General features: G+C 34.0%; 103 protein-coding genes and 1 tRNA gene. 55 read left to right on the top strand and 49 right to left on the bottom strand.

The window, feature by feature from the left end; genetic code table 11:
- Nucleotides 1-24 precede the first annotated feature (24 nt).
- The 5 genes from DRF65_RS20955 to DRF65_RS20935 all read left to right on the top strand — a co-directional run bounded on the left by DRF65_RS20955 (nt 25) and on the right by DRF65_RS20935 (nt 3,776).
- Nucleotides 25-98 (top strand) — tRNA-Asn (locus DRF65_RS20955).
- 159 nt (nt 99-257) lie between these two features.
- The gene (locus DRF65_RS20950; protein WP_115972693.1) at nt 258-992 is read left to right on the top strand and encodes a hypothetical protein; all 735 of its coding nucleotides are present in this window, start codon (nt 258-260) and stop codon (nt 990-992) included.
- Between the two features lie 79 nt (nt 993-1,071).
- On the top strand, nt 1,072-1,368 hold the full coding sequence (locus tag DRF65_RS29295; protein ID WP_115972692.1) for a helix-turn-helix domain-containing protein: 297 nt from the start codon (nt 1,072-1,074) through the stop codon (nt 1,366-1,368).
- A gap of 72 nt (nt 1,369-1,440) precedes the next feature.
- On the top strand, nt 1,441-2,529 hold the full coding sequence (locus DRF65_RS20940; RefSeq protein WP_115972691.1) for a hypothetical protein: 1,089 nt from the start codon (nt 1,441-1,443) through the stop codon (nt 2,527-2,529).
- A gap of 410 nt (nt 2,530-2,939) precedes the next feature.
- On the top strand, nt 2,940-3,776 hold the full coding sequence (locus DRF65_RS20935) for a toprim domain-containing protein (protein WP_115972690.1): 837 nt from the start codon (nt 2,940-2,942) through the stop codon (nt 3,774-3,776).
- Between the two features lie 79 nt (nt 3,777-3,855).
- Here the strand turns inward: DRF65_RS20935 and DRF65_RS20930 are convergent, their stop codons facing one another.
- The 3 genes from DRF65_RS20930 to DRF65_RS20920 all read right to left on the bottom strand — a co-directional run bounded on the left by DRF65_RS20930 (nt 3,856) and on the right by DRF65_RS20920 (nt 5,693).
- Complete coding sequence (locus DRF65_RS20930) at nt 3,856-4,032, bottom strand: histone H1 (protein WP_115972689.1); 177 nt, start codon at nt 4,030-4,032, stop codon at nt 3,856-3,858.
- A 125-nt stretch (nt 4,033-4,157) separates the two neighbouring features.
- On the bottom strand, nt 4,158-4,883 hold the full coding sequence (locus DRF65_RS20925; RefSeq protein ID WP_115972688.1) for a YoaK family protein: 726 nt from the start codon (nt 4,881-4,883) through the stop codon (nt 4,158-4,160).
- Nucleotides 4,884-5,012: 129 nt separating this feature from the next.
- Entirely contained in the window at nt 5,013-5,693 is a 681-nt protein-coding gene (locus DRF65_RS20920; RefSeq protein ID WP_115972687.1) for a Crp/Fnr family transcriptional regulator, read from the bottom strand.
- A 130-nt stretch (nt 5,694-5,823) separates the two neighbouring features.
- Between DRF65_RS20920 and pckA the strand changes: the two genes are divergently transcribed.
- The 8 genes from pckA (at nt 5,824) to DRF65_RS20885 (ending at nt 11,798) form a co-directional block, all read left to right on the top strand.
- Complete coding sequence (gene pckA / locus DRF65_RS20915) at nt 5,824-7,407, top strand: phosphoenolpyruvate carboxykinase (ATP) (protein ID WP_115972686.1); 1,584 nt, start codon at nt 5,824-5,826, stop codon at nt 7,405-7,407.
- A 52-nt stretch (nt 7,408-7,459) separates the two neighbouring features.
- Nucleotides 7,460-7,843 (top strand): glycine cleavage system protein GcvH, encoded by a 384-nt coding sequence (gene gcvH / locus DRF65_RS20910; protein WP_115972685.1) that lies wholly within the window; start codon nt 7,460-7,462, stop codon nt 7,841-7,843.
- On the top strand, nt 7,844-8,941 hold the full coding sequence (gene gcvT / locus DRF65_RS20905) for a glycine cleavage system aminomethyltransferase GcvT (RefSeq protein ID WP_115972684.1): 1,098 nt from the start codon (nt 7,844-7,846) through the stop codon (nt 8,939-8,941).
- A gap of 33 nt (nt 8,942-8,974) precedes the next feature.
- Nucleotides 8,975-9,349, top strand: a complete 375-nt coding sequence (locus tag DRF65_RS20900; protein WP_115972683.1) for a glycine cleavage system protein H — start codon at nt 8,975-8,977, stop codon at nt 9,347-9,349.
- On the top strand, nt 9,346-9,723 hold the full coding sequence (locus tag DRF65_RS28970; protein ID WP_228438862.1) for a methyltransferase domain-containing protein: 378 nt from the start codon (nt 9,346-9,348) through the stop codon (nt 9,721-9,723). Before DRF65_RS20900 ends, DRF65_RS28970 begins: the two co-directional genes overlap by 4 nt.
- The gene (locus DRF65_RS28965; protein WP_228438864.1) at nt 9,671-9,940 is read left to right on the top strand and encodes a hypothetical protein; all 270 of its coding nucleotides are present in this window, start codon (nt 9,671-9,673) and stop codon (nt 9,938-9,940) included. Before DRF65_RS28970 ends, DRF65_RS28965 begins: the two co-directional genes overlap by 53 nt.
- Before the next feature lie 111 nt (nt 9,941-10,051).
- Nucleotides 10,052-11,314, top strand: a complete 1,263-nt coding sequence (locus tag DRF65_RS20890; protein WP_115972682.1) for an aminotransferase class I/II-fold pyridoxal phosphate-dependent enzyme — start codon at nt 10,052-10,054, stop codon at nt 11,312-11,314.
- A 109-nt stretch (nt 11,315-11,423) separates the two neighbouring features.
- Complete coding sequence (locus tag DRF65_RS20885; protein WP_115972681.1) at nt 11,424-11,798, top strand: VOC family protein; 375 nt, start codon at nt 11,424-11,426, stop codon at nt 11,796-11,798.
- 503 nt (nt 11,799-12,301) lie between these two features.
- Here DRF65_RS20885 and DRF65_RS20880 read toward each other — a convergent pair.
- Nucleotides 12,302-12,601: a hypothetical protein gene (locus tag DRF65_RS20880; protein ID WP_115972680.1), complete on the bottom strand. Its 300-nt coding sequence runs from the start codon at nt 12,599-12,601 to the stop codon at nt 12,302-12,304.
- Nucleotides 12,602-12,619: 18 nt separating this feature from the next.
- Nucleotides 12,620-13,285, bottom strand: coding sequence for a carbonic anhydrase (locus DRF65_RS20875; protein ID WP_115972679.1), 666 nt, complete (start codon nt 13,283-13,285; stop codon nt 12,620-12,622).
- Between the two features lie 770 nt (nt 13,286-14,055).
- Between DRF65_RS20875 and DRF65_RS20870 the strand changes: the two genes are divergently transcribed.
- The 11 genes from DRF65_RS20870 (at nt 14,056) to DRF65_RS20820 (ending at nt 20,156) form a co-directional block, all read left to right on the top strand.
- Nucleotides 14,056-14,454 carry a single-stranded DNA-binding protein gene (locus DRF65_RS20870; RefSeq protein WP_115972678.1) on the top strand — a complete coding sequence of 133 codons (399 nt, stop codon included), beginning with the start codon at nt 14,056-14,058 and terminating at the stop codon, nt 14,452-14,454.
- A gap of 31 nt (nt 14,455-14,485) precedes the next feature.
- Complete coding sequence (locus DRF65_RS20865; protein WP_115972677.1) at nt 14,486-14,695, top strand: hypothetical protein; 210 nt, start codon at nt 14,486-14,488, stop codon at nt 14,693-14,695.
- 2 nt (nt 14,696-14,697) lie between these two features.
- The gene (locus DRF65_RS20860; protein WP_115972676.1) at nt 14,698-14,904 is read left to right on the top strand and encodes a DNA-binding protein; all 207 of its coding nucleotides are present in this window, start codon (nt 14,698-14,700) and stop codon (nt 14,902-14,904) included.
- A gap of 51 nt (nt 14,905-14,955) precedes the next feature.
- Complete coding sequence (locus DRF65_RS20855) at nt 14,956-15,381, top strand: hypothetical protein (RefSeq protein WP_228438860.1); 426 nt, start codon at nt 14,956-14,958, stop codon at nt 15,379-15,381.
- Between the two features lie 6 nt (nt 15,382-15,387).
- Nucleotides 15,388-15,984 carry a PRTRC system protein E gene (locus DRF65_RS20850; RefSeq protein ID WP_115972674.1) on the top strand — a complete coding sequence of 199 codons (597 nt, stop codon included), beginning with the start codon at nt 15,388-15,390 and terminating at the stop codon, nt 15,982-15,984.
- 12 nt (nt 15,985-15,996) lie between these two features.
- Complete coding sequence (locus DRF65_RS20845) at nt 15,997-16,215, top strand: PRTRC system protein C (protein WP_115972673.1); 219 nt, start codon at nt 15,997-15,999, stop codon at nt 16,213-16,215.
- 76 nt (nt 16,216-16,291) lie between these two features.
- On the top strand, nt 16,292-16,558 hold the full coding sequence (locus tag DRF65_RS28960; RefSeq protein ID WP_228438857.1) for a hypothetical protein: 267 nt from the start codon (nt 16,292-16,294) through the stop codon (nt 16,556-16,558).
- Nucleotides 16,559-16,605: 47 nt separating this feature from the next.
- On the top strand, nt 16,606-17,400 hold the full coding sequence (locus DRF65_RS20840; RefSeq protein ID WP_228438855.1) for a hypothetical protein: 795 nt from the start codon (nt 16,606-16,608) through the stop codon (nt 17,398-17,400).
- Nucleotides 17,401-17,428: 28 nt separating this feature from the next.
- A complete protein-coding gene (locus tag DRF65_RS20835; RefSeq protein WP_115972672.1) occupies nt 17,429-18,145 on the top strand; it encodes a PRTRC system protein B in 717 nt (238 codons plus the stop codon).
- Nucleotides 18,142-18,948, top strand: coding sequence for a PRTRC system ThiF family protein (locus DRF65_RS20830; RefSeq protein ID WP_115972671.1), 807 nt, complete (start codon nt 18,142-18,144; stop codon nt 18,946-18,948). Before DRF65_RS20835 ends, DRF65_RS20830 begins: the two co-directional genes overlap by 4 nt.
- 1,010 nt (nt 18,949-19,958) lie before the next feature.
- A complete protein-coding gene (locus DRF65_RS20820) occupies nt 19,959-20,156 on the top strand; it encodes a hypothetical protein (RefSeq protein WP_115972669.1) in 198 nt (65 codons plus the stop codon).
- Between the two features lie 4 nt (nt 20,157-20,160).
- Here the strand turns inward: DRF65_RS20820 and DRF65_RS20815 are convergent, their stop codons facing one another.
- Entirely contained in the window at nt 20,161-20,802 is a 642-nt protein-coding gene (locus DRF65_RS20815) for a sigma factor-like helix-turn-helix DNA-binding protein (protein ID WP_115972668.1), read from the bottom strand.
- 667 nt (nt 20,803-21,469) lie between these two features.
- Between DRF65_RS20815 and DRF65_RS20805 the strand changes: the two genes are divergently transcribed.
- The 11 genes from DRF65_RS20805 to DRF65_RS20750 all read left to right on the top strand — a co-directional run bounded on the left by DRF65_RS20805 (nt 21,470) and on the right by DRF65_RS20750 (nt 26,872).
- On the top strand, nt 21,470-21,880 hold the full coding sequence (locus DRF65_RS20805) for a hypothetical protein (protein ID WP_115972666.1): 411 nt from the start codon (nt 21,470-21,472) through the stop codon (nt 21,878-21,880).
- A 30-nt stretch (nt 21,881-21,910) separates the two neighbouring features.
- Nucleotides 21,911-22,123: a hypothetical protein gene (locus tag DRF65_RS20800; protein WP_115972665.1), complete on the top strand. Its 213-nt coding sequence runs from the start codon at nt 21,911-21,913 to the stop codon at nt 22,121-22,123.
- Nucleotides 22,124-22,130: 7 nt separating this feature from the next.
- Nucleotides 22,131-22,502 (top strand): protein-tyrosine phosphatase family protein, encoded by a 372-nt coding sequence (locus DRF65_RS28955; RefSeq protein ID WP_228438852.1) that lies wholly within the window; start codon nt 22,131-22,133, stop codon nt 22,500-22,502.
- A gap of 9 nt (nt 22,503-22,511) precedes the next feature.
- Nucleotides 22,512-22,964 carry a hypothetical protein gene (locus tag DRF65_RS20790; protein ID WP_115972664.1) on the top strand — a complete coding sequence of 151 codons (453 nt, stop codon included), beginning with the start codon at nt 22,512-22,514 and terminating at the stop codon, nt 22,962-22,964.
- A 10-nt stretch (nt 22,965-22,974) separates the two neighbouring features.
- On the top strand, nt 22,975-23,217 hold the full coding sequence (locus DRF65_RS20785; RefSeq protein WP_115972663.1) for a hypothetical protein: 243 nt from the start codon (nt 22,975-22,977) through the stop codon (nt 23,215-23,217).
- Nucleotides 23,214-23,792: a hypothetical protein gene (locus DRF65_RS20780; RefSeq protein ID WP_115972662.1), complete on the top strand. Its 579-nt coding sequence runs from the start codon at nt 23,214-23,216 to the stop codon at nt 23,790-23,792. Before DRF65_RS20785 ends, DRF65_RS20780 begins: the two co-directional genes overlap by 4 nt.
- A 12-nt stretch (nt 23,793-23,804) precedes the next feature.
- Complete coding sequence (locus DRF65_RS20775; RefSeq protein ID WP_115972661.1) at nt 23,805-24,050, top strand: hypothetical protein; 246 nt, start codon at nt 23,805-23,807, stop codon at nt 24,048-24,050.
- 482 nt (nt 24,051-24,532) lie between these two features.
- Nucleotides 24,533-24,892 carry a DUF6876 family protein gene (locus DRF65_RS20765; protein WP_115972695.1) on the top strand — a complete coding sequence of 120 codons (360 nt, stop codon included), beginning with the start codon at nt 24,533-24,535 and terminating at the stop codon, nt 24,890-24,892.
- A gap of 60 nt (nt 24,893-24,952) precedes the next feature.
- Nucleotides 24,953-25,180 (top strand): hypothetical protein, encoded by a 228-nt coding sequence (locus tag DRF65_RS20760; protein ID WP_115972659.1) that lies wholly within the window; start codon nt 24,953-24,955, stop codon nt 25,178-25,180.
- A complete protein-coding gene (locus tag DRF65_RS20755; protein WP_228438850.1) occupies nt 25,131-25,613 on the top strand; it encodes a hypothetical protein in 483 nt (160 codons plus the stop codon). Before DRF65_RS20760 ends, DRF65_RS20755 begins: the two co-directional genes overlap by 50 nt.
- Nucleotides 25,614-25,915: 302 nt before the next feature.
- Nucleotides 25,916-26,872 carry a zincin-like metallopeptidase domain-containing protein gene (locus tag DRF65_RS20750; protein WP_165852283.1) on the top strand — a complete coding sequence of 319 codons (957 nt, stop codon included), beginning with the start codon at nt 25,916-25,918 and terminating at the stop codon, nt 26,870-26,872.
- A gap of 63 nt (nt 26,873-26,935) precedes the next feature.
- Here DRF65_RS20750 and DRF65_RS20745 read toward each other — a convergent pair whose 3' ends face one another.
- The gene (locus DRF65_RS20745; protein ID WP_123947409.1) at nt 26,936-27,124 is read right to left on the bottom strand and encodes a hypothetical protein; all 189 of its coding nucleotides are present in this window, start codon (nt 27,122-27,124) and stop codon (nt 26,936-26,938) included.
- Nucleotides 27,125-27,258: 134 nt separating this feature from the next.
- On the opposite strand from DRF65_RS20745, the gene DRF65_RS20740 reads away from it, so the two are divergent.
- Nucleotides 27,259-27,735 carry a hypothetical protein gene (locus DRF65_RS20740; protein ID WP_115972656.1) on the top strand — a complete coding sequence of 159 codons (477 nt, stop codon included), beginning with the start codon at nt 27,259-27,261 and terminating at the stop codon, nt 27,733-27,735.
- Nucleotides 27,736-27,840: 105 nt separating this feature from the next.
- Nucleotides 27,841-28,296 carry a hypothetical protein gene (locus tag DRF65_RS20735; RefSeq protein WP_115972655.1) on the top strand — a complete coding sequence of 152 codons (456 nt, stop codon included), beginning with the start codon at nt 27,841-27,843 and terminating at the stop codon, nt 28,294-28,296.
- Nucleotides 28,297-28,783: 487 nt separating this feature from the next.
- Here DRF65_RS20735 and DRF65_RS20730 read toward each other — a convergent pair whose 3' ends face one another.
- Nucleotides 28,784-30,520 carry a helix-turn-helix domain-containing protein gene (locus tag DRF65_RS20730; protein WP_115972654.1) on the bottom strand — a complete coding sequence of 579 codons (1,737 nt, stop codon included), beginning with the start codon at nt 30,518-30,520 and terminating at the stop codon, nt 28,784-28,786.
- A gap of 277 nt (nt 30,521-30,797) precedes the next feature.
- Here DRF65_RS20730 and DRF65_RS20725 point away from each other — a divergent pair, with 277 nt between their 5' ends.
- From DRF65_RS20725 to DRF65_RS20710, 4 genes are all read left to right on the top strand, one after another.
- Complete coding sequence (locus tag DRF65_RS20725; protein WP_115972653.1) at nt 30,798-31,043, top strand: hypothetical protein; 246 nt, start codon at nt 30,798-30,800, stop codon at nt 31,041-31,043.
- A gap of 226 nt (nt 31,044-31,269) precedes the next feature.
- Nucleotides 31,270-32,073, top strand: a complete 804-nt coding sequence (locus tag DRF65_RS20720; protein ID WP_115972652.1) for a helix-turn-helix transcriptional regulator — start codon at nt 31,270-31,272, stop codon at nt 32,071-32,073.
- 131 nt (nt 32,074-32,204) lie between these two features.
- A complete protein-coding gene (locus tag DRF65_RS20715; protein ID WP_115972651.1) occupies nt 32,205-33,713 on the top strand; it encodes a DoxX family protein in 1,509 nt (502 codons plus the stop codon).
- A 32-nt stretch (nt 33,714-33,745) separates the two neighbouring features.
- Nucleotides 33,746-34,000, top strand: a complete 255-nt coding sequence (locus tag DRF65_RS20710; protein ID WP_115972650.1) for a DUF6520 family protein — start codon at nt 33,746-33,748, stop codon at nt 33,998-34,000.
- A 31-nt stretch (nt 34,001-34,031) separates the two neighbouring features.
- Here the strand turns inward: DRF65_RS20710 and DRF65_RS20705 are convergent, their stop codons facing one another.
- Genes DRF65_RS20705 through DRF65_RS20695 form a run of 3 tightly spaced genes read right to left on the bottom strand, consistent with a single transcriptional unit; the run spans nt 34,032 to nt 40,941 of the window.
- A complete protein-coding gene (locus tag DRF65_RS20705) occupies nt 34,032-36,614 on the bottom strand; it encodes an alpha/beta hydrolase family protein (protein WP_115972649.1) in 2,583 nt (860 codons plus the stop codon).
- A complete protein-coding gene (locus DRF65_RS20700) occupies nt 36,614-38,074 on the bottom strand; it encodes a RagB/SusD family nutrient uptake outer membrane protein (RefSeq protein WP_115972648.1) in 1,461 nt (486 codons plus the stop codon). Before DRF65_RS20700 ends, DRF65_RS20705 begins: the two co-directional genes overlap by 1 nt.
- A gap of 11 nt (nt 38,075-38,085) precedes the next feature.
- Entirely contained in the window at nt 38,086-40,941 is a 2,856-nt protein-coding gene (locus DRF65_RS20695; RefSeq protein WP_115972647.1) for a SusC/RagA family TonB-linked outer membrane protein, read from the bottom strand.
- Between the two features lie 652 nt (nt 40,942-41,593).
- Between DRF65_RS20695 and DRF65_RS20690 the strand changes: the two genes are divergently transcribed.
- Nucleotides 41,594-41,926 (top strand): hypothetical protein, encoded by a 333-nt coding sequence (locus tag DRF65_RS20690; RefSeq protein ID WP_115972646.1) that lies wholly within the window; start codon nt 41,594-41,596, stop codon nt 41,924-41,926.
- A 149-nt stretch (nt 41,927-42,075) separates the two neighbouring features.
- Here DRF65_RS20690 and gwsS read toward each other — a convergent pair whose 3' ends face one another.
- The 10 genes from gwsS to DRF65_RS20640 form a co-directional block, all read right to left on the bottom strand.
- A complete protein-coding gene (gwsS, locus tag DRF65_RS20685) occupies nt 42,076-43,116 on the bottom strand; it encodes a grasp-with-spasm system SPASM domain peptide maturase (RefSeq protein ID WP_115972645.1) in 1,041 nt (346 codons plus the stop codon).
- 203 nt (nt 43,117-43,319) lie between these two features.
- On the bottom strand, nt 43,320-44,285 hold the full coding sequence (gene gwsG, locus DRF65_RS20680) for a grasp-with-spasm system ATP-grasp peptide maturase (RefSeq protein WP_115972644.1): 966 nt from the start codon (nt 44,283-44,285) through the stop codon (nt 43,320-43,322).
- 12 nt (nt 44,286-44,297) lie between these two features.
- A complete protein-coding gene (locus DRF65_RS20675) occupies nt 44,298-44,861 on the bottom strand; it encodes a DUF6624 domain-containing protein (protein WP_115972643.1) in 564 nt (187 codons plus the stop codon).
- A 64-nt stretch (nt 44,862-44,925) separates the two neighbouring features.
- Entirely contained in the window at nt 44,926-45,126 is a 201-nt protein-coding gene (locus tag DRF65_RS20670; RefSeq protein ID WP_115972642.1) for a hypothetical protein, read from the bottom strand.
- Nucleotides 45,127-45,382: 256 nt separating this feature from the next.
- Nucleotides 45,383-46,648: an NUDIX domain-containing protein gene (locus tag DRF65_RS20665; protein ID WP_115972641.1), complete on the bottom strand. Its 1,266-nt coding sequence runs from the start codon at nt 46,646-46,648 to the stop codon at nt 45,383-45,385.
- Nucleotides 46,641-47,720, bottom strand: coding sequence for a hypothetical protein (locus DRF65_RS20660; protein WP_115972640.1), 1,080 nt, complete (start codon nt 47,718-47,720; stop codon nt 46,641-46,643). Before DRF65_RS20660 ends, DRF65_RS20665 begins: the two co-directional genes overlap by 8 nt.
- Nucleotides 47,701-49,233, bottom strand: a complete 1,533-nt coding sequence (locus tag DRF65_RS20655; protein ID WP_115972639.1) for a hypothetical protein — start codon at nt 49,231-49,233, stop codon at nt 47,701-47,703. Before DRF65_RS20655 ends, DRF65_RS20660 begins: the two co-directional genes overlap by 20 nt.
- Nucleotides 49,217-50,557: an HlyD family efflux transporter periplasmic adaptor subunit gene (locus DRF65_RS20650; RefSeq protein ID WP_115972638.1), complete on the bottom strand. Its 1,341-nt coding sequence runs from the start codon at nt 50,555-50,557 to the stop codon at nt 49,217-49,219. Before DRF65_RS20650 ends, DRF65_RS20655 begins: the two co-directional genes overlap by 17 nt.
- Nucleotides 50,554-52,758 (bottom strand): peptidase domain-containing ABC transporter, encoded by a 2,205-nt coding sequence (locus DRF65_RS20645; RefSeq protein WP_115972637.1) that lies wholly within the window; start codon nt 52,756-52,758, stop codon nt 50,554-50,556. The genes DRF65_RS20650 and DRF65_RS20645 overlap by 4 nt, the downstream gene beginning before the upstream one ends.
- Entirely contained in the window at nt 52,751-54,154 is a 1,404-nt protein-coding gene (locus DRF65_RS20640; RefSeq protein ID WP_115972636.1) for a hypothetical protein, read from the bottom strand. The genes DRF65_RS20645 and DRF65_RS20640 overlap by 8 nt, the downstream gene beginning before the upstream one ends.
- Before the next feature lie 20 nt (nt 54,155-54,174).
- Here DRF65_RS20640 and DRF65_RS20635 point away from each other — a divergent pair, with 20 nt between their 5' ends.
- From DRF65_RS20635 to DRF65_RS20595, 7 genes are all read left to right on the top strand, one after another.
- Nucleotides 54,175-55,584, top strand: coding sequence for a TolC family protein (locus DRF65_RS20635; RefSeq protein WP_115972635.1), 1,410 nt, complete (start codon nt 54,175-54,177; stop codon nt 55,582-55,584).
- Between the two features lie 186 nt (nt 55,585-55,770).
- On the top strand, nt 55,771-56,973 hold the full coding sequence (locus DRF65_RS20630) for a hypothetical protein (RefSeq protein WP_115972634.1): 1,203 nt from the start codon (nt 55,771-55,773) through the stop codon (nt 56,971-56,973).
- 2 nt (nt 56,974-56,975) lie between these two features.
- Nucleotides 56,976-57,548 (top strand): hypothetical protein, encoded by a 573-nt coding sequence (locus DRF65_RS20625; protein ID WP_115972633.1) that lies wholly within the window; start codon nt 56,976-56,978, stop codon nt 57,546-57,548.
- A gap of 11 nt (nt 57,549-57,559) precedes the next feature.
- Nucleotides 57,560-58,390 (top strand): cysteine peptidase family C39 domain-containing protein, encoded by an 831-nt coding sequence (locus DRF65_RS20620; RefSeq protein ID WP_115972632.1) that lies wholly within the window; start codon nt 57,560-57,562, stop codon nt 58,388-58,390.
- 77 nt (nt 58,391-58,467) lie between these two features.
- Entirely contained in the window at nt 58,468-59,256 is a 789-nt protein-coding gene (locus tag DRF65_RS20615; protein WP_123947408.1) for a hypothetical protein, read from the top strand.
- A gap of 1,442 nt (nt 59,257-60,698) precedes the next feature.
- Nucleotides 60,699-61,007 (top strand): hypothetical protein, encoded by a 309-nt coding sequence (locus tag DRF65_RS28310; RefSeq protein WP_123947407.1) that lies wholly within the window; start codon nt 60,699-60,701, stop codon nt 61,005-61,007.
- A gap of 91 nt (nt 61,008-61,098) precedes the next feature.
- A complete protein-coding gene (locus DRF65_RS20595) occupies nt 61,099-61,788 on the top strand; it encodes a hypothetical protein (RefSeq protein WP_228438848.1) in 690 nt (229 codons plus the stop codon).
- On the opposite strand, the gene DRF65_RS20590 is transcribed toward DRF65_RS20595, so the two are convergent.
- Nucleotides 61,750-62,844: a serine hydrolase domain-containing protein gene (locus DRF65_RS20590; protein ID WP_115972626.1), complete on the bottom strand. Its 1,095-nt coding sequence runs from the start codon at nt 62,842-62,844 to the stop codon at nt 61,750-61,752. The two genes, DRF65_RS20595 and DRF65_RS20590, sit on opposite strands and share 39 nt — an antisense overlap.
- 193 nt (nt 62,845-63,037) lie before the next feature.
- On the opposite strand from DRF65_RS20590, the gene DRF65_RS20585 reads away from it, so the two are divergent.
- Nucleotides 63,038-63,484 carry a hypothetical protein gene (locus DRF65_RS20585; RefSeq protein WP_115972625.1) on the top strand — a complete coding sequence of 149 codons (447 nt, stop codon included), beginning with the start codon at nt 63,038-63,040 and terminating at the stop codon, nt 63,482-63,484.
- Nucleotides 63,485-63,791: 307 nt separating this feature from the next.
- On the opposite strand, the gene DRF65_RS20580 is transcribed toward DRF65_RS20585, so the two are convergent.
- The 24 genes from DRF65_RS20580 to mobC all read right to left on the bottom strand — a co-directional run bounded on the left by DRF65_RS20580 (nt 63,792) and on the right by mobC (nt 87,970).
- On the bottom strand, nt 63,792-65,447 hold the full coding sequence (locus DRF65_RS20580; RefSeq protein WP_115972624.1) for an NUMOD4 domain-containing protein: 1,656 nt from the start codon (nt 65,445-65,447) through the stop codon (nt 63,792-63,794).
- Between the two features lie 929 nt (nt 65,448-66,376).
- Nucleotides 66,377-67,081: a hypothetical protein gene (locus DRF65_RS20570; protein WP_115972622.1), complete on the bottom strand. Its 705-nt coding sequence runs from the start codon at nt 67,079-67,081 to the stop codon at nt 66,377-66,379.
- Between the two features lie 8 nt (nt 67,082-67,089).
- The gene (locus tag DRF65_RS20565; protein ID WP_115972621.1) at nt 67,090-68,814 is read right to left on the bottom strand and encodes a hypothetical protein; all 1,725 of its coding nucleotides are present in this window, start codon (nt 68,812-68,814) and stop codon (nt 67,090-67,092) included.
- Nucleotides 68,815-68,840: 26 nt separating this feature from the next.
- Nucleotides 68,841-69,512 carry a hypothetical protein gene (locus tag DRF65_RS20560; RefSeq protein ID WP_123947404.1) on the bottom strand — a complete coding sequence of 224 codons (672 nt, stop codon included), beginning with the start codon at nt 69,510-69,512 and terminating at the stop codon, nt 68,841-68,843.
- Entirely contained in the window at nt 69,466-70,644 is a 1,179-nt protein-coding gene (locus DRF65_RS20555) for a DUF3945 domain-containing protein (RefSeq protein WP_115972619.1), read from the bottom strand. Before DRF65_RS20555 ends, DRF65_RS20560 begins: the two co-directional genes overlap by 47 nt.
- A complete protein-coding gene (locus DRF65_RS20550; protein ID WP_115972618.1) occupies nt 70,634-71,488 on the bottom strand; it encodes a M23 family metallopeptidase in 855 nt (284 codons plus the stop codon). Before DRF65_RS20550 ends, DRF65_RS20555 begins: the two co-directional genes overlap by 11 nt.
- A 30-nt stretch (nt 71,489-71,518) precedes the next feature.
- Nucleotides 71,519-73,507, bottom strand: a complete 1,989-nt coding sequence (locus DRF65_RS20545; RefSeq protein WP_115972617.1) for a type IV secretion system DNA-binding domain-containing protein — start codon at nt 73,505-73,507, stop codon at nt 71,519-71,521.
- A gap of 78 nt (nt 73,508-73,585) precedes the next feature.
- A complete protein-coding gene (gene traN, locus DRF65_RS20540) occupies nt 73,586-74,476 on the bottom strand; it encodes a conjugative transposon protein TraN (protein WP_115972616.1) in 891 nt (296 codons plus the stop codon).
- 3 nt (nt 74,477-74,479) lie between these two features.
- A complete protein-coding gene (gene traM / locus DRF65_RS20535; RefSeq protein ID WP_115972615.1) occupies nt 74,480-75,736 on the bottom strand; it encodes a conjugative transposon protein TraM in 1,257 nt (418 codons plus the stop codon).
- Nucleotides 75,733-76,113 (bottom strand): hypothetical protein, encoded by a 381-nt coding sequence (locus DRF65_RS20530; RefSeq protein WP_115972614.1) that lies wholly within the window; start codon nt 76,111-76,113, stop codon nt 75,733-75,735. The genes traM and DRF65_RS20530 overlap by 4 nt, the downstream gene beginning before the upstream one ends.
- Entirely contained in the window at nt 76,113-76,727 is a 615-nt protein-coding gene (gene traK / locus DRF65_RS20525; RefSeq protein WP_115972613.1) for a conjugative transposon protein TraK, read from the bottom strand. Before traK ends, DRF65_RS20530 begins: the two co-directional genes overlap by 1 nt.
- A 2-nt stretch (nt 76,728-76,729) precedes the next feature.
- Nucleotides 76,730-77,902, bottom strand: coding sequence for a hypothetical protein (locus DRF65_RS20520; protein WP_115972612.1), 1,173 nt, complete (start codon nt 77,900-77,902; stop codon nt 76,730-76,732).
- Nucleotides 77,903-77,919: 17 nt separating this feature from the next.
- Nucleotides 77,920-78,738, bottom strand: coding sequence for a hypothetical protein (locus DRF65_RS20515; RefSeq protein ID WP_123947403.1), 819 nt, complete (start codon nt 78,736-78,738; stop codon nt 77,920-77,922).
- A 13-nt stretch (nt 78,739-78,751) separates the two neighbouring features.
- Nucleotides 78,752-79,429, bottom strand: a complete 678-nt coding sequence (locus DRF65_RS20510) for a hypothetical protein (RefSeq protein WP_115972610.1) — start codon at nt 79,427-79,429, stop codon at nt 78,752-78,754.
- Nucleotide 79,430: 1 nt separating this feature from the next.
- Nucleotides 79,431-80,105 carry a hypothetical protein gene (locus tag DRF65_RS20505; protein ID WP_115972609.1) on the bottom strand — a complete coding sequence of 225 codons (675 nt, stop codon included), beginning with the start codon at nt 80,103-80,105 and terminating at the stop codon, nt 79,431-79,433.
- Nucleotides 80,102-80,761 carry a hypothetical protein gene (locus tag DRF65_RS20500; RefSeq protein WP_115972608.1) on the bottom strand — a complete coding sequence of 220 codons (660 nt, stop codon included), beginning with the start codon at nt 80,759-80,761 and terminating at the stop codon, nt 80,102-80,104. The genes DRF65_RS20505 and DRF65_RS20500 overlap by 4 nt, the downstream gene beginning before the upstream one ends.
- Nucleotides 80,748-83,807, bottom strand: coding sequence for a TraG family conjugative transposon ATPase (locus tag DRF65_RS20495; RefSeq protein ID WP_115972607.1), 3,060 nt, complete (start codon nt 83,805-83,807; stop codon nt 80,748-80,750). The genes DRF65_RS20500 and DRF65_RS20495 overlap by 14 nt, the downstream gene beginning before the upstream one ends.
- A 12-nt stretch (nt 83,808-83,819) precedes the next feature.
- Entirely contained in the window at nt 83,820-84,128 is a 309-nt protein-coding gene (locus tag DRF65_RS20490) for a DUF4133 domain-containing protein (RefSeq protein ID WP_115972606.1), read from the bottom strand.
- A gap of 3 nt (nt 84,129-84,131) precedes the next feature.
- A complete protein-coding gene (locus DRF65_RS20485; protein WP_115972605.1) occupies nt 84,132-84,467 on the bottom strand; it encodes a DUF4134 domain-containing protein in 336 nt (111 codons plus the stop codon).
- 136 nt (nt 84,468-84,603) lie between these two features.
- A complete protein-coding gene (locus tag DRF65_RS20480; RefSeq protein WP_123947402.1) occupies nt 84,604-85,146 on the bottom strand; it encodes a hypothetical protein in 543 nt (180 codons plus the stop codon).
- Between the two features lie 7 nt (nt 85,147-85,153).
- Complete coding sequence (locus DRF65_RS20475; protein ID WP_115972603.1) at nt 85,154-85,537, bottom strand: hypothetical protein; 384 nt, start codon at nt 85,535-85,537, stop codon at nt 85,154-85,156.
- Nucleotides 85,525-86,160 carry a ParA family protein gene (locus DRF65_RS20470; protein WP_115972602.1) on the bottom strand — a complete coding sequence of 212 codons (636 nt, stop codon included), beginning with the start codon at nt 86,158-86,160 and terminating at the stop codon, nt 85,525-85,527. The genes DRF65_RS20475 and DRF65_RS20470 overlap by 13 nt, the downstream gene beginning before the upstream one ends.
- Nucleotides 86,157-87,599 carry a relaxase/mobilization nuclease domain-containing protein gene (locus DRF65_RS20465; protein ID WP_115972601.1) on the bottom strand — a complete coding sequence of 481 codons (1,443 nt, stop codon included), beginning with the start codon at nt 87,597-87,599 and terminating at the stop codon, nt 86,157-86,159. Before DRF65_RS20465 ends, DRF65_RS20470 begins: the two co-directional genes overlap by 4 nt.
- The gene (gene mobC, locus DRF65_RS20460; protein WP_115972600.1) at nt 87,596-87,970 is read right to left on the bottom strand and encodes a plasmid mobilization relaxosome protein MobC; all 375 of its coding nucleotides are present in this window, start codon (nt 87,968-87,970) and stop codon (nt 87,596-87,598) included. The genes DRF65_RS20465 and mobC overlap by 4 nt, the downstream gene beginning before the upstream one ends.
- A 469-nt stretch (nt 87,971-88,439) precedes the next feature.
- On the opposite strand from mobC, the gene dndC reads away from it, so the two are divergent.
- Genes dndC through DRF65_RS20435 form a run of 5 tightly spaced genes read left to right on the top strand, consistent with a single transcriptional unit; the run spans nt 88,440 to nt 95,183 of the window.
- The gene (dndC, locus tag DRF65_RS20455; RefSeq protein ID WP_115972599.1) at nt 88,440-89,780 is read left to right on the top strand and encodes a DNA phosphorothioation system sulfurtransferase DndC; all 1,341 of its coding nucleotides are present in this window, start codon (nt 88,440-88,442) and stop codon (nt 89,778-89,780) included.
- Nucleotides 89,780-91,882 (top strand): DNA sulfur modification protein DndD, encoded by a 2,103-nt coding sequence (gene dndD / locus DRF65_RS20450; RefSeq protein WP_115972598.1) that lies wholly within the window; start codon nt 89,780-89,782, stop codon nt 91,880-91,882. Before dndC ends, dndD begins: the two co-directional genes overlap by 1 nt.
- The gene (locus tag DRF65_RS20445; RefSeq protein ID WP_115972597.1) at nt 91,872-93,416 is read left to right on the top strand and encodes a DndE family protein; all 1,545 of its coding nucleotides are present in this window, start codon (nt 91,872-91,874) and stop codon (nt 93,414-93,416) included. Before dndD ends, DRF65_RS20445 begins: the two co-directional genes overlap by 11 nt.
- A gap of 2 nt (nt 93,417-93,418) precedes the next feature.
- A complete protein-coding gene (locus DRF65_RS20440; RefSeq protein ID WP_115972596.1) occupies nt 93,419-93,877 on the top strand; it encodes a hypothetical protein in 459 nt (152 codons plus the stop codon).
- Nucleotides 93,861-95,183: a DGQHR domain-containing protein gene (locus tag DRF65_RS20435; RefSeq protein ID WP_165852282.1), complete on the top strand. Its 1,323-nt coding sequence runs from the start codon at nt 93,861-93,863 to the stop codon at nt 95,181-95,183. Before DRF65_RS20440 ends, DRF65_RS20435 begins: the two co-directional genes overlap by 17 nt.
- A 117-nt stretch (nt 95,184-95,300) precedes the next feature.
- On the opposite strand, the gene DRF65_RS20430 is transcribed toward DRF65_RS20435, so the two are convergent.
- The 3 genes from DRF65_RS20430 to DRF65_RS20420 form a co-directional block, all read right to left on the bottom strand.
- On the bottom strand, nt 95,301-96,554 hold the full coding sequence (locus tag DRF65_RS20430; RefSeq protein WP_115972594.1) for a type II toxin-antitoxin system HipA family toxin: 1,254 nt from the start codon (nt 96,552-96,554) through the stop codon (nt 95,301-95,303).
- 3 nt (nt 96,555-96,557) lie between these two features.
- Entirely contained in the window at nt 96,558-96,851 is a 294-nt protein-coding gene (locus DRF65_RS20425; RefSeq protein ID WP_115972593.1) for a helix-turn-helix domain-containing protein, read from the bottom strand.
- A 104-nt stretch (nt 96,852-96,955) separates the two neighbouring features.
- Entirely contained in the window at nt 96,956-98,185 is a 1,230-nt protein-coding gene (locus DRF65_RS20420) for a site-specific integrase (protein WP_165852281.1), read from the bottom strand.
- Nucleotides 98,186-98,630 lie beyond the last annotated feature (445 nt).

Below are 98,630 nucleotides of genomic sequence, written 5' to 3'. Positions count from 1 at the left end.
TGCACCACTTAAAACAAAGGACATTCCTCCTTAGCTCAGTTGGTTAGAGCATCTGACTGTTAATCAGAGGGTCGCTGGTTCGAGCCCAGCAGGAGGAGCTACTGAAAATCAAACACTTGCATTAATTTGTGAGTGTTTTTTTTGATTTTTATTTTTCTAAGTACAACATTAGTACAACAACTAACAGTCTCAAATATAAGAATATTTAAACTGATTTTCAGATATTTGTTATATTTTTAGTTTAAAATCTATAAAAGATGGAAAAATATATTTTTGAATTCCACAAAGTGATAGCTGACCTTCATAAAACAATTAAAGTAAAGTACAATCGTTTTCTGGAGTCAAAAATTTTTTGGTTTATAGCTTTACTTATTATTCCTTCTTTCTTATTACAATACAATTTATTCTTTTTCAGGGAAAGCCTTTATTTTTTTGTAATCTATCTTTTATTGACTTTTGTTATTCTTGGTTTGCTGATGCCTCCTATAATCTATAAAATTAAAGGTCTGGATTTTTTTGTGCTTAAAAAGAAATATTTTCAAAAAGAAAAGATCAAATCTACTAATGAAGAATCGATAGTAGATTCATTGAGCGAAGAGCTGACCGAATATCTTTATTACATTATGCATGATGAATGCCGTATTTTGGATACTACCCTTGTTTCAGATAAATCAGATAGTCTCCAAAATCTACCCGCCCTGTTCTCAAAAAATTATATTGTGAATTCCGTAAATAACCTGAAGATGTATAAACATACTGATACCTGTATTTATATGACCTGTGACCAAAAAGTAGCAGGATACATTATTCACGAAATATTCAGGCCGCTTTTGAAAATTGAAACAAAACAGTTATGCAATTATTTTTATTATTATAAAAACAATGAATTCCGTAAAGTGAATTATGGCTCAATTAATTCCACTTCTAAAAGGAGGGAATTGAATAAAGTTAAACCCAAAATTCAGGAGCTCTTGTCGAAAAGTTCTGTTTAAGAAAAATAAAGTTCTACTGCATAACTTTTACCCTTTTCATCTATCTATACCCATCTATTTTCGTGTCAAATTTTAGAATATGACACCGATTCAGCTACAGCAAGAACTTAATGAGATTAAGAAACTTGTCCATCAAAATTACATTAACAATAAGGAAGTTTTTAATAGTACGGAACTTATTTCGTATTTAAAAATTTCTGAAAGTTTACTTTATAAGCTTACCTCACGCAAGCTTATACCTCATTGTAAACCAACCAATGGAGTACTCCTATTTTTTAAGGAAGAAATACACGATTGGATTAAACAACATCGCATCTATACTGTTGAAGATGCCGAACGTATGATAAGGAACCACAAAAGAAACAGGAATAATTAATCACTTTTTCTATGATGATTTATCATTTAATCCAAAAATGTTGTACTAAAGTTATACTAGAATAATAGAGCAATGTCATTTCATGAAACTGAACTAAAAGTTATCCGCAAGGCATTTGAGAATACAAAGCTTCAACAACAGATAAGGCTTGGTAACCATTTTGTAGATGACTTCATATTTGAAGATCAAAAAGCAGCTGATATTCCAATAAATGCATTACGTGTAATTTTTAACATTATTTCCATTCTTAGTAATGAGCAGTTCCGTCCTGAAGACCGCCCGAAACAATTGTCATTATTTGATGTGGAATTTGAGACCCAAAATAATGTCTTTGCTTCCATGAAAATCAGAAACAATAAGATTTCTCCAAGCGGATCGACCAGACAGGTTATTGAAGCCTATGAGTATTTGGCAAAATTCAAAATGGGCTGGTATAAATCTGTTAATTCCAAAGGAAAGGAAATTAGAACTTTTGGCGGACTGATTTCAACTCCGAGCTATGATCAAAGAGGATATACTTCTTTTCTTATCAGCAGCTATTGGTTGAAAAAACTTATTGTTATTCCGGAATATAATTATGTCCTATTTAACCTAGTGTATAACATCAAGAATAATAAACATATTATTTTTGCAATCTGGCTTTCCAAACTGCCTGAAAATGGAACGGTTTTAAAACTAATTACTTTCAATGAAAAGTTTGGATTAAACTATAAAAATGCCAATGATTTTTGTTTCAAATTTCTAAAGCCCGTAAGAGCTAATCTTGACCGATTTAGCAATATATCCTTTAATTACAAATATCTCTCAGATAATATTTTTATCCATCCGTACCTGACAAAAAATATTGCAGGAAAAACCACATCTACTACTGATACAAATTTAAAAATTACTTATCGTTTAGGATATTTTAAAAAGAAGTATAAGCTGAATGAACAGGAAATGCTAAGATTTTCCTATCAATACAAAAACATTCCGCAGACAAGAGAACTTATTGAAAAAGCTTACTGCTGTTTTATAAGAAGTAACAGGCAAAAGAAACTAAAATCATCATATTTCCTGAGAAAGTTATTTTTAGAAGAAATCCAGAAAATAATTATTGAATTGTACAAGGAAACAAAAATGGGAAAACTGCTTCCTAACGGATATCCCATAATTTTATGAATTCGGAAAAGCGCTCATGTCATTTCGGAAAGGCGCTCATGTTAAATTCGGAAAAGCGCTCGCAGAAGTTAATGAATTGTTAAAAATCAAAGATTATTGTTTCCTGATTTCGGAAAAGCGCTCGTTCGCAGAGTAGAAATTAAGGAATTGTGGATAAGTTTTCGATGAAACAGGCACTATTTCGGAAAAGCACTCATTCCTGAATAATTGTTTTTTCGGAAAAGCACTCATTTAACTTTCGGAATTGCGCTCATGCCTGATTCGGAAAAGCGCTCATGTTAAAACTTATCCAAAGCCCTTGATAGAAGTTGTTTGCCGGAATTAGTAAAAGTATATTTAAAAGTAATTAAAAGTCTTTTTTTATTTAAAAGGAAAACTGAGTAAAGAATTGCATTAAAAAAAGAAAAAAAATGAATTGTGAAGAAATTAAAAAGAATATTGGAATCAGAACAGTCTTAGAATCTTTTAATCTGTTTCCAGTGAAAGAAAATTTACGGACTGCTTTCTATTTTGCATTGGACCGGGAAGAAAAAATCCCCAGCCTTTCAGTAGATTTTATAAAAAATAAGGCATTCGACTTCGGAACAGGAAGGAGTTACGATGTGATCTCAATTGTCCAAACCATCAATAAGTGTTCGATTTCCGATGCACTAAAATACCTTGGAAAGCTTGACTTTTCACATGAAAGAACTGAAAAAAACAGTAAAGAAGGTTGGCAAACGCGGTCTTATGAAGTTTCAAAAATACATGAAATTACCCATCCCGCTTTAGTCAGGTATCTGAAAGAAAGAAAAGTTTACGAACAAAGTCACCTAGTGAAAGAAATTCACTTCCGTTTAAAATTGAAAAATTATTTCGCAGTAGGATTTCTCAATGATTCCGGAGGCATGGAAATCAGAAATCAATATTTTAAAATCTGCTTGGGGGACAAAGATGTAACTCTGGTTAAAAACGGCTCAAATGAGATTGCTATATTTGAAGGTTTCTTTGATTTCCTGACCTACATGAATATAGAGAATAAACAAGACAATTCATCTGATTATCTCGTTTTAAATTCTACAGCAATGCTTTATAAAATTGAAAAAAAGTTAAGTGAGTACAGTAAAATCTCTCTTTTTCTGGACAATGACCCCAATGGAAGACAAACCGTAAAACAAATGAAGATGAAATATGCAAATGCAGAGGATTGTTCTCTAATTTACACGGGTTTTAAGGATCTTAATGAGTGGTTCTGTCAAAGGACATAATGAGCTGCTGAATTGTAAAATGTCCCCATAATACCTATCCAAATAAAAAAAGCTCCCCAAAAAAATTAGGGAGCTTTGACTATTTCTTGCCTTCTTCAACAGAAACTTTTCTAAAATCTTTTAGAAGCTTGCTTAGTTCCAAAGCCGCTTTTCTTGCTCTTGTTCCAGCTGCTTTATTTCCTTTTTCTAGCTGAAGATCTGAGTCGGTTTTAAAAGTTTCGAATTCTGCGTTAATTTTTTCTAGTAGTTCTTTCATAAAAAATAGTTTATGTTTTAAAGTTGCAAATATAGAATAATCCTTTTATTAATCAATATTTCCATTAAACAAGCTGGAAGGATTGATTATGTGATATGTATAATTGTTAGAATAAAAAAACAAAATTATCTCAACTTTCTTTTTAGATGATAATACCTGAATAATAACCTATCATACCATAGGGCAAATAATAGGAAAGCAGCAGGGAGAAGAAGTGTTTTCAGTTGAAATTGCCGATAGGTAAATCCCCCAATAATCCCACCTAAAAAGAAACAGCTGATGATCATTAGCTTTAAAAAAATACTTTTATTTAATTGTATTTTTTTCCCTTTTTGCTGATGAAAAAATAGCTGAGATAGTTCAATTCCCAGATCGGTAAACAGCCCTGTGAGATGGGTGGTTCTTACCACAGACTGGGAAACCCGGGTAACAAGAGCATTTTGAAGTCCCATGGCAAAAAGTAATGCCGAAGAAATAATCAGCGAGACAGAAGAGTTTTTAGGTAGTATATCAGGTGAAAATGCTATGAAAAGCATAATTATAATTTCAATGGATAAAGGAATGATATAAGAGGAATGAGACTTTTGCTTTGTAGCCCATTCTGTGATAACCCCGGAAACAAAGGCTCCCAGCAAGAAGAACAGGATATATAACAGATAAAAAAGTGCCATTTTATAATTCTTTGTAAACAGTTCTTCAGAAAAATAGGCGAAATGCCCCGTTACATTGGTAGTCAGGGTACTTACGGAAAGTACCCCGGTGATATTCACCAGTCCTGCAACACAGGAGAGAATAGATGCCAGCTTTAAATTATGGGAATATGTTCGTCCTTTCCCCTTATGTCTAAACATATGTCATTTCTTTAAGCAATGAGCACTAGAAATAATATAGAAGAGCAATAGCTCTCAGTATAAAATTATTCCCGAACCATTATGAATCAAAAAAAACCTCAAAATATCCAAAGATATTATCACCCTCTGTTAAAGATTAGCGATACGTGTCAGTCTTTCTATATCTTTCAGCTCTATTTTTCTTCCTTCCATCACAATAAGCTGCTCGTCCCTAAAATCATGAAGGATACGGGCTAATGTTTCCCTTGCTGTCCCTACCATATTGGCTAAGTCAACGCGGGATAAGGTAATCAATACAGTTTCTGCTTTATTGCTTGATCTGTATTTATTATGAAGGATTAATAAACTGAGGGCTGCACGTTCCCTGACTGTCCGTTGGGATAAAACCGTCATCAGGTTAGCCATTACACTAAACTCATGGCTCAGGCTTTTGAGAAGAAATTTAGAAAAAACTTTTGATTGTTCAAGAATATGCAAAAAATCTTCTTTTGGGATAAAAGCAACAACAGAGCTTTCTATGGCCTGAGTGGTATCCCCATAAGAGTAATCGCTTAAGATCGCTGAATATCCAAAAAACTCCCCGGCATTATAGATATAAATAATATGCTCCCTTCCGTCATTATCAACCTTGTATTTTTTTACCTTTCCTTCTTTCAAATAAAAGATACCATTAGGAATAGTCCCTTCAGTGAATATGGCTTCGTTTTTACGGTAATTTTTAACCTGCATCACTTTTTGAAGCATTTCCTTATCATATGTCGAAAGCTCCTCAAAAAGATATTGATTATTAAAAATAAATTTTGAAATCATGATTTACTAATTTACACATTTTTACCCTAACTTAAATTTGACTTAAATCACGATAATAAAAGATTTACGTCCTTCCTGTTTCCTCATAAAGTATCTATTTTTACAACCATAAGCAAATCTGAACTCATCTATGGAATATTTAGAATCTCTAAAAAATATTGGAATTATACCCGGAAAGGAAGTCTATTATAATTTATCTGTGCCCCAGCTGATTTCACAAACCTTAAAACAAAATCAGGGAATTATCACGAGTTCAGGAGCTTTGGCTTGTGATACAGGTGAATTTACAGGCCGTTCACCAAAGGATAAGTATATTGTCCTGGATGATACAACCAAGGACTCTATCTGGTGGGGAGAGGTTAACCATCCTTTTATGCCGGAAGATTTTGAGAGATTGTATGATGATGTTATCACCCATCTTTCTGACAGAGATATTTATGTCAGAGATGCCTATGCCTGCGCCAAACCTGAATATAGATTGAATATAAAGGTTATTACTGAAACGCCATGGGCTAATTTATTTGTTAATAACCTGTTTTTAAGACCTGAAGCAAAGGAATTGGAAACCTTTCAGCATGAATGGTTGATTCTTAATGCTCCGGACTTCAAAGCTGTTCCTGAAAACCATAAAACCCGTCAGCATAATTTTACGATCATCAATTTTACCAAGAAAGTCATTCTTATTGGCGGAAGCGCTTACACCGGAGAAATCAAAAAAGGGATTTTTACAGTCCTAAACTATATCCTTCCTTTTGAGAAGAATGTACTTTCCATGCACTGTTCTGCTAATATTGGAGTAAACAGTGATACATCTGTATTTTTCAGACTTTCCGGAACAGGAAAAACTACTCTGTCTGCAGATTCTTCCAGACAGCTCATAGGGGACGATGAACATGGATGGGATCATGAAAGTGTATTTAACTTTGAAGGGGGATGCTATGCTAAATGTGTTAACCTGAGTGAGGAAAAAGAGCCACAGATATTTTCTGCCATTCGGTCCGGGACTTTGCTTGAAAACGTGCGTTTTTTTGAAGGAACCGATATTGTAGATTATGATAATGTTTCTGCAACAGAAAACACAAGAGCGGCTTATCCTATCGACTTTATTGAGAATGCAATACATCCTTCCATAGGGAAAACACCCAATAATATTTTCTTTTTAACCTGCGATGCTTTTGGAGTTCTTCCTCCGATATCAAAACTATCAGTAGGACAGGCGATGTATCATTTTATTTCCGGATATACTGCTAAGGTGGCAGGAACTGAAGCTGGAATTACGGAACCCCAGACGACATTTTCGGCGTGTTTTGGAAAACCTTTTTTACCGCTTCATCCTACAAAATATGCAGAACTGTTAGGAAAAAAGTTAAAAGATAACAACATTAATGTATGGCTTATTAATACCGGATGGTCCGCTGGTGCTTATGGTACCGGGGAACGTATCAAACTAGCTTATACCAGAGCTATGATATCAGCAGTACTTGAAAATAAGCTGGAAAATGTGGATTTTATGCAGGACGCTGTATTTGGACTACAGATGCCTGTAGAGTGTGAAGGTGTTCCTTCCGGGATTCTAAACCCTAAAAATACCTGGGATGACCAGTTGGCATATGATGAAAAAGCATTACACCTTGCTACGCAGTTTGCAGAAAACTTTAAGTCTTTTGAGTCTTTCGCCGATGAAGAGACAATAGCAGGAGGTCCCTTAGTCTAAAATGACATTAACTCATTGAATAAGTATATAAATAAAAAAAAGAACTGTAAGAATGAATATTCCAGAAAACCTCCTGTACACTGAAGATCACGAGTGGGTTCGATTAGAAAACGATATGGCTTATATCGGAATTACCGATTTTGCCCAAAGCGAATTAGGAGATATTGTCTATGTTGAAATCGAAACATTAGGAGAAAAATTAAAAAACCACGAAGTATTCGGAACAGTTGAAGCTGTGAAAACAGTATCAGACCTGTTTTTGCCTCTTGCCGGAGAAATACTGGAAATCAATCCGAAATTGGAAGCCAGTCCTGAATTAGTCAACTCAGACCCTTACGGGGAAGGCTGGATGATTAAAATTAAGGTGGAAAATCTTTTTGATGCAGAGGGACTCCTAAGATCCGAGTCATACGCATCCCTAATAGGCTTATCATAAATGGGAACTGTAAAACTAAAGAAAACGGCATTCAATGCCATCCATCATGCTCTTGGAGGAAAAATGGTAGAATTTGCAGGCTATGAAATGCCTGTTCAATACAAAGGCGTAACGCATGAACATGAAGTGGTTAGAAATAATGTCGGGGTTTTTGATGTGTCCCATATGGGAGAGATCTCAATACAAGGGAAAGGCTCTTTGGAGCTTATTCAAAAAATCACTACCAATGATGTCTCAAAACTTTATCCCGGAAAAGTACAGTACAGCTGTATGCCCAATGATACCGGAGGTATAGTTGATGATCTCTTGGTTTATAAAATAAGTAAAAATGATTACCTATTGGTAGTTAATGCTTCCAACATCCAAAAAGATCTGGAATGGATCATAAAGAATAACTCTTTTGGAGCAGAGGTAACCAATATTTCGGATTCAGTTTCTTTATTGGCTGTTCAGGGACCCAAATCGATAGACATTTTACAGAAGCTGACGGATATCAATTTGAAGGATATGGAATATTACACCTTCACCATAGGTGAACTGGCACATATTCCCAATGCTTTGGTTTCTGCAACAGGATATACGGGAGAATCCGGGTTTGAAATTTATGTAGAGAACAAATATGCGGCTCACTTATGGGAAGCCATATTTGAAGCTGGAAAAGATGAAGGTGTCGAACCTATCGGGCTGGCGGCAAGGGATACCCTGCGTTTGGAAATGGGGTATTGCCTTTATGGAAATGACATTGATGATACAACTTCTCCATTGGAAGCAGGATTAGGCTGGATCACAAAATTTACCAAAGATTTTGTGTATAGCGGATTTTTAAGCATTCAAAAAGAAAAGGGAGTCCCTAAAAAATTGGTAGGTTTTGAAATAGAAGATAAAGGAATTCCCCGCCATGGCTATGAAATTTTGGATAGTAACCGTCAAATTATCGGTGCGGTAACCTCAGGAACTCTTTCTCCTACACTAAAAAAAGGAATAGGGATAGGTTACGTTGCGGCTAATAGCTCTAAGATTGGAAATGAAATCTTTATCAATATCAGAAATAAGGCGGTTAAAGCTGTTATTGTTAAAACTCCATTTATTAAAAAATAGATCCTTATACAAATCAATCAGATAAATAATCATATGCTTGTTCCTAAAAACCTTTATTATACAGAAAATCATTTGTGGCTGAGAAAAATCGGATTATACGATTTTTGTGTTGGAATCACAGATTTCGCTCAAAAGGAAATAGGAGAAATTCATCTTGTTGAATTTAATTTGCAGAAAAAAAACTTAAAAAAAGGAATTCCCTTTGGTACTGTATATGGAATCAATAAGACTTTTCAGTTGGTTGCGCCCTGTGACTCAAAAATTATGGAAGTCAATCAAAATATAGCTGTAAAGCCTTCCCATATCAATACAGATCCTTATAACTGCTGGTTTTTAATTCTTTCCACCCATATCTCTGCAAATGAACTTTTAACTTATGAGGACTATATACAACAAATAGAAACATGATTTTTAAACAGCTTAGGGAGAATATGGATGTAAAGGATGCCGTTTTTAATGAACTTTATCCTCCCAATATAAAAGCGGTCGCAGAAATACACTGGACTCCTGTTTCCATCGCTAAAATGGCAGCAGAATATCTGGTAGAAGAACCGGGAAAAAAAGTGCTTGATATCGGGGCAGGAGTAGGAAAGTTTTGCCTGGTGGGTGCTGCTTCTACCAAAGGTTTTTTCTATGGTGTAGAGCAAAGAGCTTCGCTTACTAAAATATCAAGGAAAATAGCAGGCAGACATAATATTACCAATGTGGAATTTATCAACTCCAATATCAATGAAATTGATTTTTCCAATTTTGAAGCCTTACTTTTTCAATTCTTTTTTTGAAAATATAGATACTTCAAATCCGATTGATGATTCAATACTTCCTGATAGGAATTTATATGATACTTATTCAGGTTATGTAAAAGAGCAATTAGAAAAAACTCCTGTTGGAACCCGTTTGGTTACGTATTGGAGTAAGTGGGACGAAATTCCGAGAAACTTTGAACTGGTAGATTCAGCCTGTAACGGATTTTTAAGTTTTTGGAAAAAAATATCTTAGCTTAATTTAGGAAAGAAAAGATAAATCCATAGATTTATTTTCCTTAAAAAAATGGTAATAAACCATCTAAAACCATGAGTTTAAAATAACAATAATAATATTTTTCAAGAGATGAATATATTAGATAAAATAAAAAACCGTCTTGGTCCTTTGGGAGATCATGCCCATTATGCTCATGGCTATTATGCCTATCCAAAACTTGAAGGAGAGATTGGCAATACTATGTTTTTTAATGGAAAGAAAAAGTTGGTATGGAGTCTGAATAATTACCTGGGTCTTGCGAATCATCCTGAAATCAGAAAGGCAGATATTGAAGGAACCAAGCAGTATGGTCTGGCTTATCCGATGGGAGCAAGGATGATGAGTGGAAATACAAGATTGCATGAAGAATTTGAAGCTAAGGTTGCTGATTATGTTCAGAAAGAAGATGCTTTTTTACTAAACTATGGTTACCAGGGAATGGTATCAATCATAGATAGTTTGGTAGACCGAAAGGATGTAATCGTTTATGATGCTGAATCTCATGCCTGCATTATCGACGGAATACGTTTGCACCTGGGGAAACATTTTGTTTTTAAGCATAATGATATAGAAGATTGTGAAAAACAATTGGACAGAGCAAAGAAAATTGTAAATGTAACGAAAGGAGCCATATTGGTGATAACTGAAGGAGTCTTTGGAATGCGTGGCGATCAGGGAAAACTAAAGGAAATTGTTGCCCTGAAGAAAAAGTTTAATTTTTCCTTACTGATAGATGATGCTCACGGTATTGGCTGTTTGGGAAAAACAGGTGCCGGAACAGGAGAAGAGCAGGAAGTGCAGGATGGCATCGATTTTTATTTTGGAACCTTTGCAAAATCATTTGCAGGGATTGGCGCTTTTATAGCCAGTACCAAAGAAGCCATCTTATTTTTAAAGTATAATATGCGTTCCCAGATATTTGCTAAAGCACTGCCCATGCCGATGGTATTTGGAGCTTTAAAGCGACTGGAATTAATGCGTACAAAACCTGAACTTAGAGAAAAGCTCTGGGAAATAACCCACCATTTACAAAAAGGATTAACTGAAGCAGGTTTTGATATTGGTAATACCAACTCTCCGGTAACTCCCGTTTATCTCAATGGGACTATAGATGAAGCTACAGCTCTGGTAAGGGATTTACGTGAAACTCATCAGCTGTTTTGTTCTATGGTGGTTTATCCCGTTGTACCGAAAGGAATGATTATATTACGATTGATTCCTACCGCGGTACATACTTTGGAAGATGTAGAAATGACCATTGCTGTGTTCAAAGAAATCAGGATAAATTTAAATTCCGGTTATTATAAAGAGAAATCTGGAAATAGTAGTATTTTAGTAGAAAAAACGAATTAAGTTGACTTTACAAAGGTTCAAAAATAAGATATTATTATGGGTAAGAATATTGAAAGGGTAATTTCTCATTAGTAAACAAAAGCCAAAAATTAACTGTAATAAACAAAACATGAAGAAAGTAACAGGCATCGGTGGGATATTTTTCAAGTGTAAAGACCCTAAAGTTTTGAAAGAATGGTATAAAAAACATCTTGGGATTGATATAAATGAATATGGGGCAACTTTCAACTGGAAAGATGCAGCTGATGCAAACCCAAAAGGTTCTTTGACTTGGAGCCCCTCTCCTGAAACTACCAATTATTTTGAACCTTCAGCAAGAGAATTTATGATCAATTATACGGTTGATGATCTGGAAGCTTTGGTTGAGCAGCTCAGGAAAGAAGGGGTTACGATTCTTGATGATATTGAAACATATGACTTTGGAAAATTTATTCATATTCTTGATATTGAAGAGAATAAGGTAGAACTTTGGGAGCCTAAATAATGATGAACCTGGATTCATATTTTAATAAGGTTAGATTTATTTTTTTATAAACAGAAATACATAGGTCTGAATATTATGTATATTTTTTTTGGTATTACTGCAATTTGTAGTAATACCTTTTTTAATTGATTTGTTGAGAATTACTAAATTTGAAATGAAAACTTTCCAACTATCATCATTTTTTGAGTCTCCTTGTATAAGGAGGCTTTTTATTTGCTTTTTAAGGTGATTAAAAAGATTTTTTAGAATATACTCACTTACATATATATGCAGGGCTTTGTCAGACTTTATGAGTTTTCTTTTCTCTGAATATTGTTGGTGAATTGTAATAGCCTAATAGGATTAAGGATGTAGTAATGGAATTATGCTACGGAAGTATAATTTGGTCTTATCTTTAGCATTAGAATTGGTTCTCCCAAAATTGTTGTAAAGAAAATCTCCAAACCTTATAAAGTTTAATCGGAGTAAGAGGGATAAAAGTACAATGAAATAAGATATTGAAATTAAGCTTCAGGCGGAGGAGAGAATATAGCAAGTAAAGGAGACAGATGAAAAGAGTCATCTATCAGCACAAAAGATTTGCCTTCAGGGTAAGGCTCAAAAAACTTAAGGTAGTCAAAGACTTCTAAAGTTTTTGGAAGTATCTTTTCGTAAACAATAAGAGAAGTTGGGTTAGAATGCTGTTCTTCCTCATTTACTATAACATTTGTCCTTAGAATTTTCCAGCCTGCAATTGCTGCAATGCTTGGCAGCGCAGTAAAGTTTAGGAAAAACAATAATGTAATAATACTCCAGGATTTCATTTTACATTCTTTAAAAATCTACTTTTTTCTGCTCATCATCCAATCTGATTCAGTAAGATTATAAATTTTCTGGATGTCTTTTAATACTTTTTTAAAATCGATCTCTAAATCAATAATTTTACCGGTTCTAAGATCAAACACCCAGCCATGTACAACAGGATACTCCTCTAATATGTATCTTTCCTGTACGCAGGCCATTTTGGTAACGTTAATACATTGCTCCAGAACATTAAGCTCTACAAGCCTGTCATAACGTTTGTCTTCATTGCTGATAGCATCTAATTCAGTTTGATGTAGCCTATACACATCCCGGATATTTCTTAGCCAGGGATTCAGTAAACCAAAGTCCTGAGGTGCCATTGCTGCTTTTACACCATCACAATGATAGTGACCGCATACAATAATGTGTTTTACTTTGAGATGTTCTACCGCATATTGAATGACTGCTGTAGAATTCATATCTAAAGTATTGACCACATTGGCAATGCTTCTATGGACAAAAACTTCGCCCGGCCTGGCTCCCATTATTTCTTCTGCTGTCACTCTGCTGTCTGCACTCCCAATATATAAATATTCAGGGGTTTGCGCTTTAGTAAGTTTCTTAAAGAAATCTGCATCCTGAGAAAGTTTAGACTCTACCCATTTTCTGTTGTTCTCGAAAATAACTTCGTACGATTGTGTCATAATTATATTGTTAAAAGATTATAATTACTTATTTCGTTTGAATTATTTTCAAATTCGATAGATTGAATCAATCGGATTACAAAGCTATGACTTTTAGTTTAATGATGGATGTTTTTTAATACATTTTATTGTTAAGATAAGTAACAAGATTCAACTCAAATTTGTAAGATTTCTTACTGTTTTTTCTTCCGTGTATGAAAAAGATGTAAAGCATAATTTTATCATGCTCCCTTGGTTAATTCCCTGAACCTGTCATTTATGAAGAAACAATTCTAATATTCTTTTTTTCATCCGTTTCTTAGATAAGAATAGTACCTGTGAAATTAATTCATAGCTGAAGCCCTGCTTTTTACGATTGCAAATGTAGTACAGCATCATACACTCAAAAAAATCTTTTTGGGTTTCTAAAAAAATTCTTTCCACTTCATTCCAACAATTTTTTCAGACACTCCTAAATCCTACGGACAAAAAGATTTCGGAGCCCTTAACATTAATCATTTTTTCAAATGCTGGGATTGGGTTTTAAGTGCCTGATCCTGAACTATGCTCATTGGCAAAGAAAAAGCCGGAACCTCAGTTAGACGAATCAATTAGATCACAGACATTCTTTGACATCAACGGAAAAACAAAAGAAAAATAAGCACTAATACTGCCTTTTTCAAAAAACAAGTATAAAAAAGAAATAAGCCGAGTGTCCTCGATACCAAATCAAATCACTCGGAATTTTACAATTAGCAAAAAACAATTATTAACAATTAAAACAAAATATTATGAACACAATTATCGGTAGAATTACCAAAAACGCAGAAATCAACACATTGAAAAACGACAGACAGGTCGTGAATTTTTCAGTAGCCATCAATGACAGCTACAAAACCAAGCAGGGAGAACGCAAAGAACTAACCTCCTATTACAATTGTTCGTACTGGATAAGCCCAAATGTTGCCAAAATCCTTACCAAAGGAACTTTAGTAGAATTGTCAGGAAGAATAAGTTCAAGTGCATGGATCGGAAAGGATGGGGAAATCCATTCAGGACTGAATTTTCATACTTCAGATATTAAACTTCATAGTAGCGGAAAAAACTCTGAAAGCGAAACGAAACAAAATGCAAAGGAGGAAACAAAAAATCCCTTTGCAGGTGATACGGATGATGATTTACCATTTTAATAGTTAACCAAAAATTATCTTAAAAAAACCTATGGAATCACAATATAACTTTCAGATGAAATCCCGAAATGACCGGACAGAATGGGAACAGGTAGCAATATACCTCAAAATCCATAGTGACAGGACAACAGCAATACACTATGCAAGAAGCCTGTCATTGAAATTTGGAGTGGAAGTCCGATTGACTGAGGGTGCATACCCTTTCAAAACAAGTGGAACATACATCTTTGAAAATCCCTGACCATGAAAACACCATCAAAAACCGAAGCTAAGAAACTGGCAAAAGCCTACAGCCATAACAAAGAATACGAAGATGTTCCTGTATACATAATTTACTGTAACCGATCAGAAAAGTATTATATAGATACCAACAACCTGATGCGTCTTTGGGAAACACTTATTGGCTACTATATCAATGGAGTTTTTATCTCCGAAAAGAATAATTCATAATAATTTAAAATTAAAAAAATGAAACGATCTGATATACCAACACCCTATTTAATGATAAAAGCAAACACCAACAGCGAATGGGATTGTTGTGACTTCGCCATCATTTCTCTTTCAGAGGACTGGAAAAAAGAACAGCAGAAACGGATTGAAAATATTAAGCCTTTTTCTGATGATTACATGCTTCTTTCCATGATGTACAGTGATGCATCCATTACATTCTATAAAGATGATAATGAGATATGTCCCGATTCCACAGATTTATTGGAGGATAGAATATGGTCTTTTGTGGAACTGGATGAAGAAACATTGGAAAAATTATCTATACCTGAAAACAGGTTGACTTCCCATACCCTCCATGTATTTAAAAGTGGCTATGCTTTGTATCAGACTTACGGTAAGCATACAGGAGAAGACTTCTGGACAGAAGATTTTCCTTTAGAAGAATTTATAAAAAATGACACTAACCTTACAAATTAACAAATTATGCAAACCAATTTTTTCAATCAGATAGCCAAAATGGATATTAACAGTAAGTTGATACTAACCATTGCCAAAGCAAGTGAAAGTCATATAGTGGCTTCCATATTGGTACAAAATGATGGATGTGGAGATAAAGCAAAAAATATCATTCCTCCACTTAATCTTAAAGGAACGGCAGACGAGCTTGATGCCGAATTTTTTGAACACATTAAAGCCCCATTAAAAACCGCTTCGGGACTGATGGTCGGTATGGAAAGCTTTATGAAGCAATTAGAGGAAGCCAAAAAGCAGTCGGCAATGGAAAAAGAAAAATCCGATAAGGAAAAGAAGGAAAAAGAAGCCAAAGAGAAAAAGTATAAGGATGCTTTTCAAAAAGCCGAAGAACTCGAAAAAGATGGCAACTACAAAGGTGCATGGTCAGCACTTCCAAAGGTTTCAGAATGTCCCGACTATGCGGAAACTATCCGAAAAAAACAGGATGAGTACGAAAGACACTTTGCCCCAAGCCTGTTTAATACCGAAAGTGTAGAAAATATCGAACAAAAACAGGAACAAGAGCATGAAGCGGAACAAGAACAGGAACAAAATTTTCAACCTTAAAAATCAACAATTATGTTACTTGCAACCCAATTAGAAAGAGTTTTTATCCTGAAAGATAGCGGACAGGAAATTCGATTGACAGATCCAGAACCGAAATGGAGTGTTGAAGCTGTGATAAATTTTTACGCCAATACTTATCCAATATTAACCACTGCAAAAGTGTCTACACCACAAATCAAAAATGACACAGTAGAATACCATTTTGAAAGTGTAATGGGCACGAAGGGTTGATCAATTATTGTGGTTGGGTTTTCAGCAAATCAGTTGTAAATCCAACCACTCTTTACCAAATATCAATCATTAAATTATGATGAATGCAACGAAAAATAATATCGGGAAAAATACAGCTTCCCGAACAGCAAAGACAAAGGCAACTACACAAACAGTTGGGCGAATTTGTCCATTGGATGCAAAGACCAAAGGATGCAGGCGAAATACAGAAAGACAAAATGAAAGCAGTACCGATAGCCATGCTACCCATGCTTTTCTAAAATATTCATTTCTGCCTAAATTGAAAGGCGAAGCAACCATACAGGATGCGACGAAAACAGACCTGCACCTTCAAAGCATTTAGGTTTTCCTTACAATATTGCCTTTGCTTTAGAAGATATCAAAAAGCAGTTGAAAATTAAAGTAAAAAATTGGGAGAAAAACCGTTTGATACAGGATAAAAAGAAAACGTATTTATTGAGTGAAGAAAGATATAATACCGGAGCTACTCTGTATTATATTCCGATAATCCCACTGTATCGACTATCTAAAAATCCCAATTATAAAAAAGCGACACAACTTTTGCAGTCCGTTTGTTCGTACCTGTATCACATCGCAGATGTTCCCTATTACAGACAGCAGGAAAGCTATTTGTGTTGGATGTACGAAATGATTTCGGAGTGGCTCATTGATTATGAAACCGAAGATACTCCTGAATACTTATGTGAAATAAAACAAAGTGAGTGGATTGGTGACTATATGGAACAAAAAATATTCAATCATCAGAATTTAATCCGATTTAAAGAGAGAATCAATCGTTTTGAAAATAGGGATTCCTTTGAAACCGATTGTCTTTTATTAGCGTGTGATACCCTTGCCCTCTATGAAATGTTTCCTGATGCTACTATTTACAGAAATATCAGGCAGGACAAAAGAAATACAGATAGTGATGATTATGACGAGGACTATCATGAAAGAACTATCACAATGGAAAAATACGTTTCGTTCTGCGCAGATGATAAAGGAATATTATTTCAGACTTTATTTGATTCTGTTAATGCTGAATTTCAGGAATGTACGGAAATAGAAGAACCAAGCACCCAAAAAAGATTTGACGGAACAAATGTCAGCAATAATAACCTTGATTTTGAAAATTGCATTTTTCCCCTGATTGAAAGATTAATTGACATTTTAAACAACATTTAAAGTAGAATACCATTTAAAATATAACCCCATGAACGATATAATCCATCATTTCGGAACACTGTATCATCCAGTTTCAGCACTGGTTATTTATCAGGCTAACTATGATGATAATCGGGACACCTATGTGGAGCATTTTGATATGGATAAAGATGGAAATCCCATTAATGCCCATCCTTTGAGTGAAAGGGAAGCTAAAATATTGGCAAAGTCCTTTAATACAGAGAAAGAAAAAAGTAAAGCATTTCTGAAACCTGAAAGTATTCTGCCAACCCATATTCTATTTATCAATCCAACCGAGAAAGGTTCAGTAATATGGTATACCAAAGCAAGAAAAGCAAAACTTTTCTTCACGGAATCACTTGGAATTCCCAATGGTATAGCAAATGTTCCTGCTATGCTGTGGGTGGCATCAAAGCAACATCTTACCGTATTTGCTCTCAATTCCGACAAAAGACCCACAGAAAAAACAGCTTTATATCATGCTCCTTTTTTTAATGTATATGAAAACGGAAACGTCTGTATGGGAACAGTCAATGTAGACATTAAAAAATCGGCTTCGGTTGAAGAATTTATTCGCGCTTGGGAACACTATTTTTTTAACAGTAAGTTCAGCCATTTAAACAATCACAACCCTACCAATGGCAACTGTGTAAATATGTGGAAAGAACTTATGGATACAGAAAAACTGTTTCCGAAAGAAATATTGAAAAAGACCAATAAAATCCTTAAAAATATACTGCCATGACAAGTGAAAAAACAAAAGTCCATTTTACAGACAATTACCTGATTAATCCTACCAACCCTGTAACCATTAACCTAATTGGTGCAGGAGGAACAGGCTCAAAAGTATTGACTGCATTAATGGAAATGAACCACAGCCTAATTCAGTTGGGACATGCAGGACTATTTGTACGACTTTGGGATGATGATCTCATTACCGAAGCTAATTTAGGGAGACAGCGCTTTGCAGAATCAGAAACAGGATTATACAAGTCTGTTGCCTTAATTAATCGTGCTAACCGTTGGATGGGGACAAACTGGAAAGCAGAAACACAAAAATTTAAACTTAGTGAATCAGAAAAATTTTCTGAAAATATAACAGCAAATATTTACATATCCTGCGTAGATAGTGTAAAATCAAGATTTGAAATTGCGGATATATTAAAAAGGCTGAATACAGGCAGATATTATGCTAACCGTCTGTTATATTCCTTAGATTTTGGAAACAGCAAAAGAACAGGGCAGGTTATATTAGCTACCATAGGGACGATCAGACAACCCAATTCCGAGAAATATGAAACAGTGGATCACTTACCTTCTATCACCGATGAATTTGGAGATTTGTTAAAACAATCCGAAGAGTCCGATGATACACCAAGTTGTTCATTGGCAGAAGCACTGGAAAAGCAGGATTTATTTATCAACTCAACACTGGCACAGATGGGAAGCTCTCTGCTTTGGAATCTGTTCCGTAACGGATTAACCAAAAACAGGGGATTTTTCCTTAACCTGAAAAATTTCCATTCCCAACCCATAAAAATCACGTAATTTTTGCCGCCTGAGAAAAAATCGGGCGGCAAAAATGCATTTCCTCCCTTTGGTCGGAAACGCATTTTTGCGGAAAGTGGTGCAACCCCATTTCTAAAACATTGCCATTTTTAGCAGAGTATGTTTTTTGAAAAAAGGTTGCGAGCTGAGTATTTGAGAATTGGATATAAAAATTTATTTAAAGATTTAATCCCAATTCTTATTCTTGTTTTACAATTTTAGTAGATTTGCTGGTAACTGATAATAGTACTACATATGATTTACAGTGTACCAACCAAAAATAGTGTAAATTATAAATAGTGGAGCAAAACTGAAAAGTTCAATGATAGCATTCTTTTGAACTTTTGTGAAAAATTGAAGATTTGTTCTTTGATTGTCCCATCATTGCAAAGACCTAAAACTTCAATAATTTTTATAAGTAAATCTCGCAAAATGATAAAAAAATGAAAGGAACCGAAATTTATTTATCCGATTCCTTTGTAATTTACTTCTTTGTCTCAATCTCAATTGAGAATCCTTTTAGGAAATTGAAATTAAAAGATCCTTTAAACCTTTTGTTCAAAATCATTCCTGAAAAGAATAAGACGACGGTATTTATTATGACCGCTGTAAATAATTCCATAATATTAATTATTTAATGTTAATAAAACTTTCAACCTTTGAAAGTTCTTCTATTATAAATATGTTGTTTTTTACCAAAAACTCATTTTTGGTGATTTATTTTTACAAATTTTATTAGAATTTTTAAATTTTCAACTATCTATTTTGACATTAATTATCCTATATTTCTTTGATATAGCACCATTTTACGAACAGCATTTTAAGAAGGGTTATTATCTTACCCCTCTTTTCCTTTTTCTTCTTCTTTTGTTCCTACTCCTATTCTAATTTCTTATTAAAGAATTTCCAATTTTGTGGAATTCCTACCTATTTAATATAAGCACGTACCGGACATTTTTCCAGAGCTTAAAAACTTTTCAAAAAGTTCTGAATAATTATTGAAACTGCTGATGGGCTTCAGTACGGGAGTATATGCTACAAGGGACTGGGAAGAAAACTATAAATACTTTTGCTCTTATGAAGATTTGAAAACTATTGAAGGATTCCAACAGTATATAGAATTTATGTGTAGAGACCTTAATACAAGAAATAATGGGCGGATTGAGCCTAACATAAAAAAATTGAAGTTGAACCGAAATCTGGAATAACAGATCATTTAGATGAAGGAAAATACTTTTTCTTAAATTCATAGAACTCATCAAACTGATCTTCTATATTCTCGAATTCTATAAATTGGATAAATTCTGTGATGCATTTTGTTTTGAACCCTCTGTATTTTAAATAATCCCTGATTGGAATTGAACAAAGGTCTTCCATAGTTTCCAGTTCCATTGTCTCTAAAATACTCCACAATCTGCCACTAAAAGGGAAACAACTATTGCTGATTTTCTTGCTTAACATGCTCACCTCCAGGCATTGAATATTTTTTTTCGAAAGTTTTTTGTACTCGGAAGCATATTTTTTTCTTAATTGATTTCTTTTTGCTTTTAGACGGGTAATTTCCTGAAGTAATCCTGAAATGATTTTTACTTTATGAAGAGTATTTCTATAGATTTGCCTTATTCGGTCAATTCCTACTTCATATTTTTGAGAAAGCTCTTCTAAAGGACATTTTTCGATCAAAATTTTCTCCATGATTTCAAATTCTCTTTCTGAAAGAATATTCTTCGATATTTCCAAATAAAATTGGTTGGTCATATCAATTATTTTTTGGTCTGAAGCATTTGGATTTGAGTATTTCCTGCCAGTAATACGGCCAGACTTATTAGAATTTTGTTGGATGTTGGTGCTCATAATTTGATGTTTATTATTATTTATGGAGTACCCTAACAAAAACGGCGTAGGACACCACACTTAACGATACTGAGGCACTGGTATACCTGGCTACGAATAAGCGAGCGCCTACACCTATAGCATAGGCGTTCTTACTTATTGTCTTGTAGCCTTAAAAATTACCAGTTTTCAGTACCAAGACTTAAAGCAAAAACACTTTAAGATTAAAATTTATCTCACAAAGATAAAAAAGCTCCAAGTCATTCACAATGGGCAAAATATGACAAATCGATGTTTCATCGTAATATTTCAAAATAGCACCCTCCTTATTAAAGCTTTTATCCGGTTCCCTGTCCGCCAGGTTACTTTATTTCTATGACTGAGCCGTTTTCATATTGCAAAAGTATAAATCCGGTTTCTTCTCAAAAAAATCTTTTTGGGTTTCTAAAAAAATTCTTTTCGCCCTGCTACAACAATTTTTCCAGACACTCCTAAATCCTTGCGGACAAAAAGATTTCGGAGCCTCTACTCTATTTTTTCATTCCGGTTTTGTGCTGAAATCTGATTTCTATCGTCAGTGGGCAAAGAAAAACGACGCGTCAATCACAGAAACAAAGCAAAGCGTTCATTGACATTTCCGATAAACAATTTAAGAAAAGAAAATTATTAACAATCTAAAATGTAAAATATGAAAACAGAATTTGAAAACTTACAATTTATCAGTGAATATTTCAAGAAAGTTCTTCAAGAACTTATGAAAAATGGCTTCACACTAATAATCCCTGAGCCTACAAAAACATTCAGAAAAACCAATTATGCATATTTCTCAGATGGTGACAAGATCGCCTATCTGCAACAAGAAAGCAAATATCGTGAAATCAGTATATCAAGTGTTCATAAACCTTCAAAGGAGGTTGGAACAGGATTCAGACTATCAGACGAATACAGCCTTGAAATGGCAAAACAAGCATTAGTAATAATTTGTCCGACATGGGCTATAAACAGTAGAAATCATGTTATAAAATATGAAAATCTCAAAGAGTTTATGAAATCCGGCACTCAAAGCTGGCATCAATTAAATATTTACCCTGAAGAGTAAAATAAACAATTACAAAACATTAAAAAGCTTATGAAAAATATATCAGCTATAATGGCAGCCAAAGATTTCAATATAAATGAAACCTATTTGGAAAGTGATTATTATCTCTGTAAATGCGTAAGAAAAGGAAAAGTTTTTACTGCTGATTTTGGAACAGAATATCAGGAAATCCATTTTGAAGTATCAACAAGAACAGGCAGGTATATTGGAATTGAAATAAAGAAAATATCAACAATAAAATAATAAAGATATGCCACGAGTAAAAATAATAAATAAAGAGGAAGCTCCAGAAAACTTAAGCAGTTTTCCAAACTTTCACAGGTCAGGCAGCATAGCCGGTATGAAAAAGCTTTACTACGGAAAAGATGCTCTTTTAGTAAGATGTGGGGATTACATCTACAATGTTACTTCCGAACCTAAGATTTACCACAATGCAGAGAAACTCATTACCTACTGTATCATATCCACAACTGATAATCCTCACCTTGAAATTCTGAATGAATATTATCCGAAAGTTAAAAATGGAGCTTTTGCAGAAGTAACAAATAATTCAGGAGTCAAAAAGAAATTCCTTTTTGAAAATAACCAATGGAATCTGATTGAGGCAAAATTAACACACTAAAAAAATTATATGAAAAATATAAACAACAATCGAAAAATGAATAGTAGAAAACCTGAACAAATAGAATTCTTCAGTTTAGGAAATGGAATCTCGGTATGTGATACCAACAGGGAAGTGAACGGGGACTATAAAAGAATAGCCCATATATCGAAATATCGGGAAGTAGAATTTTTTGGTAAAATTTCGGATGAATCCAAAAATGAAATTTTACAGTATGCTAAAATGGCAAATCCTATGAGTTCTGCGGTTCAGAATGATCCAGTATTCATCAAAAAAACTTTCAAATATATTGTCCATTTTAAGGAAAAAACAAGGATCTGTTATGCCTATAATTTAGAACATGCATTTACAGAAGCCGAGCTATTTGCAAGAAGATACGGTTTATTTCAAGACTTTATCATCAAAGAAACAGAAGAATTTATTGATAATCCACCCTATTTCGGCATAAGAGAAACTCTTTAATATTTAGAAAATGAAAAAATTAGCAATTAAAACCCAAAATAAAGCTGGAAACGAGCCTAAATACAAAGAAAATTTAGGCTTGGTTTCAATCTTTATAAACTCCGAAGCATGGATTTCCATAGACCTGTTTGAAGGATTCGGCGATTCCTACAAGCAAAGAGAAATAGAGGAAATTGTTATTTCCGACAATGGAAACATTGTATTTAAAGGAAGTTTCGGAGAATTAATCCAAATTTTAAAACCTATATTATGACAAACAAGCAAATATTAGAACAGTATTTTAAGAGCATTTCTTTAAGCAATCTATTTTGGGATTTTTCTTACAATGGAAAGAATTACACCATTTCAGATTATATCCTGTCAAATGTTTTATTAAATACCTCTCATAAAAGCTGGGAGTTTGAAATTTTAGCACGTTCAAAAGTTGTTGAATGTATTTACCTCATTAGAAGTTATGATATGATAGGTTCCAGTTTTAAAACGTTTGAGAAACTAAATTTTGATAAAGTGGAAAAGATTAATGATGTTTTCATCTGTGAAAAGAATAATAAAACTGAAACTTGGAGCAGTGGAAGATATTATACTGTTTCAGAAGTACCGGAAGGTGAGAATTATAATAAAGCCTTTCTTCCTTATTTCGCAGATGTCAGAGAAGACACGAATATTCCGAAAGAATTGAAAAGAAAAGGATTAAAACCAAAGACGTATAAGAACTGTCAATTAATGACAAAAAAGAACGGTGGTTATTATTCTTTCTACAGCCACACTCAAAAGAAAGAACTATTAATCGCATTGAATTCCCACATTTATGATCCAATAAACAAGTAATAATATCTTATTATGGCGACAAGAACATATAAAACAGAAACTCTATTAAAAAGATTAGAAAATTACGATCAAAAATATTATGAAGCCATATGCAAACCGTCAAACATTGGCTTTGGTTATGGGATGCGGGCTTATCACGCTTTAAAAGTACAAAATCCACCGGAATGGAAAATTCGCAGTAAGGCGGAAGCGGTAGCAGAAGAACTTCGAAAAAGAGGAGTAAAATTTACTACTCTTTTTCTAAAGCTGTCAAATTAACGGTTAAGTCAATTGCTGTCGTAGCAATATTTGAATTGATATATAGTCCTATTAAAATTACAATTTTCGCACTCTGAAACTGATAATCTGCAAATGGTACATCTGTCCTACTTTGCTTTGGATATGAAAAAATCCAAATCTTTACTTTTCTCTGGCCATGAGCTGTTTTCATATTGCAAAAGTATAAATCAGGCTTCTGCTCAAAAAAATCTTTTTGGGTTTCTCGAAAAATTCTTTTTCGCTCTGCTCCGATAATTTTCCCAGACACTCCTTAAAATCCTCCGGACAAAAAGATTTCGGAGCCTCCATTCTATTCTATCATTCCGGTTTTGTGCTGAAACCGGATTTCTATCGTCAGTGGGCAAAGAAAAAACAGCACACCGGCTAGATGAAAAAAGCATTGCGTTCTTTGACATTTCCACAACTAAAATACAAGCCGATGTCTACCAAAAATGAATATTAACAATTTAAAATTTCAGATTATGAAAAACCCAAACATTTCAGCCAATGAATACTACAATCATTTTACAGGTACAGAATCCTACTACTCTTACCTTTTAGGCTTATTATTAACTGATGGCGTCAAAACCATTGCAGATGAAGAACAATGTTATTGGTTCTTAGACTGTATTGCCTCTTACCAATTTGAAGAAAAATTTAAACAAGAAGAATTCCAGGTGTGGAAAATCAAAAGAATTCAAGATACCAAATTCAAACTTACCGCAACTGACGGGAACAATAATGTCCTCACTTCACAAGATATCCCATTTTCAGATTTCTTCTTTGATGAATTAACCATTTGGAAAGAAACGAATGTCTTACTGCTCCCAAGCGAACATTAGTCTCAAAAATACCTCACGATGTATAGGCAATCGTATTTTTTAATCCTAAATAATAACAATATGAATAAAGCAACATTTGAATGGAAAATAGAAATAGAATTTTGGTTTGTCTATCATGAGGACTTAGATAAACTGTCTATTGAGGAAAGAGAACTACTGGAAAAACAGGCAAAGGAAAGCATTTTTCATTTTATCGCAAAAGACGGCTATACTGCCGGAGAACTCTGCGAAAGTATAGATGACAGAGAATTTTACGGATGGTGGAAATACAGAATTACAAACAAATAATCACATTATCATGGGAACTTACACTATTATTTATCTCAAAAAACAGGATCAGGCCAAAGAGATCAACGAATTTCTAAAGGAAAAATATAAACTCAACTATGAAAGCTATAATGAAGTCGATTACGGTGTTTTCTTTACTCAGGAAATGTTCGACGAAGATCTTAGGTTTATGAATGAAGATCAGGAAGGAATGGCTAATCTTCCACATTATCAACGCCCTATTTCCAGAGAAACATACTATTTGCTACTATTTGGAGCCAACAACTGTTTCGGAGATATCGGCACAGCATGTATTAAAATCTCCTGCATTGCTGAAAAAGATGTAGAAACTATTAAAACCTTACAGGAATTTTCCAAAACTTCTGAGTTTAAGAGATATATCAATTTCAGAAAGTCAAAAAATCTTCAACGGTTACTGCATACCAGATTATAATTTTCTTTTTTTAAAGCAATTGGAGTCTATCTGATTGCTTTTTTGTTCTGGCTGTTTCCTGTTTTCTGTTAGCAAAATTAGAAATCTGCACTTCAGAAAAAAAATCTTTTTGGGTTTCTAAAAAAATTCTTTTCGCTCTGCTCCAATAATTTTCCCAGACACTCCTGAATTCTACGAACAAAAAGATTTCAGAGCCTTCATTCCATTTCTTTCATTTTGGTTTTGTCTGAATGCAGTTTCCTTTAGCCATAAAGCAAAAGAAAACAACAAGAAACAGTCAGAACAATTTAAAATCAAACATTATGAAAGCTTTAACTAAAAAAACAAATTCAAAAACACAGGTTTCTACGTCTAAAGAAGACAAATTTATTTCCAAGATCCTTGAAAACCTTGATAAGGTAAATGCCAAAGATTGGGAACAGTATGCTAATGTACCCTTTCAGCATCCTAAAAATCTCTTTACCAAAAAAGAATATCAGGGTTTCAATACCTTCGCATTATATATAGATATGCTTGTTAACAAATTCAAAACATCCTGCTATGCGACATTCAGATCCATATCTAAAGCTGGTGGAAAGTTGAAAAAAGGAGCAAAAGGAACTGTCATTGAATTTTTCAGCTATGTTTTTAAACATAAGGAAACAGGACAAATTTTCACCTCTGAACAGTTTTCCACAATGTCTTCAGCTGAAAGAGAAAACCTTACCAAAATTATCTGCATACGGAACTATACCGTTTTTAATTCTGAATTAATCGAAAATTTGGAAGAAATCAACATCAATATTGATCCTGAAGATGAAAATCATGAATTGGATTTCCAGGAGCAAATCAATTGTGAGAATTTCATCACAAAATTAATTACATCCGGAAATCTGAAACTTACCCATGCAAGGCTAAACGTAGCGTGCTATGCGCCCATACAGGATTATATTGCTATTCCTGAAAAGAAATTCTTTATCTCAGAAGACAGATATTATGCTACCTTATTTCATGAAATCATTCACTGGACAGGCCACGAAAGCCGACTGAACAGAAATTTGAAAGGACATTATGATGTTACACGTTATTCCTTTGAAGAACTGATAGCCGAAATGGGAAGTATGCTAATCTGCTTACAATTTGGAATCACTTCGGAATTTATTAATTCTGTGCGTTATTTAAAAAGCTGGTCTGTAAATAATTCAGAGAACAGGACTGAAAATATCAAAAAAGCCTTTGTCTTATCCAAAAAAGCAAAGAAATATCTGGAACAATTTTGATTCCGAATAATAAAAAATCGAGGCTGCCTTTCGGCAGCCTCTGTATTATCGTCCAAAATTTTTTTAATTAAATATCTTCCTTACAAACCTCTTTAAAGGAGCTTTGAAAATATTCCAGCCAACGACGATAACAAGTAGGGCAAGAGAAATCTTTCTTGCGTCATTATTGTCAGAAATTGTTCCTATGAAAGAAAACAAAAATATATAAAATGCGATAGCACCATAAATCACAAATTTTATGATCCTTTTCATAATCATATTGTTATTAGAGATTTGGATGATAAAGATAAATAATTTTTTTATTAGTTGTTATAGTATTTTTAATTGTTTTAATAGGTAAAAAATATTATTTTTGCTTTTATTCACTAAATTAATCTTATATAAATATGGAAGAAAGTAAAAATGGCAATATGATTACTGACATCATAAGACGAAACCATTATGTAGAACAATTTTTCAAATACAATGATATTCATGTAAATCTTCTTGGAGATATCAATAATCCTCTCATTGTAACTGAATATAATATTGTATTGAGCTGTTTTGTCAGTAATTTTAACCTGATTTTTAAGGATAATTCGTTTGAGGGCAAAGAAATATTTACCATCAAACTAAAAAAGGAAGCCCTAAATATTCAAGATCGGCTGGATATGTGGATAAAATCTGCTACCCACAGAAAAATCTACTTGTTTACCTCCGAAGACGGGCTATACTATTGCAAATATATAAAAGTATACAATCACATATTTCCGTTATTGAGTCCTGCCAAAGAGTTGGCTTACTATGTATTTCAGAGACAAAAAGCCATAGAGGTGGTACAGAAACTGAAAAAAAGCAATATAGACCTTTCTATTGTCTATTGATCTAAAAAACATTTAAATGCACTTTTGCATTCATGTTTTTACTCTACTTTTGTGAATAATATTTTGTTGCCGTTTGGGCAAGTTGGCTAATTAAAATAAGTAGTGATGTGCGCAAAAAAAGCAGTCAAGAAAACTAAAAACCTGTTAATTAAAACGGATAAAATCTTAATTGATAATTTTAAAGTATATAGCTTTACCTATTATAAAGATAATGGGCTCTTATCATTATTCTCTTTCCGCCATTATTTAGCACTGGCTCTTTTGAATATTGAGCAGGATTTTAAGGATAGATATGGAAGTATATCTTTTCCCAACGAACAGTATCTGATCTTCTATAAAAAAAGGGGAACCAAGATAACCCAGGTCAAGGAAGAAAGAACTTTGGAAAGTATCAATTTTTTACTTCCGGTCGAATTTTCTGAATTGTATTATAGTCTGATGCATACCTATTATATTAATGAGAAATCCGATTCATCAAGTTATTCCATTTCCTTATTTTTTGAATTTATTGTCTCTTTCGTAAGCAATAATAAAATGAACTTTCTGCCTGTCGAATTATAATATAATTCAACATTTGTACTTTTCGTATTTATAGTATAGGTTTAAATAATTCCATATTTATATAATACAGTATTTATACAAACATATTTGTGAGTAATAATATTTTGCAATAAAAATATAAACCTGTGAATATATGATTACAGCATTAATGAAATATATACTGATTTAATTCTGTAATTCAATAATTACGCATTTATATAATTACACTATTGAACTATTATATAACTGTATAATTTCAATAAATCAAACAGTAATTGCATAATTATACAATTAATTCAAATTTGTTTACTATTGTTTGTGTTTTTTTGAAGGTGCAAGATGTCCTTTTGGACGTCCATTTTTATGAAAAATGACCGTAAAAGAGTATCCTGCCTTTTTACAAAAGGATTTGAATCACTCGGAACTCATGATTTAACTGAGCAAGATTTTAGATTGTGCAGGAAAAGCATTCTTTGGAATTGACCAGATAATGAATACAAATATATTTTCAGGCAGACTTTATACTAGCCTGAGATTTTAGGCTAGCCTGCAATTCTGCTTTTCTCTTTCTTATAAAATCGGTAGGGCGTATTCCATTAATTTCATAAAAAAGGCTTGAAAAATTTTGCCTCGAAGCAATTCCACATTCTTCAGAAAGGCTTTCTATTTTGTAATCGAGATATTTTTTTTCATCAAAAAGGAGCTGCGTTATATATTCAATCCTCAGTTCGCTCAAATATTTAGTAAAGTTCTTTCCTTTGTATTCGTTAATAACATAAGAAAGATATTTATCATTGGTATTAAACTGCTGAGCTAATTTGTAAATAGTAAGCCCTTTTTGAGTGAATCTCTTTTTATCTTCAAATGCTTGAAGCTTGTGTAAAAGTTCTTCTATTTTATCTTTAGCGATCTCGTATTTTTTACCATCTTCGATCCTTACATTAATAACTGGTTTTGAAGTCTCTTTTTTTATTGTCATGAGTTTATTTTCCAATGCTACGTACTGCCGACGGATTTTCTTTTCTCGCCTATAACGAATACTTAAGGCAATAACAAGGCTGGAGGCGAGGACCATTAATCCACTATTGATAAGGTTTCCTTTGGAATTTGCTTTTTCAAGTTTCATTTTTGCCTCCTGTAAAGTACGGGTATCAAATTCTTTATGAATTTTATCTATGAGATAAACATAATCTTCACCAAGGATTTCATCTATTTTCAATAACTGGCTCATGTAATAGAGCTGTTGCTTTTCTTTATTTTGTTGTTGATAATATTTGATTAATAATTCATAATTTTCCCGGAGTTCAGGTAAAATAAAATGGTAATTTTGGAAAATTGAATCTACCTTACGAAAATTATCTATTGCTTCCTTAGTCTTACCCTGTGCTAAAAAGGATTTTCCCATATAAAAATAAATGATGGGTTCCCAGCTGATATCTGAATTTTTTCTGATTTCAGGAAGTGACAGGCTAAGTTCTATTAGAGCCTGCGCATAATTTTTCTTTCGATAACTTGCAATCCCTTTACACTTCAGGAAATAACTGTGTTCCAGTAATAAATCATTATCAATAGAAGTATGCCTCAATCCCATTTCGGTCAAAGAATCTGATATTTTATAATTTTTTAAATTCCTGTGGCAGACGGCCATTTGATGAAGAGTGTTATAATAGCCTTTGGTAATATTATATATTTCATTAGGGTGCATTTCTGCCCCGAGTTTAGATTTAAAAAAAATCCGGCATTTTTCAAATAGAGTTAAAGCATTCTCATAATAACCTAAATAGCTTTTCACAACACCTATATGGTACAAGATTTTATGTTTAAAGTATTCATCCTTAGAGTGCTTAGAATATTCAAAAGCCATCATATATTCATCCAATGCCTTTTTAAACTTCTTATAATTATAGTAATAAACAACACCTTTACCTAGATGGGCAACACTTATCAGATCATTATTCCCTGAAGATTTAGCAGCAAAAATAGTACTGTCCGCATACATCAGTTTCTGTTCTTTTGTAACGGAATACATTACTGCATCTTTATAACCCTGGAATAGTCTCTGATAATTCTTTTCCCGTTTAGCTTTTGCTATATATAAATTAATATGAGGCAGCGCTCTTATGTCACTATCCAGATAGTTTTCATACTTCTTACGAAGTTGCACATATTCATTGAAGTCACTTTTTTGAGAAAAAACAACTGCAAAACACAAAAATAAGATAACAAAGTAAACTTTTTTGTCCATTAACGTTGATGTGAGGTGGGTGAAAGACTGTCAAAATTACATAAAATATATCATTTCTTTTTTATGGAAACCAATTTGAAACACTTAAACCTTAATTACTTGCATTCTAGTAATATATATCTATTTATTGATGTTATTTTTCCCGAATTAGCACGTCGCGTTTCCCGAAAGGCGCCCATAAATTCTTTTTCCATCGAAGAAGACCTTATAATTTCGAAAACAGAATTCTAATAAATATTTCAATCCGGCCGGAGATAACTTTTAAATAACAAAATTAATGAAAGAGTTAATCTCAATTTTAACGATTATTCTGTTGCTTATCTCCGCTCAATCATGTAGAGGAGAAGATATTACAGATGAACCATTTTATCCTGAAACAAAAAACAAAACAAGAAGCACTTCACAAAGTAAGAAAATGGACAGTATTACAATTCCAAAAAGTACGGAACAAGACCCTTCACTCGATAATGGTGAAAACGAACCTCCTCCCAAAGACGGGATCAGGTGGAGAGTAAAACAATAATATAAGCTTACAAAATTATAACGATAAGAAATTAATTTTTCAAAATGGAACTTATACACTCTAATCAATCATTTTAGCCAACATAAAGTAACCTGAAAATGCTATTCGGGTTACTTTTATTTTTTTCTTGATGTAAAAACGACTTACAGAATATAAGCGCAACAGCTCGTATTGTTACATTTTGAAATCAGTTCTTTTAACCTAATATTCATGTATACCTAACAAAATGCATATCTATCAGCTTGCCATCATTGATCAAAAACTAAAAGAAGCAATGGCTAAATTTTCATTGCTTCCGGCTCATACTTCTATTTTTGATGCCGCTCTTTTTGAACAGCTTTTGGATGATAGCAGGGTTCTAATAAAAACATATATTTCGTTACTGAAATCATTACAAATTTTACCTAAAGAAAATCACTACTATAAAGGACATTCTCTAATAAAGCATACTGTCAACGGAGCTGAAGCTGATGGGACTATTGATCCGGATTATCTCACAGTGATCCAAAATCTTGTTTTGCCGCATTTGGTTGGCAATTCCTCTGATAAAAAACAAATATTTCCAATCCATATTCACTTCACAACAAGTACAGAAGTTTATTTATTTTCGGGCATTGGCCTATATAAGCAGGATGAATCAAGAGTATACAGCTTATTGCATGAAATGTCAATGCCTGTGAATTATATAAGTTATGCTTCCCATGCAAAATGCAATTACCTTTTGTCAATATTTTATACAGAGGAGTATAATGAAAGACAAAGCATTCATACCTTATATCCCCGGTATAACATAAGCTACCTACAGTTTAGGAAGGATTGCAAAATCTGCCTGGGAACCACCTTCTACAATTTTTATATGAAAATGAAAATGCTGGATGTACTTGATGATATTATGCTGACCAATCTATCACTAAAGGAAATTGCTCATAAAAATAATTTTTCCAGCTACATCGCAATGCACCAGTTATTTAAAAGAAAATACAATTTCCCATTATACATAATTCCAAGAATATTAAATGGATCAAACTGACAATTTTTCGATAAGTGTCATTTTTTACTATGTTTTTGTCATTTTTTATTATGTTTTTTACAAATTATACAATAGTATAATTATATAATTTACAGAACTTTACACCATTAACTAATCACCATAAAATTAACATGAAGAAAAAGTTCTCTTATCATTTCCCTGGTATTGTAGCCTATTTTTTTGTATTGCTTTTTGTATATGCAGCATTAAGCAAGCTGTTAGATTTTGAGGCTTTTCAGGTACAGTTAGCACAATCTCCTTTATTAAGCGCATATGCCGGATTTATATCTTATGCAGTTATTATTGTTGAGCTCATCATAGCAGCATTATTATGCATTAACAGTACACGGTTACCAGGGCTCTATGCATCATTCGGACTGATGGTGAGCTTTACCGTATATATTTACCTGATACTGAATTTTAGTGATTTTGTACCCTGTTCATGTGGGGGAATCCTGGAAAAGCTGGGATGGACGGAACATATGATCTTTAATGTAGCTTGTATTGCGCTTGCCTTGGGAGCTATTATTATTTTGGAAAGGCAAAGAGGTACGAATCGGCAACGTTATCTTATTCTCTCCGGAACCATTGGAGTGATAAGCTGCGGACTGGTGATTTTTTTGTTCATCAGCTCGGAACATATCATGAAGACAGAGAATAATTTTACCCGGCGTTTTCTTCAGTATCCAATGGAAGAGGATAAAAAAATGGATCTTGGAGCGAATTCTTATTATTTCGCAGGAGCCGCTGATGATAAGATCTATTTGGGAAATTATACAACACCCCTCATTTTAACAACAATTGATACAGCCTTGGTAACAAGAACATCATTCACCTCAGTAATAGACAGCCATAACCATTCATTCCGGTCAATACAAATGCAGGTTCAAAAGCCTTACTATTATATTTATGATGGCAATGTCCCTGTTATCTACAGAGGTGAACTCGGCAAACAAAATGCTAAAACGATCAGCTATAAGGATGCCTACTTCAACCAGATCATTCCTTTGGATTCTGCACGTTTTGCCATCAGGACACAAAGTAGCGAAACACAAAATCGTGTATTGGGTATTTTGGATCTTCAGCGAAAATCAAAGGTGAAGCTGTATTCAGAAGTGCTGGAAAAACAAAAGGACGGGATTTTCGATTCAGATGGCAAAATGATCCGTGACCCTGCAACTGGTAAAATTTTGTATACCTATTTCTATCGCAACCAGTTCATGGAAATGGATCATGAACTGACTGTACTGAGAAAGCTTCATACGATTGACACCGTTACCAGGGCACAAATACAGGTAACGCAACTGAAAGACGGACAGCACAAAATGAGTGCGCCGCCATTAACAGTGAATAAAGATATGGTCGCATATCGCAAGCTCTTGTTTAACGAATCTAATCTAATGGGAAAGCATGAATCCCGAAAAGCCTGGAAGCAAGCAGCTATTGTAGATGTGTACCGTACCGACCAGCAGGAATATGTGGGAAGTTTTTATGTCTTCAACCGCGGGAAGGATAAAATGTCCCAGATGCTGGTGACTGATAAGTATTTCTATATCCTTATCGGCAATGAAATTGTCAGGTATCGGTTATATCCGTCCCTTACCCGGCATTTCAGCACAGGGAAAGCCGAAAACCTGTAAAAAGAGTAGGCATAACATCAAAATCTTTTTATATGAAAAAGTTTATTTTGCCTGTAGTTGTTTTTCTAACAGGCGCAGGAGGAGCATTTGCATCCACCGTATCTAAAACCGCAGATTCAACAATGGTTCCTGGCCACAGGTTTGATCCATCTGCATCGGAAGTGAAATGTATCGAAGTTGCCCAGTGCAGCACCATCGAAGGTGCAGAATGTACCTGGAACTCCGAAGTACTGAAAGAAAAGATCAATGACACTGCGTGCGGAGCACCATTGTACCGAGTTAACTAAAAATCTGAAGGGTGTCATAAGCACCCTTCTTTTATTTATTGCTAATCCAAGTCACATTTTTACTATCTTTCAGATAAAAACCAAACCAATCCAGTATTTTAGAAGTAAGGTCAGTCTTAGAAGCCTCTTGCCACATAGCATGCCCATCATCAGGATAAAACAGCGCCACCACCTTTTTTTTACTCCTTTTTAAAGCATTGTAAAATGTCCGGGTTTCTTCCCAGTTTACATTCTTATCCTGCATACCGCACCATAAAAGTATGGGTGAAGTCACCCAATCGGCATGATACAGTGGATTATTCCTGAAATAAAGGTTCTTATCCTGTGAAAAGGATTTTCCCATCCTATACTGCCCGGATTCATACCGCCAGAATTCCGGCATATGGTAACTTTCACTAAAAGTATGATAAACATGTACGATGTCAGCATTGGCTGTTCCGGAAACATAGGCTTTGAACAGAGTTGAATGGGTAGCAATAAAATTGGTCTGATACCCTCCAAATGACTGCCCCATAAGTCCAACTTTTAAGGAATCAATAGAAGTGTTTTTCAGTACCGCTTTCATGGCTGCTTCTACAGATTGTAGCGCAGAAATTCCCGGGCCTTCCGAACCATAAGCGATATCCGGCAGAAAGACAAAATATCCCTTTTCCTGTAATAACCTTACATTAAAGCCTAAGCTGTTTTTATAAGTTGGCCGCCAGTAACGGGAGCTCAGATAGTGCTGAGCCTCATAAATATGCACCACCATCGGATATATTACCGAAGGATTATAATCTATTGGGTAATACAGCAGCCCCTTCAGGGGAATACTTCCCGGTCCGGTATAGTCAATAATGTCCATCCTTGCTTTTGAAATCTTAGTATCTTGCGTATTGCTTTGATAGATCACATCATTTTTTCCATTTTTAGCAACAACAATCTGAGGGGGCATATTGTAGTTTTCCCGTATATAAGCAAAGGTGCTGCAAGAGGGATTATACAAAAGGGAACTGGCTCTGCCATCGGTAAGAGAAATGGCGGTATAGTTTTTATTCCCATACAATCTCTGATACCCGAACTGATTATTCATTACATTCCGGTATTCTACCATGAACGGACGGTTATCATCAATCACCGAGCGGTAAAAATTGTAATTGGATAAGAGCGATTCCCTTTCTCCGCCCATGACATGGTATTGGAATCCTTTGGTCGTTGTGGTTAATGGTTTATAGCTTCCTTTCTGTATATTGTAATACCAGAGAGCATCATTCCCACCAAAAACAATTCCTTTACCATCACGGGTAAAGTAAGGTTGCTCTACTCCATTTTTTGAGATAAGGATTGTTTTTCCATCAGAAATCCTATATAATTTCCATTGGTTATTTTTGGGGTAGAAAAGATATTCTCCCTTTGCAGAGACGTATAATTCAGTACCCACGGTATCTACCTTTACGGAAGTATTGCTTATCCGGTCGTATACAGAAATCAGCAGAGGAGATGTTTTTCGAGTATAATCTTTAAGCTCCCGGGGATTAAAAGCCAGGAAATACCGCTCGTTATGTAGGGGAATGATTTTTTGAAATCCACTGCTGTCATTCAGGTTTTCAAGCTGCCCCGATTCAGGTTCCCAGAGATAATACGTTTCCTGAAATTGTGGTAAAAATTTCTCTTCAAGATTTTTATCATCACCGTACCAAATCTCGGGTGACGATTTCTTTGTCTCTGTCCTATTTTTGATAGCGTTAAGAAAAAATAATTTTTCCTTCCCAATTCCTTTTATCGTAACATGATAGAACAAAAGGCTATCGTCTAAAGGATAGCTTTTAAAGTCCTTAAGGCTTATAGATACCATTTTCATATATCCGGTCGTAAGGTCTTTTTCAAGGCTGATCAGACTTTCTCCATCAGATGCAGTGTAAATACTCTCAATTAGCCTGTTAGTCTGATAGAACAACCGTTTAGCAGAACCAGAAAACTTGAAAATACTGTACTCTTTGTCTTTTTTATCTCCGTTTGTTTCCTTCTGCACCGCATAGAGCTCGGAATTCCTATCTATTAGGTAAGTCGTAACACCTTCCAAAACCCGTAAAAGGTTTCCCTCTGCTGTATACCATGCCAGGGAATTCTTTTGCGAGGAATCAGACCATAACAAAAATTCTTTGCCGTTTTTAAGAACTTCAATTTTTTTTATTTGATTAAAAACTTTACCATTAGCAAAAATATTACCTTCACTATCTTTCTCCTGTGCTTTTCCCTTTTTCTGCACTCCTAAGCTCAGATTTTCTGCCTTGCCTTGTTTATCCAACAGCAATACCCTATTATCAATAAGAAACTGTAGTTCCGAAACGTGGGTTCTTTTAAAGACAATGGATTCGGGGACATCTGTTCTTAAGATCATCAAAGTGTCTTGCCCAGAGTCCATGATTTTTTTTACAGCCAACCATTTTCCGTCTGCTGATATTTTGAGCAACTGGATTTCATAGGATTCTGAGGAGAGCTTCTGAAGATGGCTAGCATCCTTTATTTTGAGATCCTGCGCTGGGAATAAGGGCAGCGGTACAGGCATCCACCTGAACCCGTACAACAAAAGCAGCGTTATAAGCATCATGAGCAAACGATAGGCTGTTTTCATCAGTATCCTTGGTTTTGTGGGTTAAGGTTAGCATTCAGCAGCAGCTCTTTTTGTGGAAGAGGCCATGCTGTATGGTAGCTTTTCCAGTTAGGCTTTATAGTAGCCAAATCACCAAGGCGGTCAAACCGTTTTAAGGCCATGAACCTTTGTCCCATTTCTGCAAAAAACTCTCTTCTGACCTCTAGTAGTAATTCCTGAAGAAAAGCATCTTTGGACCAGGTTCCGGTAAGTGGTGCCGTTCCGGCTCTTTGCCTGATAGCATTGAGGTATGAAAGTGCTTCTGTTACCCTGTTTTGCCGGGCTAAAGCCTCCGCCATGATGAAATAAGCTTCTTCAAGCCTGAAAATAATGGAATACTCATCAGTATTCCCTGAAAGGTTTTTGTATTTAGCAGCTCGATACCATGTATTCTGAGAAACGGTAACAGGAGTCATCCATGCCTGCTTTCTCAGGTCAGAACCACTGAAACTATTGATCAGGCTTGTGCTAAGCGCATAAGCATTGGGAGCTGCCCCTGAGAAGTAATAAAGGGAAGCCTCTTTGGTGGAATCCCCGGAGTTGAGCGGTTTTAGCTGCCACAGAATATGCTTTCCTCCTTTCTTAAAAACTTTTGTAATATCCTGTTCTAATTGATAAAGAGGATTTTGGATGATATTTCCGGCTAACTGCTCTGCCAGTACCCATTTCTGCTCCAGAAGATATACTTTGGCCAGCAACAGTTCAGCTACCTTTTTATTGGGATAAATCCTCTCTGCATTACGGTAGGTATCCGAAAGCAGGCTGATGGCAAGATTCAGGTCTGCCTCTAATTTTTGTAATAATGCCTCTCCGGAAAGCTTTGACAAATGACTGTTGATTTGATAGTCAGTTGTTTCCGTATAAGGGATTTCCTGATAGATCTGCTGCAAATACAAATAAATAAGGCTTCGTACCAGAAGGGCTTCCCCTTTAATCCTGTTTTTATCTTCTGCTGCCAGCGATAAAGAATTGCTTACTCCTATTATAATGGAATTGGCAGCATAAATTTGCTGATATGCTGTATTCCATGTTTTTTCGATCATGGGGTTGGTTGGGATCTGCTGGTTCTGATACAGTTCCAGTGCCCCGCTGTTATTATTTACATAGTAGCAGTCCAGATCATCTGTATAGGTTCCCAAAAGAGCTCCTGTTCCATCACTCCCACCGGAAATAAGCGAAGAGGTGAATAATCCCGAATATAGTCCCGATAAAGCGGCATTGGCACTTTGCAGGTCTTCAAATACCTGCTCAGTCCCGATCTGGCTATCCGGATCATCTGCTTCCACCAACTTTTCGCACGAAACTGCTGTGAGCAAAAGGAAAAGAAGGATGAAAGGTATTTTTATAGCAGAAAAAGGTATCAGGAGCCTATCTATACCCTCAATATTGATAACAGATCGGACAATAGGTATAGTACGGAGATTGATATTATATTTTTTCATTTTCTTAGTTTTTAAAAGTTAAGCTGGATTCCAAAAGAATAGGTTTTGAGCGGGGGTAAGAATCCGCTAAGGACAAATTCGGGGTCAAGCCCAAAATATTTGGTCCATGTCAGCAGATTTTGTCCCTGGAAATAAATCAGAGCATCCTTTACGATCCCGCTTTCAGGCTTAAGCCTGTAGCTTAGCTGAATATTTTTTAGCCGGATATACGAAGCATCCCCAATGGCCGCCGTACTGTTTTTGAAAAAGGTTTGCAGGGTGTTTTTCTGAGTATTGGCTCCTGAAGTGTAAGGCATATATGCTCCGCCCGGGTTATCAGGAGACCATACATTCAACACCTCTACAGGCTGGTTATTCATCGTTCCGGGAGTTGGCATATAGTTATGGTAATTCCAGTTCCTTTGTTTAACAAACTGTAATGAAAAAGAGAATGTCCAGTTCTTATACAGAAGCTGGTTCTGTAATCCTCCGTAATACCGGACACCTATTTTTTCAATAACCTGATTATCATCCGGAGAGGTGATTTTACCATCACCGTTAAAATCCTTAAACCTGTAGAGCCCGGTAGCCGGGTCTATCCCTTCATACTGGTAGACTTTGACAATAGAAACGGGATATCCCAAAACATATTGATTAGAATAAGTAGAGCCTTCCAGCCCGGGAAATGATACGAGCTTGCTTGTCGGAATGCTGATATTAAAGCTGGTATTCCATTTGAAAAAAGAAGATTTTATCGGGAAAGCACTGAGATCAAATTCAAACCCACTGTTTTCTACCGTTGCCGGAAGATTGGCCTGGATAGAACTGAAGCCTGTTGTTCCTGGCAGGGGAATCCCTACCAGCTGGTTGGAAGAGCGGTTCCGGTACCATGCTGCCGAAAGGTTGATACAGTCTTTCAAAAAGCCTAATTCCACTGCGGCTTCCAGCTTCACTGTTTTCTCCCAGCTGAAAAGAGGGTTATACAATCTCGAAGGATTCAGGGCAGTGACACCACCATAGCCCGTTCCGGAAATGGTATAGGTATCCAGATACTGGTAATCGCCAATCTTATCACTGCCGGTAGTCCCAATGCTCCCTCTGAGCTTTCCGAAGCTTAACCATTTACTTTCCTTTAGAAAATTTTCATGAGAAAATAACCAGGCAGCCCCAATAGCTCCGAAATTAGCAAACCGTTTTTGTGGTCCGAATCGGCTGGAACCATCCCTCCTTCCGGTAATATTAAGAATATACCTGTGCTTATATTGATAGTTGATGCGCCCGAATAATGCGGCATACCTATATTCATTACCTGCTTCAGTAATAATTTTGGTTTTTGCAGCACCTATATTGTGAATCAGCGCATTACTTTCAAATCCATATCCCTGGTTTTGGGACTGGTAGCCGGAATCCTGCTGGAAGGTTCCCCCGGCAAGCACATCAACCTGATGGTCTCCAAAAGCTTGTTTCCAGTTTATTTGCGGTTCAATAATATACGAGAAATATTGCCGCCTGTTCCTTAAGGCTGAAGAAGTAGCGCTGGTTAAACCGTAAGATGGATTGTACATGGTATGGGGTAGCAACGAATATTCTTCAAAAGCCCGGTAATTAATCCCGCCATTGAGCTTAACTGATATTCCTTTGTATACTTCATAGCTCATATTGATATTGGAAGTGAACTGCTTGCTATCATTGGAATACGTGCTTACAAACGGGGCAATAGGGTTGTCAAACGTATTGTTTTCCCAGTTGATATTGCCGCCAGATGTATATAATACCGGGGCATTCGGGCTTAGAAATAATGATTTGTTGGTGATCTCCTGATTGAGCATATTATTGGTCTGGAAGGAAATCAGGTTGGAAAGGTTAGCAGTAAATTTCCGGTCTTTGGATTGATAGGAAATGCTGGAAGTAATATTGTTGGTTTTGTAACGGAAAGAAGCAGGAAACACGGTGGTCTGCTCATTGTGGCTGCCACTTACTAAAAAAGAAGTCCCTTCATTTCCTCCACTGACAGAAAATTGTGTGCTTATAGTTTCAGCAGTGTTGCCGATGAGTGTTTTTTGCCAGTTGGTGTATCGTGTCTGGTCCCACTTTCCATTGATATCATAGGCGGTGGCTGGATAAGTGGTAATCCCGTCGTTAGCATAAGCCTGTTTACGCATACGAATATATTCTTCCGTATTCATCATTTTCATATTGGAAGCGGCACGGCTTAAAGCATAGCTGGTGTTAATGCTAAGCTGTGTCTTTCCCTTCTTTCCTTTTTTGGTGGTGATAAGGACCACACCATTCGCTCCCCGGGAACCGTAGATAGCCGTAGCATCGGCGTCTTTCAGTATTTCGATGTTTTCAATATCATTGGGATTGATACTGTTTAACGGGCTAATAGAAGAGTAAGGCATAATGCTGCTGGAATACCGGGATGGGTTTTCCGAGCTGATCACCACTCCATCGACAATATACATCGGGGCATTTCCCTCTCTTCTAAGGCTGTTCTTACCTCGGATCTGGATATCAAATCCACCACCGGGAACACCGGAGTTCTGGGTGATATTGACCCCGGAGATTCTGCCCTGTACAGCGGAAAGTACATTAGCTACAGGCTGGTTTTCGATATCCTTTGCCGATACTTTGGCTATGCTTCCAGTGCGCTCCTTATCTTTGACTTTATAATAACCTGCATTAAGCACTACTTCTTCAATGCTGCTTACTTTTCCAGATGAAGGAGGTAAAGTGTCAGCCTTTTTCCTGAGTACGGTAGCTTCGGTGGTATTGTTTCCGGAAATCGTATCTGAATTTTTCCACTCCTGTGCCTGAAATGAGTAGCCTGCTACCGTTAGCATAAGGACACATGAAATGCTCCCTATGCTGGTATAGGATTTTTTCATAAATTTGAAAAGTTTAATTTAATTAAGCAATTAAGCTCTTTCCTGCCCAAGCGGTCAACTTTTGCGGAAGGGGCTTTTTTATTTCCTAGCGTTCTGTAACAAAAAGATGACTAAGTATCATTATAATAGGTGCTACCTGTTTTCATTTGATGGTCTTTTATGGTTACATTGTGTTTTTAAACATTGTCTAGGAGGAAGTTTTGGGAGATTACAAAACCTCCAGCCTAAACACATCATAAAGAATTAATATGAATGAAATTAACCTCGAGTGTGAACTGTAAAGCTCCAATGGTTGCGCTGCCATTGTATCCTATCTAATCTTTATAGTAAAAGCAGCTTAGAGAAATGTAGAGAGGCGGACATCATAGGAAAAAAACAGCGTGGAACTCTACCTACCGTATCAGAGGTACTGGCATACCCTTTACCACGAATAAGAGAGCCCACGCCTAGAACGTGAGCAATCTGCTTATTGTCTTGTGGTAAAATGAAAAGTGCCAGTTTTCTGATACAAGATTCTAAGCGAATAGCTTCTAATATTTTTTGAAGTTTCGCAAAATTACAATTAAGTAACTTCTTTTACAAAGATAAGAAAAAATATTTTGGTATACAAAACTATACCAAAATATTTTTCATTATGTGCTTAATTGCATTTATGATTAAAGAAAGTGAAAAAATTATAATTATAAAAACTGCGATTACTTTGCGTAAAATGCTTAGTAACAATAAGAGTTCCTCAGCGAAATCGGATGGTAGTGTGGACATAGTCAATAGTTATGATAAAATAGCTGCAAACTCTAATTCAGAACTGACCAAAGCCACAGTAAATGGTGCTTTTAGCGGAAAGAAAAGGTCAACGATGGCAACAATTGTTCTTATTGTCGAGTCAATGGGTTACACAATGATAGACTTTGGTGAACAATACTGTAAGATAACAGATGAACACATCTTAGACTTTAAAAAAAATATTTTATATAAAGGGAGCTAGCTTTATACAATTAGAATATTTATAGGCAATCTTCTAAAAAATCCCAATCAATTTGATGCGTATAAAAAATCAGACCCCTTTAGGGGCAGTCCAATGTATGTTTTTTCTATCGCTACGAACGAAACGCTCGCACGAGCAGTGGTTTTTGTCTACTTACAAGAATGTTTTGATTCAGCCTTCCATTCGTTCGTATAAGGATCAAAAGGACATTTGTTTATTTTTTTCCAAGAAGAACCGTCAAATTCAATATCTGAATTGTTAAAACAGATATACCTGAATTGACAATCTTTGCAGACTTCTATATTGTCATTGCTGATAAACCACTTTCTTGTAAATTCACTATCTTGTATTAATTCGGCAATCCTTTTATTTCTAAAATTACCATGGGTGCTTTTGTGCGCCAGAAAATTCTTAAAGTTTCCATCATTATCAATACAAACTTTTCTGTTTAAAGCAACATTGTACTGTTGAGCTTCGGTAAAAAATTCCATGTTGATAATAAAATTCTCTTTCTTTATATTATCAACGGTTGAGCTGTTGATGGCTTTTGATGTAAAAATTAATTTTTTGTCTATGTAATACTTAGAATTTTCATGCAAATCTTTAGTTAATACTTCATCCTTAACACTATGGATTACAAATGTTTTAATCCTGTTTTCTATATCATCAAGATACTTCAAATAATTCTCATCATATAACGATTCAGGAAGGAAAATTTCAACATTCCTGATTCTTGATTTTCGTGTTGCATCGAGTATGCCTGATATTATATTATCAACATCCGAATTATTAATTCTTATTTGAATACTGAAACAGGCTAAGGAGCTTAATTCTTTAATTGCAGCATTGAAGTCATATTTGCAATCTTCATTAATTTCTAAGATTGCACTGTTAACTTTAAATGGGGAGTGCCACTCTAAATTCAGCTCCGGGAAACTTTCAACATTTTCTAAAAAGAAGCCGTAATCAATATCTACCAGATAATTAAAATAGTTATCTATACCTTCGTTCAAATCATTATTAAAAAAATTTTTGATTTCACTTACTGTATGAGTACGTGTTTTTTTCAGAACTTCAAGCAATAGATTAGGCACATTTACATGCTCTGTATTTTGTAGATCTACAATAATACTTTCTTCACTTCCCTTTACAGGAATACAATTTGAATATAAGTTAAAAAATCTATTCATTATAGAATAATTATTGGCTTGTAATTATGAAAGATGTCATACATAGTAGTCTGGTGAAAGTTACTGTGAGCGGTGTAATGTAAATTAAAACGTTTGACTTCTTCCTTAGTGTAGTAAACATTTCTTATTAAATGAAAATTTATAGGGAGTAATTTATAGCTTTCTTCTTTAAAAAGAGAAATAAATTCGTGCTTTTCCATGATTTATTGTATTAGGTATTCGGCTATTTTTTTGTGCAGGTGATAATTACAGGCTCCGGTTAGAAAACCAAACTGACCTACAGGATTAACTTCTAAAAAGACATATCTATCCTTTGTTTTTACGATATCTAAAGAACCACAATTTAAATTTAATTTTTGCATTAACAAACGAATATTATCTTCTATTGAAGATGGCAGTTTATAAGTAACGCGCCTATTCATGCTATCTCTATTATATCTTCTAAAATCAACACTGGTTTGTTCATTTTTTTGAGAAAACATTGCCATTGAAAATATTTCTCCATCTAAATAGAAGCTTCTTATTTCGTATTCTTTCTCTAATTTTTCCTGAAAATGTGCGATAAAAAAATACTCAGGTAAATTATTTATGAAGCTCATTTCTATTTTTTCCGTATAAGTTGCATAGGTGGAGTGCGTCTCCTCTATATCACAAAGCAACATATCATGCATTTTAGAGATTACTTCTCCATTACAGTCATTATAAAAATCAATAAGCTTAGATTTACTATTTGTTAGAATAGATTTAGGAATATCTATTCCTATATTTTTAGCAATTCTTAAAACCTGAAATTTATTGACTTCATATCTTAGAGAACCTCCCAAGATATTTTCAGCCTTGTATTTATTTGCCAGATCGTGCGCATTAATATTTTCAATTTCTTTATTAGCTGAATGCATTAATAATACATCTAATTTTTTATTAACTAATTTTTCAGTTAATAAGTCTTCGGGAATTTTTCTGATTGGGAAAGGCCTTCTTCCGGGTCTTCTGTACCAAATAGCTTTTACATCTATACTTTCAGCTATATCAAGGAAAAACTCGCGCTGTGTTGGTATTTGAAAGAAATCGGTATTTATTCTTTTTACTTCTCCTTTATATAAGAAAGAAAGCCAATCCATAACAAGGTTAGTAGTAATATCTTTGTCTTCCGTGTAAATTACTATCATTATATTTTACTTTCAATTACGTATATTATTTGAAGAATCAACCTTTTTCAAGTAATCTTCCAAAGAAATTAAGTTCATCGATTTCCTTCTGGTATTCACATTGGTAGAATCCTGAAGGTTTTCAATAAATGCCTTACCGTTGGCTCTAAAAGAAAGTTGTGTTCCATAAATTTGCTTTCTATTATTTAACAACTCAACTCTATCAATCAAATATGCAACCTGTTTTTTATCGGCATTCCCATTTTCAGAAGCTTTTTTGATAATAGGTAAATATTTTTCCATTGTTTCCAACTTGTCAGCATGCTGAATTGCTAAAAACAAAGCTAAATTTGCGTCATGTCCGATCTTGTTTTCACCGAGCCACCCTAAACTATCAATGATTTTAGTAACAATTTTAGAGTTCTTTCTATCAAGGGGAGCTTGCTTGGCCAGGTCTAAAACTGGCGTTCTAAATTTTTGATCATCTACTAATACTTGTTCCAAAGTTCTTCTAACTTCAGAATAGTTTTCTGCTTTCTTGCATCCAAAAAAAGAAAGGATGAGAATTAGTAATGAATATTTAAGTTTTGTAATCATTTATAAAATTAAAAAAAGGATAAAAAAATTATCCTTTCTTACATTGTTCTTAAAATTCGACAAATTATAGTGTCCCATCGTAATAGGAATCCGGAGCAGAAATACTGTTGTCGTGGTTACCATCAGATGTTAAACCAGTTTGTGTATCTGTTCCGGCAGTTGGAACAAGTTTTCCTCCGTTGATAGTGTCGAGTTTAGTTCTATCAATTCTTGAATTTTGGAACTTACTTAATAAGCTGTCTTTTTTTTGAAAATTTTTTTTCATAATAAATATTTTTGTTTTTCCTACTCTTTAAGCCTTTCGGATTTTGCTATTATAATTACTAACTAAAATAAATAATAAATTAATACAACATAGGTTTTTAACAAATTTTAACTAAGCCGAAATTTACAACTGACTAGCAACTATAGAAATATCAATAAGATTTATGTGGATCTACATGTATGTATATCTGCGAAAGATCAAAACTTACCTTTTAGTAAAGTGCGATAGCAATACTGAGAATCCAAATTAATTCGTTTCATATCCAATACATCAAAATTTTTTTATATTCTATGTTTTCAGAACTGAAAAATAGCATTAGGTTAGATAACAAATTATTATTACTATGATCAATAATCTTTTTTCTATCTAGTATATTACCAGTAATTTTATCGGAATTACAAAAGAAATTAATCTCTTTAAGGTTCTTGAGTTTCCTATATTCGTTCATAAAATCAGGAAGCTTCTCTTTAATCATAGTTCCGTCCTCATAAAATTCAACAACTCCTTCCTTGCTGGTGCTTATGATATCAAATTTTTCTAATTTTTCTAATTCTTCTAATTTTCTAAAATCATTTTTTGCAGATATATTATTGACGACAGCAATGGGAAAGATTGCATCTTCGCCTGTATAATTAACAGTAAACGGATTTTTTAATGTTATTACTTCGAAAAGAATTGTGTATTCTTTCAGATCTTTACTAAATAAGTGATGAAGTTGGTTATAAAAAACATCCGTCGCTAGGGCTCCAATATAATGATTAAAATTGTTCTTTGAACAAATATAATAGCTATCTTTATATTTGTACAGCACGCCTAAAGCTCCATCTAATTTATCTGTGGTATGTAATGGTTCAGAAAGTAGATCCAATACTTCAGGATAAATTTCATTTCTCTCGAAAAATTTTTTAAAGGGACGCGCAATAATTTTCCCTGAATCATCTAATATCAAACCTCTACAAGACAATGTTGTATAATTCCAAATTTTATGCAACTTACATTTTTTTGTGATATTATAAAGCCATATTGGGTATACTGGATGTTTTACTTTATAAATATAACCTAATTTTATAAAGAGTTCTAACTCATTAATGCAAAAAGAGTCTGGCTTAATAAAGTTTAATACGGATTGCTGCTTCCAATAGATTTTTTTTCTAGCTTCTCTTGCCGAGAAAAAGGCAATTGTCTCAATTTCAGATGAGTCGAAATCGCTTGAGATTCTATATTGATTAAATTCTTTATCCGAAATCTCAACTACAAAATAAAAAATAATCTTTGATAAAATACCATTCGAGTCGACATAACTTATTAGCGATCTTTTAGAAAAATCAACTTTGTCTTTGGGAATCAGAATGCCCGTTTCTTCGTATGTCTCTCTTATAGCAGTTTCAACAATGTTTCCATCAGCTTCTATGTCAATAATTCCTTTCGGTATAGACCAATTACTATCAGAAGCCATATGCCTAGGTTTTACTAGCAAAACCTTACTATTTTTAATAATAAGTAGCCCGGCGCTCTTAGTCATAATATTTATCTAAATATCTGCTTTTCCATTTCCATATTCTATCATCAGGGGTATTGCCGTATTCCAAACTTTGATTGAACAATTCGCTTACGGACTTATTTGTTTCCTCATGGTTATTCCACTGCCGACAAACCCATTTTATTGCTCCTCTATCGATCTGGTCTATATTTAATTCGTTGACAAAATCCTCCTGTTTTTTTCCATTTTTTATGGCTTCCATTATCAGAGTTGTCGAAAGTGGATTTTCCTTATAGCCATAATACTTCCTAAGCTTGTTTATACTTTCAATCATCTGATATTCGGCATTTATGACACTCTGTAACTCCTTATGAATTTCCTTGTACCATGGAAATTTAATTTTAATTCGTAATGAATTGTTATATTCTAAAACAACACCCTCCAAATTATTTATGTTTGCTTCTTCAATTTCATTGAAGTTTGTGAAATTTTTAAACTCGTCAGTTAAATCCTTCTTAGTTCTGAAACCTAATTCAGAAATGTTTTGTACGCTCATACCCGTTTCTTTATCAATTACTCCGATCAAGACTAGATCCTCTTCCTCTCCATAATTGACTACGAGGCTGGCTTCAGGGTAAATTACCTCAAAAATGTAAGAAAACTGACGGTCCAATTTTAATGTTTCCTGTAGATATTTCCTTTGTATTATCTCACTCGCTTTTATTGCTTTTAAACTAGAAAATGATCTCTGAGTAGCTATATATGGAATATCCTTAACCCAATATAGTACTCCCATTGTACCATCTAATTTTTCATAAATTTTAGGTGCAGAATCTGGTAATTTTACAATTCTATTTTCACTTAAAGAAATCAAATTACCCGTGATGTGATTTCTGAATGTCCAAAATTTATCAAATGCTCTTTCTATAATTTCTCCTTCACTATTTAAAATTAAGCCTCTGCACATAATGGAATATTCATTCCAGATACTTTTCGTTTTAGAAAGAGGATGTTTAAAATAGCCATATATGAACAGATCCTCTGTAGGATGCTTTTCAATTGTAATATTTGAATCCTTAATAGATTCCCTTAGTCTAATTAAATTCAGTTTCATTACTTAATCTATTAATTATATAAGTTATGTAGATTTTTGATTCTGTTTCCAGCCCCATAAGCCCAAAAAACTTAAACAAAAAGCCCTCTAAAAACGCATATTTAGTGTTATCACTAAAACTAGAAAGTATTGCATTAGAAATAAACATATTTTCTTTTTTCTGTAAAAAATTATCCATACTTTCAGCAATAACATTAATTTCCTCTAAAAAGGAATCAGAAGGTATCCAATTATCTATTTTACTACAGAAATTTTCATTTAGTGAGCTTTCATTAACTAAATAAAGCCGCTCAAACTTTTGATACATTTCTGAAATAGTTGCATATTCATTTGAAATCAATTCCTGATCTGACAATAGAAATAATTGCCATTTCTGCGACAAATATTTATTGAAATCTAAAAAGTTTCTCTTACTAAAATTTAATCTTATAATACAGTTTACATATAGCTCAATACAGTACGAAATTGCTATGTTTTGATTCCAGATTAGGCTCTCATTGCTTTTTAATTCTAACACATATTCACATAATCTATTTAAGCCCAAATAGTAGTCGTCCTGGAAAAGATCATAAACCATAGAAATATCACTTATTTCTTTTACATGTACATTAGAATTTAATTTAATTTCTATCTCAGGGAGTATTTCTCGTTCAATTAATTCTTTATTTGCGTTTAAATAGAGAGTAAAAAATCCTTCAATATTCTTTTCCCAATAAAAGCTATTCAATCTGTAGTTAACATTTCTAGTTATTGTAAAAAATTTAAAGAATATATTTTCAAGAAATGAATCAAGATCTAAATCAGAATATTTAAAAACTAAAATAACCTCATTAGAATAGAATGAATTTTTTGAATCTATACTATTTACAAACCCACCGTATTGGTTTAACACCTCAATCATTCTTTGTTCAAAATCTAAGGATGCTAAATGATTATTCATAATCTCTTTTACATAAGGATGTGAGTGATGATATGAAAAAAGAACAGGTAAAGTAGATAATGATATAAAGTCATTCGGTGTAAAATAATTGTAAAGATTAATTAATCCTTCATAGATTTTATATCTCAAATAGTCAGAGTCATAATCTTTTATACCAGCAATATAGTTAGAGATAATCCACCGTAATTCATCTATTTCTCTTTTATTGATAATGCTTTTGTGCTTTTCTGTAAAGAAAATAATAGAAGATTTTAAATTAACCAAAAACCTATTTTCGTCCCTAATAATAGTCGAATGTGGAAACTGATTAAAAAGGTAACCCTTTTTTGTGTTTAAATTTTTTAAAATACTAATTTTAGGTATGTAATCAATAACTACTTTAGTTCCTTCTATATCTTTATTTTCTTTTAAAATACGTGAGGAGTAATATTCGTAAACGACCGTTAGTTTAAGAAAATATTTACCAGGCGTTAGCTGAAAACATTCATCTACTAAAATATGTTTATATTCATTCAACTCTATTTTTATAAATTCTTTCAGAATTTGAGCAACTTCATTATTTATTTTTCTCATTCTCTTTTTTTTCTTTATCTGTACTCTGCTCTTTTTCAGGCGCCTTTCTGTCGAATGCTTTTATTATTTTATCAAATATTTTATGAATTAGCCTTTTCTTTTCAACAATAATCTCAGCCTGGCCTTCCATATTTTTACCAAATGATAAGTTTTTATCAGAATCGCTTTGAAGTCCCTTCGGTATTTCTACAATGACCAGATATTGCGATTCATTAGGTATTAAGGAGATATTCTTTACAGTTCCTGTCAGCTTTCCAAACTCTTGGTAAGGAAATGCATTTAACTTGATAAAAACTGTTTGGCCAACTTTAACCTTACCGGCCCCTTCACTAGGCATTAATACTTGTCCAATAATTTTGTTATTATTAGGTAAAACACTAAAAAGCATTGAACCTTGGGTAACAAACTGGTTGGAAGAGATAAAGTTAACATAGTCTACTTGACCGTCAACAGGTACTTTTATTAAATATTTTTTCTCCCAGTTATTGACGCTGAGTGCCAATTGCTGAAAACTTTCTAACAGTTTTAATTCTACATTTGAAAGCTTAAGCTTCTTTTGAAGTAAAAACAAATTTAGATTTCCCTTAGCATCGGCAATATTGAGTTGGTTCCTAAGATTTTCAATATCTATATTTTTTAGATTCTCCTTTTCTTTCAAAAAATTAAGGGCTGAATTTTCAAAATCATTTACAATAGCCATTTTCTTTGATACTAAGATAGAATCATCTCTATACTTCTGAGATAAGATATTAATTTCCTTGGACTTGAATTTTTTCAAATTGCTTCTTTGAGCAATTAATGAGTGATATTGTTCAATTTGCTGTTTCAGCATTGCTACCTGCAAGTCATACTCATTATCGTTTCGATTGTTATTTACTTCGTGTAAAGCAGTAATAAATTTAAAATACGGCTCCTGAACTTCTCCTAAATTGTCTGCTTGAGCGAAATCAAAAGATCTCAGATTTAAGGTGTATAATGAAGATTGGTATTTAACGAGAGAATCTTTAAGTCTTAAGATTTTGTCTTCTTCACCTAGATTTTCTATCACACCAATAACACTACCTTTTTTAAATTGTTTCTGAGGGGTAAATTCCAAGATCTTTATCTTACCATTACTTTCAGAAACGATGGTAATAGGTGGCTTTTCCGCTGTAACCTTTACATTTGCGAGAATCATCTCTGGTGATTGGATAAACCATCCGAGTAAACCACAAATTATCATTATTATCAGTAATGAAAATGCCAAAATAGAGTTAAACTTTCTGGGAAATTTGCTTATCACATCCCTGAATTCTTCTGAATGGTGGACTTCAACTTTTTTCATATGATGCTATTAAGTGTCATTTGATTAGTAAATAACTTGGAGTAGTGTCCCTTATTTTTAATTAGCTCGTCGTGCTTTCCAACCTCTACAATCTTTCCACTATGCATTACAATAATCTGATCCGCATCCTTTATAGTAGATAGTCGATGTGCTACAATTACTGCTGTCTTTCCTTCATATTCTTTAACTAAGTTTTTTACCACTTTTGACTCATTAATTGAATCTAATGCATTTGTAGCCTCATCAAAAAACAGATATTCCGGATTTTTGTACAGTGCTCTTGCAATCATAATCCTTTGCTTTTGCCCTTGACTTAAGCCTCTACCGTTTTCACCCATTACCGTATTAAATCCTTTAGGAAGCTTTTCGATATCGCCTAAAATATTTGAATTTACTACTGCTTTGTGAAATAATTCGTTATCAAGCTCTCTCCCAAGAATAATATTGTTTTTTATACTGTCTTTGAAGACATCTCCTTCCTGATTTACAACTCCAATTTTATCTCTCCATAGTTTTAAACTTACATTACTCACATTCGTTTCTCCGATATAAAACTCTCCTAAAGAAGGGTTATACAACCTCATTAATATTTTTAATAGGGTAGACTTTCCACTTCCACTTTCTCCTACTATTGCCGTAACTTTTCCCTCGGGAATTATTAGTGAAACATTATTTAACACAAATGGCGAACTATTAGAATACCGGAACGAAACACTTTTTAAAATCAAAGATTTATGGCTTGGGAAAATTATATTATTAAGGACATCATTGTCTTGCTCTTCCGGAACCTGGTTGACTTCATTCATTCTTATAAAACTAATGTAAGCAACCTGGTAGGATTTTATAAAGTTTATCACCTCTGCTAATGGGCTTCTCAATTGTCCCAATATATATTGAATTGCTATTAAGACACCAATAGTAATTTCACCCTGAATTACAAGATAGGCAGAAAAGAAAGTTAATGATACATCTTTAAGAGTATTTAATAGATTACTTCCCAATTGCTCAGCTTGGTTTACATTCAACAATTTAATTCCAACTTCGTAAAGCTTTACTTGGAGTTTTTCCCATTTCCATCTTTTTCCTTTTTCGTAGTTATTATTTTTGATTTCATTAATATTGGTCAAAATTTCGATCCAATGGCTATTATTCTTGGCCTGAAGAGTAAAGTATTGTATATCCATTTTCTTTCTCACATTCCAAAACAGGAAAGTCCAAAGCACATATAAAATTGAGCCAAATAAGAATATCAAGAATATTGAAGAATTGTATATAAATAGAATAATACCAAAAACTAAAATGTTTAACGAAGCTAAAATAATAGCAAAAGCTGAGTTCATAATAAAATTCTGTAATCTTTCATAATCCAATGATCTTTGTAGAATATCCCCGACCAATTTATTCTCGAAAAAATTAACCGGAAGTTTTAATAGTTTCGATATATAATTTGATAATAATGATACCTTGACTCTTGACGCAATATGAGCATTGATAGATTGTCGTATCCAATTACCAATACTCGTACTGACAACCAAAACAACATTAGCAACCAAAAGGATAAGTATAAAGTTCATATCCTTTGCAGAGATACCCACGTCCACAATCGACTGAGTTATTATCGGAAATGCGATTTGTAAAAGAGTGATCACAATCATTGTCAAAATTAACTGAATTGATTGTGATTTATAGGGCCTTAGATGCGATAACAAATAATTCGCAATATAAACGAAAGAAGGAGATTGTCCTGAAGGCTTTATTTCATTAAAAACATCCGTAGGCTCAAGTGCAATTGCAATACCTTTTCTAAATTTTTTTTCGGAAGTTCTTTCTAACCAACCACTGAGAAACTCCCTTCTATCATATGTAATCAAACCAAGCGCGGGATCTGATACGAAAACTTTATTATCCTTTACTTTATAAATAACAATGAAGTGGGTATTACGCCAGTGAGCAATGCAGGGTAATGGAATTTCATTCTTTAACTTTAAAAAATCAACTTTAACTGGTAGAGCTTTTAAACCAATTGTTTCCGCCGACTCACATAAATCATAAACAGATATACCTTCTTTAGTGACTCCGCAAATATCTCTCAGTTCATCTAAATTAAAAAATTTACCATAATATTTCGAGACAATTTGCAAACAAGCCGCACCACAATCTCTTGCTTCAAGCTGAGTAAAATGAGGGAATTTATTAAACATTTGTAAAATGATTATTTCTTAATGAATCGACAATTTCAAATTTTTCCTTATCCTTTAAAATAAACATTGAAAGTATTCTATCAATAATTTGAAGTAAAAAAAACTTAGGTACTGGTTGTAAAGCAGCAAAGTCAAATCTCAGATCAAAAAGATCTGTATCTGCACTTAATATAGTTTTATCTTTTGTGTTTTTGTAGGTCATCTTGTATTTTTTTTCCTTATCTGCTATTTCTTTAAAAGTTAAGTTATGAAAATTATTAATAGTTTTGTAAAAATAATAAGAACTAAGTTCTTCAAAGGTTAAATTAATTTGTTTGATAATAGTATTTATGAATTTTGCTGTTTTTTCTACATCGGCTTCAATACTATTAATTATAGGTTGAATTTCTATGAAAAGTTCCTCCAACAATGAATAAAAAGCTCCGAATTTTATCTCATTATTAAAAGAAAAATTGTAAGGAAAAAACATTCTTCTTTCTCCCAAATATTCTTTTAAACTATTTCTAAGTGATGCTATTTTATTTTCAATCTTACAACTCACAAAAATATATATTCCTGCCTCCTCGATGTTGTTTGTATCAATATAAAAAATATAATATATCAAATTATGTTGGTTAAGAATTTCCTTAATTCTTTTGATTTCTTTAGGATCAGCATTGGGAATATAAAAAATTAGAGGATCTGATTCAGAAAGATGTTCATCCAGGAAATCATTATTATATTTAAATTCTCTTGGGATAGCCAATAACTTCATTAACTCCTCTATTCGAAATAATGTGATTCTTTTATTTTTTATAACTTCTACTATTCCGGCTACCTTAACAGCATACTGAGGATGATATTTATATAGATATCTAGTTTTATGCTTTGTAGATTTAAAATGAATTTTTCCATCCAGTAAAATGATGAAATCAATAATGTAATTTATACAATCACTTAAATTTAGATATGATTCAATTAGAGGTGTTGCGCCCTTCAAGCTATTGAAACATTGATTAATTTTGAAAATTGTGCTATTAATATTAAAACGTATAATTGTACAATTATCGGGATAGTCTTTACAAATGTATTGCTTTACATTTTTTAAAATTTTTAATTCATCTTTAATAATAAATCCCGTCTCAAATATGTGCTTATATATTCCATTTTTGAAATCGTGCGCCAAGATATTAAAGATGTCATTAAGAGGAATTTTGATTATCCCAAACTGCTGTCGGTCATAGTAAAAATTTTCCTTAGCAACATACGAAAACTTCTCATCAATGATTAGTAAATCAATATCCTCAAAATTCTGTTGTGAAAGAGATGCGCTTCCAAACAATAATACACCATTAACATTTGGAAAATAGTCATATAGGAATTTATTAATTTTTTGTAGTGTGTCTTTTTTTTTCATCAATTTATTACTTTTGCCAAATGAAAAATTTTGCAAATTTAATTTTTATTATAATACCAACCCTATTTTATTGTCAATATAATAATGATTCGCTAAGCATTGATGAGGTAATCAACTTAGTGGTAACAAATACTGAAAAAGCAAAGAATATTGAATCCGCTTACCAGATAAGAAATATTGATTTTGAAAATTATAAAAAATCATTTCTTCCTCAAATTTTTATGACGGCTAATCTACCATATCAAAGATCTATACAGGAAGTCATACAGTTTAATGGCAGCACTTCTTTAGTAGAGAGAAATTTCTTGAGCCCGACAATTAATTTCACCACCAAACAAATAGTGCCGTTCACAGGAGGCGAGATTTCGTTAACTAATTCAATTGCTATGAATAATGACTTACAAAATAAAATTACCAATTATTCCAGCAACTGGGTTAGTTTAACATACTCTCAAACAATTAATGGCTTCAACCAATATAAATGGGATAAACGGAAGTACTTTTATACAAGGAAGCTAGATGAGATAAATCATAAGAAGGATGTCGCAAAGTTAAAAACTGAAGCTGCACAACTATTTTTTGACGGATATATTTTGCAAAAGAAAATTGAATTAACAAAAAACAATATACTAAAAACTCAGTCCTTACTTGCCCAATTTGAAGAAAAAGAGAAACTAGGTAGAGCATTAGAAATTGATGTTAACCAAGTTTCTATAACAATTAACCAACTTAGCCAAAAAATGGAGAGTGATAGTTTTGATTTAAGCATGTTAATTAGTAAATTAAAAAATTTATTAAATCTTAATGAAAGAAAAGAATTATACTTTAAAACAGTAGATGATTTTGATTTAATTATTGATAAAGAAGCGCTTATATCTTCTTTCTTGGAAAAAAGTTATGAGAATGAAGCAAAACTTCAATTGCTGATAGCTGATGAAAAAATAGATAAAACAAAAAAAGATGGAGCTGTTAATTTTTTTGTTCAATTAGGCATTGGCTTGAATAGTTCTGCAGCTGAGCTCGAAAATCTCTATAATAAACCAATACAAAAGCAAGCTCTTTCAGTAGGAGCATATATTCCTCTTTTAAATTGGGGAATTCTAGAGAATAAAAAGAAAATGGCTGAGCTGGAAAAAAGTATTTTAGAGAGAGAATTAAAGCAAACAAAATTTGATGTTACTCAACAGGCAGAAAATTTGTATTATTATATTGAAAACCTCAATGACCAAATAAACTTATCAAAAAAGGAATACGAATTACAAACAGCAGCAAACGAATTACTATTTAATTTATTGACTTACGGAAAAAAAACCGTGTACGAATACAAAAATCAATTATTTGAGTATGAAAAAAGTTTTCTTAATTATAATGAACTATTGACAAGTAAGTATATTTTAAAAATGAAATTTAATGAAATATTCTTGGAATAGATTTGTTAATTTTGATTATTTTCATATTTTCGTATTAATAATTCAAACACAAATGAAATGATTTACTTCAAATTCACACTGATAAACTAGCTTATCCAAATTCTTTTTTATATGTCAAGTTTCAAGGTAATATGAAGCTTGACTAAGACACCGTAAGCCTAGTTATAAAAATTAAAAATAAACATTATGAAACAGAAAAGAAAATTAAACTTGAAAGAATTAGAACTTCAACTTCCTCCAATTTCATTGAATGAGACTAAAATTATCCTTGGGGGTAATGATTATGATGGAGGTCCAGATATTAACCCAAATGATCCATCATGGAGTGACGGTCAGCCAATGGATTATGACCCAAATGAACACTTTATCCTTGTTGGAAGTGGAAATAATGGTGACAACGATCAAGATCAGGGGGATTTTGATTATTATTATGATAATGACTACGATGACGGATACCCAGATGGAGGGGGTAATGGTATAGATTTCTCTAACGGTATTCCTCCTTCTTCATCATTTAATCCCTCTCCAGCATTACATGATGGTTTAAATAGTCAAGTTTTACAAAATATTGATTTTTCTCAAATTGGAAACAGCAACTCTGTAGGAGATATCCAAGCGTTATTAATGTCAAATAGTGAATTAGGCACACTGCTAACGCAAGCTATGAATAATGGCATCACAGTTTCTTTTGATACTAAACCGATGGATTTCGGAAGCCAATATAACACAGATAATAATCCAAATAATTATGTTTGGGGACAAACAAATTATGCACCTGGAAATAATCACATAACTATTAGTCTAAATTCTTTCGCATTTGATGCTAATGGACATTGGAATGCTGATATTGCTGGTATTTCAGGCCCACTAAATAGCTCTGATGGTGTTGATACAACAGGATTCAATACTCTACAGGATTTTACATACACAATAGCACATGAAGTTGTACATACGGTGATAAGTAGTATGTTTGAAAAAGCATGGAGTAACGATCATACGATCCAAGGCACTCATGATTACATGGTTCAGAACAATTACCCAGCAGACTTCATAAGTATTTATATTGTTGATAACGGAGATGGGACATATTCATGGAGAAATGCTGACCAAGCTGCTGCTTTAGAACACGCATATATGATTGAACATTATTCAGATACAATCAACAATATTGTTAATGAATTTACTCAGGACATGCATGATCTGCAACATACAGTTGACAATTTAAGACAGACTGCTGATTTTGCATGGCAAGAAGCTCATTCTACCGATCCAAATGTACCTGATAGCTGGCCTACACAAAGTGAATGGATGGCATATTATAATGATTTGCAACATCAATTGAGTGATATTATGGGCACTTGGGGAGCATTTATCGATAAAGGGTTTTAGTAATGCGCATTCTTAAAATCTTAACAATAACAATTATATGCGGAGTATTTTTTACATTTTGTAAGAATAAACCCGTTCGTTATGAGGTTGAAGCGACTATAAATAATTCTGTATTAGACTTATCTAATTCGAATTTGATTCAGATACCAGACCTTCGGCATACTAAATATGAAGAAGTTAATTTATCTAAAAATCGGATTGACAAATTAGATTTTTCAAAATTACCTTACACAATTAAAAAGTTAATCCTTTCTCATAATAAGCTAAAAGGGAATATTTCACTGAGAGATAAAGCATATAAGCTAAATTTTCTAGATCTATCATATAACGAAATCAATCATTTTGATTCGAACTACCCTTTAGATACTTTAAAGCTTAATAATAATAAATTGAAAGGTATCTCATGCTATGTTGACAACATGAAGTTTCTTGATATTTCTGAAAATAGAGATTTGAGTAATGAACTTGATATACCAATTGATAAAATTAAATACATAAAACGCGACAACATAAGAAATGATCTCCCATTAAAATTTAAGTTAAACGAAATTTTTAAGAATAGACACAACAACTAAAAATACAAATAGTGAAACAAAAAGGAAAATTAAATTTAAAAGAACTTGAACTGAAACTCCCTCCTATTCAGCTAAATGAAACTAAAATAATTCTCGGTGGAAATGATTATGATGGTGGGCCGGATATTAATCCCAATGATCCATCATGGAGTGACGGTCAACCGATGGATTACGATCCTAATCAACACTTTATTCTAGTGGGAGGTGGTAGTAATGGAGACAATGATCAAGACCAAGGAGATTTTGATTATTACTATGATAATGACTATGATGACGGATATGCTGATGCTGACGGGCGACATGATGGGGTTCATACTGATACACCTGATGGGCATCATAATTATGTATTACAAGAACTTCCTGATATGGATGTTCAATCTGCATTAGATTGTTGGTTAGAAGCAGCAGAGTTTTTATATAAATTTTTTGACAATCAATATGACAATACAGAAATTGACCAGTTCAATAATCAATGTATGCAGTTTGTCCAAAATGAATTGAATCTTCAGCAATTACATGAGACTCTTCTGCATGGCCTTCCTTCTGGCCAACCAACCGAAAACTTTGTAAATGAATTTTTTGAAAATCAAAAATTATCCGATGTCAACGGTCTTATCGATGCTTTAAGTGAGGGCCATCCGGTGTTCGCAGGAGTAGATTCGATTCATGATGACCCTAACAATAATAACTATAACCATCAGGTTGTAATTGTAGGGTATGAATATGATGCAAATAATAATTTCGTTTTCATTTGTGCAGATAGCGCAACAGGACAAATAGAATATTATCCTTACGATCATATTAACTTCAATGACTTATATGCTATCCTAGGATTAAAATGATAAATATATTCAGATTAATATTTTTTCTATCTTTTACTTTGTACAGATCTCAAGTATATGATTTGAATCTGTACAAAGTGACAAAGGATTCGTTGAGCACGAAGATAGAAAATAACTTTATTAGAATTTCAAAAGAAAAAAAGCTACTTCAGTACATTAAGGATAATAAAGTTAAAAGTTATTCTACATCAAAAAGAACAATCAATGACAAGATAAAAATTATTGATAGTATCAGATTAAAAGATCAAGGAGCTGACATAGCACTTATTGATTTAAGCTTGATCTATCCTATTTCTGACTTTGACAAATACTTCATTTTTTTGCCAAAAAAAAATATTTTACTTGACAATAAAAATATTAGATATTCATTAGTGGATGCATTATCAGCTATGTATGGTAGTATTGATAACTTAAATGAGGAAATATCCAAGTACAAGGTCGTAGAATCTAAGGATATATTCAATGAAGCGAAAGAATTTCTTAGATCTGACTATATTACTTACCAAGTACTATCTCCCCAGGATTCTATTAAAACGGCAGATATGTTCTTAGAGGACTTGTCAAAAGCCATTCATGTAAATAAATTTCAAAGAGCTCTTATATTAACAAATGATTGGAAGGATATAAAACAATTCCCACAAGTAATATCAAGAGACAAATATCATATCTATTTGTATAATATAGATATTACTAATTTTCTATTATCAATTTTTACAGATGAACAAATATTTAAGTATATCAACTATACTATACCTTATGATATAAAACGTGAAATGTACAGAGATTATTTTTACGAATGTTATCTCAAAGAAAATAAAGACGGAAAAAAGTTTAATGACTATTTAATAAAAATTTTATACAATTGATTTTAGGATATTCTGTTGTTGTTTTAATATGCATTTTCTGGATCATTTGCACCATACTAAAACAAATTAATAAAGATAGATTTAAAAGAGATATAGATCCATTTGCATTAATTCCAATTTGGACTTTGTTTTCCCCAAGACCAATGAAGAATAATTATTTACTGGGATATAGAAACTTGTATGGAGACAATAGCGCATCCGAAATAATCCTTATTAACAACTTTACACCCAAATGGTTTTATACTTTTTGGTATGGACAGCGCAGAGACATCAAATTCATTCTTGGATTAAGAAAACAAATGCTTAGATCTAATCCGAATCTATTTTCCTATTCGCCCTCTCTTTTATTGATTCGAAATCACATATGGTCAGAAAATGAGGCTATAAATAAGGAAATTGTAATGAAACAAATTATATATTTTAGAAGAAGTGGTTGGACACTCAATAAAAGGGACAAAATAATATTCACTATGAACATTAAGCGACAATGAAACTTTATTACCTCAGCTTGTGTCTAATTTCTATAGGAATTTTGTTTGATACTTTACATTCACTTTTTTACTATCAAAAATACTATTCAAAATCCGGAATTTTCAACGTAAATATTTTAGTAAACAATAAGCAGGATAAGAGTGTATCGAAGCTTCTGAAAGTATTATTCCCCATAGTAAATGAAAAAGGATTCTATTATATTTTATTGCTAAGATTAGCCTTATCCCTACTAATCTTATTTATGCCACATAAATTCTACAATTTAATATTTCTAGTTTTTTTAACGCAGCTAGTTTTTAATCTAAGAAATACTTTGGCTCTCTCTGGCGCAGATCAAATGAGAACAATTATATTATTTGGACTATCAATTATTTCGCTTATGGGGCATTTTTTAATGATCGGGAGTCTTTTTATAGTTTGTCAATTATATATTTCATACTTTTTTACTGGCTATAACAAAATAAGGTCGCCGATATGGAGGCAAGGGAAAGCTATGGTATATGTATTAAATAGTGAATTATTTGGCAATAGGGCCATCCAGAACTTTGTAATTAACTTAGGGCGTGGAAACAAAATTTTATGTTGGGGAATAATACTATTTCAGTTAACCTTTCCATTATTTGCCAGTATCCAATTCACAAACATCTACTTTCTTGTTGTTGGGATTATTTTTCACCTGATTTTAGCTATAATATCAAATTTAAATGATTTTTTCTGGACATTTATTTCTGCTTACCCAATTGTTTATTATGTTGTTTTCCACTTATAACCTTTTAATTATTTTTTTCTCCTTACTATTTCTCTTGAATGTAATAATTCAGGTTTCCAAAAAATGTCACTTTATATTAGACTACGATTATTTTGGACTTCTAATGATTTGGTCATTATTCGCGCCCCGACCTATTTCTTTTGATTATAAATTATTTTACAGAGATCTAGACTACAATGACATGACGTCAGAACTTGAAGAAATTATTTTCGACAATAACGACTATCTGCGTATCTTTAATTTCAATGATAAAATTTACACTTCAATATCAAAATCAGTTTTTTATATTGCTCAAATGAAACGAAAAGGCATAATCGATCGGGTTATTTTGAGTAGCTATTATTATGAGATTATTGAGAACCTGGTGAAAAATTATAAAAATAGCCCAAATATAAAAACAAGACAATTAATAATTTCAAAGGTCGGTTTAATTGATGGTGAATATAAGTTCAAAAATATAATTGTATCTAACATTGATTTTAATAAATAAAATAGCTATAATTTCGACATACTTGATCTATTTATATGTTATAATAGATTCAATTACCTTGTTGAGAAATTCCGTTTATTTTACAAAGGGAATGCCTTTCTCATTTGATATTTTATCTAAAAACTATAGGATAAATAGGATAAAAAGCAGATATATTACTAAATTATTCGTAGATTCTATTTTTAAATTCTCAATTTATTTACGGATTTTAGTTGTTTTATTTTTGCTTTCAAGCGGCTCCATGAAAATATTTTTCTTGCTTTTTATTTTACAAATTTATAGTTACTACAGGAATTTTATTTTAATGAATGCTGCTGATAAATTTTCAATAACAATATTTTTATCATTATCCATTTTTTGGATCACTAATGATCTAAATATTAAAAGTGTTGCACTTTTATACACTGGAGTTATCTCTACTTTTTCCTACGTTTTTGCTGCGTATCATAAAATAATTTCTCCAATGTGGAGAAATGGTAAAGGACTAAGTGGATTATTTAAAACAGAATATTATGGAAGTTCTACCTTATTAAAACTATCAAATAACATTTTTTATTGCCAGTTATTATCGTGGGGGACAATTATATTTCAATTTTCGGCAGTGATTGCTCTTCTATCAACAACCTATTGTTTGGTATTTGGAGTTTTATCATCACTATTTCATATATTTAATAGTGTTGCCCTAAAAATTAGAGGGTTTTTTCTGGTGTTTTCTGCAACATTACCTTGTATTTATTATGCATCAACTGTTATTGTGGATTTTATCAATATATCTAAATAAAATTTCCTGCATAAAACTTTTCAAGTCTTTATCAATAAGGTCTAAATTAATCAAGCAGACCACAACAAGCTCCTCTTTGGGATAAATATACATTAGACTCAACCCTCCCACGTATCTTCCCTCATGTCCGTAATAATAATTTCCATAATAATCAGTTGAAGAAAAAAATCCTACCCCGTAATTCGTTTTATCGCCATTTTTTAAATGTTGCGATTTTATTAATTGTTTTAAAGTTTCCCTGTTTAATATTCTATTAGAATATAAATAGCTATTCCCTAAAGTTATCAGATCTTCGCTTGTCGATAAATAACATCCTTCAGCATATTTAAAAGAACATTTTGCAGGTGGACTGATAGCAACCTGCTTGTTACATATGGAATGAAATTTTGTAGTACTGCTATCGTAAATACCTCTATCAGGTAAAGTATTTTTTATGCCTAGTTTATCTATTACATATTTCTTTTGACATTCAACAATTGACATTTCACATTTTTCCTCCACAATCAGACCTAACAGTTTATAGCCATAGTTACTATATTGGATTTTAGTTGAAGGTTCAAATTCAAGTTCATCCAAACTAAAGACACGATAAAAATCTTTGCGAGAATAGCTGCTATTAAATTTCTCTTCGCTCGGATCTCTGATCATTCCCGAAACATGTCCTCCTAATTGTCTAATCGTAAAATCGTATTTCTTTTTAGGTAAACTGTCTAAATAAAAGTTTGCCGTCTTATCAAAATCAATTGAATCTAATTCTACAAGTTTCCCTAGCGTCGCTGCTGTAATCGTTTTTGTAATACTTGCAATTCTAAATTTGGTTTTAGAAGGATCAACTTTAGTTTTATTAATGAGATCCGTATATCCAAATCCTTCAGAAAAAATAATACTTCCTTTATGTGAAATTGTTACCGCCATACCAGGCACGTTGTTTTGTTTTAGAAATTGTTCAAGTTTATTTCTTGTCTTACTATTTTCTTTATCAAAAGATAATTTTTGACTATATAATTTATATGGACTGGAAATAACAAAAATCAAAATAAATAAAATGCTTCTCATAAATGCTGTTTTCAAAAGTAAGAACTTAATTCTAAAAATAGAAAATAATTTATTCTGAAAAGCTCATCAGACAGTCCAATTAAAAATCAAATTATAAAAATGTATTTTTAATACGTCACCTTTTGGCGTAGTCAAGATTTAGCTTTGCTTTTAGAAACATTAAAATAAAATATTAATTGCTAAAACAAAGCTTATGGAAGAATTTGATGACGAATTTGGTGATTTATCCCAGTTCAAAATACTTTCCTTTGAAGAGGTAAATCAAGGATTTACTGGAAACAATACTTTTGCGAACACCATTATCAACAAAGATAATTCTCCTGATTACAGAAGCCCCTTCCATGATTACAGAAATACTCCCTTAGGTTATTCTTATCTTACTGATAATCCTGTATCTATCTTTTCTTCAACAGGAATCAATGAGAAAGGAGAAAAGGGATATGAATATTATGCAGAAGTTCTTCCTTGTGAAACAGGCTCACAGGTATATGGAAGCTATCAGGCTAATGCAAGAAAGAAACAGGCTTTATTTCTGTTCTATGAAAAACCTAATCCTAACAAATCTAATTTCTCAGGTGATTTTTATAATACCAAAAAACATATGTCTCAGAAAATATTAATGCCTATAAGCTTATTTTAACTTTTGAGACAAAAGAAAATACTACATTACTAAGGCTTGCAACCAGGATTATAAATGGTAATCTAAAGCATAAATCATTTGGACAATGGGAAAACTGGGAAGGAATTATTACCTTTAATCCATATGGTAGTGAAACCACCTGGTATATGTATGAAGATGAGGGAAAAATAACATGCTTTTCTATTGATTCCTATATAACAGATATAGACAAACTGGAAATGATTACTTTTAATCAAACTAAGAACGACGAAAGATAGAAGCATTGTTTAAGGATTCCAAAGCCTGTGTAAAAAGATTCAAAGGATCTCTACTTTTTATAATTATTTTTGAAGGAATCTACCATAGAACGTAGGGATAGCTTTGACAGGTCTATCTCCCATAGCCGCTGATTTTCACTAACAACCCGCAGCGTTCTGTTATTCAGATCAAATTCTTCGACAAAACAATAGTAAAGCAGCCGTAAAAGCCTTTTGGGATTTATATCTTCCTTCTTATGAAGATAAAAATAAAGAAAAGGGGATTCAGATTTCTTTAAGTTGAGAGAGATAATCTGCTCCTCTTTATAAAAATGATTACCTACTCCCCATCCACTCAATCGTTTTACTCTTCCTTTATTGGAGATAACATATTTACCGTAAAAGCCGGGTAATGGTTTCCAATTCTCGTCGGGTAAGTCTCTTAGGGATAAATCGAAAATGGCAGGTGGATTCTTCTTATTAATCCGGGGTTTACCTAACTTTTCCCATAGAGAGTCGTTGAATACTTTTTTTGAATTAAGAATTGTCCTCACTTTGGTGGCATACTGTTTATTTCTTTCCTTAAGTATATCATTAGCAGACTGTAAGGTTAATTTCGAAATATCGATATCCCACTGTGGATTACTTTCGTTTACAATCACCAGATTTTTATCTTTAAGGTCAAATTTTTCTATAAAACAATAATAAAGCAGTCGGGTAATTGCTATAGGATAACTTCTTCCATTATAGCTTACTTTAGTATAAAAATAACTGGTTTTACTATGGGGCCTTAATACAAAGATTGAAATAATATGCTCTTTCCAGAAAGTTTTGTTTCTATTCTGTGTCCAACTGTTTAACCGTTTTATCCTCCCTTTATTAGAGATGGCAAAATATTTTTCAAAATCAGGAATCGGTTCCCATCTTTCACCAGGAAGATCTTTTAACGACAAATTCATACAAGCCGGCGGATTACTCTCATCAATTATGGGCTGTCCAAGCGTCTTCCAAAGGCTTGTATTGAGTACCTTTTCCGGTTTACTTTTAGTTTCCGGTATAAAATCCTCCTCAGTGGGCGTATAATCTTTTGCAAACCATCGATACTTCCCTGCGGTAGTCTTTTTTTTATTGATGACAGGTAGAATATAGGTGGGGTGAATCCCCAAAGTTTCACTTGCAGCATAAATACTTTCATAGCTGGCCACAAAATCACCATCAACCGTGTATTGGCTCACTGCCTGCTGATAATTCCCCTTCTTGCCTCTACCCGTATTCAGCGCTTTACTGCGAACCTCATGAGCAGTTAGCTTCTCCAGATTGCTGAAATGTACATTAAATTGATTTTCATCTTTAAAAGATATACGAAATGAAAGATCGTCCATATCAAATTTTTCAACAAAATGATAGTAGACCAAACGGGCCACTGATTTTCCATATGTCCTACCTTCAATAGAGAGGTTACATCTCACATTATAAAAATGAGCCTTTAGATGTTTATTAAAATACCTGAAGGCTTGCGGTTTCATAATTCTGTCCAATATTTTTTGATCTCCTCCGACAGGAAGCGGAACCCAACGTTCCAGGCTTTTCACCCGTCCATAATTTGAAATAGCATAATTTTCAAACCCTTCTATCAGCTTCCATTCTTCACCCGGAAGATTTTCTAAGGAAAGATTGGAAAGGACTTTATTTACATATTCATCTCCTAATTCAGTAGGTAGTCTCATAAGCCGAAAATTTCTATTGTAAATTACTTGTTATAATTCAATATCTAATTTAACACGAAATTTTATAAGATCAAATATATCTCCCATTTTGGCTCAGATTATACCGTTTAACTTAAAATTTTTTGTGGTATTAATTCCCGAAACAGGACGTCTTTATTCCTGAAAAGTACCAATAACAGTTTTCATTCCAATGTTCATGATCCTAAATTGCACCTCGGAATCGCAGTACAATTTCCGATAAAAACACATTGATTATCAATCTTATAAAAAGAACCAAAATAAACCTAAAATAAATTTACGTCATGATTGATAATTCAATTAAAAAAAAGGTCTAAAAATAGACCTTGCTACCGGTTTTATTACCCTTAATCAAATTAGAAAAGGAAAAATCTTTTATCTCCTATTAAGAGAAAAAAGCAGGAAATCTTCTGAGAGATTCCTGTTTTCATTTGCCTTATTGACAAAGAAAAAAAAACATAAGACAGTCAAAATTAAAGTTAATGCTCCATTTATAAGGGGAGAGGTAATTTTAATCAATGGTTCCTTTCTCTTTGGGAGTAAAACTATCCATTTTGATCTATTTGTACAGGACGATGCAAAATATTTACTAATAAATGACCAGCTTTTTAATCTGACTGTAGGGGAAATTATTATGATTAAACCTTTTGATAAAATTCTGAAAATACAACAACATAATTTTCAAAGCTTTTTGACCATATTGCTTACATATTAGTAAAAAATAAAAAATCCCAGGCTTCATAGTCTGGGATTTATAAATAAGTAAAATTAATCGCAAAATTTTGAAAATCGAAACATGATAAATAAAGGCTGTTGTAAACATAAGCCTTTCATATTGAAGGGCTCTTAAAACCGGCTTTAATTGCCATTTGAAATGAATTTATGAACAATCCAAAGCCGTATGTCAGAGATTATTTTTCATTTTGCCTAGGATTTAAGTACATGTGATCGATAGCATAATTATATTCAAAAATTTCTTCTGCTTCTTTATCCAGATGTTTTCTTGGCAATAATACCACGGTAGTGAACAGATCCCTTTTCTTGTCATAGCTGTCAATCCGTTCCAATCTGCCTCCGTAATCCTGATCCGCAATGGGATTAAGGGAATAAGGAAGAATCGTATCGGTTTTGGTAATATAGAAAATACTATAATTTTCCGGAGTAAAGACTTGAAACCTTTTGAACTGCTTTTTACCATAAAGTATGGTATCAGTCAGATTTTTTCTCTTATCATAACCATAGATTGGAATATTCACCCAAATAGCTCCATGTTTTTTTTGATATAGATTTTTCGGCATCTCGTGAACCTCCCTTTCCTTAAAGATGAGTGTTTTGGCCTGTGTCCGACTTCCTGCATTAAAATATATTGAATCCCTGATATAAAATATACTGTCGATAATTTCCGGTATATTGATATTGGGAACCAGCTCAATAATATTGCGATCCCAATAATTAATTTTGGAAATAACAATCTGCTGATGGTCATCCAGCCCTTTAGAAGCATTATAATAAATATTGGTAACTACATCAATACCTCCCTTTTCACTCCGGATTCTTGTGTTTTTATTGCACGAAACAAAAAGGGAAAGTATTACTATTAAAAAGTAATTTTTCATAATTCCCGCTACATTTTACGCGAATAATTCTGCTGGTTTTTTACTTCCTTTGTCTCAGAATTATCCTTTTGAAAAGCTTGTTCATTAGAATTGACCCGCTTCATTTTGTTATCGTACAAATTGAGCATTTTGTACTGGGGATTCAGAATTGCTTTTCCCTCTGTCACTTTATTATTCTGATCCGAGAACTTTACTGAGACAATATTTCCCTTTTCCAACGATTTTTGGGTAATCTCTTTATGCTTTTCATCATCAAAAACCAATTTGGATTTAGCCATGATTTTTTCCACATCAATACCGTAATTCTTATTGAATACCTGGAGCTTAAAATTACCCTTTTCATTTTTTTCTTCACTCAGCAGAAGTTTTATAAATGCTTCTTCCTTTTCATCGGAATGCTTGCTATTAATTTCCGTTTTTACCGATCTTCCTTCCAGAAGATTAATCGCTTCTTTGGCTGTAATTCTGCCATTTGCAGAAAATGTGTGGGTTAGCTCTATATTCTTTTCTTCGTTCTTAAGAGCAGCCTGAAAAGTATTAAGGTACACTTTATTGTTTGCAGAAGATTTTTGAAAATTAAGCGTAAATTCTACCTTATTATTTTTAAAAGAAGCTTTATCTGAAGTGATTACCATAGAAAATTCTTTGACTCCTGAACCTGTCTTTTTTGCCAGCTCTTTATGCATGGCAGGATCTTCACCCATTCCCAGATATTTGATCTGGTCTTTCAGGTATCCAAAGTTTGTTTTTTCTTTCTGTTTAGCAGGAGCTTCATTCTGTTGGGATTCAGTCCGCTTAGCCTCTTCATCATCGGTTGTTTCTTTTGCCTGGGTATTATCTTTCTGTACTTTTTCATATTCCGATTGAACAGTCTCCAGAATGTTTCCTTTTTCCGTTTTTTCTTTCGGAATTTCAAAGGAAGCCCCGTTGATACTTATGCTAAGGCTTTCTTTTTCTTCGAGCTTTTGTCCTGCTTTTTGAATCTGAGTGACCAGATTATTAGGCGTAGACATTTTATCGAAGAAAGGTTTTTCCTGCCCAGGTAATTCAATTTTCACCTGTAAATCTGCTTTTTTGCTTTCGAATAGGTTGTTTTCCATAATTTTTAATTGTTTATTGTTTTGATTATCATTAATTAAACTATCCTCATTGGGAGGAAAAGAAAGAGTTTCCCGTACCTGAAAAAGAAAACTTTCGATGTCTTCGATTGATATCTCATTATCTTCAAAATCATAATGAAGCAGAGTTTCTAGTGACTCTAAATAGTCTTCTTTTTGGTTATCAGAAAGTAAGGAATAGAGTTTTGAAGCTTCCCTGATAGCACTGAGATCAGTATTCTCTGCATTCCGTATCTGCTGAAGGTACAGATCAGAAATCTCACTAAAAGTTTCGTCTAAGTCTTGGTTTGCAATTTTTTCAATAGAAAAATTTTTGTCATTTCTTTCTGCAAGCTGAACAGATTGTAATTGAGAAACCAATTCCATTCTTTCCTTATCGTTTATAATGTTTACACTAAAGCTTTCATCCGATGAGCGAAAGGGTTCTAGAATAATTGGAATTCCTTCAAACATTCCTTTCCTGTTTTGAAGATTTTCAATCAAAGAATGAAAAGAGTTAATTTCAGTGTAAAGGGAACCTCTTAGTCCTTCTATTAGCCAAATGCTTTTATCTCCATTTTTATAATAATCAGATAATACCTTGGCTTCAAATTCAAAATCTGTATGTACATCCATAATTTCATGCTTTTAAGATTATTTATTTACCACGAAAGGCTCCGGTTTCCTATGTATTGTGATATTAAGTGGTTGCGGATACTGTATTTCCGGTCATTAATTCCCAGCAAAAAACAAATCCTGGATTTACTGATTTGCTTAAAACTGATCTGAATTTGTATGGATTTGTACCATATTTTCAGAAAATTTTCTTCATTGGACTTTATTGTTCTGTAAATAATTTTTTTGTCCAGGAGCTCAAGGTATAGTGCGGCCATCTCAAAATTTCCTTCGGAATGAAAAAAATGGAGCTTGGGAATCTTCTGATCATTTTGAACATAATTCTTAATCAGATAGGTTATAACAAATTGATTACTGCCCAGCCCTGAAATGATAATAAGGGCATTCCTGAAATAATCTCCTTTCTTAACCTGAAAAAACAGTATTGCTTCCTGAATATACCGGAAGCAATACATATTGTAAATCAGTATATCCCCGAAAGGACTGATAATCTTATAAAAATTCTCTGTTTCTACACTAGTAAAATCACGATAAACGATACACCATGAATTTTCATTACTTCCTGAAAAATACAGATTGCCACCCTCACTTATCTTCCCCTCGAATAATTGAAGGGTCTCTAAATCCAGCTGCATTACTATAAGCTTACTATTATCTTCCTCTGGAAAAAGATTGTGATTTACGAGTGTCCTCTTCATTCCTCTTTTCCTCTTCTTTCTTCTGATTAGCATCTTCAAACAGGTCAGGATCACCTACCTTTAAGCTTACTGTGTCTTTATTCTTTTCTTGATTTTCAGAAACCCTGGTCTGGACATTGGAAATTTCTTTTCCCACAATATTCAAATCGGTAATGATTTTCTTATTGTCTGGATATTGCTCTGCTTTGGACTGAAGAAAACCTTTGAGTTTTTGAAGCTCTGCAAGGTATTTTTGGCTTTCCTGCTGTTTTTGATTCTCTTCCTGCATTTTTGCTAATTTCTGAATTCCTTTAAGGATCAGAAATGTCAGTCCACCATCAATTGTAATGGAAGTAATAAGCAGCATTTTCACGGAAGCAGAAAGCCCTTTTTCATTATCCGCTTTCGGGCTTAGCTGAATGGTGGTTTCATTATCGAGCTTCACTTCTTTTCCTTTTCGGAGCAGCTGAAGCTGCTTTTCCGACAGGGTATGTCCGTTTACCGTTTGCAGCTCATATTTGGTGGTATCAATATCTTTGATGGTCTTATCCTTGTTATCCAGTTCAAAAAGCCTGGATTGGAACTGCCTGTTTTTTTCGTCCAAAGGACGAATGATAAAGAGATTGTCATATCTGGTCATCTCCTTTACTTCCCTTTCTATATTGGCATGCAGGGTAGCTTTCTCAATTCCGGTCTGGTTAATTTGAACCTTATCCCCGATTTTAAAGCCCGCAAGGCCTTCTTCCAGCTTGTTTCCAAAAAACCTTGTTTTTCCTCTTTCATTTTCAACTTCCACAAAAAGTGTGATCTCATTTTCAGGGTTATTGTTGAAATGGTTTTTCCCGATGTGGGTTATGGTGCCATAATCAGCCATCACTTTATAAAGATTGGCATTTTTGGATGTGATTTCGAGTAATTCCGCTGAAGACAAATCCTGATGGCTTATCCAATCTTTGGTGTAGGCATTGACATTGAGCTTGTCGTCCGCTATTTTAAAAGTCAGCCTGTTTTGGTCGTTTTCGGCAATAAGGACTCCTCCTTTGAGGAAGTTATAAACTTCCTGTTGCGAAAGCTTTTGGGAGAACTGATTGTCTTCGGTCATGATTCCGAATTTCTTTAAATCGTCTGTAAGGAATGTTGTGTTATTTTCCATTGTTATAATCTGCTAAAGCGTTATTGGTTTGTATTAATTCATTTAAAAATTGAATGGGATTGATATATCTCCCGTTTTCTTTGACGGCAAAATGTAAATGTGGAGCAGTACTTTTTCCGGTATTACCGCTCAGGGCAATAATATCCCCGGCATAGATAATATCTCCTTCAGAAAACAAAGTCCTGGAAAGGTGCATATAGACCGTTTCAAAATCACCGTGCCGTATTTTGATGTAGTTTCCGGCACCACCACTGTAACCTGCATCTGTTACAATGCCGTCCAATACAGCAAATACATAATCACCATTGGCACGTAGATCCACTCCTGCATGGAATTTCTCTACCTTATCTACCGGATGGAAACGGTTTCCATAATTTGAGGTAACGATCATTTTTTTGAGAGGCATAAAAACCATCTGTTCTTCCGGAAAATCATAATTGCCCTCAGTAATAAGGTCCAACTTTTTATACCGCAGCTTTTTTCTGGATATTTCATCAGGATCTTCTTCTAACGGATGATCTTCTTCCAGATCATCTGCTTCCTTTTTCTCAGTTTCAGGGGTTTGTTCCCGGAAGAAAGATTTTGATTGGGTTTTCTGCTTTTTTGAGGACCCTTTTGTTTCAGCGGCTTCTGAAACTTTTCTTTTATCAGGCTCCTTTATTTCTTTTAGCTTTTTTCCGGTTCTGCCTTCAATGTGGTAGGAGAGGAAATTTCCTTCAAAACGATTTTCTGAAAGAGGGGCAACCGCAATACTGTTGAGCCTGCCACTGTATGAAACCGTATTGAATTGTGAAAAGAATTTTGAAAAAAGAAACAAAGGAATTAGGATTACTATTTTTTTCATTTACTTTTTTTAGGTATTATTAAAATTATCTCATGCACTGCGTGAGAATTCCTCGACGATGAGTTCAACTTCCCTGTTAATACGGAGAAAATTGGACATCAGGATTTTGTTTTTGTTGTCGTTTCCGGATTCATCCGTAAAACTGTAGTATACCGGCAGGTCAATATAATTCTGCTCTTCCGTTTTAATCGCTTCCATATCCAGGTTAATCTTTCCGTGAATAGCAGAAGTTGTATATTCCTGCGTTTCATTCTGTTCGTCTTTGGCTACAATGCCAACCATTTCCCCTGTTCTAAGCCCGGCTATCTTTCCTGCCGGAATAAGGTTATCCATTTTCTCCTGAATGGAAATCGTGGTCTGGTTGTTATTAACCGACATCGACTGTGATTTTTGCTTCACTTTGCCAAATACCTTTTCAAGCCAGTCGAGTGTGCTTTTATCCCTAGCACTTCCACTGAGAATATTACCGATAATGGCGGTAATGGTATCGGCAACCTCTTTTTTGTAAAATTGTTTAAACTGCGGAATTTCCTGCAATCCTAATAAAACAGCTACTTTGTTACTGCGCGCCGTGGCGATCAGATTGTCGATTTTGTGGATATAGATGGTAGGCAGCTCATCGGCAATAATTCCGCTGGGAAGGTTCCCTTTAGAATTGATCTGCTTTAATAACCTGTTCAGCACCGTAGAGTACAAAGCCGAATTGATATCCTGGGTATTAGGGTCGGATGCCAGAACGATAATGGTCGGATGCTTAGAATCTGAAATCTTTAAATTAATCTCATCTCCGGAGAACACCCAGAAGCTTTCTTTGGTTGCCAGTCTTGACAGGAAGATTTTAAGTGTTCCTATCTGTCCTTCCAGCTGGTCAAAAGCTTTATTATCGTAGGCTGACTTAAAGGTCGAAAGCAAAGAGTGAAGTTCAATATTGGTAAATAGTGTATTAAATATTTCCTCGTAACTGCGGTTCATAAAAGCCAGCAAATGCGGAAGAGTGGAAAATTTTCCGTTCTCGTATTTTGCTAGAAACGCAATGCAGGACGACAGGAAATTAATGGCAGACTGGGTAAAAAACTGATCACTGCCACCTGTGGAACCACCCCCTTTCTGTAGCGAAGAGACCATCGCCTCTGCCATTTCCTGTGCTTCAGCCAGTGTGGACAGGTATTCTTTCCTTAAGGGATTGACACGCCTTGATTTCTCCACTTCATTGAGGTTAATCACAGCAAAATCATAATTATAGTCCTTTTCATGCTGCTTTTTCAGCCTATAATGGTAATAAGCAATCTTTCCCAAATCCGGGTGTTTATAGTCATAAATACAAAGGCAAAAATTTTTCCGGATCAATTGGCGGATCGCAGGTGCTATAATTCCAAAAGATTTTCCACTTCCCGGAACTCCGATCACGATCGTGCCTTTAAAAGGATTGATATTGATCCAGCCTTTGTTCATCCGCTTGTTATAATAGAACAGGTACGGAATATTAATCGAGAAATCAGTATTAATCAGTTCTTTATTCTGGTCAAAGCTCTCTTCTTCAATATTCCAGCGATCTTTCCCTAATTTATGCTTCATGATCTTGCCGATATTATCAGCTCCCAATAAAGTAATCAGTACTCCCAAAAATGAGAGAAGAGTATAAGCCGCCTGATAGATATTGAAATGTGGAGCTAAAAATATCGCATCTTTCCTGAAAGTATCATCAATAAACATCAGCGAGCCAAACATCATCAGTAATCCACAAATAATGGGAACAATAATAGATTTTGTAATATCTATGTTTTGATTCTTTTTCGGCTTTGTCCCGATAGCAATCAAAATAATCAGTACAATTTCTGCAAACTTCGCATGAAGCGGAGGAAAAAGAAACGGCATTTTGCCCAATGATTTCAATAGTTTTGCAAGTATCGGAATTTGAGCTCCGCCAAAAAACAATATACCGCATTCCATCAATACCAGCATATACACCGCCTTCTGAAAAAAATCGTAAATTTTCTGTTGTTCTTTACTTTCCTGCATAATCTTTAGTAAGGATATAAAAAACAGACAGCCGGAAAATTCCGGAACTGCCTGCTAAGGTTAATATAAATAGGTTTGTCAGAAAGTATCTGCCTGTAAAATATCGGAATATTTGATTTCCAGGTTAATGGTTCGCCCGCTGATCTGGTTTTCAATCAGCCTTATCGTCAACACCTTGTTATTAGGATAGGTGAATTTTTTGAACACAAAAATATTACGGTAAGATTTTTTGAATGACTTTACATCATATAATCTAAAAACTGGGTCAACTTCTATGGACTGTACATTGGTTGCCTTATAAATTTTCTTGTCATCAATGGAAAATTTCAGCTTGTCAATATCATAAGCAAGATTGGTTTTGTTTTTAAAGCTTACATCGAGAAAGACATAATCACCGAAAGTATAGACGTTATTCAATTGTGACCTCATCCCCAAATTCGTATTCTTTCTGAGTATTTTATTTTCTTTTTTTTCTATCAGCTGCATTGAATATTTTCTCAATTCGGCATTGGACATCTGATATTCAGGATATTCCAAAGGCTGCATATCCTGAGGTGAAATTTCAATGTTGGTGATGATATCATAAGAATTATCTTCCTTAAAGATAAGTTTGTATTGAGCCATAAATGATTGCCCGACAATGGTAATAATACCTAATTCCTGATTATTGGAATATGCTATAGGAATCTCTACTGTCTTTTTCAGGCTGTCATTCACAAAATGTTTTTCCTCTTCGCTTTGCTGAATTTTAATCCTGACCACATTTTCAGCGGGAAGGTCGCCAATGAGGCGGTTGGTGCTTAAATCAACAAACTGCACCGGTTCGGGACTCCTAAAATGCAGGTTAACATCCCGGGTAATATTAATTTCGGGAAGCCCGCTTTTATACACTTTGGAAAGAGCCTGATTTTGTGCAAAAGTGTAGGTTGAAATCAGCATCAGGGTGAGGGTAAATAATAGGTTCTTCATAGGTTAAGGATTGGTATTGGTTTTATAAATATTTTTTTTCTTATTCTCCAGCTCTTTGTTATCAATGAGGTATACAAAGGAATTGTACTTGATCTTGGCTTTGTTCTTCCTGATCACATCTGCAATGGTTTTGGAGGTGGATTGGTAGACGGAGGTAAGGGTTGTGGTAAAGAAATCCGCGCTTCCGGTAGAGAGGTTTTGCCCCTGTACGATATTTTCGCCCATAGAACGTGTCATCTCCCTAAATGCAGAACCCGGTACATATAAGCCTTCCATTCCGTCAATATCATAGATATTAAGGTTAATGGGAAGGATTTCGTTCTGGTGCATAACCGACACGATATGCAGGTTTACCCTTTGAAGTGAAAATCCGCTGATCAAGGCATACAAGGGGGTTCCTTTCGATATTTTAGCATTGCCGACATAGACATCTTCCAACAGGCGGATACGAATCCTGCTTCCCATAAAGCCTTTGATGTTTTCATCAATTACAGCTTTAATAAAAGAGCTTTCCTTTTGCCTGTAAATGGAGTTGAAATCAGCACTTTTGGCGGCTTTGGTAACTTTAAGGGTGGAGTTCAAAAAGAAATCTTTTTCTTTTTCATTTTTCTTAAGCTTCTCCGCCAGCTTGGCCTGCTGCTTCAGCTCAGGATTGTTGGCTTTTTCAATGCTGTCCATAAGCATCATTTGCTCACGCATGAGCGTCATCTGCTCTTTCTTCCAATCCTCCGCTTCGTTCTTTTGTTCCCGGGAATTTCCGGAACCTTGTTGCTGGCTGTCCCCGTTTAGCATCTTAAGCATCTTCATGCTTCGTTCATACTGCTCATCTTCACGCTGTTTGCTTTGCCTTCCGTCCATTGCATTGTAATAGGACTGCTGTCTTGCCTGCCTGGAAAGATTGTTAAGCCTTTCCTTTTCCCGGGCATAATTCAGGCTGTCAATATGCCTTTTTTGACGGTCAGAAAGGTTATCATCGAATGTTTCAAGGTTTTCCTGTTCATCTCCGAAGCCGTCAATCATAGTCCGTCCGTCCATCCGCCTGTCAAAAAAATCGGCATAGGCATCAGCTTTGCCTTTGATCTCCGAACGTTCTCCGACTTTCCCGAAGTAGGTAGAAATATCCTTGCTTTCAGCAAGCTTATTCTTATCTTTTCCCGAACCTTCTGCAAACCGGGTATAAAAATACCCTATCATCAGGACGAATGGCAGGGCAATGAGCGGAAGGATATATTTGGGTTGTTTTACATTAAGTTTCTTCATCGCTTATTCTTTATTTGGTATTTATCCAGCAGGTATTTTATCCTGACACTGTCTGAAGCGCTCAGGACTGTTTTTCTGCGGTAATAATCGAGCTCTTTCAGGGCCTGCCGTATATCCATAATTTTTTCTGTTTCCCTGACGCCCGCCCCAAAGGAGGCTGTCGCATCTGTAAGGATATTTTGCTTCTTCATCTTTTCATACTGGGGAACGGAAACTTTCTGGACATAAATAAGGTTCCCGATGCTAAAAAGGACGGAAAAGAAAATAAGCCCAAACATGATATAAAATGTTCTTTGGGGATACTTTTCTGCGAAATGCTCCGCCCTTTTCCAGAGCGAAATTCTGTCATTACTTATTATTTTTTGTGATTTTTCCATTATCTGAATTTTTCTTTAACGGATATATCCGAGTTATCTAAGGTTTTCCATTTTTCAATGAGCACACCGTGGGGATTGTTGGGGGAACGTGGAATATCCTTTACAAACCCTTCAGTAACCAGCTTCCTTACAATAAGCTGTGTTTTCCGGTTGATGGTCTGTGTCCCATAATAGATGAATTTTAAATTCTGCTCATCAAGCCTAATGCTGTCGGCCTTTACCGTCATGACACTGTTCGAGGAAATAATCTGATTATAAAAGCCTTTCTCTTTCAGGTTCATATATTCTTTCATCCCACTGTCATCAATGAGATACAACGCCTTTTTGGTCTGTTCACGGATATAATCGTCATCAGCGGATAAGGTGAAAAACAGGGAATGAAAGAGATCGATCTGCGCTTTATACTCCACAGGGCGGTTCATAAGCAAATCAGTTTGCTTTACCAGAACCGGAACACCGTTATCAAGCACATAGATGGATTTTCTGGCATCCTGAATCTGCTTGTAGGAAAACACAAACCCTGCAATAACCACGATCACAGACAAAACGAGGCAGCCAATAGAGGTTACCCGATTGATTTTTATTTTCTGTTCGATATTTTTTACGAGTCCCATAATTATCCTTTTAATAATGATGCACCTTTAGTGGCTACCGCCATTCCTGCACGTTTCATCTTAGACATTGCCCCTGTGTTACTGCCTCCTGATGGTATAATATAGTTGGCAAGAGTGGGTACGCATAAGATTCCTACTGCTGTAATTAAAAAGCAGACAATTACAAGCCCGAAAGACATGATTCCGCTGCTTGAATAAGTGAGCAGCAGATCCATATTTTTGATACTTCCGTCATTATTAATGATCTGGTCATAGCGTTCAATTTCAGCTTCAAAGGCAAAAAGCTGGAGCAGTGTCCCTATTTTCAAAATAATGAATGCTACAAATCCGTACAGATTCACATTGATAAATCTTGCAACCCATTGTGAAAGAAAATTGGAAAATGCCGGAAATACCGATAAGCCTACAGGAATAGGGCCGACAATGATTAAAATAGTTGAAAATATGAGCTGAATGAAGAATATACCATACACACAGACTCGCAGTATCCATAATCCGATAAGCTCTAATGCGCTGGAAATCGCCAGCTGCAATCCCACCTGTAAACGCAGGTAGAGTTCATACACCGGGCTCATCAAGTTGGTTAAGCCGTCTCCCATCATATCCAGCCCTTGTTCAATCAATGACTGGTCTCCGGCTTCCTGCTGCTGAATTTCTGCCTGTGCTTTTGCCTGCTCTTCAACAATCCTGTCCACCACCTGCTGCTGTTTCTTGAACCGTACCCAGCGTAAAGAATTGAGTTCCTGCTGGCTTTCCACAAAGCTTCCCTCTGATACATCCTGTAATTTCATTAAGGGTGTCCTGAGAAGCCCTACAAAAGATACCCAGTTCATAATCACAAGACCGATGGCAAAGGGTTTTAGCATCGGAACGATTTCCCATTCCCGGTCTCCACTGATCATCTGCCATCCGATATTTCCGAGATACAGCAAGGCTCCTACTCCTGCAACCGCTTGTCCGAACAGAATGAATTTTCCATACTCTGCCGTCATAAAGCTATCATATAAAGGCAGGAATTTTTCGGTAAACCATCCTTCCAGTACGCCTTCACCCTGTAAAAAGTCCATTGCCTTCTGATAGTACTCATCGCTATGGGTATCCTGAGAGAAGACAAGACAGGGGATAAAGAGAAGCATTAACAGTGCAATGCTTCTTACTATCTTTTTTTGTTTCATAAATTGTTTGGTATTGATTAGTATAAATGCCCCGTCAGCACATCCATAAATATTTCAGCGTCACGCCGCTCTTTGGTGATCTTTCCGGGATTTTTAGTTTTATAGCTTTCCAGCCTGGCTTCGGCTTTCAGCCTGTTTTCAGCCTGCGTATTGAGGTAAGCAAGGTATTTCTGCATCTTACGCCACTCTATAAGGCAGTCGTGATAAGCAAGAATCCGTTTGCCCCTTGGCATATCTACCGTTTTGGCGATCCGGTATTTATCCTGCATCACATCGATCTTCCTTTTACATTCTCCGATAATTCCGTAATTGTTAAAACGCTCCCAAGCTTTATAGGAACTAAATCCCCACTGATACGGAACCGGAGAAGTGGTATCAAAATTGTCAAGGCTTTTGAGCATGTCTTTATAGTACAGCAGGTACAGGGGGTCTGCCGATGAAGTTGCATTGGTATAGTGGTAAAATTCTTTGAGATTTTCTTCGTATGTATTTTTTGCTTCTTCCTGAATTTCTTCCGTTTTATCCTGCTGTACAAGGGTAGTGGCGTATCGCTGGTTTTGAAGTCCCCACGGACCAAGCGGGCGGATATCACTGCCGCCTTTGTAATTACGGTTCCGGCTCGGGGCAAGCCAGCCCCATACCATAGCGTAAGCATAATTGGTCTGAATACCCAGAAAATATTTGGGTTTGGGCTGCCAGTCCCCCCACTCATAGAATACCTGCCGTTTTTCCTGCCCTACGATATGCTTGTCTTTTATCCTTTTGATGGTTTGCCCTTTCCCTTCAGCGAGGGGGAGCAATAGTATTATAAATGTCATGATTAAAATATTTCTCATCGCTTAAAAATTTTTACCCCCCGTTAAGGTTATACTGATAATTGTTAATAATATTTTGAATCATTGCCCTGTCCTGTATATACCAGCTGTTAAGTACACCAATGTGCCGGAAATAAGGTTTTTTGTCTGCATTCCGGAGGTAATTGATAATATGTACTGTCCATCCGTTCATGATCTTGATCTCATGCTGTATCTTGGAAAGGATCTTCTGCCTGTCGTAGCTATCCATCAGGTAATCATTTTCCTCATTCATCACACAGCTGCTGATATTCTCATAAGAGTTCATAGCATGGAGGTACAGCTTGGAATAATAATTGGTAATCAAAACCGCATACTGGGGTTTTTGACCGGACAATTCCAGCATTTTTTGCATATTTCCCACCAGTTTTGAAAAATCATAGTAGATGGCTTCAAGCTGTTTTCCCTGCTTTAAGGCGGAATTGACATTGCGGAGCTGATTATAAATATGGTTTTTAATCACCACCACCTGTGTGGCTTTTTCTTTAATATCATCATAAGCCTTTCGTTGCTTTTCATAGGAATTCTGATAGAGCTTTTCCGACACAACTCTTGCCGCCTGGTTGGCAGTCACCTGCGCCTGTAATTCCAGGTTATAATAGAGCTGGTAATAATACTGGGCACTGCCTTTGATAAAAAACAGCAAAGGCAGTATCATAAATAGTTTTCTCATTTTAGTAAAGATTTGCGTTGTTAATGATATCCTGGATAATCTTCTTATCACGGTTAACCCAATTTTGCAAAAGATTGTTACGCAGCTTCATTTTCCGTTTGGCATTGACAATTTTTTGCAGGGTAGAATAAGATTGCTGCCGGAGCCCTTTAATTTCCGACCCAGCATAATCCAGCAGTATTTTACGTTCTGCTTTTTCCATTTCGTTGATGGTTCCGTATGACAGGACAATACCTGCCATCAGCCTGATATCCATCTGTAAGCTGTTAATGAATTCATATTGCCCGCTTAAGGCAAGAGGAATCCATAACGGGGCATCTGCCAGCTCATCATAAATTTTGGACTGTATCTCGTAAATCTTTTCAATTTCCTTTACTATACTTACGGATGTAGGGATAGCCTGGACAGCAAATGAAAGGTTATTGAGCCTGCCCCTGATTTTCTCAGTGACCTCCCTGTATTTATTCCACTCTTCTTTGTTGGCGGATTCCAGTCCTAAATTCGTCAGCTGCTTATTTCTCATCTCTTTTTGCTTTTCATTTTCCTGCATCGTTTTCTGAATTTCGGAATTGATCAGGTAATAGCAGATGTAATTGCCTCCGGTAAACTGTCCCCGTAATGATGAAGAATATATAATTACCAGGAGAAACAAAAAATGTCTTAAAAACGATTTCATAATCCTAAAGTTCCTGCGTTATTTAAAATCTGCTGAAAGATCTGCTTGTCAGTGTTCACATACGTCTGAAACGGATTAATGGATTTCCAGAAGCCTTTTTTCTTGGCTCTTTTGATTGCCCACCGCACATTGACCAGATATACATTCATCAGGCGGGTGTTGTTCTCAATATTAAACAGCAGCCGTCTCCTGTCTCCGGAAGTAGCCAGGTTCAGCTCACCGCTGGTCAGAAGGTCAGCGACATCGGTATAAATGTCGGTAGCTTTATTCGTGATCAGTTGAACAGACTTGTAGGCAAAAACACTGTATTCCGGTGCATCCTGAACTTCGTCATAGATTCCGTTGACATTAGTAATAATCTTGCTTAGGTTATTGTAAATATTCTGAACCTGAATCCCATTCTTAAGGGTTCCATTAACTTCTTTCAGCCCTTTATAAACCTTATTCTGAAGGTCATTGGCAATAACCATCTGGGAAGAAACAAATGCCTGCGCCTGCTGAAGCTTATTCATTTCATCCACCGTTTTCTCCTGCTCATTTTTGATCTGGCTGGCATAGAGTGCCATTGCAGGAGCGGTCAACACGTCGATATATGGAGTCTGTGCTTTAAGCAAACTCACGACAAAGACAAAGAAGAGTATGCTATATTTTTTCATAGGTTGTTGGTTGGGTTTTAATAAATTCCTGTAAATTCATATCATGGTCAAGCAGCTCTCTTTTCATCGCTTTGAAAAAATCCCTGCCTTTATTCCGGTTCTTGAAATAATGGTAATAGTCGATAAGGGGTCTGTCAATTGGTTTCTGATACAAGTTGACCAAGGCTACCAGATTAGGCAGGCCATCCCTTAAATTTTCTATATCCTGAACAAAATGCTCCAGTGTCTCCTGATAATTTCCGAAGGCATTAACATAGTATTCCAAGGCTGATTTCTCCGGCTTTTCAGTGGTATAGGTCAAATATTGGTAAACAGACACTTCGTTGCCATAGACTTCGCCTTTGCTGCCACGTTTGAGATAAAATTCCTTAAAACGGCTTCTGCCGCCTTTGTTATTCAGGTTGTTAATCGTAAAAATTTTGCTTTGCTCCACTTCATTGAGGGAAAGTAATGCTGCTATACGGTCAAAATTATCGATGAACTTGGTCTGATCCAGCAGTATAAACGTATCCGAATTGTTGATGATGCTGTCCTTGACGACCGTATTTCCAATGATATCATCCAGTTCCTGTGTAACGACAATGGCTTCACCCCAGAATTTTCTTACGGTCTTATATAAATATAAAATATACCCGCCCATCAGCTTACTGGCAATAGCTTTCCATGCTTCTTCCAGGATTATAGCCTTCCGGCGGTCTTTTCTAAGACGCATTTTCTGAATGAATGTATCCATGATAATGAGCGTTACAATAGGGAAAAGTTTGGGATTATCCTTCACATTGTCAATCTCATAGACAATAAATGGCTCTTCAAATAAAGAATTATCCGTACTTTCATTGAGTGCAGTACCGTATCTTCCGCCTTTGTAAAAATCTGCCAGCACATAGAGAAAAGTCCTTAAGTTGAATTCATTTTCGGCAATCCTGAACTTTTTGTTGGATAAATAGATCGGCAGGAATTTTTCAGCGTATTCATAAAAGCTGTTGAAGGACAGCTCCGCTACATGCAGTTTCTCTTCAAGCTCAGTCACTTTTTTGATGAGTGCCCTTCGGAAAGCCTCTTCCCATTCTGTGGTATTGACCTGTGGTTTTTTAATAATCTCTCTGTTGGCAAGAACGAGCAGCGTTTCATCATAGGCCTTTCTTTTTTCTTCATTGGAAAGCGTTTCGTAGGCTTCATGGATTCTGTCGAACTGGCTGTCATCATAATCTTCATTGTTGAAATTTTTATCCGGATGGTATTGAATCGCTAGTTTCCTGAAAGCTTTTTTGATCTCATCCTTTTCCGCCGCCATAGGAATACCCAAAATATGGTAATAGCTCTCATTTTCCCTGAACTGATTTTCGAAATCGGCATACAGTTCCTCCTCATAAATGTTATACTTGTTTAGGTACAGGATGAGCTCCCGTGATGTTTTATGGGAATACCAATTTGTTCCGCCGTTGAAATACTGATGGTAATAGGCAAGCAAAAGATTGTCAAGGATGGATTTTTGCGTAGTGGTCATTGAAGCATCAGGACCTTGCCAGATTAAAAAAATTAAGTTCCCTAAAAATTCTATCTTTTCAATATTGAATTCTGCCTTATCCATCACAAACGGATTCATCGTAATGGGCTTTTCTTCCGTATACTGGATATATTTTCCGTTTTTATATTTGGCTGTTCCGCTGTAACTATCCCCGACATCTACGATGACCACATCATAATTATAGGTGAGGTACTGCTCGATAATACTGTTCATCAGGAAAGACTTTCCACTGCCGGAGGGTCCTAATACAAACTTGTTACGGTTATTGATCCTTCCGGTCTGCATCGGCAGATCGGAAGTGTCAATTTTAAGCGGAACGCCCTGCCTGTCGGTAAACCTGAGATAAAAACCGGACTGTTCATCTATGGGATAACTTTCCTTAAAAAAAAAACACAACGAGGCTTCGCTCGTGGTGGTAAACAGATCGTAGTCTTTCAGCTCATTGGCGTTACCGGGCAAAGAAGCGCGAAACAGCTCGAGCTGATTGTAGCTGCTTTTACTGGTAATAATTCCTTTCTGAAACAGCCGGTTTTCAATCATAGACTGCGTTTTCTCCATATCTTCCCGTGTTTCACAGCTAATGATCAGGCTGTAATGGGCATCTGCAATAAGCTGTCCGTCTTTGGCAATATTATCCAGAAGTATTCCGATTTCTTCTGCACAGATACGATTTAACGGTTCATTCTGAAATCCTTCATGACGGTTTTTTTTATTGGATAAAAATTTGACCCTTTCCACCTGGTCGGGAATGACAATAACCTGATTGTAGATGATCGTATTATATTGCTCCAGATCATTCAGAAAGGAAAAATTATCAACCGCCGTATTTTTCGTTGCTCCATTTCCGCCTAATGTAGTATAGGGATACATCTCATTGGGGAGTTCAATATTTTCAACATCAACCAGCGAAATTGCCTTTACAAAAGAATTCCCGATTTTTATGTTGTTGTCCAGCGAACGGATATTATCGAGTGCTTTAGTCGCTTTTCCAAAGTTCATAGAAAGGATGGAAGAGACATAATATTCAAAATCCTTTTCAAAGAAGAAACGAGGCTCAAAGCCATTATCTCTCAGGAGCATGAAAATTTTTTCTGCTTTATCCCGAAGTTCCTTATATTTTTTTTCAGAATATTTATAGGGATTTTTCTTTTTGCTTTGATCGATTCGATGGGTAAACACCAATATACTGTCAATGGTTTTAAAGATCCTGCCTTCGAAATGCTCTGAATATTTCTGCTGTAAATATTCTTCGTGAGCCTGAGCGTGGTAAATCTTCTTATCAAAAATATCCAGCTTCTGGACAATATGCCCTTCACCAATGATACTGATGATATTCAGTAAAACAGAATGGTATTTTAAGTACAGCTCCCGATCTGCTGAATACTGGGTAACGATATTTTTGATTTGAATGGCGATAATGGGATTTCCGTATTCACCGATCAGAACGTCATAGCCACTGCCAAACTCTGCACCATAATCGTAGCCGATAAAAGGAAAGCTAAAGGTTTTCTTTTTCATTTCACTAATTTTTTACGTGGATTTGTACTTCTGTTTCAGCCTGATTCTGACGGGAAGCATATGAATTTCATCACGATTGGCAGTCTTGTTATACAGACCCCTGGTTTTCTGAAGCCGGAATACATTCCAGATCAGCCCACCGCCAATACCGAAAGCGAGCGCGATTCCGATAAAGAAACCGATGACTTTGCTTAGGATGATCCCTAAAATCATAGTTCCCGCAAATGAACCCCCTGCATAATAGATATATTTCCCTTTAAGGCCTTTGAATACAAGAGGCTTTTTAAGCCCCTTGTAAAGAAAAAAACTCTTCTCTTCCATCTTTTAAATTCCAAAGAATGCCTGGATAACGGTAGGTACAAGCAAAAGGAAAATACAGGCGCCTCCCCAGCCGATAAGCTCTTTATTGACGTCATTATCACCATTATTCCACTTGTTGTAAATGCGGACCCCGCCTACAATTCCGACAACAGCTCCAATCATTTGAACAAGATTGGACACAGGCTCTACATATTCTTCAATATCCGATGTGGCGGAAGAAATAGCGCCTGCGCCCCCTGACTGCGCTAATACAAGGTTAGAAACGAGCAGTAACGCAACTGCCGATAACTTTAAGGTGATGTTAAATTTTCTAAATGATTGCTTAATATATTTTTTCATTTTGATCTTTAAATTTTTAGTTGAACTCTGTTTTCAAAAAGCCTTTGGCTCTAAAAAAAAATTCCAAAGCACACATATAGTGTATACTTTGGAATCGAAACGCTATGCGGCTTATCCTGCCGCTGCTATTTAACTGTTAAAAAACTAAACTTGATTTATAAAAATTCTGGCCACTTTCACTGCTGACTACAATATGATGAGAAGCCTTTTCCAAGAAGTTCCGGAATACCTCATCCGAGATAACACTCGGAAGAACTTCGGTTTCTTTGGATAGTACATCCTCTTCTTTAAGACTAAGACCCGAACTTATTCTGGAAAGAAAAGATGTTTGATTGTTCTTCTCTTCAGTGGTGGGCTCAGGCTCTTCATTGTAATTGTCAATCATTTTTTCTTCTTCGTATCGGGCTTGATGTATTCCCGACTCATCATCATTCTCAGCAAATAATGCTTCATCATCAGAAAAGGTATAAGAGCCGGGCATATTAAGATTCTCTGTTTCCTGCTCACTGACATTCACAATGTCAGCAGGCATGTCTTCTGTAATGCTTCCGAGGCTTATCAATTCTCCTTCATTTTCATTTCTGACGATGACAGCTGTTTTTATAAATAAGTCGTACACTATATTTCCGGCATAGTACAAGAGGTACAGTATGCCGGTAACTATAAAGACTTTTCCCATTGAATTGTTATTGTTTTAGATGGTTCATGATGGTATCATAATCCTTCGACTCCAGGGTGAGATGTACTGCAAAGCTGATGAACCTGCTCACCGAAATTCCATCAGCACGCAGGCTGACAAGTTTCCGGTACTGAGTGTCCTGGACCCTGATCATTCTGCTTGTCTTATCGCTTTCTTTGTAGGTTTGGACAAATTCATTGATAACTGATAACAAGTCATTATCAGTGAGACGTTTCGATTCCGTTACTTTTGTAGTTCTGTTTTTCCCTGAAGCTTCGGATTTTTTGTTAGTTGTATTTACCTTTGGGGCTTTCTCTTCTACAGGCAATTTCAGATTTCTTGCCAGCTCATCTTTATCTTCGTCTGTGGCATAACGGTCTAAAATTCCCATACATGATAGATTAATTCATCGAATGTTTCTTTTACAGCCAGCCTTTGCTCATAGGTTAATCCTTTAGTACCTATGTTAAGCAGGCATTTCCTGGTAAATACCGGACTGCCGATTACCTTCCCGATTACATCGAACTCAGCGTCCATCACAGGTTTTAACTCATAGCTGTCATCTTTCCGCATATTGCTCCTGATAAAATACAATGTTGCATTGACCTTAATCAGCTTCAATAAATTAAGAAAAAGGACGGTAGACATCATTGTTACATTGGAATATTCAAATGGGATAATGATGATATCACTATATTGTAATACCTGTGTATAATTGTTTTGAATATTGCCTGCCGTATCAAAAAGAAAAACTTCTTCGCTTCCTTTGAGCTGCTGTAAAATTTTTTCGTTTTGGGTAAGGTGAATATTTTCTTCGGAGATTTTTTCCACTTCATACAAATATTCTCCCTTTACATCTTTGTCTTCTGACCACCTTCTGTAAAATGAACGCTGAAAATCAAAATCAATTACATTGACTTTTTTATCGGTAAACAGGGAAAGATAATTGGCAAATGCAATGGCGAGAGTGGTTTTGCCCACGCCGCCTTTTTGATTGGCAAAAGTGATAATCATCTCTTTTTTTTCTTTTTTCTTCGATTATTTTCATGTTCTTCGCCTGTCGGCTGTGAAGGCCCCGGAAGATCAAACAGGGAAGAACGCCGGAGCATTGCTTCAAAATCTGCTGACACCGGAACCTGCCTGCCACTTACAATAGGATGCTGTTCGAAATTTTGCGGGGTAAGAAGCCGGGATAAATAAAGATTTTGATTGTGCTCTGTGACCAATTCTTTTAGGATAAATATCGCACTGTCGTTACGGTTAATAACGTACAATTCATTTGCGAAGCTGAGTATCTTAATCTTATCTTCCGGGCTGCTTACTTTTCCAAAATTCCGGATTTGATCCATTGTTGAATTTCGTGTTTCTTTCCAGGTATTATACGATGTCTTTTTTGAATCTTTCAAAAAAATCATATAATCCCGGATCTCGCATTTGTACTCGTCTTCCAAATGCTTTTTATAAGCTTCCTTCGTTTCGATTGTTATATTTGAATTGGCCAGAATTTCAAAGAGCTTTTTATCTAATACTTCGGAGGTCATCTTGAAAAGGTCACCCATTTTCATGATTTCACTTCCTTTATATATTGCTTTTGTTTTGTGGTCGATGATGGTATAGCCGAAGGGCTGTTTATCATCCTTGAATGAAAGAACAACATCAATCCCAAATTTCTTCTTAAGCTGGTATTGAAGTTCTGATTGGTAGGAGATGTATTTTCCTTTTTCGTCTGCGACTTTAAACACAGAATTTGAAAATACCCCTTTGTATTTTTTGAATATCGCAAATATCTGTTTTTTTCTGATATCTTCAATATTCTTTTCTGAAAATTTTAAATCTTCTGTATTAATTGACTTTAAATGCAACCCATTGCAAAGGATATGAGTCGTATTTTCTTTTTCATACACAGAGTAACCGGAACTTTCCAGCAGTTTTTGTAGTTGGCTTGTATTAGTATAGGAATACCCTAAAAGATTATCCAGCTTTTTATGGACATCTGTTCCGTATAGTTCTTTTAAAGTTTCCTGAAGGGCAGTCTGGCTTTTATATTTTTCAAAATCCCGTTCTATCCGTTTTCCGGAATGTTTATCAACCCTGGAACTGACGATATGGACATGATTATTGGAAGTATCATTATGAAAAACCACAATGTACGGCTGCTGTCCATAGCCCATCTTATCCATAAATTTTTCAGCGGTTAGTGCCAGTTGTTCCTTTGAATGTGATCTGCCCTTAGCAGAGATCGTACAATGGAATTGGGGATTTTGAATTCGTTTGTTGCTATTAGAGATTGCCTTAAAATAATTTTTGACTTCCTGTCTGTTTGAAGAAGTATTGATATAGGCAGGAAAGTTCTTCATGACCAGAAGCTCTCCTTTTCCTTTGTCAATCTTCTTATCATTATAAGTAACCCCATTGAATTCTTTAGAGGTTTTATTTAAAATTTTTACGATCATTTGGCAAGTTCGGTGTAAATTTTCCTGATGATTTTATTTTGCTCGGTTTTCAGGCTGTTAAGCTCCTGAAGTTTGGAATTGTACTCTTGTAATAGCTCTTTCGGTATCGATTTTTCGGTATTGACATACCGCGCAATCTGGTTGATATTGTTCTCTATCTTAGCGAAAATATTTCCCTGTTTTTCAATAAAGGACATGATTTCTTTACGGTCATTTTCAAGCATTCTGCCTTCGACCGTATTCACAATGAAATCAGAGAGGTAAATATTAGATTTCCGGCAGTGCAATAACCATTTATCTTTGATTGTTTGGTCCAAGCGTAGGGTGATCCTTGCATTTTTAGTGCGGGTCGGTAGATGGTCTTTTTTCATTTATCTATTCTTTAGGTTAATGACCTGATTTTATACTTTTTGTTAAGTGTTCAGGCAAATTGTTGTTACAAGATTAGCAAACGAGAAAAGTGTTTTCTCCTGATTAGAAATAATATTGCTAAAATAATATTTTTTATTAAAGCCTTAGAGGATAAGATTCCTCCTCAGAAACTAAACCCATATATTGATCGGTCTAAAATACGGTATCCCGTAATCTTTCTGAGGTTTTTATTATTTAATTTTGTAATTGTAATAAAGCATTGAAGGGCAAAACAGATCAAATAAGTTATATAGAAGTACTTTCTAATTCTGTTTACAGTATCTCTTTTTTGTTTTTTAATAAAACTAAGCAAACTATTTTTTTTGATTCAAAATTATATTTAAAATATCACTATATTTGGCTATTTGGAGTTTTTTTCTTATTCTAGATAAAAGGCTCTTTGTGTAAGAATTATATTTACATTATAAAATGAGTAAGAGAATTAAATATATAATTGATGAAATAGCTGACCAATACTCTATTGATGATAGCAAAAGACCGTGGATTATAGGCTTTAGTGGTGGTAAAGATTCGACAGTATTATTAACACTCACATGGTTGGCTTTATTGAAGATAAAGAATGAAAAAGGTAGTTCTTTTTTAAGTAGAGAGGTTCACGTAGTTTGTAATGATACTTTAGTAGAAAATCCAATAATTACAAATTATGTAAATAAAGTTTTGGAGAAGATTAAAGAAGCGTCTTTAAAACATTCTTTACCAATATTTGTTCAGAAAACAATACCTAGACTTGAAGATTCTTTTTTTGTAAACCTCATAGGAAAGGGTTATCCTGCACCTAATAATAGTTTTAGATGGTGTACTGAAAGATTAAAAATAAAACCTACAGCAAAATTTGTCACCGACATAGTTAAAAGTGAAGATAATGACCATCATGAGGCAATTATTCTTGTAGGAACACGAAAAAGTGAAAGTTCTTCAAGAGCTAAGTCAATTAAAAAACACGAAATAAAGGGAAAACGTTTAACAAAGCATCCTCTTCAAAATAATGTGTTTGTCTATTCTCCTATAAAGGAACTACAATTAGAGGAGATTTGGTATATTATCAATACGTTTCAATCACCTTGGGGAGCAAATAACAAAGAGTTGTTTGATATTTATATGGATGCAAGTGCAGATGATTATGAGTGTCCTACAATGGTTTCAGACAAAGAACATAAATCTTGTGGGCAAAGTCGTTTTGGTTGTTGGACTTGTACCGTTGTGAAACAAGATAAGTCTATTTCGGCTCAAATAGAAAATGGGCAAGAGTGGTTAATTCCATTGCGAGATTTGCGTAATTGGATTCAAGAAGAAAGAAATAAACCAGAAAATCGCTCCCATTTAAGAAGAAATGGAGTTGAAGCAACAATACCACATGGTGGAGTTGTCGAGCTAAAACATAGAGCTGAGATTCTTGAAAAAATTTTTGAAGCACAAAAACAAATTAATGATTTGGGATATGAGGTTGAATTGATAAACAAACAGGAATTGATTGCAATTCAGGTTATATGGTATCGTGATTTGTATTTCCAATATACAGTTTCCGACATCTACAATAAAGTATTTAATAAACATCTTGATATGAAACAGCACAATGAACTTGTAAAAAAGGAAGAAGAATTATTATTGTCTGCTTGCGAAAAAGATAAAAAACAATTCACTTTAATTCAAGACTTACTAAAACTAGAAAAGTCGAAAACTATTATGATGAAACGAAGGGGATTGATTGAAGATATTGAAAAGCGTTATAAACAGTATATTACGGCATAATGACAATTAAACAAATTGAACTTAATAACTTTAGAATATACAAAGGTTATAACAAAATAAATCTATCCGTTAAAGATGATGAAAATATTGTCATTGTTAGTGGTAAAAATGGTTATGGAAAGACTACTTTCCTAATGTCTCTTGTTTGGTGTATGTATGGACGACAAATGAGTGATGTCGACGAAATTTACAAACGAGAAATTGAAAGTAATGGAAATTACAAAAAATATATCAAGAATAGTTTGAACAGGCAAGCAGAATATGAGGGGAAGACCACATTTTCTGTTTCTGTAACATTTGCAAATGTTACTACTATACCTGATATTACTTGTGATGAATTAAAAATTACAAGAACTTATCATACAGAAGGCTCAAAAGAAGAAGAATTGGAAATTCTAATAGATGGAATGGAAAGTGAGCTAGCTGAAGAAGTAGGTAAAGAAATATTTATTCGTGATTTCATTATGCCAAAAGAAATTGCAAAATTTTTCTTTTTTGATGCTGAAAAAATTGTTTCACTTGCTGAAATCCACACAGCAGAACAAAGAAAAGATTTAAGTCAAGCATATATAGAAGTTTTAGGTATTAAACATTATCAAGATTTAAAGGAAGATTTAGAAAAATATCTGAATGATTTAAAGGAAAAAACAGCAAGTACAAAAGATAAATCAAATTTAGAGCGAATTAAAAGAGAGTCTTTGGATATAGAAGAAGAAAATGTTGAGTTTCAAAGCCAAATTGACAATCTTAATGAAGATGCTTCTGCATTAAAATTTGATATTTCTAAATTACAAGAAAAATTAATAAAAAATGGTAGTGTAATTACTGTTGATGAATTAAATGAACTCCGTGATAGAAAGGAAGATTTAGAAAAACACGTTGGTCAAATTCAAACAGAATTAAAATCTTATTTTGAGATAATTCCTTTTGCGATTGCAGGAAAATTGTTAACACAAGTATTTGAACAAATTGTTGATGAAAGAAACTTTATTAATAGAAACTTTGATAAAAATAAAGTAGATGATATTTCAACAAAAATTATCAATGATTTAATCAACCTACCACGCCCTAAAGACATTCAAATTACGCACGAAGTACAAGAATATTATATTCAAAACTTTAAAGAATTAGTAAAGAAACATCTTGGAGAAGAAGAAACTCAAAATTCCGAAGATGTTGAATTACTGCATAATTATTCAGAGTCTGAAAAAGCAGAATTAGAACAATTTATAAACAATATTAGATTATCATTCAAGGAAAAATTCAGCAGAATTAATACTGATTTCATACGTTCAAAAAATGAATTGAATGACATTAATAAGAAAATAAAACTTGCAGAAGAAAAATCGGAGGATGCTTTAGTTGTTGCCGACAGGAAAAAGAAAAGTGAACTTGAACAACAATACGAAGGAATTCAACAAAGAATTGGTGTATTAAAACAAAAAATTGAGGAAAATGAGAATACACTTATTCAGCACAGAAAGGAAATTAATAGAATTACAGAAAGGCTTGATTTAGGAAAAGAAAATATAGAAATCGGAAAAGAAGTTGAAAATACAATTAAGACTTTGAAACGATTTATTATAGATTTCAAAAACGAAAAATCAAAATCGCTTTCTGAACGTATTAAAGGCGGACTTAATACATTGCTTCATAAAAAATCGTTCATTAATGATGTAAATGTTGAAATTATTGGGGAAGATATTGATATTCATTTAATTGATTCAAGAGGTAATATTATCAATAAAGATTCTCTTTCCAAAGGAGAACAACAGATGTATGCGACAGCCTTACTCAAAGGTTTGGTTGATGAATCAAATATCAGTTTCCCTGTATTTATAGACTCTCCAATGCAGAAATTTGATGTAGACCATTCTAATAGTATTGTTAAACATTTCTATCCAAAAGTTTCAGACCAAGTTATTATTTTCCCATTACTTAAAAAAGAAATGAGCGAAGATGAATTTACTATTTTATTACCAAATATTAGCAAGACTTATTTGATTAAGAATGTTGATAATGAACAATCTTCATTTGAAGAAGTAGAGAATAAAGAAGATTTGTTTAGAATATTTGAAAAGGATTATCAAGATGCAATTTAATATAAAAACATCATCAGAGCTTGTAAAAAAGCTTACCAATAAAATGGGTTTGGGAGAAGAAAACCATATTGCCCGAATTTCATTGGCGTATTCATTGGCTAAAGGTGCTATCTACAACTCAGAAAGCCTCTATAGTTCAGCGGATAAACAAAAAGAATACAAAGACAATACTTTATTTGGAAGTTATAAGGATTATTATGTTTCGCTTATTTGTCAAAAATATCAAATCCATAAAGATGATACAGATGTAAGAAAATATCTGAAATGGCATATTGACAATGGTTTAGAAATGATAAATCTGTATTTTGAAGAAAATAAAAATGTATCGGGTATAGAATTTTTATTAGACCATATAGAAATCGGAATTGATGCCATTAACGAAAATGAAACCAATTTTGACTTTGTCAAAAACAAAAATAATTCTTTAAAAGAAAAAGAAAGTTATTTAGCACCGATTAAAGTTTTAATTGGAGAATACAAAGGGAAAGATATTTATTTTACCCCAAACAACACATCAATGTATGGGAACTGCCATATTGCCATTGCAGGACAATCAGGAGCAGGTAAATCTTATTTTGCGAGAAAATTTTTAGAAAGAATTATAACAGAGTCAAAAGGCCAGGTCAATTATCTTTATTTAGATTTTAAAGGAATGACTGAAAGTGATAAATCAAATAAAGATTTTAAAGATTTTTTCAACAATACAAATGCTAAATTAATTGACACACCTACGGACTCCTTTCCAGTTAACCCATTATCATTCATTAATAATGTAAATGAAAGGGATAAAATTGTTGGAATAGGTCGCTTTGTGGATATAATTGTTAAATATGCTAATTTAGGAAATGTTCAAAAACAACATTTAAAAGACGCCACAAGAAAAGCGTTTGAAGATAAAAAAGATGGTAGTTATCCAACATTATCAGATGTTTTAGAGAATGTTTATGAGATTGCAGGGGATAAACCTACTTCATTAACTCAAATATTGATTGGCTTAACTGAAATTGAATTGTTTGATAATAAAAAATTAGGAGATTTTATTAATGAAAATTACTATTTAAGTCTTTCAGGAGATTTAAGCAAAGAGGTGCGTTTTACAGCTACATTTTTAGTAATTTATTATCTGTATAATACATTTATGAATATGGATAAAGTGCCTATTGAGGAAAATTACAGCGGTCTTCGATATGTGTTACTTATTGATGAAGCTCATAATGTATTTAAAGAAAAGAAATCACAAGAAATTTTAGAAAAATTATTGCGTGAAGTCCGTTCACAAGGAGTTTCTGTAATGTTAGTTTCACAAGGTATTGAAGAATTTAACCAACCAACATTTGATTTTTCTGAAATGTGCCAATCTGCATTTTTAATGCAAATAAAAGACGGTAACAATTGGAAATCCGTTAGCAAATTTTTAGGAGCAGGAGAAAAGCAAAGAGGTAAAATAAACCGTTCAATGGAAGCTATTAATCCAAGACAGGCAATTTCAAATATTAAAGAATTTGAGTTTGGAGAAATTTTTAATACAAAATAGATATGGAATTATTTAATTTCAAATCCTTAAAAACAAAATATTTTTGGATTGCAATTGTTTTTATAGGGACAGTTGGAATTTGGTTACCCGTTATTTTAGCATTGGCATTGTCAGAAGAGATTGTTACAGAAGAGATTCCTATAAATCTTACAACTTTTTATATTGCTATATATTTTGCAGGTTGTGTTGATTCAATTTTTAGGCATATAGATATATTGGATAATAAGTATGAACTAAAATCAAGGATTTTTACAATAATTATATTAATTCTTCTCTTAATTTTTTTAATTATATCAACGGTTTGGTTAAAAATTAAAGGCCAAGTTAACGTAGCTTTATTTTTATCCTTAATTGGTTCTTTCATTGGTTTAAGTTTTTGGTGGTATAACAATAAAGATACTCCTACTTTTAGTGATAAGATAATTAACGAAAGTAATGAAACTCATGGAAACAACTGGTAAAATAGAAGCGATTGCTGTTAGGCAAAATAAACAGGATTTTTTAATTGGAGTATATTCTATTCAAGAAATTTTAAAATTCACAAAATATACAAGACGCCTTATTGTTAGTTATGATGAAGATGGTGAACCAATTTATAATGAGCAAATTCAAAGAAATATTGAAAATCCAAGAGTTCAAAAAATTGCAGATTTTTTAATTAATGACCCTGATGCTACCTTTCCAACAAATATAGTGCTTCATATTCCTATTGAAGTAATTGATGAATATTTAGTTGATGAAAAAAATAGAGTCAGTATTACACTCAACCCAAAGGTATTTTCTGAATTAAAAAAAGAAGATGGCAATATATTTATCTCTATAATAGATGGACAACATAGAGTTAAAGGAATCGAAATTGCAATACAGAGATTGAGAAACGAAATTGATTTTCTTATTAAAAACCTAAGAATCAATATGAGTAATTCTCTTGAAAATAAACTAATGTTTTTCCAAGATAGATTAAATGATTTATTAAACATACAATTAGTTGTTACTTTTTTTATCGACAAAACTTTAGAGTATCAAGCAATGATATTCTCTACAATAAATAGAACCCAAAAAAGGGTGTCACAAAGTTTGGTTTATAGTTTATTCGGTTTAGATACTGATGATACTCCTCAAAAAACAGCACTTGAAATTGTTTTAAGACTAAATGGACATAAAAAATCTCCTTTTTATAAAAGAATTAAATTATATGGTGCCTCTTATAGTAAAAATGACACTCCTCCTTTGTCTCAAGCAACGATGGTAAAATCAATTGTAAATTTAATTTCGGAAAATTTAAGAGAATCAGAAAATGATAGATACAAAAAAAGAAAAGAGTTATTAAATCGCAATTCAAGTTCAAATAGATTTCTTCCTTTTAGAAAATATTATGCTAGCGACAGAGATAGTTTAATTTCAGATATAATGTTTTTCTATTTTTATGAAATCAAAAATATCTTTGAAGGATTGTGGGATTTTGAAGGAAATAATATGCCAACAAATATTTTACATACTACTATTGGATATGAATCACTATTAAAAATCTTGGTGGATATCCTAAAAGAAGAAAAAAATATAGAACAACTAAATTATGAAATTTCTAAAACAATATTTCGAGATAAATATTTGAAATATATTCAAGATATTGATATTTCTAATGTCAACCGTTATTCTTTTAATCAGCGAGGAAAAAAATATTTTTATTTGGATATGAGTTTAAAAATTTTCCCTCCCGAAGATTTAGCGGACCTTAGATTAAAAGAACTTAGAACGCTAGAATAAATAAAAATAGAATTACGCGAATAAAATTATCTTAAAGAGACTGTTTCAAAGATGAACTAATGCTTGAATGTAAATTCCAGTGATATTGACCACCCAATTCCAATTATTGTACTGAAATTACACCTTAAATGCTCCTTCCATTAATTCCTGCTCCGATCTGGAGATTCCTATTTCAGCAGCAATTTCTTTCCATTTACATACACTTGAATAAACTTCTGAAATAATCTGCTCCATCTGTACAGGATTTAAACGTAAGTATTCTCCAACACTTTTGGCAAGGTCTATATCAAGATCATTATGCTCAAGATCAATATTGAGGGCAAGCCCGTCTTTATCAACAGAAGGATTAAGGTCATAAGCAGGCGAAAGAGACCAGCCTTTCTCCGTCAGTATAAAGCCATGATTTCTTAAATGATCATCCGTATTCGAAATAGTAATGTTAAATACCATCCTCCTCCATAGCTGGTGCAGGTTTTCTTCAATATTAACCCCATAATTACTGATGAATTCTGCAATATCCAGGTAGCTTGCCGAATTGTCTCTGATCGTCTCTTCATTATTTCCGGTCATCGTCATTGCTGAAGCAAAATGAATGCGTTCTGTATTTTCCCTGTCAAAACGTTTTGTAAAAAAAGTATGATGCTTTCCTGTTATTTTCTCTATTTTAGACGGTGCCATTTCTATTCCGGCATTCACCGCTAATCGATAAGCAAGAAATTCCCACGCTGCTTTATCAATCACATCATTCTTAGAGGGAAACTTTGCAATCCATAGATCACCATTCTCATCCAAAATATTAGCTTTTGGCCTGGCTCCGCCTAAAGAAGAACCTGGAGCCATAAGTACTGCAAGCCATTTCTGAATATCATGATTATCTTTATCATCTTCCATTATTTTCGCCGCAAACTGCAATTCTCTGATATGCGACCAGGGAGGTGTGGGCATTAATGAATTATGATCTAAAAAAGGACCGTCTAATTCAACTTTAAAACGCAAAGCTCCCATCCTACTTTCATCATATACTCCTAAAAGATAATCTATGTCATATAGCACCGAGGGTTTAATCAATCCTTTTTCCTTTGCTTCTTTAGCTGCTCTCCTTTTCATCAAAGTACGCCCCCATGTATCGGGCATACTGTCTGTAAATATTCCAAAATTTTCTTTTCCGGATGGAAATTGAGTTCCTGGAAAAAACTGAATGTCCGGATCAAGAAGATATCGTTCTGATGTATTAAGCCAGCTCTTATCATATTGAAAGCTAAAAGCTTTTCTTCCTTTAGCAGAATGTGCTGAAAGAATACCAATAATTTGCGGCTCTGCCATTCCCTTCCAATGTGCGAATACGTATATGTCTTTTTTTGTCGGTGCCATTTTTTATGTTAATAAATCCAAATCTTGTAATTTTCGTCCTAATTCATCGTCAGAAGCCAGTTTCAAAATATCTTTTTCCAAACCTAAGACCCTTAATACATTAAAATAGGCTCCAAAAGCAACAGATGGATTACCTTTTTCAATTTTTGAAAGTGTCGCACGGGTAATATCTGCTCGCTCCGCAACTTGCATTGTTGTGAGTTTCCTGCGCTTGCGGGCAAGCTTGATATTTTCTCCCATCTGTTCCAGAATACTATTGTATTTTGGAAAAATGGTTTGCTTTCTTGTTAAAGACATTATATTGTATATTATTATTTACAAATATACAAAATTTGACTAAAATAATATACAAAATATAATTATGAAAATTACTATAGCTTTTTATAATTTGTTTTCAAGAATCAAAAAATGTTCTCAATAACCAAATCCACTTCATTAGTTGAAAAATCTTCGAGATAACTTTCTGTTGTGCTAAGTTTCTTATGTCCCAAAGACTGTTTGATAATATTGATGTTTACATCTTTTCTCAAAGCTGTTGTCGCAAAAGTATGCCGGGCTGTATAAAATGTAATGTGCTTATCAATTTCACATAATTTAAGGAGATATTTCAATTGCTTATTGTAGTATTTTCTTACTGAATATTTTCTATCATATAATTCTTGAGCAGAATATTCTTCCTTATTCATTTTCAATATCGGAAATATATAAGGAGTGTCATAAATCCTATATTTTTTATAGAAATTTAAGATTTCTCCTATGATTTCATTTTTTGGTAATTTCACGTTGATATGTGCTTTCGTTTTTATCCTGCTATAACTAAATTTTAAATCTTCCAGATGTGACCATTCTAATTCTGCCAGATCTGTAAAGTTCATCCCTCTTGCGTAATAACTGAAAATATAAAGATACCTTGCATGTCTGACAGATGGAGCTTTCTCCACATCAAAATCAATAATCTTTTCGAATTCTTGTTCAGACAAAGCCTTTTTCTTCTTTTGACTTTTTAATTTCGATATTTTGTATCCTTCTTTTGAAAAAGGATAATGAATTTTGGAGACAACTTTTGCTTTAATTGCTTTGTTATAAACCATTCTAATATTCCTCATATATACGGCAATCCCGCCATCATCTGCATTTTTACGGAGATGTCTCTCGAAGCCGTTTAAAAAAGGTTCATCAATATCTTCAAACCTGTACTTATCTATATTTCTTTTAAATTTTCCGAGGGCTCTTATTGTTGTTTCCAGCGAAATTTTATAGCTGATTTGTCCGTTTTCTTCCATCAATTTAATCTCTTTTTCAAAAAACTCTTTAAGTAAAATTCCGGAATTTCCACGAAGACGATAATGGTTGTCAAATTGTATTAAAGTAACTATTCCCTGCTCTTTTTGGATTTGTTCGATAATATCGGTTGCCTCATCTTTTAAGGTTCTCAAGGATGAATTAAAAGAAAGATGATTTCTAAACTTAGAATTGAACTCACCTGTTTTAGAATTCCATTCAATTAGTTTACATTTGTATGGAGTAGAGTAAAATTTTGACTTCCTATTTATTGTAACTCTCAAATAAATAGGAAATAGCCCATCTTGTAATGGATTCTTTTTGCAAATGGTTTTAATACTTGGTTTCATATGTTTAATTTTTGAGTACAACATCAGTACAACATGTTGTACTTGGTACTCAAAATAGATGAAACCAAAAGTAGACATTCAATATCATAACCCATTGTAAATCAGCATATTTGAAGCTAAATGCAAATAGATGAAACCCTATGGTTTTCATCTGTTAATCAGAGGGTCGCTGGTTCGAGCCCAGCAGGAGGAGCAAAAAAGACTTACAGAAATGTAGGTCTTTTTTTATTTCCATTCATTACAAGATAAAAACAATCAGCAATCTTATAGGATCTGATTTACAATTTGGATAAAATTATTTTTTCATTCAGATTACAGCTCTGCACATTGCATAACTTGGATCAGTACCAAAAGTTGTGGATTACGCAAAAAGTTTGGTTAATCTAAAAAGAAAAAAAGATTTATCTTTTACTCCTCTGAGCTGTAATCTAAAGTTTTTGATTTT

Origin of the sequence: Chryseobacterium pennae, assembly GCF_003385515.1 — a bacterium.
In the GTDB taxonomy this organism is placed as follows: Bacteria; Bacteroidota; Bacteroidia; order Flavobacteriales; family Weeksellaceae; genus Chryseobacterium; species Chryseobacterium pennae.
Note: the sequence above shows the minus strand (reverse complement) of the source record. Positions and strands in the feature narration are given on the sequence as shown.

Bases quoted from the DNA above. Each gene is read 5' to 3' on its own strand.
- DRF65_RS20820 (WP_115972669.1), top strand. From the start codon at position 19,959: ATGGGCTTCAGTACGGGAGTATATGCTACAAGGGACTGGGAAGAAAAC.
- DRF65_RS20425 (WP_115972593.1), bottom strand. From the start codon at position 96,851: ATGTCTTTAACAAGAAAGCAAACCATTTTTCCAAAATACAATAGTATT.
- DRF65_RS20580 (WP_115972624.1), bottom strand. From the start codon at position 65,447: ATGAGACTACCTACTGAATTAGGAGATGAATATGTAAATAAAGTCCTT.
- pckA (WP_115972686.1), top strand. From the start codon at position 5,824: ATGGAATATTTAGAATCTCTAAAAAATATTGGAATTATACCCGGAAAG.
- DRF65_RS20745 (WP_123947409.1), bottom strand. From the start codon at position 27,124: ATGAAAAGGATCATAAAATTTGTGATTTATGGTGCTATCGCATTTTAT.
- DRF65_RS20805 (WP_115972666.1), top strand. From the start codon at position 21,470: ATGAAAACAGAATTTGAAAACTTACAATTTATCAGTGAATATTTCAAG.
- DRF65_RS20725 (WP_115972653.1), top strand. From the start codon at position 30,798: ATGAAAGAGTTAATCTCAATTTTAACGATTATTCTGTTGCTTATCTCC.
- DRF65_RS20930 (WP_115972689.1), bottom strand. From the start codon at position 4,032: ATGAAAGAACTACTAGAAAAAATTAACGCAGAATTCGAAACTTTTAAA.
- DRF65_RS20690 (WP_115972646.1), top strand. From the start codon at position 41,594: ATGATTAAAGAAAGTGAAAAAATTATAATTATAAAAACTGCGATTACT.
- DRF65_RS20555 (WP_115972619.1), bottom strand. From the start codon at position 70,644: ATGGAAAATAACACAACATTCCTTACAGACGATTTAAAGAAATTCGGA.
- DRF65_RS20475 (WP_115972603.1), bottom strand. From the start codon at position 85,537: ATGGGAATTTTAGACCGTTATGCCACAGACGAAGATAAAGATGAGCTG.
- DRF65_RS20520 (WP_115972612.1), bottom strand. From the start codon at position 77,902: ATGAAACAAAAAAAGATAGTAAGAAGCATTGCACTGTTAATGCTTCTC.
- DRF65_RS20650 (WP_115972638.1), bottom strand. From the start codon at position 50,557: ATGAAAAAAGTTGAAGTCCACCATTCAGAAGAATTCAGGGATGTGATA.
- DRF65_RS29295 (WP_115972692.1), top strand. From the start codon at position 1,072: ATGACACCGATTCAGCTACAGCAAGAACTTAATGAGATTAAGAAACTT.
- DRF65_RS20565 (WP_115972621.1), bottom strand. From the start codon at position 68,814: ATGGATGTACATACAGATTTTGAATTTGAAGCCAAGGTATTATCTGAT.
- DRF65_RS20750 (WP_165852283.1), top strand. From the start codon at position 25,916: ATGAAAGCTTTAACTAAAAAAACAAATTCAAAAACACAGGTTTCTACG.
- DRF65_RS20660 (WP_115972640.1), bottom strand. From the start codon at position 47,720: ATGAAACTGAATTTAATTAGACTAAGGGAATCTATTAAGGATTCAAAT.
- DRF65_RS20765 (WP_115972695.1), top strand. From the start codon at position 24,533: ATGAAAAACCCAAACATTTCAGCCAATGAATACTACAATCATTTTACA.
- DRF65_RS20740 (WP_115972656.1), top strand. From the start codon at position 27,259: ATGGAAGAAAGTAAAAATGGCAATATGATTACTGACATCATAAGACGA.
- DRF65_RS20595 (WP_228438848.1), top strand. From the start codon at position 61,099: ATGCCTTTCTCATTTGATATTTTATCTAAAAACTATAGGATAAATAGG.
- DRF65_RS20585 (WP_115972625.1), top strand. From the start codon at position 63,038: ATGGAAGAATTTGATGACGAATTTGGTGATTTATCCCAGTTCAAAATA.
- DRF65_RS20850 (WP_115972674.1), top strand. From the start codon at position 15,388: ATGCAAACCAATTTTTTCAATCAGATAGCCAAAATGGATATTAACAGT.
- DRF65_RS20705 (WP_115972649.1), bottom strand. From the start codon at position 36,614: ATGAAAACAGCCTATCGTTTGCTCATGATGCTTATAACGCTGCTTTTG.
- traN (WP_115972616.1), bottom strand. From the start codon at position 74,476: ATGAAGAACCTATTATTTACCCTCACCCTGATGCTGATTTCAACCTAC.
- DRF65_RS28960 (WP_228438857.1), top strand. From the start codon at position 16,292: ATGATGAATGCAACGAAAAATAATATCGGGAAAAATACAGCTTCCCGA.
- DRF65_RS20500 (WP_115972608.1), bottom strand. From the start codon at position 80,761: ATGAAAAAATATAGCATACTCTTCTTTGTCTTTGTCGTGAGTTTGCTT.
- DRF65_RS20695 (WP_115972647.1), bottom strand. From the start codon at position 40,941: ATGAAAAAATCCTATACCAGCATAGGGAGCATTTCATGTGTCCTTATG.
- gwsG (WP_115972644.1), bottom strand. From the start codon at position 44,285: ATGATAGTAATTTACACGGAAGACAAAGATATTACTACTAACCTTGTT.
- DRF65_RS20590 (WP_115972626.1), bottom strand. From the start codon at position 62,844: ATGAGAAGCATTTTATTTATTTTGATTTTTGTTATTTCCAGTCCATAT.
- DRF65_RS20640 (WP_115972636.1), bottom strand. From the start codon at position 54,154: ATGAAAAAAAAAGACACACTACAAAAAATTAATAAATTCCTATATGAC.
- traM (WP_115972615.1), bottom strand. From the start codon at position 75,736: ATGAAGAAACTTAATGTAAAACAACCCAAATATATCCTTCCGCTCATT.
- DRF65_RS20625 (WP_115972633.1), top strand. From the start codon at position 56,976: ATGCGCATTCTTAAAATCTTAACAATAACAATTATATGCGGAGTATTT.
- DRF65_RS20785 (WP_115972663.1), top strand. From the start codon at position 22,975: ATGAAAAAATTAGCAATTAAAACCCAAAATAAAGCTGGAAACGAGCCT.
- DRF65_RS20925 (WP_115972688.1), bottom strand. From the start codon at position 4,883: ATGTTTAGACATAAGGGGAAAGGACGAACATATTCCCATAATTTAAAG.
- DRF65_RS28310 (WP_123947407.1), top strand. From the start codon at position 60,699: ATGACGTCAGAACTTGAAGAAATTATTTTCGACAATAACGACTATCTG.
- DRF65_RS20735 (WP_115972655.1), top strand. From the start codon at position 27,841: ATGTGCGCAAAAAAAGCAGTCAAGAAAACTAAAAACCTGTTAATTAAA.
- DRF65_RS20465 (WP_115972601.1), bottom strand. From the start codon at position 87,599: ATGATCGTAAAAATTTTAAATAAAACCTCTAAAGAATTCAATGGGGTT.
- DRF65_RS20470 (WP_115972602.1), bottom strand. From the start codon at position 86,160: ATGATTATCACTTTTGCCAATCAAAAAGGCGGCGTGGGCAAAACCACT.
- DRF65_RS28965 (WP_228438864.1), top strand. From the start codon at position 9,671: ATGAAATTGATTTTTCCAATTTTGAAGCCTTACTTTTTCAATTCTTTT.
- DRF65_RS20630 (WP_115972634.1), top strand. From the start codon at position 55,771: ATGAAACAGAAAAGAAAATTAAACTTGAAAGAATTAGAACTTCAACTT.
- gcvT (WP_115972684.1), top strand. From the start codon at position 7,844: ATGGGAACTGTAAAACTAAAGAAAACGGCATTCAATGCCATCCATCAT.
- dndC (WP_115972599.1), top strand. From the start codon at position 88,440: ATGAGTAAGAGAATTAAATATATAATTGATGAAATAGCTGACCAATAC.
- DRF65_RS20550 (WP_115972618.1), bottom strand. From the start codon at position 71,488: ATGAAAAAAATAGTAATCCTAATTCCTTTGTTTCTTTTTTCAAAATTC.
- DRF65_RS20880 (WP_115972680.1), bottom strand. From the start codon at position 12,601: ATGAAATCCTGGAGTATTATTACATTATTGTTTTTCCTAAACTTTACT.
- DRF65_RS20655 (WP_115972639.1), bottom strand. From the start codon at position 49,233: ATGAGAAAAATAAATAATGAAGTTGCTCAAATTCTGAAAGAATTTATA.
- DRF65_RS20570 (WP_115972622.1), bottom strand. From the start codon at position 67,081: ATGAAAAATTACTTTTTAATAGTAATACTTTCCCTTTTTGTTTCGTGC.
- DRF65_RS20800 (WP_115972665.1), top strand. From the start codon at position 21,911: ATGAAAAATATATCAGCTATAATGGCAGCCAAAGATTTCAATATAAAT.
- DRF65_RS20545 (WP_115972617.1), bottom strand. From the start codon at position 73,507: ATGCAGGAAAGTAAAGAACAACAGAAAATTTACGATTTTTTTCAGAAG.
- DRF65_RS20480 (WP_123947402.1), bottom strand. From the start codon at position 85,146: ATGGGAAAAGTCTTTATAGTTACCGGCATACTGTACCTCTTGTACTAT.
- DRF65_RS20560 (WP_123947404.1), bottom strand. From the start codon at position 69,512: ATGAAGAGGACACTCGTAAATCACAATCTTTTTCCAGAGGAAGATAAT.
- DRF65_RS20940 (WP_115972691.1), top strand. From the start codon at position 1,441: ATGTCATTTCATGAAACTGAACTAAAAGTTATCCGCAAGGCATTTGAG.
- DRF65_RS20885 (WP_115972681.1), top strand. From the start codon at position 11,424: ATGAAGAAAGTAACAGGCATCGGTGGGATATTTTTCAAGTGTAAAGAC.
- traK (WP_115972613.1), bottom strand. From the start codon at position 76,727: ATGGGACTCGTAAAAAATATCGAACAGAAAATAAAAATCAATCGGGTA.
- DRF65_RS20890 (WP_115972682.1), top strand. From the start codon at position 10,052: ATGAATATATTAGATAAAATAAAAAACCGTCTTGGTCCTTTGGGAGAT.
- DRF65_RS20760 (WP_115972659.1), top strand. From the start codon at position 24,953: ATGAATAAAGCAACATTTGAATGGAAAATAGAAATAGAATTTTGGTTT.
- DRF65_RS20830 (WP_115972671.1), top strand. From the start codon at position 18,142: ATGACAAGTGAAAAAACAAAAGTCCATTTTACAGACAATTACCTGATT.
- gwsS (WP_115972645.1), bottom strand. From the start codon at position 43,116: ATGAATAGATTTTTTAACTTATATTCAAATTGTATTCCTGTAAAGGGA.
- DRF65_RS20635 (WP_115972635.1), top strand. From the start codon at position 54,175: ATGAAAAATTTTGCAAATTTAATTTTTATTATAATACCAACCCTATTT.
- DRF65_RS20715 (WP_115972651.1), top strand. From the start codon at position 32,205: ATGAAGAAAAAGTTCTCTTATCATTTCCCTGGTATTGTAGCCTATTTT.
- DRF65_RS20515 (WP_123947403.1), bottom strand. From the start codon at position 78,738: ATGAGAAATATTTTAATCATGACATTTATAATACTATTGCTCCCCCTC.
- DRF65_RS20495 (WP_115972607.1), bottom strand. From the start codon at position 83,807: ATGAAAAAGAAAACCTTTAGCTTTCCTTTTATCGGCTACGATTATGGT.
- dndD (WP_115972598.1), top strand. From the start codon at position 89,780: ATGACAATTAAACAAATTGAACTTAATAACTTTAGAATATACAAAGGT.
- DRF65_RS20790 (WP_115972664.1), top strand. From the start codon at position 22,512: ATGAAAAATATAAACAACAATCGAAAAATGAATAGTAGAAAACCTGAA.
- DRF65_RS28955 (WP_228438852.1), top strand. From the start codon at position 22,131: ATGCCACGAGTAAAAATAATAAATAAAGAGGAAGCTCCAGAAAACTTA.
- DRF65_RS20815 (WP_115972668.1), bottom strand. From the start codon at position 20,802: ATGAGCACCAACATCCAACAAAATTCTAATAAGTCTGGCCGTATTACT.
- DRF65_RS20445 (WP_115972597.1), top strand. From the start codon at position 91,872: ATGCAATTTAATATAAAAACATCATCAGAGCTTGTAAAAAAGCTTACC.
- DRF65_RS20675 (WP_115972643.1), bottom strand. From the start codon at position 44,861: ATGATTACAAAACTTAAATATTCATTACTAATTCTCATCCTTTCTTTT.
- DRF65_RS28970 (WP_228438862.1), top strand. From the start codon at position 9,346: ATGATTTTTAAACAGCTTAGGGAGAATATGGATGTAAAGGATGCCGTT.
- DRF65_RS20920 (WP_115972687.1), bottom strand. From the start codon at position 5,693: ATGATTTCAAAATTTATTTTTAATAATCAATATCTTTTTGAGGAGCTT.
- gcvH (WP_115972685.1), top strand. From the start codon at position 7,460: ATGAATATTCCAGAAAACCTCCTGTACACTGAAGATCACGAGTGGGTT.
- DRF65_RS20875 (WP_115972679.1), bottom strand. From the start codon at position 13,285: ATGACACAATCGTACGAAGTTATTTTCGAGAACAACAGAAAATGGGTA.
- DRF65_RS20505 (WP_115972609.1), bottom strand. From the start codon at position 80,105: ATGAAATCGTTTTTAAGACATTTTTTGTTTCTCCTGGTAATTATATAT.
- DRF65_RS20485 (WP_115972605.1), bottom strand. From the start codon at position 84,467: ATGAAAAAATATATTAAGCAATCATTTAGAAAATTTAACATCACCTTA.
- DRF65_RS20440 (WP_115972596.1), top strand. From the start codon at position 93,419: ATGGAATTATTTAATTTCAAATCCTTAAAAACAAAATATTTTTGGATT.
- DRF65_RS20670 (WP_115972642.1), bottom strand. From the start codon at position 45,126: ATGAAAAAAAATTTTCAAAAAAAAGACAGCTTATTAAGTAAGTTCCAA.
- DRF65_RS20510 (WP_115972610.1), bottom strand. From the start codon at position 79,429: ATGAGAAAACTATTTATGATACTGCCTTTGCTGTTTTTTATCAAAGGC.
- DRF65_RS20755 (WP_228438850.1), top strand. From the start codon at position 25,131: ATGACAGAGAATTTTACGGATGGTGGAAATACAGAATTACAAACAAAT.
- DRF65_RS20855 (WP_228438860.1), top strand. From the start codon at position 14,956: ATGATAAAAGCAAACACCAACAGCGAATGGGATTGTTGTGACTTCGCC.
- DRF65_RS20435 (WP_165852282.1), top strand. From the start codon at position 93,861: ATGGAAACAACTGGTAAAATAGAAGCGATTGCTGTTAGGCAAAATAAA.
- DRF65_RS20490 (WP_115972606.1), bottom strand. From the start codon at position 84,128: ATGGAAGAGAAGAGTTTTTTTCTTTACAAGGGGCTTAAAAAGCCTCTT.
- DRF65_RS20860 (WP_115972676.1), top strand. From the start codon at position 14,698: ATGAAAACACCATCAAAAACCGAAGCTAAGAAACTGGCAAAAGCCTAC.
- DRF65_RS20645 (WP_115972637.1), bottom strand. From the start codon at position 52,758: ATGTTTAATAAATTCCCTCATTTTACTCAGCTTGAAGCAAGAGATTGT.
- DRF65_RS20700 (WP_115972648.1), bottom strand. From the start codon at position 38,074: ATGAAAAAATATAATATCAATCTCCGTACTATACCTATTGTCCGATCT.
- DRF65_RS20710 (WP_115972650.1), top strand. From the start codon at position 33,746: ATGAAAAAGTTTATTTTGCCTGTAGTTGTTTTTCTAACAGGCGCAGGA.
- DRF65_RS20835 (WP_115972672.1), top strand. From the start codon at position 17,429: ATGAACGATATAATCCATCATTTCGGAACACTGTATCATCCAGTTTCA.
- DRF65_RS20780 (WP_115972662.1), top strand. From the start codon at position 23,214: ATGACAAACAAGCAAATATTAGAACAGTATTTTAAGAGCATTTCTTTA.
- DRF65_RS20865 (WP_115972677.1), top strand. From the start codon at position 14,486: ATGGAATCACAATATAACTTTCAGATGAAATCCCGAAATGACCGGACA.
- DRF65_RS20950 (WP_115972693.1), top strand. From the start codon at position 258: ATGGAAAAATATATTTTTGAATTCCACAAAGTGATAGCTGACCTTCAT.
- DRF65_RS20935 (WP_115972690.1), top strand. From the start codon at position 2,940: ATGAATTGTGAAGAAATTAAAAAGAATATTGGAATCAGAACAGTCTTA.
- DRF65_RS20775 (WP_115972661.1), top strand. From the start codon at position 23,805: ATGGCGACAAGAACATATAAAACAGAAACTCTATTAAAAAGATTAGAA.
- DRF65_RS20730 (WP_115972654.1), bottom strand. From the start codon at position 30,520: ATGGACAAAAAAGTTTACTTTGTTATCTTATTTTTGTGTTTTGCAGTT.
- DRF65_RS20900 (WP_115972683.1), top strand. From the start codon at position 8,975: ATGCTTGTTCCTAAAAACCTTTATTATACAGAAAATCATTTGTGGCTG.
- DRF65_RS20720 (WP_115972652.1), top strand. From the start codon at position 31,270: ATGCATATCTATCAGCTTGCCATCATTGATCAAAAACTAAAAGAAGCA.
- DRF65_RS20420 (WP_165852281.1), bottom strand. From the start codon at position 98,185: ATGAAACCAAGTATTAAAACCATTTGCAAAAAGAATCCATTACAAGAT.
- mobC (WP_115972600.1), bottom strand. From the start codon at position 87,970: ATGAAAAAAGACCATCTACCGACCCGCACTAAAAATGCAAGGATCACC.
- DRF65_RS20665 (WP_115972641.1), bottom strand. From the start codon at position 46,648: ATGACTAAGAGCGCCGGGCTACTTATTATTAAAAATAGTAAGGTTTTG.
- DRF65_RS20430 (WP_115972594.1), bottom strand. From the start codon at position 96,554: ATGGCACCGACAAAAAAAGACATATACGTATTCGCACATTGGAAGGGA.
- DRF65_RS20870 (WP_115972678.1), top strand. From the start codon at position 14,056: ATGAACACAATTATCGGTAGAATTACCAAAAACGCAGAAATCAACACA.
- DRF65_RS20530 (WP_115972614.1), bottom strand. From the start codon at position 76,113: ATGGAAAAATCACAAAAAATAATAAGTAATGACAGAATTTCGCTCTGG.
- DRF65_RS20845 (WP_115972673.1), top strand. From the start codon at position 15,997: ATGTTACTTGCAACCCAATTAGAAAGAGTTTTTATCCTGAAAGATAGC.